Source organism: Bradyrhizobium ingae, assembly GCF_055791185.1.
Map to the genome: position 1 here is coordinate 1 of NZ_JBVUBB010000011.1, position 108,629 is coordinate 108,629.

121 protein-coding genes, 2 tRNA genes, 1 pseudogene and 1 riboswitch (1 of these 125 running past the window's edge) are annotated in these 108,629 nt (G+C 62.4%); of the genes and pseudogenes, 44 read left to right on the forward strand and 80 right to left on the reverse strand.

Going from position 1 to position 108,629, the window contains the following annotated elements; all coding sequences use genetic code 11:
• Positions 1-659: 659 nt before the first annotated feature.
• Positions 660-2,585 (reverse strand): ATP-dependent nuclease, encoded by a 1,926-nt coding sequence (locus tag ACV1FX_RS17795; RefSeq protein ID WP_473118844.1) that lies wholly within the window; start codon positions 2,583-2,585, stop codon positions 660-662.
• Between the two features lie 662 nt (positions 2,586-3,247).
• Positions 3,248-3,490 carry a hypothetical protein gene (locus tag ACV1FX_RS17800; protein ID WP_473118845.1) on the reverse strand — a complete coding sequence of 81 codons (243 nt, stop codon included), beginning with the start codon at positions 3,488-3,490 and terminating at the stop codon, positions 3,248-3,250.
• A 626-nt stretch (positions 3,491-4,116) separates the two neighbouring features.
• On the opposite strand from ACV1FX_RS17800, the gene ACV1FX_RS17805 reads away from it, so the two are divergent.
• Entirely contained in the window at positions 4,117-4,350 is a 234-nt protein-coding gene (locus tag ACV1FX_RS17805; protein ID WP_473118846.1) for a hypothetical protein, read from the forward strand.
• Positions 4,351-4,370: 20 nt separating this feature from the next.
• On the opposite strand, the gene ACV1FX_RS17810 is transcribed toward ACV1FX_RS17805, so the two are convergent.
• From ACV1FX_RS17810 to ACV1FX_RS17860, 11 genes are all read right to left on the reverse strand, one after another.
• Positions 4,371-4,664 (reverse strand): helix-turn-helix transcriptional regulator, encoded by a 294-nt coding sequence (locus ACV1FX_RS17810; protein WP_473118847.1) that lies wholly within the window; start codon positions 4,662-4,664, stop codon positions 4,371-4,373.
• Positions 4,665-4,717: 53 nt separating this feature from the next.
• Positions 4,718-5,413 carry a hypothetical protein gene (locus tag ACV1FX_RS17815; protein ID WP_473118848.1) on the reverse strand — a complete coding sequence of 232 codons (696 nt, stop codon included), beginning with the start codon at positions 5,411-5,413 and terminating at the stop codon, positions 4,718-4,720.
• Positions 5,414-5,528: 115 nt separating this feature from the next.
• The gene (locus tag ACV1FX_RS17820; RefSeq protein WP_473118849.1) at positions 5,529-6,206 is read right to left on the reverse strand and encodes a hypothetical protein; all 678 of its coding nucleotides are present in this window, start codon (positions 6,204-6,206) and stop codon (positions 5,529-5,531) included.
• 128 nt (positions 6,207-6,334) lie between these two features.
• Entirely contained in the window at positions 6,335-6,583 is a 249-nt protein-coding gene (locus tag ACV1FX_RS17825; protein ID WP_473118850.1) for a hypothetical protein, read from the reverse strand.
• 89 nt (positions 6,584-6,672) lie between these two features.
• Positions 6,673-7,446: a thioesterase family protein gene (locus ACV1FX_RS17830; protein ID WP_473118851.1), complete on the reverse strand. Its 774-nt coding sequence runs from the start codon at positions 7,444-7,446 to the stop codon at positions 6,673-6,675.
• Positions 7,447-7,546: 100 nt separating this feature from the next.
• Positions 7,547-8,518, reverse strand: coding sequence for an NAD(P)H-dependent flavin oxidoreductase (locus tag ACV1FX_RS17835; RefSeq protein WP_473118852.1), 972 nt, complete (start codon positions 8,516-8,518; stop codon positions 7,547-7,549).
• A 215-nt stretch (positions 8,519-8,733) separates the two neighbouring features.
• The gene (locus tag ACV1FX_RS17840) at positions 8,734-10,137 is read right to left on the reverse strand and encodes an aspartate ammonia-lyase (protein ID WP_473118853.1); all 1,404 of its coding nucleotides are present in this window, start codon (positions 10,135-10,137) and stop codon (positions 8,734-8,736) included.
• A 36-nt stretch (positions 10,138-10,173) separates the two neighbouring features.
• Positions 10,174-10,719, reverse strand: coding sequence for a hypothetical protein (locus ACV1FX_RS17845; RefSeq protein WP_473119055.1), 546 nt, complete (start codon positions 10,717-10,719; stop codon positions 10,174-10,176).
• A 50-nt stretch (positions 10,720-10,769) separates the two neighbouring features.
• The gene (locus ACV1FX_RS17850; RefSeq protein WP_473118854.1) at positions 10,770-11,372 is read right to left on the reverse strand and encodes a YqaA family protein; all 603 of its coding nucleotides are present in this window, start codon (positions 11,370-11,372) and stop codon (positions 10,770-10,772) included.
• A 45-nt stretch (positions 11,373-11,417) separates the two neighbouring features.
• Positions 11,418-11,822: a phosphoribosyl-ATP diphosphatase gene (gene hisE / locus ACV1FX_RS17855; protein ID WP_473118855.1), complete on the reverse strand. Its 405-nt coding sequence runs from the start codon at positions 11,820-11,822 to the stop codon at positions 11,418-11,420.
• 105 nt (positions 11,823-11,927) lie between these two features.
• Positions 11,928-12,308: a hypothetical protein gene (locus ACV1FX_RS17860; protein ID WP_473118856.1), complete on the reverse strand. Its 381-nt coding sequence runs from the start codon at positions 12,306-12,308 to the stop codon at positions 11,928-11,930.
• A gap of 230 nt (positions 12,309-12,538) precedes the next feature.
• On the opposite strand from ACV1FX_RS17860, the gene ACV1FX_RS17865 reads away from it, so the two are divergent.
• From ACV1FX_RS17865 to ACV1FX_RS17885, 5 genes are all read left to right on the forward strand, one after another.
• A complete protein-coding gene (locus tag ACV1FX_RS17865; protein WP_473118857.1) occupies positions 12,539-13,597 on the forward strand; it encodes an ABC transporter substrate-binding protein in 1,059 nt (352 codons plus the stop codon).
• Positions 13,598-13,698: 101 nt separating this feature from the next.
• On the forward strand, positions 13,699-15,495 hold the full coding sequence (locus ACV1FX_RS17870) for a glucan ABC transporter ATP-binding protein/ permease (protein WP_473118858.1): 1,797 nt from the start codon (positions 13,699-13,701) through the stop codon (positions 15,493-15,495).
• Positions 15,496-15,675: 180 nt separating this feature from the next.
• The gene (locus tag ACV1FX_RS17875; protein WP_473118859.1) at positions 15,676-17,133 is read left to right on the forward strand and encodes a D-alanyl-D-alanine carboxypeptidase family protein; all 1,458 of its coding nucleotides are present in this window, start codon (positions 15,676-15,678) and stop codon (positions 17,131-17,133) included.
• 186 nt (positions 17,134-17,319) lie between these two features.
• Complete coding sequence (locus tag ACV1FX_RS17880) at positions 17,320-19,005, forward strand: long-chain-fatty-acid--CoA ligase (RefSeq protein ID WP_473118860.1); 1,686 nt, start codon at positions 17,320-17,322, stop codon at positions 19,003-19,005.
• A 206-nt stretch (positions 19,006-19,211) separates the two neighbouring features.
• A complete protein-coding gene (locus ACV1FX_RS17885; RefSeq protein WP_473118861.1) occupies positions 19,212-19,697 on the forward strand; it encodes a redoxin family protein in 486 nt (161 codons plus the stop codon).
• 138 nt (positions 19,698-19,835) lie between these two features.
• Here ACV1FX_RS17885 and rnhA read toward each other — a convergent pair whose 3' ends face one another.
• From rnhA to ispH, 3 genes are read right to left on the reverse strand one after another with little or no spacing between them, the layout of a single operon-like run.
• Complete coding sequence (gene rnhA / locus ACV1FX_RS17890) at positions 19,836-20,300, reverse strand: ribonuclease HI (protein WP_473118862.1); 465 nt, start codon at positions 20,298-20,300, stop codon at positions 19,836-19,838.
• A complete protein-coding gene (locus ACV1FX_RS17895; RefSeq protein WP_473118863.1) occupies positions 20,297-21,292 on the reverse strand; it encodes a homoserine kinase in 996 nt (331 codons plus the stop codon). Before ACV1FX_RS17895 ends, rnhA begins: the two co-directional genes overlap by 4 nt.
• A gap of 6 nt (positions 21,293-21,298) precedes the next feature.
• The gene (gene ispH / locus ACV1FX_RS17900) at positions 21,299-22,267 is read right to left on the reverse strand and encodes a 4-hydroxy-3-methylbut-2-enyl diphosphate reductase (protein ID WP_473118864.1); all 969 of its coding nucleotides are present in this window, start codon (positions 22,265-22,267) and stop codon (positions 21,299-21,301) included.
• Positions 22,268-22,523: 256 nt separating this feature from the next.
• Between ispH and ACV1FX_RS17905 the strand changes: the two genes are divergently transcribed.
• Positions 22,524-23,216, forward strand: coding sequence for a DUF1013 domain-containing protein (locus ACV1FX_RS17905; protein ID WP_473118865.1), 693 nt, complete (start codon positions 22,524-22,526; stop codon positions 23,214-23,216).
• A 167-nt stretch (positions 23,217-23,383) separates the two neighbouring features.
• Positions 23,384-23,569, forward strand: a complete 186-nt coding sequence (locus tag ACV1FX_RS17910; protein ID WP_473118866.1) for a hypothetical protein — start codon at positions 23,384-23,386, stop codon at positions 23,567-23,569.
• Here the strand turns inward: ACV1FX_RS17910 and ACV1FX_RS17915 are convergent.
• The 10 genes and pseudogenes from ACV1FX_RS17915 to ACV1FX_RS17960 all read right to left on the reverse strand — a co-directional run.
• Positions 23,570-23,953 (reverse strand): annotated as a pseudogene (locus ACV1FX_RS17915) (hypothetical protein); the annotation flags it as partial.
• 158 nt (positions 23,954-24,111) lie between these two features.
• A complete protein-coding gene (locus ACV1FX_RS17920) occupies positions 24,112-25,311 on the reverse strand; it encodes an agmatinase family protein (protein WP_473118867.1) in 1,200 nt (399 codons plus the stop codon).
• 27 nt (positions 25,312-25,338) lie between these two features.
• A complete protein-coding gene (locus ACV1FX_RS17925) occupies positions 25,339-26,112 on the reverse strand; it encodes an ABC transporter ATP-binding protein (protein WP_473118868.1) in 774 nt (257 codons plus the stop codon).
• Positions 26,109-26,933, reverse strand: coding sequence for an ABC transporter permease (locus ACV1FX_RS17930; protein ID WP_473118869.1), 825 nt, complete (start codon positions 26,931-26,933; stop codon positions 26,109-26,111). The genes ACV1FX_RS17925 and ACV1FX_RS17930 overlap by 4 nt, the downstream gene beginning before the upstream one ends.
• Positions 26,934-26,986: 53 nt before the next feature.
• On the reverse strand, positions 26,987-28,057 hold the full coding sequence (locus ACV1FX_RS17935; RefSeq protein ID WP_473118870.1) for a putative urea ABC transporter substrate-binding protein: 1,071 nt from the start codon (positions 28,055-28,057) through the stop codon (positions 26,987-26,989).
• An 88-nt stretch (positions 28,058-28,145) separates the two neighbouring features.
• A riboswitch (guanidine-I (ykkC/yxkD leader) is annotated at positions 28,146-28,246 on the reverse strand.
• A gap of 170 nt (positions 28,247-28,416) precedes the next feature.
• Positions 28,417-28,623, reverse strand: a complete 207-nt coding sequence (locus tag ACV1FX_RS17940; protein ID WP_473118871.1) for a DUF6494 family protein — start codon at positions 28,621-28,623, stop codon at positions 28,417-28,419.
• A 24-nt stretch (positions 28,624-28,647) separates the two neighbouring features.
• The gene (locus ACV1FX_RS17945) at positions 28,648-28,917 is read right to left on the reverse strand and encodes a hypothetical protein (protein WP_473118872.1); all 270 of its coding nucleotides are present in this window, start codon (positions 28,915-28,917) and stop codon (positions 28,648-28,650) included.
• A gap of 237 nt (positions 28,918-29,154) precedes the next feature.
• Positions 29,155-31,077 (reverse strand): propionyl-CoA synthetase, encoded by a 1,923-nt coding sequence (locus tag ACV1FX_RS17950; RefSeq protein ID WP_473118873.1) that lies wholly within the window; start codon positions 31,075-31,077, stop codon positions 29,155-29,157.
• A 336-nt stretch (positions 31,078-31,413) separates the two neighbouring features.
• Positions 31,414-32,805, reverse strand: a complete 1,392-nt coding sequence (locus ACV1FX_RS17955; protein WP_473118874.1) for a tetratricopeptide repeat protein — start codon at positions 32,803-32,805, stop codon at positions 31,414-31,416.
• A 263-nt stretch (positions 32,806-33,068) separates the two neighbouring features.
• The gene (locus ACV1FX_RS17960; protein ID WP_473118875.1) at positions 33,069-33,836 is read right to left on the reverse strand and encodes a hypothetical protein; all 768 of its coding nucleotides are present in this window, start codon (positions 33,834-33,836) and stop codon (positions 33,069-33,071) included.
• A 107-nt stretch (positions 33,837-33,943) separates the two neighbouring features.
• Here ACV1FX_RS17960 and ACV1FX_RS17965 point away from each other — a divergent pair, with 107 nt between their 5' ends.
• Positions 33,944-35,488: a cation:proton antiporter gene (locus tag ACV1FX_RS17965; RefSeq protein WP_473118876.1), complete on the forward strand. Its 1,545-nt coding sequence runs from the start codon at positions 33,944-33,946 to the stop codon at positions 35,486-35,488.
• Between the two features lie 89 nt (positions 35,489-35,577).
• Here the strand turns inward: ACV1FX_RS17965 and ACV1FX_RS17970 are convergent, their stop codons facing one another.
• The 5 genes from ACV1FX_RS17970 to ACV1FX_RS17990 form a co-directional block, all read right to left on the reverse strand.
• Complete coding sequence (locus ACV1FX_RS17970) at positions 35,578-36,384, reverse strand: SDR family NAD(P)-dependent oxidoreductase (protein WP_473118877.1); 807 nt, start codon at positions 36,382-36,384, stop codon at positions 35,578-35,580.
• A gap of 53 nt (positions 36,385-36,437) precedes the next feature.
• Positions 36,438-36,815, reverse strand: a complete 378-nt coding sequence (locus tag ACV1FX_RS17975) for a DUF1850 domain-containing protein (RefSeq protein WP_473118878.1) — start codon at positions 36,813-36,815, stop codon at positions 36,438-36,440.
• Positions 36,812-38,920 carry a TRAP transporter permease gene (locus tag ACV1FX_RS17980; protein WP_473118879.1) on the reverse strand — a complete coding sequence of 703 codons (2,109 nt, stop codon included), beginning with the start codon at positions 38,918-38,920 and terminating at the stop codon, positions 36,812-36,814. Before ACV1FX_RS17980 ends, ACV1FX_RS17975 begins: the two co-directional genes overlap by 4 nt.
• A 146-nt stretch (positions 38,921-39,066) precedes the next feature.
• Entirely contained in the window at positions 39,067-40,026 is a 960-nt protein-coding gene (locus ACV1FX_RS17985; protein ID WP_473118880.1) for a TAXI family TRAP transporter solute-binding subunit, read from the reverse strand.
• A gap of 383 nt (positions 40,027-40,409) precedes the next feature.
• Positions 40,410-40,886 carry a hypothetical protein gene (locus ACV1FX_RS17990; RefSeq protein ID WP_473118881.1) on the reverse strand — a complete coding sequence of 159 codons (477 nt, stop codon included), beginning with the start codon at positions 40,884-40,886 and terminating at the stop codon, positions 40,410-40,412.
• Positions 40,887-41,110: 224 nt separating this feature from the next.
• Between ACV1FX_RS17990 and ACV1FX_RS17995 the strand changes: the two genes are divergently transcribed.
• Positions 41,111-41,428, forward strand: coding sequence for a hypothetical protein (locus ACV1FX_RS17995; protein ID WP_473118882.1), 318 nt, complete (start codon positions 41,111-41,113; stop codon positions 41,426-41,428).
• Between the two features lie 60 nt (positions 41,429-41,488).
• Here ACV1FX_RS17995 and ACV1FX_RS18000 read toward each other — a convergent pair whose 3' ends face one another.
• The gene (locus tag ACV1FX_RS18000) at positions 41,489-42,679 is read right to left on the reverse strand and encodes a hypothetical protein (protein WP_473118883.1); all 1,191 of its coding nucleotides are present in this window, start codon (positions 42,677-42,679) and stop codon (positions 41,489-41,491) included.
• A 59-nt stretch (positions 42,680-42,738) separates the two neighbouring features.
• The gene (locus tag ACV1FX_RS18005) at positions 42,739-43,368 is read right to left on the reverse strand and encodes an NUDIX hydrolase (RefSeq protein ID WP_473119056.1); all 630 of its coding nucleotides are present in this window, start codon (positions 43,366-43,368) and stop codon (positions 42,739-42,741) included.
• Between the two features lie 71 nt (positions 43,369-43,439).
• On the opposite strand from ACV1FX_RS18005, the gene ACV1FX_RS18010 reads away from it, so the two are divergent.
• The 3 genes from ACV1FX_RS18010 to ACV1FX_RS18020 all read left to right on the forward strand — a co-directional run bounded on the left by ACV1FX_RS18010 (position 43,440) and on the right by ACV1FX_RS18020 (position 46,096).
• Entirely contained in the window at positions 43,440-43,865 is a 426-nt protein-coding gene (locus ACV1FX_RS18010; protein WP_473119057.1) for a PaaI family thioesterase, read from the forward strand.
• Between the two features lie 274 nt (positions 43,866-44,139).
• Positions 44,140-45,150, forward strand: coding sequence for an aldo/keto reductase (locus ACV1FX_RS18015; protein ID WP_473118884.1), 1,011 nt, complete (start codon positions 44,140-44,142; stop codon positions 45,148-45,150).
• A gap of 367 nt (positions 45,151-45,517) precedes the next feature.
• A complete protein-coding gene (locus tag ACV1FX_RS18020) occupies positions 45,518-46,096 on the forward strand; it encodes a hypothetical protein (protein WP_473119058.1) in 579 nt (192 codons plus the stop codon).
• A gap of 91 nt (positions 46,097-46,187) precedes the next feature.
• Here ACV1FX_RS18020 and ACV1FX_RS18025 read toward each other — a convergent pair whose 3' ends face one another.
• Positions 46,188-46,553: a hypothetical protein gene (locus tag ACV1FX_RS18025; protein WP_473118885.1), complete on the reverse strand. Its 366-nt coding sequence runs from the start codon at positions 46,551-46,553 to the stop codon at positions 46,188-46,190.
• Between the two features lie 289 nt (positions 46,554-46,842).
• On the opposite strand from ACV1FX_RS18025, the gene ACV1FX_RS18030 reads away from it, so the two are divergent.
• Both ACV1FX_RS18030 and ACV1FX_RS18035 read left to right on the forward strand, forming a co-directional pair.
• Positions 46,843-47,190, forward strand: a complete 348-nt coding sequence (locus ACV1FX_RS18030; protein ID WP_473119059.1) for a DUF3088 domain-containing protein — start codon at positions 46,843-46,845, stop codon at positions 47,188-47,190.
• Between the two features lie 125 nt (positions 47,191-47,315).
• On the forward strand, positions 47,316-47,597 hold the full coding sequence (locus ACV1FX_RS18035; protein WP_473118886.1) for a hypothetical protein: 282 nt from the start codon (positions 47,316-47,318) through the stop codon (positions 47,595-47,597).
• Between the two features lie 54 nt (positions 47,598-47,651).
• On the opposite strand, the gene ACV1FX_RS18040 is transcribed toward ACV1FX_RS18035, so the two are convergent.
• Positions 47,652-48,086 (reverse strand): EVE domain-containing protein, encoded by a 435-nt coding sequence (locus ACV1FX_RS18040; protein WP_473118887.1) that lies wholly within the window; start codon positions 48,084-48,086, stop codon positions 47,652-47,654.
• Positions 48,087-48,372: 286 nt separating this feature from the next.
• Here ACV1FX_RS18040 and ACV1FX_RS18045 point away from each other — a divergent pair, with 286 nt between their 5' ends.
• Positions 48,373-50,505, forward strand: coding sequence for a methyl-accepting chemotaxis protein (locus ACV1FX_RS18045; protein ID WP_473118888.1), 2,133 nt, complete (start codon positions 48,373-48,375; stop codon positions 50,503-50,505).
• Positions 50,506-50,533: 28 nt separating this feature from the next.
• Here the strand turns inward: ACV1FX_RS18045 and ACV1FX_RS18050 are convergent, their stop codons facing one another.
• Genes ACV1FX_RS18050 through ACV1FX_RS18060 form a run of 3 tightly spaced genes read right to left on the reverse strand, consistent with a single transcriptional unit; the run spans position 50,534 to position 53,242 of the window.
• Positions 50,534-51,814 (reverse strand): flavin monoamine oxidase family protein, encoded by a 1,281-nt coding sequence (locus ACV1FX_RS18050; RefSeq protein WP_473118889.1) that lies wholly within the window; start codon positions 51,812-51,814, stop codon positions 50,534-50,536.
• An 8-nt stretch (positions 51,815-51,822) separates the two neighbouring features.
• Positions 51,823-52,533, reverse strand: a complete 711-nt coding sequence (locus ACV1FX_RS18055; RefSeq protein WP_473118890.1) for a dihydrofolate reductase family protein — start codon at positions 52,531-52,533, stop codon at positions 51,823-51,825.
• A gap of 22 nt (positions 52,534-52,555) precedes the next feature.
• Positions 52,556-53,242, reverse strand: coding sequence for an FABP family protein (locus tag ACV1FX_RS18060; RefSeq protein ID WP_473118891.1), 687 nt, complete (start codon positions 53,240-53,242; stop codon positions 52,556-52,558).
• 209 nt (positions 53,243-53,451) lie between these two features.
• On the opposite strand from ACV1FX_RS18060, the gene ACV1FX_RS18065 reads away from it, so the two are divergent.
• Both ACV1FX_RS18065 and ACV1FX_RS18070 read left to right on the forward strand, forming a co-directional pair.
• Entirely contained in the window at positions 53,452-53,922 is a 471-nt protein-coding gene (locus tag ACV1FX_RS18065) for a PaaI family thioesterase (protein ID WP_473118892.1), read from the forward strand.
• 141 nt (positions 53,923-54,063) lie between these two features.
• Entirely contained in the window at positions 54,064-57,189 is a 3,126-nt protein-coding gene (locus ACV1FX_RS18070; protein WP_473118893.1) for a multicopper oxidase family protein, read from the forward strand.
• A gap of 77 nt (positions 57,190-57,266) precedes the next feature.
• Here the strand turns inward: ACV1FX_RS18070 and ACV1FX_RS18075 are convergent, their stop codons facing one another.
• The 4 genes from ACV1FX_RS18075 to ACV1FX_RS18090 form a co-directional block, all read right to left on the reverse strand.
• Positions 57,267-57,665 (reverse strand): nuclear transport factor 2 family protein, encoded by a 399-nt coding sequence (locus ACV1FX_RS18075; RefSeq protein WP_473118894.1) that lies wholly within the window; start codon positions 57,663-57,665, stop codon positions 57,267-57,269.
• 153 nt (positions 57,666-57,818) lie between these two features.
• Positions 57,819-58,145 (reverse strand): hypothetical protein, encoded by a 327-nt coding sequence (locus ACV1FX_RS18080; RefSeq protein WP_473118895.1) that lies wholly within the window; start codon positions 58,143-58,145, stop codon positions 57,819-57,821.
• A gap of 1 nt (position 58,146) precedes the next feature.
• Positions 58,147-58,581 (reverse strand): DUF3551 domain-containing protein, encoded by a 435-nt coding sequence (locus ACV1FX_RS18085; protein WP_473118896.1) that lies wholly within the window; start codon positions 58,579-58,581, stop codon positions 58,147-58,149.
• 272 nt (positions 58,582-58,853) lie between these two features.
• Positions 58,854-59,666 carry an alpha/beta fold hydrolase gene (locus tag ACV1FX_RS18090; RefSeq protein WP_473118897.1) on the reverse strand — a complete coding sequence of 271 codons (813 nt, stop codon included), beginning with the start codon at positions 59,664-59,666 and terminating at the stop codon, positions 58,854-58,856.
• Positions 59,667-59,930: 264 nt separating this feature from the next.
• Here ACV1FX_RS18090 and ACV1FX_RS18095 point away from each other — a divergent pair, with 264 nt between their 5' ends.
• Positions 59,931-60,314 (forward strand): universal stress protein, encoded by a 384-nt coding sequence (locus ACV1FX_RS18095; RefSeq protein WP_473118898.1) that lies wholly within the window; start codon positions 59,931-59,933, stop codon positions 60,312-60,314.
• A gap of 388 nt (positions 60,315-60,702) precedes the next feature.
• Positions 60,703-60,849, forward strand: coding sequence for a hypothetical protein (locus ACV1FX_RS18100; RefSeq protein WP_473118899.1), 147 nt, complete (start codon positions 60,703-60,705; stop codon positions 60,847-60,849).
• A 249-nt stretch (positions 60,850-61,098) separates the two neighbouring features.
• Here the strand turns inward: ACV1FX_RS18100 and ACV1FX_RS18105 are convergent, their stop codons facing one another.
• The 5 genes from ACV1FX_RS18105 to ACV1FX_RS18125 all read right to left on the reverse strand — a co-directional run bounded on the left by ACV1FX_RS18105 (position 61,099) and on the right by ACV1FX_RS18125 (position 66,351).
• Positions 61,099-61,782, reverse strand: a complete 684-nt coding sequence (locus ACV1FX_RS18105; RefSeq protein ID WP_473118900.1) for an SGNH/GDSL hydrolase family protein — start codon at positions 61,780-61,782, stop codon at positions 61,099-61,101.
• A 7-nt stretch (positions 61,783-61,789) separates the two neighbouring features.
• Entirely contained in the window at positions 61,790-62,632 is an 843-nt protein-coding gene (locus tag ACV1FX_RS18110; protein ID WP_473118901.1) for an ABC transporter permease, read from the reverse strand.
• Between the two features lie 108 nt (positions 62,633-62,740).
• A complete protein-coding gene (locus tag ACV1FX_RS18115) occupies positions 62,741-63,706 on the reverse strand; it encodes an ABC transporter permease (protein WP_473118902.1) in 966 nt (321 codons plus the stop codon).
• A complete protein-coding gene (locus ACV1FX_RS18120) occupies positions 63,699-65,201 on the reverse strand; it encodes a sugar ABC transporter ATP-binding protein (RefSeq protein ID WP_473118903.1) in 1,503 nt (500 codons plus the stop codon). Before ACV1FX_RS18120 ends, ACV1FX_RS18115 begins: the two co-directional genes overlap by 8 nt.
• A gap of 73 nt (positions 65,202-65,274) precedes the next feature.
• A complete protein-coding gene (locus ACV1FX_RS18125) occupies positions 65,275-66,351 on the reverse strand; it encodes a substrate-binding domain-containing protein (RefSeq protein WP_473118904.1) in 1,077 nt (358 codons plus the stop codon).
• Positions 66,352-66,667: 316 nt separating this feature from the next.
• Between ACV1FX_RS18125 and ACV1FX_RS18130 the strand changes: the two genes are divergently transcribed.
• Positions 66,668-67,336, forward strand: a complete 669-nt coding sequence (locus tag ACV1FX_RS18130) for an SGNH/GDSL hydrolase family protein (RefSeq protein ID WP_473118905.1) — start codon at positions 66,668-66,670, stop codon at positions 67,334-67,336.
• A gap of 32 nt (positions 67,337-67,368) precedes the next feature.
• A complete protein-coding gene (locus tag ACV1FX_RS18135) occupies positions 67,369-68,448 on the forward strand; it encodes an ROK family transcriptional regulator (RefSeq protein WP_473119060.1) in 1,080 nt (359 codons plus the stop codon).
• Positions 68,449-68,610: 162 nt separating this feature from the next.
• Here the strand turns inward: ACV1FX_RS18135 and ACV1FX_RS18140 are convergent.
• The 12 genes from ACV1FX_RS18140 to ACV1FX_RS18195 form a co-directional block, all read right to left on the reverse strand.
• Positions 68,611-68,686 (reverse strand) — tRNA-Phe (locus ACV1FX_RS18140).
• Positions 68,687-68,872: 186 nt separating this feature from the next.
• Positions 68,873-69,055 (reverse strand): DNA gyrase inhibitor YacG, encoded by a 183-nt coding sequence (gene yacG / locus ACV1FX_RS18145; RefSeq protein WP_473118906.1) that lies wholly within the window; start codon positions 69,053-69,055, stop codon positions 68,873-68,875.
• 208 nt (positions 69,056-69,263) lie between these two features.
• The gene (locus ACV1FX_RS18150; protein WP_473118907.1) at positions 69,264-69,893 is read right to left on the reverse strand and encodes a Maf-like protein; all 630 of its coding nucleotides are present in this window, start codon (positions 69,891-69,893) and stop codon (positions 69,264-69,266) included.
• Positions 69,894-70,055: 162 nt separating this feature from the next.
• On the reverse strand, positions 70,056-70,523 hold the full coding sequence (locus ACV1FX_RS18155; protein WP_473118908.1) for an arsenate-mycothiol transferase ArsC: 468 nt from the start codon (positions 70,521-70,523) through the stop codon (positions 70,056-70,058).
• 5 nt (positions 70,524-70,528) lie between these two features.
• The gene (locus ACV1FX_RS18160; RefSeq protein WP_473118909.1) at positions 70,529-71,023 is read right to left on the reverse strand and encodes a UPF0262 family protein; all 495 of its coding nucleotides are present in this window, start codon (positions 71,021-71,023) and stop codon (positions 70,529-70,531) included.
• A complete protein-coding gene (gene hisD, locus ACV1FX_RS18165) occupies positions 71,020-72,315 on the reverse strand; it encodes a histidinol dehydrogenase (RefSeq protein WP_473118910.1) in 1,296 nt (431 codons plus the stop codon). Before hisD ends, ACV1FX_RS18160 begins: the two co-directional genes overlap by 4 nt.
• A gap of 255 nt (positions 72,316-72,570) precedes the next feature.
• Positions 72,571-73,005, reverse strand: a complete 435-nt coding sequence (locus ACV1FX_RS18170) for a DUF2948 family protein (protein WP_473118911.1) — start codon at positions 73,003-73,005, stop codon at positions 72,571-72,573.
• 121 nt (positions 73,006-73,126) lie between these two features.
• Positions 73,127-73,951 carry an alpha/beta fold hydrolase gene (locus ACV1FX_RS18175; protein ID WP_473118912.1) on the reverse strand — a complete coding sequence of 275 codons (825 nt, stop codon included), beginning with the start codon at positions 73,949-73,951 and terminating at the stop codon, positions 73,127-73,129.
• A gap of 129 nt (positions 73,952-74,080) precedes the next feature.
• Positions 74,081-74,590 (reverse strand): hypothetical protein, encoded by a 510-nt coding sequence (locus ACV1FX_RS18180; RefSeq protein WP_473118913.1) that lies wholly within the window; start codon positions 74,588-74,590, stop codon positions 74,081-74,083.
• Between the two features lie 219 nt (positions 74,591-74,809).
• Positions 74,810-75,121 (reverse strand): EthD family reductase, encoded by a 312-nt coding sequence (locus ACV1FX_RS18185; protein ID WP_473118914.1) that lies wholly within the window; start codon positions 75,119-75,121, stop codon positions 74,810-74,812.
• 110 nt (positions 75,122-75,231) lie between these two features.
• Entirely contained in the window at positions 75,232-76,938 is a 1,707-nt protein-coding gene (locus ACV1FX_RS18190) for an FAD-dependent oxidoreductase (RefSeq protein WP_473118915.1), read from the reverse strand.
• A gap of 25 nt (positions 76,939-76,963) precedes the next feature.
• Positions 76,964-77,146: a hypothetical protein gene (locus ACV1FX_RS18195; RefSeq protein ID WP_473118916.1), complete on the reverse strand. Its 183-nt coding sequence runs from the start codon at positions 77,144-77,146 to the stop codon at positions 76,964-76,966.
• Between the two features lie 320 nt (positions 77,147-77,466).
• Between ACV1FX_RS18195 and ACV1FX_RS18200 the strand changes: the two genes are divergently transcribed.
• Together ACV1FX_RS18200 and ACV1FX_RS18205 are read left to right on the forward strand one after the other, a co-directional pair.
• Positions 77,467-77,541, forward strand: a tRNA-Thr gene (locus ACV1FX_RS18200).
• A 48-nt stretch (positions 77,542-77,589) separates the two neighbouring features.
• Positions 77,590-77,940 carry a RidA family protein gene (locus tag ACV1FX_RS18205; RefSeq protein WP_473118917.1) on the forward strand — a complete coding sequence of 117 codons (351 nt, stop codon included), beginning with the start codon at positions 77,590-77,592 and terminating at the stop codon, positions 77,938-77,940.
• A gap of 33 nt (positions 77,941-77,973) precedes the next feature.
• Here the strand turns inward: ACV1FX_RS18205 and ACV1FX_RS18210 are convergent, their stop codons facing one another.
• Entirely contained in the window at positions 77,974-78,186 is a 213-nt protein-coding gene (locus ACV1FX_RS18210) for a hypothetical protein (protein WP_473118918.1), read from the reverse strand.
• Between the two features lie 371 nt (positions 78,187-78,557).
• Here ACV1FX_RS18210 and ACV1FX_RS18215 point away from each other — a divergent pair, with 371 nt between their 5' ends.
• Entirely contained in the window at positions 78,558-79,199 is a 642-nt protein-coding gene (locus ACV1FX_RS18215) for a response regulator transcription factor (RefSeq protein ID WP_473118919.1), read from the forward strand.
• Positions 79,200-79,251: 52 nt separating this feature from the next.
• Here ACV1FX_RS18215 and ACV1FX_RS18220 read toward each other — a convergent pair whose 3' ends face one another.
• The gene (locus ACV1FX_RS18220) at positions 79,252-80,139 is read right to left on the reverse strand and encodes a dienelactone hydrolase family protein (RefSeq protein ID WP_473118920.1); all 888 of its coding nucleotides are present in this window, start codon (positions 80,137-80,139) and stop codon (positions 79,252-79,254) included.
• 205 nt (positions 80,140-80,344) lie between these two features.
• Between ACV1FX_RS18220 and ACV1FX_RS18225 the strand changes: the two genes are divergently transcribed.
• Positions 80,345-81,073, forward strand: coding sequence for a helix-turn-helix transcriptional regulator (locus ACV1FX_RS18225; RefSeq protein ID WP_473118921.1), 729 nt, complete (start codon positions 80,345-80,347; stop codon positions 81,071-81,073).
• Between the two features lie 80 nt (positions 81,074-81,153).
• Here the strand turns inward: ACV1FX_RS18225 and ACV1FX_RS18230 are convergent, their stop codons facing one another.
• Complete coding sequence (locus ACV1FX_RS18230) at positions 81,154-82,863, reverse strand: methyl-accepting chemotaxis protein (protein WP_473118922.1); 1,710 nt, start codon at positions 82,861-82,863, stop codon at positions 81,154-81,156.
• Positions 82,864-83,091: 228 nt separating this feature from the next.
• Between ACV1FX_RS18230 and ACV1FX_RS18235 the strand changes: the two genes are divergently transcribed.
• From ACV1FX_RS18235 to ACV1FX_RS18245, 3 genes are all read left to right on the forward strand, one after another.
• A complete protein-coding gene (locus tag ACV1FX_RS18235; protein ID WP_473118923.1) occupies positions 83,092-84,387 on the forward strand; it encodes an O-acetylhomoserine aminocarboxypropyltransferase in 1,296 nt (431 codons plus the stop codon).
• 5 nt (positions 84,388-84,392) lie between these two features.
• A complete protein-coding gene (locus ACV1FX_RS18240) occupies positions 84,393-85,175 on the forward strand; it encodes an alpha/beta fold hydrolase (protein ID WP_473118924.1) in 783 nt (260 codons plus the stop codon).
• A 70-nt stretch (positions 85,176-85,245) separates the two neighbouring features.
• Positions 85,246-85,749 carry a DUF6496 domain-containing protein gene (locus ACV1FX_RS18245; protein WP_473118925.1) on the forward strand — a complete coding sequence of 168 codons (504 nt, stop codon included), beginning with the start codon at positions 85,246-85,248 and terminating at the stop codon, positions 85,747-85,749.
• Positions 85,750-85,765: 16 nt separating this feature from the next.
• Here ACV1FX_RS18245 and ACV1FX_RS18250 read toward each other — a convergent pair whose 3' ends face one another.
• The 3 genes from ACV1FX_RS18250 to ACV1FX_RS18260 form a co-directional block, all read right to left on the reverse strand.
• Positions 85,766-86,719, reverse strand: coding sequence for an aliphatic sulfonate ABC transporter substrate-binding protein (locus ACV1FX_RS18250; protein WP_473118926.1), 954 nt, complete (start codon positions 86,717-86,719; stop codon positions 85,766-85,768).
• Between the two features lie 27 nt (positions 86,720-86,746).
• Entirely contained in the window at positions 86,747-86,953 is a 207-nt protein-coding gene (locus ACV1FX_RS18255; protein ID WP_473118927.1) for a hypothetical protein, read from the reverse strand.
• Between the two features lie 445 nt (positions 86,954-87,398).
• On the reverse strand, positions 87,399-88,031 hold the full coding sequence (locus ACV1FX_RS18260; RefSeq protein ID WP_473118928.1) for an ATP-dependent DNA ligase: 633 nt from the start codon (positions 88,029-88,031) through the stop codon (positions 87,399-87,401).
• Between the two features lie 98 nt (positions 88,032-88,129).
• On the opposite strand from ACV1FX_RS18260, the gene ACV1FX_RS18265 reads away from it, so the two are divergent.
• Together ACV1FX_RS18265 and ACV1FX_RS18270 are read left to right on the forward strand one after the other, a co-directional pair.
• Complete coding sequence (locus tag ACV1FX_RS18265; protein WP_473118929.1) at positions 88,130-88,465, forward strand: hypothetical protein; 336 nt, start codon at positions 88,130-88,132, stop codon at positions 88,463-88,465.
• A gap of 9 nt (positions 88,466-88,474) precedes the next feature.
• Positions 88,475-88,858, forward strand: a complete 384-nt coding sequence (locus ACV1FX_RS18270; protein WP_473118930.1) for a hypothetical protein — start codon at positions 88,475-88,477, stop codon at positions 88,856-88,858.
• Positions 88,859-88,860: 2 nt separating this feature from the next.
• On the opposite strand, the gene ACV1FX_RS18275 is transcribed toward ACV1FX_RS18270, so the two are convergent.
• From ACV1FX_RS18275 to ACV1FX_RS18290, 4 genes are all read right to left on the reverse strand, one after another.
• Positions 88,861-89,250, reverse strand: a complete 390-nt coding sequence (locus tag ACV1FX_RS18275; RefSeq protein ID WP_473118931.1) for a hypothetical protein — start codon at positions 89,248-89,250, stop codon at positions 88,861-88,863.
• 254 nt (positions 89,251-89,504) lie between these two features.
• The gene (locus tag ACV1FX_RS18280) at positions 89,505-89,789 is read right to left on the reverse strand and encodes a hypothetical protein (RefSeq protein WP_473118932.1); all 285 of its coding nucleotides are present in this window, start codon (positions 89,787-89,789) and stop codon (positions 89,505-89,507) included.
• A 13-nt stretch (positions 89,790-89,802) separates the two neighbouring features.
• Positions 89,803-90,072: a hypothetical protein gene (locus ACV1FX_RS18285; RefSeq protein WP_473118933.1), complete on the reverse strand. Its 270-nt coding sequence runs from the start codon at positions 90,070-90,072 to the stop codon at positions 89,803-89,805.
• Positions 90,069-90,512, reverse strand: a complete 444-nt coding sequence (locus tag ACV1FX_RS18290) for a hypothetical protein (protein WP_473118934.1) — start codon at positions 90,510-90,512, stop codon at positions 90,069-90,071. The genes ACV1FX_RS18285 and ACV1FX_RS18290 overlap by 4 nt, the downstream gene beginning before the upstream one ends.
• A gap of 240 nt (positions 90,513-90,752) precedes the next feature.
• On the opposite strand from ACV1FX_RS18290, the gene ACV1FX_RS18295 reads away from it, so the two are divergent.
• The 3 genes from ACV1FX_RS18295 (at position 90,753) to ACV1FX_RS18305 (ending at position 94,697) form a co-directional block, all read left to right on the forward strand.
• A complete protein-coding gene (locus tag ACV1FX_RS18295) occupies positions 90,753-91,769 on the forward strand; it encodes a ParB N-terminal domain-containing protein (protein ID WP_473118935.1) in 1,017 nt (338 codons plus the stop codon).
• A 425-nt stretch (positions 91,770-92,194) separates the two neighbouring features.
• A complete protein-coding gene (locus ACV1FX_RS18300) occupies positions 92,195-93,670 on the forward strand; it encodes a DEAD/DEAH box helicase (RefSeq protein WP_473118936.1) in 1,476 nt (491 codons plus the stop codon).
• Between the two features lie 4 nt (positions 93,671-93,674).
• Positions 93,675-94,697, forward strand: coding sequence for a hypothetical protein (locus tag ACV1FX_RS18305; protein WP_473118937.1), 1,023 nt, complete (start codon positions 93,675-93,677; stop codon positions 94,695-94,697).
• A 6-nt stretch (positions 94,698-94,703) separates the two neighbouring features.
• Here ACV1FX_RS18305 and ACV1FX_RS18310 read toward each other — a convergent pair whose 3' ends face one another.
• Both ACV1FX_RS18310 and ACV1FX_RS18315 read right to left on the reverse strand, forming a co-directional pair.
• A complete protein-coding gene (locus ACV1FX_RS18310) occupies positions 94,704-96,203 on the reverse strand; it encodes an ATP-binding protein (RefSeq protein WP_473118938.1) in 1,500 nt (499 codons plus the stop codon).
• Positions 96,203-97,831 carry a radical SAM protein gene (locus ACV1FX_RS18315; protein ID WP_473118939.1) on the reverse strand — a complete coding sequence of 543 codons (1,629 nt, stop codon included), beginning with the start codon at positions 97,829-97,831 and terminating at the stop codon, positions 96,203-96,205. The genes ACV1FX_RS18310 and ACV1FX_RS18315 overlap by 1 nt, the downstream gene beginning before the upstream one ends.
• A gap of 233 nt (positions 97,832-98,064) precedes the next feature.
• Between ACV1FX_RS18315 and ACV1FX_RS18320 the strand changes: the two genes are divergently transcribed.
• Positions 98,065-98,352, forward strand: a complete 288-nt coding sequence (locus tag ACV1FX_RS18320) for a hypothetical protein (RefSeq protein ID WP_473118940.1) — start codon at positions 98,065-98,067, stop codon at positions 98,350-98,352.
• Here the strand turns inward: ACV1FX_RS18320 and ACV1FX_RS18325 are convergent.
• The 5 genes from ACV1FX_RS18325 to ACV1FX_RS18345 all read right to left on the reverse strand — a co-directional run bounded on the left by ACV1FX_RS18325 (position 98,336) and on the right by ACV1FX_RS18345 (position 101,247).
• The gene (locus tag ACV1FX_RS18325; protein ID WP_473118941.1) at positions 98,336-99,736 is read right to left on the reverse strand and encodes a hypothetical protein; all 1,401 of its coding nucleotides are present in this window, start codon (positions 99,734-99,736) and stop codon (positions 98,336-98,338) included. The genes ACV1FX_RS18320 and ACV1FX_RS18325 overlap by 17 nt on opposite strands.
• A gap of 172 nt (positions 99,737-99,908) precedes the next feature.
• Complete coding sequence (locus ACV1FX_RS18330) at positions 99,909-100,190, reverse strand: hypothetical protein (protein ID WP_473118942.1); 282 nt, start codon at positions 100,188-100,190, stop codon at positions 99,909-99,911.
• A 1-nt stretch (position 100,191) separates the two neighbouring features.
• Entirely contained in the window at positions 100,192-100,380 is a 189-nt protein-coding gene (locus ACV1FX_RS18335; protein ID WP_473118943.1) for a hypothetical protein, read from the reverse strand.
• 7 nt (positions 100,381-100,387) lie between these two features.
• A complete protein-coding gene (locus ACV1FX_RS18340; protein WP_473118944.1) occupies positions 100,388-100,570 on the reverse strand; it encodes a hypothetical protein in 183 nt (60 codons plus the stop codon).
• Positions 100,571-100,578: 8 nt separating this feature from the next.
• Positions 100,579-101,247, reverse strand: a complete 669-nt coding sequence (locus tag ACV1FX_RS18345) for a hypothetical protein (RefSeq protein WP_473118945.1) — start codon at positions 101,245-101,247, stop codon at positions 100,579-100,581.
• An 845-nt stretch (positions 101,248-102,092) separates the two neighbouring features.
• Between ACV1FX_RS18345 and ACV1FX_RS18350 the strand changes: the two genes are divergently transcribed.
• The 9 genes from ACV1FX_RS18350 (at position 102,093) to ACV1FX_RS18390 (ending at position 105,602) form a co-directional block, all read left to right on the forward strand.
• Complete coding sequence (locus ACV1FX_RS18350) at positions 102,093-102,446, forward strand: hypothetical protein (protein WP_473118946.1); 354 nt, start codon at positions 102,093-102,095, stop codon at positions 102,444-102,446.
• A 3-nt stretch (positions 102,447-102,449) separates the two neighbouring features.
• Complete coding sequence (locus tag ACV1FX_RS18355; protein WP_473118947.1) at positions 102,450-103,196, forward strand: hypothetical protein; 747 nt, start codon at positions 102,450-102,452, stop codon at positions 103,194-103,196.
• 171 nt (positions 103,197-103,367) lie between these two features.
• Positions 103,368-103,733 (forward strand): helix-turn-helix domain-containing protein, encoded by a 366-nt coding sequence (locus tag ACV1FX_RS18360; RefSeq protein ID WP_473118948.1) that lies wholly within the window; start codon positions 103,368-103,370, stop codon positions 103,731-103,733.
• A 61-nt stretch (positions 103,734-103,794) separates the two neighbouring features.
• The gene (locus tag ACV1FX_RS18365) at positions 103,795-104,082 is read left to right on the forward strand and encodes a hypothetical protein (RefSeq protein ID WP_473118949.1); all 288 of its coding nucleotides are present in this window, start codon (positions 103,795-103,797) and stop codon (positions 104,080-104,082) included.
• A complete protein-coding gene (locus ACV1FX_RS18370) occupies positions 104,079-104,525 on the forward strand; it encodes a hypothetical protein (RefSeq protein ID WP_473118950.1) in 447 nt (148 codons plus the stop codon). The genes ACV1FX_RS18365 and ACV1FX_RS18370 overlap by 4 nt, the downstream gene beginning before the upstream one ends.
• Positions 104,522-104,851 (forward strand): hypothetical protein, encoded by a 330-nt coding sequence (locus ACV1FX_RS18375; RefSeq protein WP_473118951.1) that lies wholly within the window; start codon positions 104,522-104,524, stop codon positions 104,849-104,851. The genes ACV1FX_RS18370 and ACV1FX_RS18375 overlap by 4 nt, the downstream gene beginning before the upstream one ends.
• Positions 104,848-105,033: a hypothetical protein gene (locus ACV1FX_RS18380; protein ID WP_473118952.1), complete on the forward strand. Its 186-nt coding sequence runs from the start codon at positions 104,848-104,850 to the stop codon at positions 105,031-105,033. Before ACV1FX_RS18375 ends, ACV1FX_RS18380 begins: the two co-directional genes overlap by 4 nt.
• Positions 105,023-105,187 (forward strand): hypothetical protein, encoded by a 165-nt coding sequence (locus ACV1FX_RS18385; protein WP_473118953.1) that lies wholly within the window; start codon positions 105,023-105,025, stop codon positions 105,185-105,187. The genes ACV1FX_RS18380 and ACV1FX_RS18385 overlap by 11 nt, the downstream gene beginning before the upstream one ends.
• Positions 105,180-105,602, forward strand: a complete 423-nt coding sequence (locus tag ACV1FX_RS18390) for a hypothetical protein (protein WP_473118954.1) — start codon at positions 105,180-105,182, stop codon at positions 105,600-105,602. Before ACV1FX_RS18385 ends, ACV1FX_RS18390 begins: the two co-directional genes overlap by 8 nt.
• 71 nt (positions 105,603-105,673) lie before the next feature.
• On the opposite strand, the gene ACV1FX_RS18395 is transcribed toward ACV1FX_RS18390, so the two are convergent.
• The 4 genes in view from ACV1FX_RS18395 to ACV1FX_RS18410 are tightly spaced (at most 4 nt apart) and all read right to left on the reverse strand, a layout consistent with a single transcriptional unit that may run on beyond the window.
• Complete coding sequence (locus ACV1FX_RS18395) at positions 105,674-107,389, reverse strand: collagen-like triple helix repeat-containing protein (RefSeq protein ID WP_473118955.1); 1,716 nt, start codon at positions 107,387-107,389, stop codon at positions 105,674-105,676.
• A complete protein-coding gene (locus ACV1FX_RS18400; protein ID WP_473118956.1) occupies positions 107,386-107,763 on the reverse strand; it encodes a hypothetical protein in 378 nt (125 codons plus the stop codon). The genes ACV1FX_RS18395 and ACV1FX_RS18400 overlap by 4 nt, the downstream gene beginning before the upstream one ends.
• Positions 107,764-107,767: 4 nt before the next feature.
• Positions 107,768-108,352: a DUF4376 domain-containing protein gene (locus ACV1FX_RS18405; RefSeq protein ID WP_473118957.1), complete on the reverse strand. Its 585-nt coding sequence runs from the start codon at positions 108,350-108,352 to the stop codon at positions 107,768-107,770.
• Positions 108,349-108,629: the 3' end of a hypothetical protein gene (locus ACV1FX_RS18410; protein WP_473118958.1), read on the reverse strand. It continues 1,072 nt past the right edge of the window; only the last 281 of its 1,353 coding nucleotides appear in the window; its start codon lies beyond the right edge, outside the window — the gene reads right to left on this strand; its stop codon occupies positions 108,349-108,351. Before ACV1FX_RS18410 ends, ACV1FX_RS18405 begins: the two co-directional genes overlap by 4 nt.

Here is a 108,629-nt window from a genome sequence, read left to right on the forward strand (position 1 = left end):
GGTTTGGACCCTGATCCTGTAATCCGAGTCCGGAGGGCCAACCCCCATCTCTCGCGCAGCAAGGCTACTCGAAGTTTGGGTTACATTTTCATGTTCTCCCTCGTTCCTTCGCCTTCGTGGCGCACTGCGGCCAATTGGCTTTCAGGATTTTCTCCGCACCGCCACGCTGCGACGAGGAAAGCACGCGGGCGCAAAGTGCGCGCGACCAGCTGCGGCGCTCTACGCGGAAGGCCTCGGCGCGGTCGGCTCTCAAAGGGATGGGGACATTCATGACGCGACTCCGTTGACCGGCCCACCATCGCACAGCCCGGCGATGGCTCGCGGGTATGCGTCCCGGTGCTGTCACGGGAAGCAAAAACGGGCACCGTGTCCGATTGAAGTGGAAAGGCGAGGCATTGCCTCGCTTTTGATCGAAACGTCAGTTCCCAAATGTCTCCACGCTAGAGACATTTCGGCACTCAGGAGAGTGCTGGCCCATGTATGACCTATCGGGGCCCACCAAGGAAGTATAAGCGTTCAAATAGACCGTCTCGCCGGCGAACGATCCGAAATTCTTAATGCGTATGGAACTTCATGTAAGACCTTGGCTGCCAACTCTGTCGACTGTTTGACCTGTGCCCGACAAGGACCGATCAACTATAGCCTTAGAAGCCGAAGAGTTACGCACAATTGGCCGGGTCAAGAATGGCGGAGCACACTTTTTCAAGGCTGCTGGAACGCAGACCACTCTCCCAGGCCGCGTCAAGCACTGCAGCGATGTGGAGCACGTACTTCTTCAATTCGCCGGCGTGACCGTATTGTTTATCGGCTTCCGCGCAAAACTTTGACCAGTCGGCTTCTCCAATCTCGCTTTTCACGACCGAGCCGATGTCTGAATGCCACATTACATAGCCTTTACCCCAGACGGTCGCTGCAGGCATTGGATCCTGCTCGGCCGTCCCAAGCAGCGCAAGCAATGCCTTGTTGTCTTTTTGGTGCTTAGTTCGACTTCCACTTTTGTCTGGCTTGTCGGCGTCGGAATCAAACATCACGTAGGTCGGGATGCCCATGTGCTTTGCGATCGCCAAAGGTTGAAGCAGTTCGCTCTTTCGGTTCACCGGAACTATATGGCACCCGGCCCGTCTAAACGCCTCCCACTGCCCCATCAGATGAAGACCTGCGGACAAATATCCATTGTCCTCGAGTCCCTCGACCAACACCAGGCGTGAGCAAAAAAAGATCTCATTGAGCGCGGGTTGAAGTGACTGATGGATTTTTGCAAGTATCCCTGTAGGCTTCTTTGGCGGTTCACCTGTCGCGCTGGCGACTGCCTTAGAGAGATCGGCATAGGACATCTGCGCAACCTTCGAGCGTTTCTCGACCAGATTCTTGCGAATCATCCGAACGTTCTCAAAGCCATCCCCGGACACGAAGTGCGGGCTGTGCGTTGTGATGACAATCTGAGAGTTCGTTGTACCGAGCCTTTCGAACACAGATGCAAGGTGCCGCGCTTGAGGCGGGTGCTGGTACAGTTCGGGCTCCTCCACCCCCAGAATGAGACGCGGCGAACTCACATCATCGGTCGACGCCAATTCCTGAAGAAGCGCGAGAAGATAGGAACGCTGCAGGCCGTGTCCAAACCGCGCCAGCTCACCTTCAAAAAGTCCCTCGCCTGCAATGATCCGGGCCCACGGCTCATCTACCCGCACGGATTTTTCCGGGTCCTGTCTCCACTCGAGCTTAACTGTCGCCTCAGGATGCGCCCATTCCCCCAAGCGCGTCCTCAAGGACTCTGAAAGGTCTTCCAGCACATGCTGGTTCTGCGCCAGAAGCTCTTCGTATTGCGCCTGCATACTGGTGCGCAGCGTCTTGACGCTCTCCTCGAAGTTCGTCTTTGCTCTTACCGTCCTGGCCAACAGCTTGCCGAGAGCGGTATTCCGGGCTTCTTGTTGCTCGCTAGTTGCGTCTTTGACGGCCGGGACATACACCCACTGAACATAGTTCGCGAGCCGATTGGCGCCCCTCGAAATACCGTAGAACTGATCCTCGCTTTGGATCAACTCGCACTCATCGGGATGTTCGACTTCGTAGTTTCGCAATGACCCTATCATTGCGTCTTTTGTCCCGGGCGCCGGCAGCTCGTATTTTTTCGCGATGCCCGAGTAAATCGCTTTGAGCTCCGCGACCTTCTTTCCATCACCCTCTGCTTTGAAGAACTCCTTGAAGGCTGATATACCGAGACGCTGTCCAAATTGCTTCACAGCCGCTTTGCCTGTCATCCGATCAAACGATGCGACCGCTGAAATGACTAACTTCCCTTGGCGGAAATAGCCGGCGAACTCTTTCTGGGCCTCTTGGCTGAGATCAGTGAAGGTGACTGTGATCTCGATCGGTTCATCGACATTCTTCTGGTGAAAGTCCTCGATATCGAGCAGGGTCAGATCCGTCGTAGCGTTCTCAATCTCTCTGAAAAAGACGTTCAGGGCGCAAAGAACCGTAGACTTACCCGACCCATTGGGACCCACCAAGGAAGTATAGTCATTCAAATAGACCGTTTCGTTGGCGAACGACCGAAAGTTTTTGATACGTATGGACTCGATCTTCATTTGAGCACTCTACCGAGCGGCGATATATCCCGACGTTCTGACGCGCAAAGAACGCTTCCCGCCCACCGGATCGATATCCGAAGTCGGCCTGTCAAATCGATCACGTCTTTGTCTTTGCCGGCCTACAAACAGTCGGCGCGTGAGGCAGGCATAGTAACGCCGTATCGATATCGAATAATGCAACGCCTCCCGCATCGACGCTTAAATTCCGCGCTAGATCACGTCCTCTCGAAGGATTTCATCGCACCGGTCATTCGCCTTGTCGGCACTGAGCAGCCATCGGCAATTTCGCGAACGCAATGCAATGAACCGTTCAATGATCGACAGTAATTGAGCCCCCACGCGCGCTACGTCCTCGAGGCTCGCCAGGACGGCGTTCGAACTGCCGGCGCGAATGTTCGACCTGGTTCAACGTAGCGGGATAATAGACAATCAGGTGTCGACCCGGCGCTGGCACGGAACAAATCGACTTATCACGCTTGCCTTCGACTTGCGCGGCCCTAACGCTCGATCTGCGGAGCCGTCAGTCCTACGGCGGCGGCTCTTCCATTGTCATAGTTTCGCTTAGTACCCTGTTCGGCCTATTGAGCCGAACGCGTGCGCTCATTGGTCCGATCGCTCTGCGGCCTCCGCGATGGTGCGCCGCTGCGCAGAGCGGTGATTTAGCTTGCTCTCGTTTCAATCCTCGGCAGCGAAGTGTGATATTCATCCACGCTGTCGAGGTCGATCATGGTCTTGCCTCCCATTTTGTAAGCCCTGATCCTGTCAAGGGCGATCAGCTCATAAGCCTTGGTCCTTCCGAATTTGCCATAGCGGCAACCGTCCTTGAACTCGACGAGCCGGCGCCTCTTGTTGCTATCATTGTCGACCATGGTTCTTGCGTGCTTTTCGGTGATGTCTGCCACGACCGGATCAAGCCCCCGCTGAGCGAGATGGGTATGTCCAAGCTGCGATCTTGGTGTCGACGCGGCTTTGCCAGGAAGGCACTGCTCGAGGTTCCTGCTGACTTGTTCGACGCCATCTGCGCTTAGCCCAATAGCCCAGGATGCGTTGGTCTAAATCGCCTGCTGCCAAACAAAAGGCTTTCTGCCGCCTCCGCGAACTGCCGCGCGCTATCGCGTACAAATCGGACGAACCGAGAGCAATCCCGCCGTGCTTCCAACCTGGGTTCGATTCCAGTTGAGGCGATTAGGCAGAGGGAGACAGCATGGGCATGCCTGCCGCCAAGGAGCCCGCAAACTATTTTTTTGCTAGCTAATACGGCGCGTCAGTTTGTTGGTATTCCTGTTGGCATCAACAGCAATCGAAGATGAAATGCCATCTAATTTCAACTAGTTGCGGCACTAAGCTGTTATCGGCCAGGGGCACCACGCTTCGCCGTTTCGGGCTTCGCGTGGCGCAGCCGTGCAAAGCCTCTTGGCGAAGACGGACCGGCTCGGCACTCTTCTCGTAGCGAAGCAACGACCCTCCCTAGCAATCATCGAGCCCGCCTATATTCTCTTGCGGTGGTCCCCACTCAGCGAGCAGCTTGATGGCCAGACGACGCGCGACCGAAAGAGAAGCGGGCAACCTCCCACGCTATTTCGTCTGGGTGCGCGGGCTGGACGGACCCGAGCCGCAAAAATGGGCGTCGATCGATTTCGGCGCCGACGGCTGGAAGCAGGCGCAGGTGTTGGCCTATCTCGAGCTGCCGGAGGAGGAGCGGCATCTGTCGCTGTCGATTTTGGCAAGACGCTATCCACCACCGCGGGTGGAGGCGTCGTAATCCACGCTGTCACAGCCCCCTTACCTGACCCTCGCCGCCGTCGGCGTCAGACCGAAGCGACGGCGGAAGCAGCGGTTGAAATGGGAGAGATCGTTGAAGCCGCAGGCAAACGCGACATCGCTGATGCGCCCCTCGCTGCAGGCGAGGAGATCGACGGCCTTGCGCAAGCGCAGCTCGTTCAAGCGCGTGGTGAAGCTGGCGCCGGCCTCAAACAGCAGCTCGTTGACGTAGCGCTCGGAGAGACCGGCCGCGAGTGCGAGCTTTTGCGCGGAAAAATCCGGCTCGTGGAAGCGTGCCTGCAGGATCGCCAGCACGGCCCGCGGGAATGAACCGACCGGGCCGGGCTGGCTCGTTCACATAGCGCGCGCTAATCGTCGTCGTCATCGCCGAACAGCCTGATCTGCGGGAAGCCGCGGTTCTGCGGATAGACACGGCGCGGAGCTGAGCCGAATTCGCGGGCGTCGGCATCTTCGCGAACGCTGCGTGCGACATCGTCCCAGTCAGTCCGATCACGCATCTCGCGCGGATCGCGCGCGTCATAGCGGCGGCGCTCGGCCCAGCGCTGCCGTCGGTCCGCGCGATGCCGCTCCGATGCCGCGCGCTTCACGTCGGCGTCCTTTGCTTTCGCATAGGCATTGTCGGGTGAGGAGGCCTGCTCGGTCGAGGCCTGCTGCTCAGCTGGCTTGGCAGGTGCAGTCGGCGCAGCTTGCGTGTTCGCCTGCCGGGACGACTCCTGCCGGGACGACTCCTGCTGGGACTGTTGGCTTGCAGCCGGCTGTGCCGGCGGCGCGGACGGCTCGGCGTTGGCCGTTGTGGCCGGCACCTCGGCCTGAACGGGCGCTGCGCCGAAGACCTGCGATCCCCTGAGGTATTGCACACGCTCGGATGGCGCATTGCTCGTTGCCGTCGATTCCGAGCGCCGCTCCTGCTTGGCCGTCTCGGCGCCGTGCTTGGGCGCGATGGGGTTCATGATGTTGCCGGCCACGATGCCGCCGCCAAGACCGACGGCGATGGCTGCGACGATGGTTCCTCCACCGACAAAATAGGCTGTCAAAGCGCGCATCGGTCCACTCCCTCTTCCGAGCGAGCAACGCACCGCGCAATTTGATGTTCCGGGAACGACGTTCGGGAAAATGCTGCAGTTCCGCGGTCAAGCGCGGAACCCACCGGCTTGCGCGTCAGATCTGCTGGGCAACCTTCTCAAGCCCGATGATGCGGGCGAGCTTACGCACTTCCTCTTTCTGATCGTCGCGCAACTGGAACAGCAGCGGCATCGCCGCCGACTTCAATTGCTGGACCTCATCGCAGTTGGGATCGATCGGCACGCCCTGCACCTGCGGATTGGAGAGCTTGTTCGCCTGGATCTTGCGCGCGACGTTGCGTAGCGCGGTCTCGACCGATGGCCAGTAGTATTCCTGCGACGACGACAGCTTCAGCCGGTCCTTGATGCCGGCAATCTGCACGTCGGAGAGCAGCGAATAGGATTTCTGCGGCTGCGGCTTTGCGACCACTTTCGGCTTGGCAGGCGCTTCGGTTGCTGCGGCCGGCGCCTCGGACGCGCTCGCCTTGGGCGCCGGCGGGAAATCGGCTGGCGTGGCGGCAGCGAAGGCCTGGCGCAGCGGCTCGGTGAGAGCTGGCCTGTCGATCGGCTCGACGGCAGCGGAGGCCAGAGCGAGGGTCGGAACGTTCAGACGGTCGGCCTTGCTGGCGCGGTTGGCGGCGACGGGCTGGGAGACGACCTGCGAGACCATGTCGCGACCTGCGGCCGGCACACTGTCACGGCCGAAAATGGCGGTGGCGGCGGCGCCGAGAACCAGGAAACAAGTCAGCACGACGATGGTGATGGCTTTCGACAAACGTCTCTCCGCGTCCGGCTCTCGACCGCTCGATGCCCGGAAACTGGGCGGGAATTAAGGCCTAACCGCGCCACCGCAGCGGAAAACGCCGGGACGACGACGACATCGCATTGGAAAATTCAACGAAATCAGGCAGCTAGCGCCAAGTCGTAGGCGTCCTGAATGTCGGCGACGATCTCGGAGGCCTCCCACACCGCACGCGGCTCGACTGCCTGGAGCGTCACCGTCCAGTTGCCGCCACGCCGGGTGCGGGGCACGCTGAGGATGTCGAAGCGCACGTTGCGGCAGAGCGGGTGACGGGCCAGAGCATGCGCCACACGGACGCGGATTTCATCCAGCGAAGCCTGCGTCTTGGCGTTGAGAAAATCGTAGTCCATCGCCTGTCCCCTCTTCGTGCCGATTGACGGCTGCGAGGGGATTCTGGGAGCGCGATGGTTAATGCTGCGTTAAATGCGCAAGCCGCAGCTTAGCGCTTCTCTATTACGAGGCTTTGCACAGCGCGGCCGAAATAGCCTTGCAGGTCGGCGAGCCGCGACATCGCGAGGCCCGTGCCATCCGCACCAATCCAGGATTCGCCGTCGAGCAGGATCCAGTCGCCGACCGGCTGGCGTGCAAAGCTCACGGTGAGGTCGGCGTTGATGTAGGTCCAGGCGCGAAAATCTAGCGTCGAGGCGGTGCCGTTGGAGAAGTCGGCAGCGACGACCGCGCGCATGGCCTGCGAAACGGCTTGCCCCTCGATCAACGGCTTGTCGACGCGAAACCAGATCGCACCGGCACCGGCCTGGCCGAAGCGGCCGCGCGCCGCGCGCATCGAGACGGAGCGCACGAACGGGCTGGTGGCAGCGTGCCCGTCCTCGACCAGCGACTGCTCCGGCGGCGGCAGCGTCACCGGCAACTCCTTGACGTCGTCGGGCAGCGTCAGCGCTTGCCGCCTCATCTTCAGCACGGTCGCACCGACCACGACCACGCCATCTGCGAGCAACTTGATGCCGCAGAGCTGGATCTTGCGGCCTTCGCGCAACACCTCGGTCGCGATCGTGAGGGGCGCCACCGGAACCGGACGCATCAAGTCAATAGTGACGCGCGCGATATCCATCGGCACGGTCGTCGCCATCCGCTCAGCCGCCCATACCACGAGCGAAGCCGGCGCCGAGCCGTGCTGCATGCGCGGGTCCCACGGCCCCGCAGCATCGGGGCTGGTGACGACGTTATTGCCGTCGACGCGGTAGATGGCGTCCATCGCTTCTCCGTAGCAAATACTCGGAGTTCAAAAAAAATGTCGTCCTGGCGAAAGCCAGGGGACGACGTATGAAAGATACGCGCGCGATTACACTGGTTGCTTATTGCAACGGCGGATCGATCGCTTCGTCGTATTCCTTCTTGAAGCGCGCGATCAACTCGGCGGCGGGCACGACGCCTTCCACGCTGCCGATGCCTTGGCCCGAGCCCCAGATCTCCTTCCAGGCCTTCGGCTTGGCGCGCTCGCCGGAAGCATCGGTGCCGAAATTCATCTTGGAGGGATCGGACGTCGGCAGGTTCTCCGGATCCATGCCGGCGGCGAGGATCGACGGCTTCAGATAGTTGCCGTGCACGCCGGTGAAGAGATTCGAATAGACGATGTCGTCGGCCGAGGACGAGGCGATCATCTCCTTGTACTTCTCGACCGCGTTGGCTTCCTTGGTCGCGATGAAGGCCGAGCCGACATAGGCGAAGTCGGCCCCCAGGATGCGCGCCGCGCGGATCGCCTTGCCGTTGCCGATCGCGCCGGACAGCGCGATCGGGCCGTCGAACCACTTTCGCGTCTCGGCAACGAAAGCCAGCGGCGAGATCGTGCCGGCGTGACCGCCGGCGCCGGCGGCAACCAGGATCAGGCCGTCGGCGCCCTTCTCGATCGCCTTGCGCGCGAACTTCTGGTTGATCACGTCATGGAAGACGATGCCGCCCCAGCCATGCACGGCCTGATTGAGCTCCTCGCGCGCACCGAGCGAGGAGATGATCATCGGCACCTTGTACTTGGCGCAAAGCGCCATGTCGTGATCGAGCCGGTTGTTCGACTTGTGCACGATCTGGTTCACTGCGAACGGCGCCGACGGACGCTCGGGATGTGCGCGGTCATAGGCCGCGAGCTCTTCGGTGATCCGCGCCAGCCACTCGTCGAGCAGCTCCGGCGGCCGCGCGTTCAGCGCCGGGAACGAGCCCACCACACCCGCCTTGCACTGCGCGATCACCAGATCGGGCACCGAGATGATGAAGAGCGGCGAGCCGATTACGGGGATCGACAGGCGCCCTTTGAACAAGGCAGGCATGGACATCGCGAAACGATCCTCTATTGGCGGACAAGTCGAAGGCTTGTTGAAGGCTCGGCGCCATACCAACAAGGCAATCTTTCCACTGTCAAGTATGCGTTTTCACGCCACACCCGGGACGCCATCACCGCAATTCCAAGCCGCGGAATTCACGGCGACCGTCTGAAGCAGTGGCGCACCTCTCCCACAGGGAGAGGTGAAGTGATGGCAGCTATCGCACTCTACGAGTCGATCAGATCCGGATTGATCAGCCGCTCGAACGAGAACATCTCGTCCCATTTCTCCTGCGTCAGCAGCTTGCGTTCGACCACCACGATCTGGTGCAGCGACTTGCCGCTCTTGTAGCCCTCGCGCGCGATCTCGGCGCACTGCTTGTAGCCGAGCAGCGGCTTCAGCACGGTGACGATGCCGAGCGAGTTGAGCACCATGTTGCGGGTGTGGTCCTCGTTGGCGGTGATGCCGACGACGCAGTTCTCGCGCAGGCTGTTGACCGCGCGCTCCATGGTGCGGATCGAGAAGAACAGCGCGAACGAGATCACCGGCTCCATCACGTTGAGCTGGAGCTGGCCGGCGCTTGCTGCGAGTGTCACGGTGGTGTCGAGCCCGATGACAAGGAAACTCGTCTGGTTGACGACCTCGGGAATGACGGGATTGACCTTGCCGGGCATGATCGACGAACCCGGCTGGAGCTGCGGCAGGTTGATCTCGTTGAAGCCGGCGCGCGGGCCCGAGGCCAACAGGCGAATGTCGTTGCAGATTTTTGTCAGCTTGCTCGCGGTGCGCTTCAGGACGCCTGACAATTGCACATAGGCGCCGGTATCCGATGTCGCCTCGACGAGATCTCCCGCGAGCACGAAGTCGACGCCGGTCAGAGCGCTCAGATGCCGGACCGCAAGCTTGGGATAGCCGACGGCGGCGGTGACGGAGGTGCCGATCGCGGTGGCGCCGAGATTGATCTCGCGCAGCAGTGCACGGGCTTCCGAGATGCGATCGACCTCCTCGCCGATCGTGGTGCCCCAGCCGCGGAATTCGGCGCCGAGCGACATCGGCACAGCGTCCTGGAGATGCGTGCGTCCCATCTTCAGCACGCGGTCGAACTCGCGCCCCTTGGCGAAGAACGCCTCCTGAAGCTGCCGCAGCGCCGTCATGTAACTTTCGAGCCGCAGGATCAGCGCCAGGCGGAAAGCGGTCGGATAGGTGTCGTTGGTCGACTGGCCGTAGTTGACGTGGTCGTTCGGGCTGACGTGCTGGTAGTCGCCCTTGCCGAAGCCGAGCGATTCCAGCGCGAGGTTGGCGATCACCTCGTTGGCGTTCATGTTGGTCGAGGTGCCGGCGCCGCCCTGGATGAAATCGGTGACGAACTGATCCATCATGTCGCCGGCGATGACACGATCGCAGCCGAGGATGATCGCGTCCGCGACCTTGGCGTCGATCGCGCCGAGGTCACGATTGGCCATCGCGGCGGCCTTCTTCACGTAACCGAGCGCCTTCACGAAATAAGGCTCCTGGTTCATCGGAATGCCGGTGATGTGGAAGTTCTCCTTCCCGCGGATGGTCTGGACGCCGTAGTAGATGTCGTCGGCGATCTCACGCTGTCCGAGGAAGTCCTGCTCCGTACGACTCATGGGCGCTCCTTGTGGTTTGCTCGCGGCGTCATCGCTTCAGTTCTGGCACAGCGCGCTGGTGACGAACGTATCGGTGCGGCAGTCATCCGGCTTGCGGGTCCTGCCGGGAATCAGGACCTTTGCCGAGCAGCTTTGCGCGGAGTCTGCGTTCAGGCTCTTGCCTTCCTTGTAGCCCTTGCCCTGGCAGAGCCTGTCGGCAGCCTGCTTGCAGTCGGGCGCGCCGTTTGCCGAGGCCGGGCAGGCCACGCGCCCCGACACCATGGTCGATGGCATTGCCAGGCGCGACAGATCGTCGATGGTCTCGCTCGGGCTTTTGATCGGCGGCAGGACCCTGGGCAGCTTGTCGAACAGCTTGCCCATTTCGTTGATCAGACCGGGATTTTCCTCGCCCGCAGGTGGGGCCGATGCTGCGGGAGTCGATTGTGGCGGCGGTGCCTGCGGGCCGGCCTCTTGAAGGCCGAGCGGCGACGCGGGGGCCGTTGACTGTGCCCATCCGGACCCGGCGGCGCCAGGCAGAAGGAAGAGAGCCGCTGTCACGATTATCCGGAGTCGCGTGACCCGGTTGCCGGATCGAACCATCATGGCCCAACCGTAGCCGAAGCCGGCGCGCCGGCAAAGCGCCTGACGCGCCGTCAGATAAGCTTGATCGCGATTACGAAGCCAAGCACCAGCACCAACGCGCCGATCGCCACCCACAAGCCGAGATGCTCTTCGATCCTTTTCCGGATCCACTCGCCATAGCGGTTGAGCAAAATAGCAGCCACGAAGAAGCGCCCGCCACGCGCGACGATCGAGCACAGAATGAACAGCCCGATGTTGTAGCCGGCGAAGCCCGACGTGATTGTGACGAGCTTGTAGGGGATCGGCGTGAGGCCCTTGACCAAAATGATCACCGCGCCCCATTCGGCATAGGAGGCACGGAACGCATCGACCTTGTCACCGAGACCGTAGACCTGGATCAGCCAGTGGCCGACCGAGTCATAGAGCAGCGCTCCGATGGCATAGCCCAGAATGCCGCCCAGCACCGAGGTCGCGGTGCAGACGGCGGCGTAGACCCAGGCGCGTTGCGGGCGCGCCAGCGACATCGGGATCAGCATCACGTCCGGAGGGACGGGAAAGAACGAGCTTTCTGCAAAAGCCACGGCCCCCATGATCCAGAGCGCATAGGGCTTGTGGGCGGCGTCGATGCACCAGTCGTAGATACGTTTCAGCATGGCGCCGCGATGAAGCACCATGGGAGCGATTTGTCCATGGCGAGATGGGGCCGATTTGTAGCGCTTCTAGTGGCGTTTGCGCGTTGCGCGGCCTTCGAGCGCGACAATTGGCCGCCGGGCCGCGACGCCGGGCGAAGCGACTTTGGGCAGTTTCATCGGCGATTTCGGCAGCTTCTCGGCGATACCGAGCATGTCTTCCCGCCGCGCCATCTCGCGCCACACGTCCTCGGGCCGCACGCCGGCCGAGGCCCAGAGCACGGTGAGATTGTAGAGCAGGTCGGCGCTTTCCCGGATCACGGCTTCGCTATCGCCATGAACGGCGTCGATGACCACTTCAATGGCTTCCTCAGCCAATTTTTTTGCCATTTTGGCCGGGCCGCGCTGAAACAGCCGGGCCGTACGCGATGTTGCCGGATCAAGATCCCTGGCCGCGAGCACAGCCAGATATAGCCGCTCAAGCGAATCACTCATGTACTCAAAACTACTCTAAACCAATGGTAGACGCGTTAACGTCCGACAATAAAAGCAAAATTTAAGCCGGCGCGGCAAGCGCGCCGGCTTTTCGTGGTCAACAGCTCACCAACAGCCAGCGCCGCTTCGGCTGCAATTGGCAAAGGGGTCGCGTCCGACCACGCCGTGATATGGATAGTCGCTTCGGTGGTAGTAGCCGTTGCCGTAATAGGCCGGGCCGCCGTAATAGGTCGGACCGCCGTAGTAGGTCGGGCCGCCGTAATAGGCAGGGCCATAATCATAGGCGTAGGCATCGCGGGCGGCGGCGATCGCAAGGCCCGTGCCAACGATGCCGGCAAAGGCGGCCGCAGCGGCCGCTCCCCCGCCGCCATGCCAATGGCGGCCACCCGCAAAGGACGTCGAGGGCGCGGCGGTGGTCAGCGCCAGCACGGCGACGGTGGCAAGCACGGCCTTGCGGCCAATGGTCGTGGAAATTCGGTCAAACATATCGGCCTCCAATGGGTGCCCGCAAACGGGCTTATCCCTCTAAAAACCCGCGCATCCCATGTTGGGTTCCCCAACCCCAACAGGAGCTGAACGGCGACAAATTCGCGCGGAGATTGCGAAATCATGACGCATTCCGCTCATCAACCGTTCAGGTTTGATCGGCGAGGATGACGCCGCCGGCGCTTTGCAAGCGTCACAAAAAGAAACAACGCTAGTCCGGCGTGAAATTCATGCACGCATGCCCAACCTTTCTCTCCCGTTGCCTCTTGGCTCTCTGGATCGGGCTGGCGGTGCTGGCGTGTCCGGGCTTCAGCAAGGCGACCGCGGCGGACGATGCAGCGCGGCATGTCGCAATCAGGTTCACCTTCGACCGCCCGATTGAATCGAGCATGGCGCCGGTCTTCATGGCGGCGAAGGACGGGCTGTTCGGCAGCGAGCATCTCGCGGTGTCGTTCAACAGCGCCGCAGGCTCACCGGAGACGCTTGCGCGCATCGCCAGAGGGGACAGCGATCTCGCTCTCGTCGACATCAACGAATTGATCCGTTTTCGCGACAGGGCGGATGCCGCTCCGATCAAGGCCGTGTTCGTGCTGTTCAACCGCGCGCCCTACGCGATCGTCGCGCGCCGGAGCCGCGGCATCCATACGCTGTCCGATCTCGAGAGCAAGACGGTCGGCGTTGCCGACAGCGATCTCTCGATCCGGCTGTGGCCGGCGCTCGCGCATCGGAACGGGGTCAACGCAGCGCATGTGAAATTCTACAAGATGAGTGCCGCGGTGCGCGAACCGGTCCTGTCCGCCGGACAGGTCGATGCGGTGGCCGGCTTCAGCTATCTGTCGGCCGTGAATTTGCGCGACCGCGGCGTGCCCGCCGACGATCTCGCGGTGCTGCGCTATGCCGATTATGGCTGCGAAGCTTATGGCTTCGCGGTGGTGGTGAACCCGTCCTTTGCCGCCTCGAAGCCGGACGCCGTGAAGGGCTTCGTGCGCGCGCTGATCGGCGGCCTCAATGCAACGGTCAAGGAGCCGGAACGCGCGGTCGACGACGTCGTCAGCCGGATGGAGGATGGCGTGCGCGACCTCGAACTCGCGCGGCTATCCACCGTGCTTGCCGACAACATCCTGACCGACGAGGTCCGGCGCAACGGCCTCGGCGGCATCGATCCCGTTCGCTTCGACCGCGCCATCGACCAGATCGCGCAGGATTTCAAGTTCCGCAAACGTCCCGCCGCGAGCGATATTTTCGACGACCAGTTCCTGCCGCCTGTGGCCGGCCGGCTGATCAATTGAATAAAACTGACGGCTTCGACAGCTTCGGCTGTATCTTGCTGCCCATCCCTGATTAGAATGCCACTTCGTTCGATTCCGCCCGCGCGAGCGCCGTGCATTTCATGTCGATCCTTCGTCTTTACACCCGCGTTCTCGAGCTGCTCGGCAAGGAGGCGCGGCTGGGCTGGCTGCTGGCGATCGCCAATCTGCTGCTGGCGGCGGCGCAGTTCGCCGAGCCGGTGCTGTTCGGCAAGATCGTCGACGTGCTCTCCGGCAAGACCGTCGCAGGCTCGAACTCCGCCTGGCCGTTCCTGCTCGCCTGGGTCGCGTTCGGGCTGTTCACCATCGGCTGCAGCGCGCTCGTCGCCCTGCAAGCCGACCGGCTCTCGCACCGCCAGCGCCAGGCGGTACTGACGGACTATTTCGAGCACATTCTGCAACTGCCGCTGACCTTCCACTCCGGCACCCATTCCGGGCGGCTGATGAAGGTGATGCTCAACGGCACGGACGCGCTGTGGCGGCTGTGGCTCGGCTTCTTCCGCGAGCATTTTGCCGCGATCCTGTCGGTGTTCGTGCTGCTGCCGCTGTCGCTCTATCTGAATTGGCGGCTCGCGATCCTGCTGTTCGCACTCTGCATCGTGTTCACGGCGCTGACGACCTTCGTCGTGCGCAAGACCTACGGCATGCAGATGACGGTCGAGGAGCACTATAGCGACCTCTCCGCGCGCGCTTCCGACGCGCTCGGCAACGTGGCGCTGGTGCAGAGTTTCGTCCGCGTCGATGCCGAGGTGCAGGGACTGCGCTTCGTTGCCGATCAATTGCTCGCCGCGCAAATGCCGGTGCTGTCCTGGTGGGCGCTCGTCACCGTCATCACGCGCGCCTCCACCACCATCACGGTGCTCGCGATCTTCACGCTCGGCATCGCGCTGCACGACCAGGGGCTGACGACGGTTGGCGAGATCGTGATGTTCGTGAGCTTCGCAACGCTGTTGATCCAGAAGCTCGAGCAGGTCGTGAGCTTCGTCAACAACGTCTTCATGGAGGCGCCGCGCCTACGCGAATTCTTCAACGTGCTCGATGCCGTGCCCGCCGTGCACGACCGGCCCGACGCGATCGACGTCGGGCGCCTGTCGGGCCTCGTCGAGTTCAACGACGTCACCTTCTCCTATGACGGCAAGCGGCCCGCGGTCGAGGATCTCTCCTTCACCGCACTGCCCGGACAGACGATCGCACTGGTCGGCCCGACCGGCGCCGGCAAGTCGACCGCGATCGCGCTGCTGCATCGCGCGTTCGATCCGCAGTCCGGCTTCATCAGGATCGACGGCATGGACGTGCGTGGCGTGACGTTGACCGCGCTGCGGCGGAACATCGGCGTCGTGTTCCAGGAGGCGCTGCTGTTCAACCGCTCGATCGCCGACAATTTGCGCGTCGGCAAGCCGGACGCGACCGACGCGGACATGCGGCTCGCGGCCGAGCGCGCGCAGGCGCTCGAGTTCATCGAGCGCAGCGGCGGCTTCGAGACCAATGCCGGTGAGCGCGGGCGCATGCTGTCCGGCGGTGAGCGGCAGCGGCTGTCGATCGCGCGGGCACTGCTGAAGGATCCGCCGATCCTGATCCTCGACGAGGCCACCAGCGCCCTCGATGCCGTCACCGAGGCGAAGGTCAATGCCGCTCTCGATGAAGTGATGCGGGGCCGCACCACCTTCGTGATCGCCCATCGCCTCTCCACCATCCGCAACGCCACGAAGATCCTGGTGTTCGACGGCGGCCGCGTGATCGAAAGCGGAACTTTCGATGAACTCGTGGCCAAAGGCGGCCATTTCGCCGCACTCGCCAGGGCCCAGTTCATGGTTCAGGAGAACACACGGGCGAGCGTGACGGCGGCAGAGGCCGCGGCCACGGCTGTGAAGTCCCAGTAAAACCGTCGAAATTCGGCCTATTTCATCACTGAATACCCAGTCCGGCCCCTGTTCTCGGTGAACGAGCCGGTATAGGTTTGCACGCGCCGCAAGCGGCGGCAGTGACATACGCTTCAAACCCGAACCTCAGATCATGAGAACCGCGTTATCGAGCGGCTCTCCAAGGACCGGAATCGGATAGTGCAGTTCTTTCGCCCGCTGCTTCGCCTTGCCCCATTGAACCTGGCCGTCATGGCCGCCGCGCTGATGTTCCTTGCGCCGCGCGATGCCCGCGCCGAGGCGCTGCTTCTGATCGAGGCCGATAGCGGCAAGGTTTTGCAGGCGGAGAATGCGACCGTCCCCTGGTATCCGGCTTCGGTCACCAAGATCATGACCGCCTATGTCACGCTGAAGGCGGTGAAGGACGGCAAGCTCACGCTCGACACGCTGCTGACGGTCTCACCGATGGCCGCTTCGCAATCGCCCTCGAAGATGGGCTTCCGTCCCGGCACGCAGGTCACCGTCGACAACGCGCTCAAGATGATGCTGGTGAAGTCGGCGAACGACATGGCGGTCGTGCTAGCCGAGGGCGTGGGCGGTTCGATCGACGGCTTTTCGGCGATGATGAACCAGACCGCACAAAAGCTCGGCATGACCCAGACGAGCTACGTCAATCCCAACGGCCTGCCCGCCGACGGCCAGATCACGTCCGCGCGCGACCTCGGGATTCTTTCGCGCTCGTTCCTGCGCGACCTGCCGGAATACGAGTACTTCGTGCACATCCCGGCGATACGCTTCGGCAAGCGCATCACACCGAATTTCAACAAGCTGATCGGCCGCTACCCCGGCGCCGACGGCTTCAAGACCGGCTTCATCTGTGCTTCCGGGTACAATCTCGTGGCATCGGCGACGCGCAACGGCCGTCGGCTGATCGCGGTGGTGCTCGGCGCCAACTCCGGCACGGCGCGCGCGATCAAGGCGGCGCAGCTTCTCGAGCGCGGCTTCTCGCAGGACACGTTGTCGTGGCTGCGTCCCGCGCTCGGCACGGTCGACAGCTTGGCGCCCGTCGACGCCTCGCCGCCGAACCTGCGTGACGAGATGTGCGGTGGCCACCGCAAGCACCCGGCGAGCGACGACGACGATGCGCTGATCGCAACCAACGGCACGGGCGGATCGACGTCCCAGACCGGCGGCGAAGCCCAGGTGACATTCTTCACCGCGGGCCTGCAACCGCCCATGATGAAGGCGTCCGACCTCCTCGCCTCCGCCGCGGCGCCCGCAGATCCGGTGCCGGTCTATACCGGCCCGACCCGGACCGGCACCGCGCTGATCGCGGCGGTCGCGGCCGATGCCGACCAGCAGGCTACTCCAAAGGCGCGAGGCAAGAAGTCGCGCGTGGCGGTGAAGAAGCCCGAGGCGACCGACAAGCCGAAAGATGCGGGCAAGGAGGCCAAGTCGAGCGCCAAGCTCGATGCCAAGCCGGATGCGAAGGGCGAAACCAAACCCGCAGCCAAGCCGGTCAAGCACGCCAATGCCAAGCCCGACGCGGCTGCGAAGGGCGCGGAAAAGCCAGCGGCGAACGGTGATTCCGCCGCCAAACCCAGTAAGCCGAAGGCGACCACCAAGCCCGCTGCGAAGCCTGCGCCCAACAACAGTTAACAGCGCGCGCCGGCCGCAGCCGCACTTCGCAACTGCGACAGCTCCGTTTGCGACGATTCCAGTAGCCACTTCCCGGCCGTTGTCCTAAGCCTCAACCGCTTGCCACCGGTTGCGGCAGGCTCGATACTGCATGCAACGAGGCAAGCCTGAGACACATCGGGCTCTGGTTTTAGGAGGGGAGTACCTATGGAGCGCATCTGGCTCAAGCAATATCCGCCCGGCGTACCAGCCGATATCGAGCCGACGCAATACGCATCGCTGGTCGACCTCCTGGAGGAGAGCTTCGCGAAGTTCGCCGACCGCAAGGCCTTCATCTGCATGGACAAGGCGATCAGCTACCGCGACCTCGACCAGATGTCGCTGGCGCTTGCCTCATACTTGCAAAGCCGCGGCCTGCAGCGCGGCGCGCGCGTCGCGATCATGATGCCGAACGTGCTGCAATATCCGGTCGCGACCGCGGCCGTGCTGCGCGCGGGCTTCGCGGTGGTCAACGTCAACCCGCTCTATACGCCGCGCGAGCTCGAGCACCAGCTCAAGGACTCCGGCGCCGAAGCCATCATCGTGCTGGAGAATTTCGCGCACACCGTCGAGCAGGTGATCGCAAAAACCTCGGTCAAGCACGTCATCACGGCGAGCATGGGCGATCTGCTCGGCTTCAAGGGCGTGATCGTCAATGTCGTCGTCCGCCGCGTGAAGAAGATGGTGCCGGCCTATTCGCTTCCGGGCGCGATCGCCTTCAACGATGCGCTGGCGGCGGGCCGCGGCGCAACCTTCAACAAGCCAAAGCTGTCGCCCGGCGACGTCGCCTTCCTGCAATATACCGGCGGCACGACCGGCGTCTCCAAGGGCGCGACGCTGCTTCACCGCAACATCGTCGCCAACGTGCTGCAGAACGACGCCTGGCTACAACCGGCGCTCAACGCACCGCCGCATGTCGACCAGATGATGATCGTCTGCGCGCTGCCGCTCTATCACATCTTCGCTTTGACGGCCTGCTACCTGCTCGCGGTGCGCGCCGGCGGCTGCAATCTGCTCATCCCGAACCCGCGCGACATCGCAGGCTTCATCAAGGAGCTGGCGAAGTATCAGGTCAACAGCTTCCCGGCAGTCAACACGCTCTACAACGGCCTGATGCATCATCCGGACTTCAAGAAGCTCGACTTCTCCAAGCTGAAGATCTCCAACGGCGGCGGCATGGCCGTGCAGCGTCCGGTCGCCGAGCAGTGGAAAGCGGTGACCGGCTGCTTCATCGCGGAAGGTTACGGTCTGTCGGAGACCGCACCGACCCTCACCTGCAATCCAGCGACTACGAACGAGTTCTCCGGCTCGATCGGCATTCCCGTGCCCTCGACCTGGATCTCGATCCGCGACGACGACGGCAACGAGGTGACGCTGGGACAGCCCGGCGAAATCTGTGCCAAGGGCCCGCAGGTGATGTCGGGCTACTGGAACCGGCCCGAGGAGACCGCCAAGGTCATGACCGCGGACGGCTACTTCCGCACCGGCGATATCGGCGTGATGGACGAGAAGGGCTACATCAAGATCGTCGATCGCAAGAAGGACATGATCCTGGTCTCGGGCTTCAATGTCTATCCGAACGAGATCGAGGAAGTGATCGCGAGCCATCCGGGCGTGCTCGAATGCGCCGTGATCGGCATTCCCGATGCGAAGTCGGGCGAGGCGGTGAAGGCGTTCGTGGTGAAGAAGGACCCGAACCTCACGGCCGAGGACGTGATCAAGTTCTGTCACGAGCAGCTCACCGGCTACAAGGTGCCCAAGCACATCGAGTTTCGGACCGATCTGCCGAAGACCAATGTCGGCAAGATTCTGCGCCGGCAGCTCCGCGACGAGAAGAAAGCCGAGGCGGCGTAAACGCAGCGACACCACGCCCGTCATTCCAGGGCGCGCACCAGCGCGAACCCGGAATCCAGAAGTTGTCGGCTCGAGATTCCGGGTCCGGTGCTCCGCACCGCCCCGGAATGACGTTTCTTATTGCGCATCACACCGCGGTGAAGCCGTTTCCCTCCGCCGGTAAAATGCTCTAGAACAGCCCCGCCCCTTTCCATGGAGAATTCACGATGACCATCCAAGTTGGCGACAAGCTGCCCGAGGCGAAATTCCGCGTGATGACGGCGGAAGGTCCGCAGGTCAAATCGACCGACGACGTCTTCAAGGGCAAGAAGGTGGCGCTGTTCGCTGTGCCCGGCGCCTACACCGGCACCTGCCACAAGATGCATCTGCCAAGCATCTTCCTCAACGCCTATGCCATCAAGGACAAGGGCGTCGACACCATCGCGATCGTCTCCGTCAACGACGCATTCGTGATGAACGCCTGGAAGCGCGACACCGACCAACGTGACGAGGCGACCTTCCTCGCCGACGGCAATGCCGACTTCACCAAGGCGATCGGCATGGAGTTAGATGCCTCCGCCAACGGCCTCGGCATCCGCTCCAAGCGCTACTCGATGCTGGTCGAGGACGGCGTGGTGAAGAAGCTGAACCTCGAGGCGATGCCCGGCAAGGTCGAGGTGTCGGGTGGCGATACGTTGCTCGGGCAGCTCTGATTTTCGCGTCACCGCGACTCTAACAACGGCGTCATGCCCGGGCTTGTCCCGGGCATCCACGTTCTTGGGCGCGCATGGCAAGGCGTGGATGGCCGGGTCAAGCCCGGCCATGACGAGCGGAAGGAACGAACGCCCGCCTTACTCCCTCACCCGCTCTTGCAACCTCGCCATCGCGATCCCATCGCGCGCCAACTGATCGGCGCGCTCGTTTTCGGGATGGCCGGCGTGGCCCTTGACCCAGTGCCAGCGCACCTCGTGCGCCTTCAGCGCGGTATCGAGGCGCTGCCATAGCTCGACGTTCTTCACCGGCTTCTTGTCGGCGGTGCGCCAGCCGTTGCGCTTCCAGCCGTAGATCCAGCCGGTAATGCCCTGCCGCACATATTGGCTGTCGGTGTAGAGATCGACCGAGCAGGGCTTCTTCAGCGCTTCCAGCGCCGAGATCGCCGCCATCAGCTCCATCTGGTTGTTGGTGGTATGGCGCTCGCCGCCGTTCAGCTCCTTCTCCTTGTCGCCGAACCTCAGGATCGCCCCCCAGCCGCCGGGCCCGGGATTTCCCGAACAGGCACCGTCCGTGAAGATCGTGACATTGGGCAGCTCGCTCACGCGACCAGTCCTGACGGCAAGAGGCCATAGTCGCGCACGCTCGAAACGCTCTGGTGGAAGCGCAGCTTGCGGACGTATTCGAGCGGGTCCTTGGGGCGCACCAGCGCACCCGGCGGCACGTTGAGCCAGTCGACCAGCCGCGTCAGCAGGAAGCGGATCGCCGCGCCCCGCGCCAGCAGAGGCAGCGCGGCTTCCTCCGCCTCGGTCAGCTTGCGGACGCGACCATAGGCATTGAGGAAGGCGCGCGCCTTGGTGACGTTGAAGGAGTGATCCGGTTCGAAGCACCAGGCATTGAGACAGATCGCGACGTCATAGGCGAACATGTCATTGCAGGCGAAGGTGAAGTCGATGATCCCGGAGAGCTTGTCGCCGAGGAAGAAGACGTTGTCGTTGAACAGGTCGGCGTGGATCACGCCTTCGGGCAGGTTGTTCGGCCAGACGCCGCTCGAGAGATGATCGAGCTCGGTTTCGAGGAATGCGCGCAGGCCAGGCTGCACCTCGTCGGCGCGAGCGGCGGCCTGGTCGAACAGCGGCCGCCAGCCGGACACCGAGAGCGCATTGCTGCGCCGAACCGCGAAATTGGCGCCGGCCAGATGCATCTTCGCCAGCGCCTCGCCGACGCCCGCGCAATGCGTGGCATTCGGCTTGCGCGGCCAGATGCCCTCGAGAAAGGTGATGATTGCCGCAGGCCGTCCAGCAAGCTCGCGCAGCGCCTCGCCGTCCCTCGCCTTCACTGGCAGCGGACAGTTGATGCCGTGTTCGGCAAGATGAGTCATCAGCGCGAGGAAGAACGGCAAATCGTTCTTCGCCACGCGCTTCTCGTAGAGCGTGAGGATGAACGAGGCTTGCTTGTTTCCCCGGCTGGTGTGCAGCAGGAAGTTGGAGTTCTCGACGCCCTCGGCGATGCCCTTGTAGGACAGGAGTTCGCCGAGATCGTATTGGCTTAGGTAATCCGCAAGCTCGTCGGCGGCGACGTCGGTGTAGACCGCCATACAAGATTACTCGGCAGCGGCTTCGGGGCGCAGCGAGCGCGGCAGCGGGAAGAACTCGTTCTCTTCCGCGGCCGACACGGTCTCCACATGCAGCGTGTAGCGCTCGGCAAAGGCGTCCATGATCTCCTCGACGATCACCTCCGGCGCCGAGGCGCCCGCGGTGATGCCGAGGCTCTTGATGTCGCCGAAACGATCCCAGTCGATGTCGGTGGCACGCTGCGCCAGCACGGCGATCTTGCAGCCCTCGCGCTCGGCGACCTCGCGCAGGCGCTGCGAGTTCGACGAATTCGGCGCGCCGACCACGATCAGCCCATCGACCACGGGCGCCACCTTCTTCACCGCGAGCTGGCGGTTGGTGGTGGCGTAGCAGATGTCTTCCTTGTGCGGCCCGTTGATGTTCGGGAAGCGCTCCTTCAAGAGCGCCACGATCTCCGCTGTGTCGTCGATCGACAGCGTGGTCTGGGTCACGAAGGCGAGGTTGTTCGGATCCTTCGGCGCGATGGTCTTGGCATCCTCGGCGGTCTCGATCAGGGTCACGGCGCCGACCGGGAGCTGGCCAAGCGTGCCGACCACCTCGGGATGATGGGAATGGCCGATCAGGAAGATCTCGCGGCCACGCTTGAAGTGGATGGCGGCCTCGCGGTGCACCTTGGTCACCAGCGGGCAGGTCGCGTCGAGCGAGAACAGATTGCGGGATTGCGCATCCGCCGGAACGGATTTGGGCACGCCATGGGCCGAAAACACCACGGGCGCAGTGGTGTTTTCCGGAATTTCAGCCAGCTCCTCGACGAAGATCGCGCCCTTCTTTTTCAACCCGTCCACGACGTATTTGTTGTGCACAATCTCATGGCGAACATAGACCGGGGCACCATACATGGTGAGCGCCCGCTCCACCGTGTCGATGGCCCGCACCACCCCCGCGCAGAAGCCGCGGGGAGAACAAAGCACGATCTTGAGGTCTGGTTTGGCTGACATGAAGCGATCTCGGGACCGAATCACCCCTCGGCCTTCTGGCGGGGGGAACGGTCGATGGATGGAATAGGGCTTAAAACGGTCTGCTTGGACTTTACAGGGACTTGGGCCCCCTTTCGGGCGCTGTCAAGGCACTATCTATAGCAGAACCATTGCGTAATTGCCCCCTGGCGGCTTATATAGGCGTTAATTCCCGTCATCGCTGATGACCACCGGTTTCGCCTCCAGAGGGGTGGGCGAAGCACAAAGGAGATTTGCCATGAGCAACGCACCTCTGATGCCCAAGGCGACCGCCGTCTGGCTGCTCGACAACACGGCGCTGACCTTCGATCAGGTCGCCGATTTCACCAAGATGCACCCCCTGGAGGTGCGCGCGATCGCCGACGGCGACGCCGCCCAGGGCATCAAGGGCATGGATCCCCTCTCCAACGGCCAGCTGACTCGCGAGGAGATCGAGAAGGGCGAGAGGAACCCGGACTACCGGCTGCGTCTCCAGGAGAGCAAGGTCGTGCTGCCGCCCCAGCCCAAGCGCAAGGGGCCGCGCTACACCCCGGTCTCGCGCCGCCATGAGCGTCCGAGTGCGATCCTCTGGCTGCTGCGCAGCCATCCGGAGCTCAAGGATGCCCAGATCATGCGCCTGGTCGGCACCACCAAGAGCACAATCGCCAGCGTCCGCGACCGCACCCACTGGAACACCTCGCAGTTGACCCCGATCGACCCCGTCACCCTCGGTCTCTGCTCGCAGATCGAGCTCGATTTCGAGGTCGCGCGTGCAGCCAAGGAGAAGCCGGTCGACGCAGCCTATGGCGGCGCCACTTTGCTGCCGGCCTCCGAGACCACGAAGAAGGACGAATACGAACCGGCGGAGAAGAGCAGCGACGACCTCAACGTCGACGCCGTGTTCGCCAAGCTGAAGACGCTCGGCGGCAAGAAGCAGGAGGAAGAGGAGTAGGTTTTGAGCTCCTCGGCCGAATGTCGAAATCGATTTGAACGCGGCGGGGTAACCCGCCGCGTTTTTGTTTTGGGAGCACAGGAGCCAGCTTCATCGCAAGAGTTCGCTCTTCGTCTATGCCGGAACGATGCGGTCGATATCGCATTGATCCGCGCGGAGGATGTGCCATGCAACTCGACGAACAACGCTTTGCTGTGATGCTCGGGCGCGCGGTCCTGGCGGTCTGGGGCGACATGCCCCGGTACGTTCAGGAAGCCCTCTTCGACACGGCCGTGAAGGATCACCCTGCAGACCGTGATCCGCTCGCCAAGCTGCTGCACGAGCGGCATCCGAGAACGGCTCACCACGGCTAATCACATCTTGTCAGCGCCCTCCATCTCGCGAAGCTCCGCGTAGCTGAGGCCGCGCAAGGCCTCGCCGTCGAAATAGACGAAGCGCAGGCGTCTCCTGCGCGAGATGAAATTCGATGGCAAGGGATCGTAGCGGAAACTGACGCCGCCGAGATGCGGCGTGAGACTGCCGACGTCGGTGAGCGCATCGATCTCGACACGCAGCAGCCGCAGGCTCGTACCATTCGCTCCGATCTCGAAGGGGATGCGGGCGAGGCGCAGGAAGCTGGTGGGATCCGGCGCCTGCAAGAAACCATCGACAAAGGCGGCCTCGACCTTGTCCAGATCGGGCTCCGTGGCCGGCGCCGCGCTCTTCGCGCCGTCGGGCTGATGCGGCGTTTGCCATTGCGCAGGCGCGCGGGGAGCGTGCGAATGGTTGTGGCCAGGACCATGCGGCGGATGGTCGTGATCATGGCCGTGCGAATGATGGTGGTCATGATCGTGGTGATGATCGTGACCGTGCTCGTGATGATGGCCGTGATGATGATGGCGATGCATGGCGGGCCTCAATACGCGACAGGCTTGTTGATGATCTTCTTATGGCTGCCGAGCTTGCCATGCGCCACCATCGAGCCGAGCGCTTCGACGACGACGCGGACGCCGATCAGCGCGGTGATGTCGGAGGTGTCGTAGGGCGGCGAGACTTCCACCACTTCGAGACCGCAGAGGCCCTCGGCAGCGACGAGGCCGAGGATCTTCAGCGCCTCGCGCGGCAGGAAGCCGCCGGGCTCCGGCCAGCCGGTACCGGGGACGAAACCGCAATCGATGGAATCGACGTCGAAGGAGATGTAGACGGCATCGGCATCCTTCCAGGCCAGCTCCAAAGCGATCTCGGCGGTCTTTTCCAGGCCGATCTTCTCGATGTCGGCGATGGTCAGGACGTTGGTGTTGCGCTTGCGCGCGACCTCGACGCCCTCGCGCGGCACCTGCCAGCCGCCGATGCCGAGCTGCACGAGGTTGGTCGGCTTGACGTTCGGCAGGTTGGTCGCGTGGAACCAGGGCGTGGTGTGCATGCGCTCGTCGAGATCCTTTTCCTGGATGTCGATGTGGCGGTCGAAATGGATGATGCCGATGCGCTTGTCGGTGCACTGCGCGATGCCGCGCACGCAGGGAAAGCCGATCGAGTGATCGCCGCCGAGCATGATCGGCAGCGCGCCGGAAGAGAACACATGCGCGACGCCACGCGAGATCTGGTCGAAGCTCTTCTCCAGATTGGCCGGAATGGTGAAGACGTCGCCGGCGTCACATAGCGTCATCTGCTCGCGCAGATCGACGCCGAGCTCGTAGTTGTAGGGCGTGTAAAGCGCGGAAATGCGGCGGATGCCTTGCGGCCCGAAGCGGGTGCCGGGGCGGTAGGTGGTGCCGGAATCGAAGGGGATGCCGATTACGGCGGCGTCGTACTTGGCGACGTCGCGTACGTTCTCGACGTAGGGAGCCTTCATGAAGGTGTTGATGCCGGCAAAATGCGGCAGCTCGCCGCGCGCAAAGGTCGGAATGTCACGGTCGGTCAGGCTGTCGGCGCCCGGCAGGCCCATGTCGAGCGCCCATTGCCGCTCCTTGCGCCAGCCGGAGGTGGGCAATTTGCCTTCCGCCTCCAGCGCCTGCCAGCCCTGGGTCGCCATCTTGTCGAAGTCGGGATGGTGGTGGCGTGTTGATCGAGGCGCGGATATGAGACCGGCGCGGCGCGCGTGGGTGTTGAACGGCATGACGTGTGCTCCCTTTCGTCGTTTCGTCTATGACCGAGCTTCCGCTTCGGTCCTGATAAAGCCCAGCACGGGCACCACGCTGTCGCGGGTGAGGTCGAGGTCGTAGGTGATTTTTGCGCCGAACCGCTCCGGCGCCTGCGGATCGTGGCGCGCGCGATCGAGCGCGATCAGCCGCGTGGCGAGGCCAAAGGCCTCCTTGATGTCGTGGGTGACCATGACGACGGTCATCTTCAGCTCGCGCCACAGCGGCTTGATAAGCGCGTGCATCTGCGCGCGCGTGCCGGGATCGAGCGCGCCGAAGGGCTCATCCAGCAGCAGCACGCGCGGACGTTTTGCCAGCGCCTGCGCGATCGCAAGCCGCTGCTGCATGCCGCCGGACAGCGCGCTCGGATATTTGTCGCGGTGCGGACCGAGGCCCACCGCCTCGATCAGCGCGAGGCTCTTCTCGATCGCCTTGCGCCTGCTCTCGCCGAGGAGGCGCGCCGTGAACGGGCGTTCGGCGAATTCATGGCCGAGCAGGACATTGCCGAGCACGGTCAGATGCGGAAACACGGAATAGCGCTGGAAGACGATGCCGCGGTCGGGACCGGGCTCGGCCGGAAACGGCTCGCCGTCGAGCAGCACCCTGCCCTGCGACGGCTTCTCCTGCCCAAGGATCAAGCGCAGGAACGTGCTCTTGCCGGCGCCGGAGGGACCGACGACCGACAGGAACGTGCCGGAAGAGATCTCGAGATTGATGCGTTCGAGCACGATCTGGTCGCCATACTCGACCCAGACGTTCTTGAAGGAGAGCGTGCTCATCGGCGCGCCTCCTGCTCGAAGGCCCAGGGAAAGGCGCGCCTGCCGATGGCGACCAGCGCGAGATCGAAGAGATAGGCGAGCAGCGTGATCCAGACGACATAGGGCAGGATCACATCCATGGAGAGATAGCGACGCACCAGGAAGATGCGGTAGCCGAGGCCGACGTCGGAGGCGATCGCCTCCGCCGAGATCAGGAACAGGAACGCCGGCCCGATCATCAGCCGCAGGCATTTGATCAGGCGCGGCATGATCTGCGGCAGCACCACGCGGATCGCGACCTGCCAGGTCGATGCACCCAACGTCTGCGCCTTGACGAGTTGTTCGCGCGGCATGGCGGCGACTTCGAGCGAGAGATCGCGCACCAGCGTCGGCGTGATACCGATGATGATCAGCACCACCTTCGAGAGTTCGCCGAGACCGAACACGATGAACAGCACCGGCAGCACCGCCATCGGAGGGATCATCGAGAGCACCGCGACAAGCGTGCCGAAGCCGGCGCCCGCGACCGGCAGCAGGCCGATCGCAAGACCAAGGACCAGGCCGACCAGAGCGGAGATGCCGAGACCGAGCCCGAGCCGCTGCAGGCTCGCCGCGGTGTCCGCCCACAGCACGTAGTCGCCGGAACGCCGATCCGGCTCGGCCATGAGCCGCTTCGAGGTAGCGACCATCTCCGAGACCGGCGGCAGCAGCTTGTCCTCGGGATTGGCGGCGCGCCGCTCCGCCGATCCGATCACATAGATGATCGCGAGCAGCAGGAACGGCAGCATGGCAAGGATGATGCGCCCGCCGCGAGGCGGGACGACATTCATGGCACGCGTCATGAGGCAATCTCCGTTGAGCGCGGAGCGTTCAGGCTAGCCCGTCTGCCAGCGGTTTACAGCTTCCCGTCGGCGGCGAGCTTCATGTAGCTGGGGTCGAAGCGCAGCTTGACGTTGGTCTTGGCGCCGAGCGTCGCGGTCGGCGTCTCGATGCCGATCGCGTCCTTCGACTTGACGTTCTCCCCGAGCAGGTTGTGCTCGAAGCAGAAGCTGCGGACGAGGTCCATGATCTTGGGCAGTTCGGGACCCGTCATGAACGCCGCGCCATCCTTCGGCTCGTAATACATGAAGGTGGTCTTGAGCTGGGTCTCGAAGCCCGCAAGGTCCGTGCCGGAGAGCTTTGCCATCGCCTCTCGCGCGGACCTGCCCTTCTCGCTCTGGTCCTTCATCAGCGCGATGGTCTCGTACCAGATGCCGACCAGCGCTTTCGCAAGCTCGGGATTGTCCTTCAAGGTCGCACTGTTGACGACCATGAGATCCTCGATCTCGCCGGGGATCTTGCTGGAGTCAAACACGAGCGTCGCGCCGGGCTCGGACTTCACCTCGAGAAGCTGCGGATTCCAGGTCACGATCGCGGTCGTGTCCTTGGATTTGGCGGCCGCGACGATGTCGGCATCGGACGTGTTGACGGTCTTGATGTTCTTCTCGAGCAGCTTGACGGTGCCGAGGCCCCGCGCCAGCAAATAATGCGACACCGAGAGCTCGACCAAATTGACCTTCTGGCCCTTGATGTCGGCGAGCGACTTGCCCTTCTTCAGCACGACGCCGTCATTGCCGTTGGAATAGTCGCCCATGATGATGGCCGTGGTGTCGACCCCGCCGGCGGCGGGAATGGTCAGCGCGTCCATGTTCGTGACGGTGACACCGTCGAACTTGCCCGCGGTGTACTGGTTGATCGACTCGACGTAGTCGTTGATCTGGGTGACGTTGATGGTGATGCCGTATTTGTCGGCCCACTTCTTCACGATGCCGGCCTCGGCCGCGTAGGGCCAGGGCATCCAGCCGACATAGATCGTCCAGGCGATGTTGAATTCTTTCTTCTTCTCGGCAACGGCGGTCGACATCGCGGACGTCGCCAGCAGGCAGGCAGCGGTAACGGCAATCAGCAGATTCTTTGGGGTTCGCATGTCCAGTCCCTCATCGGTTTGATGACCGCGGACCGGCAAAAAGCACTGGCGAATAGAGACCTAGTGCCTGCCAAACGCGGCCACTGAGGTCTCCCGGGCTTTTATCCCGCCGTGCACCAGGGGTTGGCCCCCTGGTGGCAGCTCTCGGTCCAGACGCCCATCGAGGCCGGAACCCTAGCTGCCAACTCTGCGGCACATTGTAGCAATCGCCGTGCCAAAGAAAAGCGCTTTAGATTCAGTGAAGGGGACCGCGCGCGCTGCCCAAAAGCGCGGCAATGAGAATGCGAGGCGGGCAGCGACGGCATACGGCGAATGTCACCTCTGCCGATCAGCGGCAACTGTTCGACCTGCCGTCCGGACTAGCCCAGCTCGATTTCGTCGCTGACCTCGTGAGCCAGTCCGACGCTGTCGATTGTCAGCACCATCTTCGCTTTCAGCTTCTCGTGGCCCTTGATCCGGCCCGCCGCGATCGCATCGCGCACGGCCTTCTCGATCTCGCGCTGCGAGGTGACGCCGACCTGCTTGAGAAATTTACGCAAGGACGTGTTGAACTGGTCTTCGTTCATGACGGCCTCCGCTGACCGGACGGCCTACGGCCGCTCCGGATGGTTGAGCATGTACTCGCCGAGATCGCGCTGGCGGCGATCGGCACGGGCAGTCGCGGCGCTGCGCTGGACATCGCGATCCTTGCGGCAGGCGACGTATTCGGGCGAGCCCTGGGCATAGCCGCGGCTCTGGCAGACGGCGTCGTCATCATCGTTACCCATCGCCACCGGCGCCTGGTTGCGCGCCGCGCAGGCGGAGAGGGCCAGCGCAAGCAGAGCAGCAGTGAGAAGGCGCGACGCGGTCGTGATTGGCATGAGTGGTCCTCGATGTGCCGGCACTCTGTAGCGCGGAATGAGGAGATTGTAAGTCCGTAAGGCGCTGTAATTCGTTGTAGATTTCGATGTCATGCCCCGCGAAGGCGCATCCAGTACGCCGCAGCCTCTCCGTATCCCATCACTGTCTCTGGAATACTGGATCACCGGCTTTCGCGGGTGATGACAGTGAAGATCGGGGCAACCGCTTGGCGCCACGCTGGCGGGGCGCCTTCGGCCTCACACCCTCCCCTTCAACGCATCCCCGATTTCATCCAGCACCTTGGGATCCTCGATGGTGGCTGGCATGGTCCAGGGCTCGCCGTCGGCAATCTTCTTGATGGTGCCGCGCAGGATCTTGCCCGAGCGCGTCTTGGGCAGGCGGCCGACGGTGATGGCGAGCTTGAAGGCCGCCACGGGGCCGAGCTTGTCGCGCACCAGGGCGATGATCTCCTTCTCGATCTCGGCCGGCGCGCGCTTGACGCCTGCCTTCAGCACCAGGAAGCCGCAGGGCACCTCGCCCTTGATCGCGTCCTTGATGCCGAGCACGGCGCATTCGGCGACATCGGGGTGCGAGGCGAGAATCTCTTCCATGCCGCCGGTCGAGAGCCGGTGGCCGGCGACGTTGATGATATCGTCGGTGCGACCCATGACCCAGACGTAGCCGTCCTCGTCCTTGTAGCCGGCGTCGGAGGTTTTGTAGTAGCCGGGAAATTCGGTGAGATAGGCTTCCTTGAAGCGCGCATCCTGATTCCACAGCGTCGGCAGGCAGCCCGGCGGCATCGGCAGCTTGATGACGATCGAGCCCATGGTGTTGGCGGCAACGGGCTTGGCAGCTTCGTCTACGACATCAACCTGATAGCCCGGCATCGGCACGGTCGGCGAGCCATGCTTCACCGGCAACATGCCAACGCCCACGGGATTGCCGGCGATGCACCAGCCGGTCTCGGTCTGCCACCAGTGGTCGATGACAGGTACCTTCAACTGCGCTTCCGCCCATTCCACCGTTGGCGGATCGGCGCGCTCGCCGGCAAGGAACAGGGTGCGGAATTTCGACAGGTCGTATTGCCGGATGAATTTTCCATCCGGATCCTCTTTCCGGATCGCGCGGAAGGCGGTCGGTGCGGTGAACAGCGCCACCGCCTTGTGCTCCGATATCACGCGCCAGAACGCGCCTGCGTCGGGCGTGCCGACCGGCTTGCCTTCATACATGACCGTGGTCGCGCCATGGATCAGCGGGCCGTAGACGATATAGCTGTGGCCGACGACCCAGCCGATGTCGGAGCCGCACCACCACACCTCACCCGGCTTGACGCCGTAGAGGTTGAACATCGACCATTTCACCGCGACGAGGTGCCCACCATTGTCGCGCACGACGCCCTTCGGCACGCCGGTCGTGCCCGACGTATAGAGGATGTAGAGCGGATCGGTGGCCGCGACCGGCACGCAAGGCGCGCGCTTGCGGTCGTTCAGCGCCTTGCGGCGCAGGCTCGCCCAGTCATAGTCGCGGCTCGGCGTCAGCTCGCAGACGTGTTGCGGACGTTGCAGGATGATGCAGGCTTTTAGCTTCGCCGTCGCGAGCTTGATCGCCTCGTCGAGCAGCGGCTTGTACTGCACGATACGGCCCGGCTCGATGCCGCAGCTTGCGGAGAGGATCAGCTTCGGCTGCGCGTCGTCGATGCGGGTCGCGAGCTCCTTGGCGGCAAAGCCGCCGAACACCACCGAGTGCACCGCGCCGATGCGCGCGCAGGCGAGCATGGCGACCACGGCCTCCGGCACCATCGGCATATAGAGGAGGACGCGGTCGCCTTTGGCCACGCCGAAATCCTGCATGATGGCAGCGAGCGCCTGCACCTCTTTCAGGAGTTCGGCATAGGTGAACTTCGTGATGCTGTTGGTGAGCGGGGAATCATGGATCAGCGCCAGCTGATCGGCGCGGCCGCGTTCGACGTGGCGGTCGAGCGCGTTGTAGCAGGTGTTGACGACGGCGCCTGCGAACCAGCGGCCATAGGTGCCCCGGGTGGGATCAAAAACCTTCTTCGCAGGCTCGATCCAGTCGATCTCCTGCGCGGCCTCGGCCCAGAAGCTCTCGGGATCGGCCAGCGAGCGCGCATGAACTTCGTGGTATCGGCTCTTTCCTTCGAGGTTTCCCTGGACGTTCATAGCCGGCTCCCGTTTCCTCTTTTTCGCTGGCTTTGACCTGACGGGGAAAACGCTGTTCCGCCATGATCAGGGTCAATCGCCAGCGCTGTTTGCCGGGTATTTTCCCGCGAACGGGCGGCGGTTCAAGCTGAAAAAGATGGGTCTTTCGGCGAACATTTCACCCGGCACGTCCGCTTGCCACGCGGCGCTTGCGGGGGAGGGCTGGGGTGCTTCCGCAATGAACGCCCCCCACGTGGAGAAAGCCCCCACCCGCCGCGCCTTTCGAGCGCGTCGACATCCCCCGCAAGCGGGAGAGGTAACCGAGCATGCGGTGCCGCCTGAGAAGCTCAAGCCCTATCAGCTATCCGTCAGCCGCTGCAAACGCTCCTGCATGGCCTTCTTCAGGTCGTAGCCCGGCCGGCCGAAGCTCGTATTGCGAGCACTCAGGAAATCGCGCTGGGTGCGGCGGAGCTCGCTCGCGGCGCGGCCGCTCGCGGACTTCAGCACACGCGCATAGGTTTCGGCGATCTGGCGGTCGAGCACCCCGAGCTGCGGATCGGCGCAGATCATCTTCTCGACCTCGCGTTTTGCGATGGCGCAATCGAAGGACGGGCCGCTATCATCGGCGGACCGCGCATGCAGAGGACGCGACGGCTGAGCGCCGAACCTGGCGATCTCCGCCATCATGGTTCGGCGGCCGTCGGCCGCATTCTCATTGCCGGGATCGAGCCGCAACGCGGTCTCGTAATCGGCCAGCGCCTTCCTGCGCTCGCCCATCTTGCCGTAGAGCACGGCGCGGTTGTTGTAGGCGAGCGCGAAGTTCGGATCGAGCTTGAGCGCGGCATCATAGTCGCTGAGCGCAGCACCCAGCTCGCCCTTGAACTGGTAGGAATCGCCGCGGTTGGTGAAGAAGTTCGGTCGATGCTCCAGCTTGAGCGCCTGGTCGTGGTCGGCGATCGCCTGGTCGTACTCGCCCTTCGCCGCGTGCGACAGGCCGCGATTATCGTAGAATTCCGGCTCCGTGGGATCGAGCCGGATCGCCTCGCTGTCGTCGGCGATGGACTTGTCGAGCTGACCGAGCTTCTTGTAGGCGGCGCCGCGGTTGGTGTAGCTGCGCGCGTGGTTCGGATCGAGCCGCAATGCCTCGCTGAGATCGCGGACCGCCTTCTCATTGTCGCCGCGGAGATACCAGGTCGCACCGCGGTCGGACCAGGCCTGCGCATAGTCCGGCTTCAGCTTGATCGCCTGGTCATAATCCGCAAGCGCCCGGTCGAGCCGGCGCTGGTTGGTGTAGACGATGCCGCGCAGCTCGTAAGCTTCGGCATCCTGCGGATCGAGCTCGATCGCCTTGCCAAGGTCGGCCGCGGCACGATTGAGATCGCCGCCGGCCTCACGCAGCAGATCGCCGCGCAGGCGAAAGGCCCGCGCGTTCCGGCCGTCGAGCGCAATGGCACGATCGAGATCCTTCAAGGCATCCGATGAGCCGCCGGAGGTTTTCGCATTGGCATCGGCGCGCACCACCAGCGCCGCGGCGCGGTCGACGGCCGCATTCGCGGTCTGGTCGATGATGGCCGTGCAGGCCGCGATGAGCCGCGGAACGGGCTCCTTGCTGCCGAGCACGCAATCGACGGGTGTTCCGCCAGCCGCCGCGGGGCCGGCAGCAAAAGCGAGGCAGAGTGCAAGTCCGACGCCAAGCAGCGCGGATCTGGCTGGGAATGCGAGTTGCGCGGAATGATGCGGACCGCACATGGCGATGGCTCCGTGACGACGGCTTTCTCCGTTGTCGCAGTCGCGCGGAGACAGGTTCAAGCTGGCGCCCCACGCTCGGTACACCTCTCCTGCTTGCGGGGAGGCACAGGCCACCTTCGGCGGCCGTTCTTTGAATAAGGGCCGAGGCCATGGCGAAGCGCCGGGTGGGGGCCCTCTCCTCTCAGGGAGGCTCTCTGTGGAGACACCTCACCCCAACCCTCTCCCGCAAGCGGGAGGGAACGCACCTCCCGCGTCGAAGCGGTTCAATACCCATCCACCCCGTTCAACCGCTGCAAGCGATCCTTCAACGCCTTCTTCAGATCATACCCTGCCCGGCCGAATTCGGCGTTGCGGCGGGCGATGAAGTCATCCTGCTCGCGCTGGAAGGTCCTGGCTTCCGCGGGACTACGGGCTTCGCGGATGCCGCGCGCGCTGGCGGCGAATATCTCGCGGTCGAGATCGGCAAGCTCGGGACTGCCGCAGATCGCCTTCTCCACGGCGCGGCGGGCGCGCGCGCAGTTGAAGCTCGGCTTGCCGGCGACCGCCATCTGCGCGCCCAGGCGCTCGAGCTCCTGCGCCATCGCCTTGTGGTTGGCCTTCGCCTTCTCGTGATTGGGATTGATCCGCAGCGCCGCGCCAAAATCCTGCACCGCCTTGGGCCGGTCGCCCTTCTTCAGCCAAAGCTCGCCGCGCGCGTTGAAGATGTCGGCGAGCGAGGGATCGAGCAGAAGCGCCCGACTGTAATCTGCGATGGCGCGATCGATCTGGTCGTGCCGGCCGAGCAGCGCACCGCGCGCGACCAGCGCCTTGACCAGATCAGGCTTGGCGGTCTTTTCGTTGTCGGTCACACCGGCGCAGACGGATGTCGCCTTCTCGACATCGTCCGCCGCGGTTGCTGCGAGGCATGGCGCGACGTCGACCTGCGCGACCGCGGCCGGATCGCCGCCGGTCGCGGCTCGGCCTCGATCGGCCGGCAGCACGCACAGGATGATGGCGGCGCAGAGGTTCGGAATCAGAATGGATCGGCGCATCGTCGTTGCAGTCGCAAATTCTCGCGTCGTGGAGACGCTCTCCACTATACAGCCGGATTGGTGCTAGCCTATCGCATCGTGCCGCTGACGGTCTTTAAGGATATCTCGTGTCGACCTTCGAATGGATCATCGCACTTCTGCTCGGCGCCGTTGCCTTATCGGCGCTGGCGCGGCGGATCAAGGTCCCCTACCCGACCTTTCTCGCTATCGGCGGTGCGCTGCTCGCCTTCGTGCCCGCGAGTCCGTCCTGGACGCTCCAGCCCGATCTCGCCTTGGCGCTTTTTGTCGCACCGGTGCTGCTGGATGCCGCCTACGACACCTCGCTGCGCGATCTCCGCAACAATTGGGTTCCGGTCGCGACGCTCGTGGTCGCCGCGGTCGGCTTGACGACGGCCGGTGTCGCGCTGGTGGCGCATCGGCTGGTCCCCGATATGCCCTGGGCCGCTGCGGTCGCGCTCGGTGCGATCGTCGCGCCGCCCGATGCGGCCGCTGCGGTCGCCATCCTGCGCCAGGTCCGCCTGCCCTATCGCATGGTCAAGGTCCTCGAGGGCGAAAGCCTGCTGAATGATGCGAGCGCGCTGCTGGTCTATCGCATCGCGGTCGGCGCGGTCGTGATGGAGCACCTGAAATGGAGCGAGATCGCGCCGACCGTCGCGCTTGCGCTCGGCGGCAGCATCGTCGCCGGCTATCTGGCCGCGCGCATCATGCCGCTGTTCATCACGCGGATCACGGAAGCGCCCAGCGCGATCATCGTTCAGTTCGCCACGACCTTCATGATCTGGATCGGCGCCGAGCATCTCGGCCTCTCCGGCATTCTGACCATCGTCGTCTACGCCATGACGATCGCGCGCACGGCGTCCTCACGCATGCCGGCGCGGCTGCGGGTACCGTCCTACGCGGTGTGGGAGACCATGGTGTTCGTCCTGAACGTACTTGCCTTCATCCTGATCGGGTTGCAGGTGCAGCCGATCTGGTCGCGCCTCGCAGTAGACGTGCGCTGGGAGTATTGCGTGGCGGCGGCATGGATCCTGCTCACGGTGATCCTGGTGCGGCTCGCCTGGGTGATGACCTATCGCACGATCCTGCGCACACTCGTCGCGTACGGCATCTATTGCCCGACCGACCCGAACGCGGTGACCTCGCCCAAGGGGGGCATCATTGTGTCCTGGTGCGGCATGCGCGGCCTCGTAACGCTCGCCACCGCCTTTGCGCTGCCGGAGCATTTCCCCTATCGCGATTTCATCCTGTTCATCGCGTTCGCCGTCGTGCTGGGATCTCTGGTGATTCAGGGCCTGACCCTGCGGCCACTGATCCTGGCCTTCGACCTCAAAGACGATGATCCCGTCTCCGGCGAGGTCGCGCGCGGCCGCGCGCTCGCCTATCAGGCTGCGCTCAACGAGATCGATGCGGATCCGTCGGAAGAGGCGGAGATCCTGCGGCTGGAATATCGCGCGCTGCTGATGCAGGCCGAGAATGATCCCAATGGCGGCGTCGCCAACGGCGAGCTGCCCGCCGATCCCCTGCGTCGCCGCGCCATCGACGCGGCCCGCAAGACCATCTTCGACCTGCGCGCCACCGAGGTAATCGGCGACGATGCGTTTCACAAGCTCGAGGAGGAGCTGGATCGTGCGGAGCTGAGCGCGGGGGGATGATGCGCGCGACACAAATTCAGTCGTCGTCCCGGATCTGCGCTCCGCTTCGCTGTGCTTGTCCGGGACGACGGCGGAGGGTGGAGCGACCGCTACGCCCCCGACTTGCAGGTGATGCCGCCGTCGACGATGAGCTCGATGCCGGTCACGTATTTCGACTCGTCGGAGGCCAGGAACAGCGCGGCGTTGGCGACGTCCCAGGCATCGCCCATGTGACCCATCGGCACCTGGGCGTCGCGGGCCCGCCACATCGCCTCGACATCGCCCTTGGCGTAGCTGGCGGCGAGGCCCGCGGAATGCTCGACCATCGGCGTCTTCATCAGGCCGGGCAGGATCGCGTTGACGCGGACGTGGTGGCGCGCGAACTCCACCGCCGTGGTCCGCGTCATCATGTTCATCGCGGCCTTCGAGGTGCCATAGGTGACGTAGGACAGGCCCATGTGGCGGATCGAGGCGATCGAGGAGATGTTGATGATCGAGCCGCCGCCCTGCTTTGCCATCACCGGGATCACCTGCTTCATGGCAAGATAGGCGCTCTTGAGGTTGACGGTGAAGACGCGGTCCCAGCTCTCTTCAGTCACCTCGACCACGCTGCCCATCTCGGCGATGCCGACATTGTTGTCGAGCACGTCGATACGGCCACAGGCCTTGAGGCACGCCGCAACCATCAGCTCGATGTCGCTGGCGCGCGCAACGTCAGCGGTGAAGGCGGACGCCTTGCCGCCCTCGCTTGTGATGATCTTCGCGGTCTCCTCGGCCGCGGTGCCGTTGCGGTCGACGCAAAACACCGATGCCCCCTCGCGCCCAAAGGTCACCGCGGTCGCCTTGCCGTTGCCCCAGCCCGGCCCGATCGAGCCGGCGCCCACCACCATCGCAACCTTGCCCTTGAGCCGATCCATCGCGTTTCTCCCTTATTGTTCTTTGTAGCCCGGATGAGCGAAGCGACATCCAGCTACGGATCGTTGCAGACTTTCATCGTGGTGACATTAGCACCGATCGGATGACCGATGATCTCGGACAACGTCCGGCACTTACCATCGTGGCACAGCCGCCACTCCCCCGCCGCGCCGGAATTGCCGAGCACGACCTCGCGCATCGGCGGACGCTTCGGCTGCCACTGAAACCAGCCGTCCACAAGCCTTGCCTCGGGCGGCGGCTCCATGCCGGCGCCGGAGCCTTTGACGCGCGCCTGCACGAGCTCGAGGCCCGCAGGCGTGACGCGCCAGTCTTCCTGCCAGTCGATCCTCTCGATCGAGTGCGTCCACGCGAGCGTGAAGGCCGCGAGCGCCAGCGCCTTCACGCCTGCCGCGGATGCGAGGCAGAGGCTCACACCGCCTCGATCGCAGCCGGCGGGCGCTGCCGCCACTGCCAGAGCACGATCGCTGCGGTCAGCACGAAGCCCGCCGTATCACTGAAGGCAAAATCGCCGAGCAGACAGAGCGCGGCGCCGAGCGCGACCGCACGTTCGAGCAAGCCGAGCCGGGTGAACAGGAAGCCGATCGCGACCATGCCGAACAGCGCAATCGCCACCAGCGCCTTGAAGGTCGCGAGCACGACTGCGCCGTAGAAGCCGAGCTTTGCGGCCATGGGGTCGCCCGCCTGGAGCATCAGGGCCGGCGAATAGACGAAGATGAAGGGAATGACGTAGCCCGCGAGCGCGATGCGCATCGCCTCCCAGCCGATCTTGTCCGGATTCTCCTTCGCGATCGGCGCCGCGGCGAGCGCGGCGAGCGCAACCGGCGGCGAGAGATCGGCCATGATGCCGTAATAGAACGCGAACATGTGACTCGCGATCAGGGGCACGCCGAGTTTTGCCAGCGCGGGCGCGGCGAGCGCAGCGGTGATGATGTAGGTCGGGATCGTGGGAATGCCGGTGCCGAGCAGGATCGACAGCAGCATCGTCATGATCAGTGCCAGAAACAGGCTCTTTTCGCCGAGCCCGATCACCCAGCCGCCGAAGATGGTGCCGACGCCGGTCTGCGACATCATGCCGATGATGACACCGACGATGGCGCAGGCCATGCCGACGGTGATGGCGGATTTCGCGCTCTCAGCCAGCGCGTCGCGACAGGCGCGCAAGGCGGCGAGCCCGCCGCGGACGAAGGCGGTGATCACGACCAGCCCGGCGACGACACATGAAACGGGCACGATCTGGAGGCCGTCGCGTGATAGCGCGGCAACGACGAGCGCGAGTCCGATCCAGAAGATGTATCGGACCGCCATGACCGATGCCCCCGCCGTGATGCTGGCCCCAAGGATCAGCGTCACCGTCAGTGCGAGACCCATGCTGCCGGCATAGAGCGGGGTAAAGCCTTCGAACAGCATGTAGACGAGCGCTGCGAGCGGCAGCACGAGATACCAGCGCGTCACCAGCGCCTTCCAGGCGCTCGGGATCTCTGCGCGCTTCATGCCGGTGAGGCCGTGCTTGCCGGCTTCCAGATGCACCATCCAGAACGCGGAAGCGAAATAGAGCACCGCAGGAATCGCGGCCGCTTTCACGATCTCGGAGTATTGCACGCCGAGCGTCTCCGCCATGATGAAGGCGACCGCGCCCATCACCGGCGGCATGATCTGCCCGCCCATCGATGCGGTGGCCTCGACGCCGGCGGCGAAGGCGCGGCGATAGCCGAACCTGATCATCAGGGGAATCGTGAACTGGCCGACGGTCACGACGTTGGCGACGCCCGAGCCCGAGATCGTGCCCATCATCCCCGAGGCGAACACCGCGACCTTGGCGGGGCCGCCGCGGGTGCGGCCGAACAGGCCGAGCGAGACGTCGGTGAAGAGCTGGATCATGCCGGCGCGCTCCAGGAACGAGCCGAACAGGATGAACAGGAAGATGTAGGTCGCCGAAACGTAGATCGGCACGCCGTAGAAGCCTTCAGTGCCGAAGGACAGATGCGTGACGATCTGGTCGAAATCATAGCCGCGATGGTTGAGCGGCGACGGCAGGTACTGGCCGAAGAACCAATACAGCAAACACGCGCCGCACATCAGCGGCAGCGCCGCGCCCATCAGCCGCCGCGTGCCCTCGAAGATCAGCACCGCGAGCAGCGTGCCGACGGCGAGATCGACCCGCGTCGGATCGCCGTCGCGCGCGATCAGATCGGCATAGAAGATCCATTGATAGAGACCGCAGAGGAAGCCGGCGCCGCCGATCAGCCAGCCGATCGCCCGGCCCACATCGCCTCTGGCGGTGAAGTTGCCGATCAGGCCGAAGGTGAGCAGCAGGAGGAAGCCGACATGGACGCCGCGCACCACCTGGCTCGGCAGATAGTTGAAGGCGGCGACGTAGAGCTGGAAGGCCGCAAACGCGATGCCGATCCAGTAGGCGAGATGCCCCCACCAGCCCGGTCCGAACCCTTCCGGAAAGCCATGCTCGAAATTGTCGAATTCGACCTTGATGGGCGCCTGTGCGCCCTCCGCCTGCAACATGCCCGTTTCCCCACGCCCTGATGGGGCGTTCTTACAGCATTCGCGCTGCGTCCTGAATACGTCATGCCCGGGCTCGCCCCGGGCATCCATCGAAAAACGACACTTTAGGATGGATGGCCGGGTCGAGCCCGGCCATGACGAGCGTGCTACTTGATCAGCCCCTTTTCCTTGTAATAGCGGATCGCGCCGGGGTGCAGCGGAACCGGGCTGCCGGTGGCGGCCGTCTCGAGCTTGATCTCCTTGCCGGCGACATGCGCGTTCGCAAGCTCGGGCAGCGACTCGTAGATCAGCTTGGTCATCTGATAGGCGAGATCATCCGAGACTGCCGAGCTCGTCACGAGATAGTTCACCACCGCCGCCGTGGGCACGTCCTTGTCCTGCCCGGTATAGGTGTTCGCGGGAATGACAGCCGAGATGAAGGGCGGGCCGATCTTCTCGACGGTCTCCTTCGGCACGGCAACCACAGTGATCGGGCTCGAGGTCGAGAGGTCCTTCAACGAGGCAACGCCAAGGCCGGCCGACTGCAGCGTCGCGTTGAGCTGGCGGTTCTTCATGAGGTCGACGGATTCGGCAAACGGCAGGTATTCCACCTTGCCCAGATCCTTGTAGCTCATGCCGGCGGCGGCCAGGATCGCGCGGGAGTTGAGCTCGGTGCCGGATTTCGGCGCGCCGACCGAAAGGCTCTTGCCCTTGAGGTCGGCGAGGGTCTTGATGCCGCTCTCGGCGGTCGCGACGATCTGGATGTAGTTCGGATAGATCGCGCCGATGGTGCGGAGCTTGTCGAGCTTGTTCTTGAAGCCCGCCTCCTCCTCACCGTCCCACGCAGCTTTGAGGGAATCGCCGAGCGTGAACGCCAGTTCGCCGCGGCCCTGCTGCAGGAGGATGAGATTCTCGACCGACGCCTTGGTGGCCTGCACCTGCGTCTTCACGTTCGGAATCTTGTCGCCGTAGATTTTTCCGATCGCGACCCCGAGCGGATAGTAGACGCCGGAGGTGCCGCCGGTCAGCACGTTGATGAACGATTGCGCCTGCGCACAAGAGACTGACACAGACACCGACGCCGCCAGAGCAAGAGCCGAGGCCGCGCCGATCAACTTCAATTTCATGATTTCTATCTCCCCAAACCGGCGGCGAAATTGGCCGGATGAGGGGAGCGGGTCAACCCATCCAAAAGACAAAACAGGGCTGCGCGAAACAGCCGTTTCGACGGAAATTTAAGGGAGACCAGGAGGGTGCGGCGACATGGCGCAGTAGATGTGAGCGAGCTTGCGTGAGGATCAATCACACGCGCCACGGGGCTCGGCGCAACCTCTTCCGCTTGCGGGAGAGGCATAGGCCGCCATCGGCGGCCGTCCTCTTAAGGAACGCCGAGGCGATGCCTCGGCTATGGCGAAGCGCCGGGTGAGGGCTTTCCGCACTTGGAGATTATCCCATTGCGAAGACACCCTCTCCCCAACCCTCCCCCGCAAGCGGGGAAGGGAGCGTCTCCTCACTGGAACGTCATGTCGAGGCACTTGGAGATGTCGGAGCCGAGACCGGAGGAGATGGTGATGCAGCCGCGCACCTTCTGCGCGGTCACGTCGGCGGCCCACACCGAATAGCCGCCGGGGCCGAAGAACGAGTTGGTATTCGGCGGCTCGGTCTCGGTCGCATCGAAATCGTAACGGCCGTCGGTCTCGAAGATGCGCGGCTTCTTGGTGCAGCCGCCGTCGGTCTGCACGTTGATCACTTCCTTGTTGTCGCGGGTCAGCGCCAGCGAGACCTGGCAACGGAAATATTCCGATGTCTTGGTGTTGAAGAGATAGGTGTAGGACTTGCAGGTCGCGGTATTCAGCTTTCCCGGGGCAAGGCCGCGGCTGCAGGAAATCCGCTGGTTGTGGCTGAGCTGGTAGTCATCGGCATGGGCGACGGATGCGAGCGTCACCAGCAACGCGGCCGACAAGCAAGTTTTTATGACATGGTTCATACGAATCATCCCTACCCAATCTCTTTGTCGAATTGCGTTCTAGACGGAAAGCGGAACATAGTCGCGAGGGGACGAGGGGAAAATCACAAACTGCTGGTCAGGATGTGATTGGGCACAACGACCCGCTGACGTGGTGCCTTACGATCGAGGCGTGCACTGACCGGCAAAACGACTGTTCGTGATTTGTTCGAAAAGGACAGCCAATGGTTATGGGGAGGATGAGAATGAGCGGATTTCCAACGAAGGCCTTGATGGCCGCGGCGATGCTTGGCGCGGCCGTCTTGGCGCTCGCCGCACCGGCTGTCGCGCAGAGCGCCGCAACGCCGTGGGAGCTGAAGCCCGACATGGGCTATGCCTATGACAAGGAAGGCAAGACCTTCTCCTACAAGATGGGCACCAGCAATGCCGGCGACCTCCTGAAGGGCGCCAAGAAAGTGCCGCGGGGCACGCTGTTCTTCATCGGCCAGAACGGCCAGCTCTACATGCGCACCGGCCAGTACCTCGAGGGCGACGGGCGGTTCAAGTTCGGCCCGGATCAGTAGACCCAAACTCGATGTCGTCCAGGGGCGGGCCAAGCGCGAGCCCGGGACGACGGCGTATCCCTAAAACGCCCCCGCCATCTCCCTTGCCCCGGCATTGTTGCTGTTGCTGTCCATCCGCGCATCCGTCACCGCCAGCAGCTTCGCCACCGTGTTGTGGCGGATTGCGACCGGGTTGCGCTCGTAGCCGCTGCGCTGGAAGAAGTTCGATGTCGGCACCTGCTCGCGCATGGCTTGCGGCATCGTCACCATGTCGAGGCCGGTGCCGTCGCCGGTGAGATTCATCATCTCGAGCTCGGCCGCGGTGAGCGGGCGGGTGTAGCCCTTGGCGCGCGCGAACAGGACCGAGGTCAGCAGCTTGTGGGTCTGCAGCATCGGCCCGACGTCGATGTCGAGCACCATCGCGTGCATCGCCCAACCCTGCGCGGTGTCGCCGATCTTCTCATGCTCCGACCAGGTGTCTGGCACCGACTTCGCCTGCGCGACCATCTTCTTCAACACGGCGAGCTTGTGCTCCAGCACCTTGCGTGCCGGGCCTGAGCTCTGCGCGGTCTTCTCGGAGAGCGCGCGGATCAACTCATGGCCCTGCTCGGCGAGCAGCTCGACGCTGTTGGTGGTCAAGAGCTGGTTGTAGCCGATCGCGGTCGAGATCGCGCGCTTGCCGCCATGTTCGATTCCCGCCTGCACATCGTGATTGCCGGTGCCGCCGGTCTCGAAGGAATAGACCCGCACCGCCTGCTCGCGTGTCAGTCCGAAGGCGAGCGCATAGCGGGCGTAGGCGCGCTTGAACTCGATCTCGGTCGCGGGCCGCTGCGGCGTGAACTGATAGAGATCCTGCGCCGCGCGCAAGAGATCGGCGACGACCGGGATCGGCTTGCGCGGGCGTCGCTCAGGCTCCTCGGTGGGCTCCGGATTCACCGGCCGCTTCGGCCCGGTATAGAGCGGCGGCTGCTCCAGCACGTAATCGTCGAGCGTGACCTGCTGCCCGCCGCGCCGCTTGGCGTTGCGGGTGCGGCGCTTCTCGGAGATCGCGCCCCAATAAGCACCGGCCTCCGCGTCGAAGGCGGCGCGCGCCTCCTGGTACTCCTGGAGGCGTCGGCGATATTCGAGGATGGCATCGGGCGAAGCCTGCGCCATCGCGTTGCTGACGGCCGGCGGCAGTACGGAGGAATCGCGCGCAGGCGCAGGCGATGCGAGCAAGGCGAGCGCGAACGGTGCAAGCGTCAGGGCGCGCCGAATCGATTGGTGATGCATGGTGCCCTTGTAGCAAGCACCGCATGACTGTCAGGTTAAATTGCCGTTTACTTCTAAGGTCATTTCCAGGCGAACACCGGCTGTTCCAGTTCGGCAACGCGGGTTGCGCGCCCCGCCAGCACTTCGCGGAACTGATAGATCAGTGCGGCGGTCGGGGCGTGGATCAAGCTGGCTTCGTGATGGAAGCGGATCACGCGCCGCGTGCTTTCGGGGATCGCAACGAAGTCGAAGGCGTCCTCGCGCTCGATCGTGTCAAGCGCGATGGGATGCACCGAGGCGACTTCGTCCGGGTTCGGGACGATCGGCGCGCTGGGGACGGCCCAGACCACGACGGGCGTGATCAGATAGCCGGAGCGGGTCGGGTAGTCGTCCAGAAGGCCGAGCACAGCGTCCGCGGCGAGCCTCAATCCGAGCTCCTCCTCAAGCTCGCGCAGCGCCGCCTCGACCGGCGTTTCGCCCGCATCGCAGCGCCCGCCGGGCAAGGCCCATTGCCCGCGATGCGTCCGCAGGTTCGATGCGCGCAAGGTGAGCAGCAGCGCCGTGTCGCGCTCCTCGCCTGCCGCCGCGAGCGCAATAGCAACCGCGGCGCGCTTCAGCGCCCGGGGATCGCCATCGTCGGGCAGGCGGGCGAACGCCGCGCACGCGCTGGCGATATTCCGCCGTGTGGCATCGTCGAATGGCCTCATGATGCTTGACTACACCAGGAGCGCGCTTGATGAAACGAGGCGCAGATGTTCTGCTTGCACAGACGGACCTAGACATGATCGACAAGGTCGCCGCAAGGCTCAAGCATGACGGCTGGACCGTTGTCGAAACCACCGGTTTCATGCACCTGATCGGTCCCCTGTGGGAGCGCCAGGTCGACGGCCAATATGAATACGCGCTGATCACGCAGGACAAGCATCACAACCGCCGCGGCATGGTGCAGGGCGGCGTGACCATGACCTTCGCCGACCGCACCTGCGGCATGACCGCGCGCTACGTCACCGGCAAGCAGTATATGGCGACGCTGCAGCTCGACACGCATTTCGTTGAAGCCGGAAAAATTGGCGACATCCTGATCTCGCGCCCGCGCGTGGTGCGCTCGACCCGCAGCCTGATTTTCATGAGCACCGAAGTCACCGTCGATGAGCGCTGCATCGTGATGGCGAATGGAGTGTTCAAGATCTTGAAGGGGCCGGAGTAGGCCCACGTACTCCACTGTCATTTCCCGCGAAAGCGGGGAATCCAGTACGCCGCGGCTTCTCCGTATCACGTCGCTGTCTCTGGAATACTGGATCGCCCGCCTTCGCGGGCGATGACTGAGAGAAGGCGGCTGCACTCCAACATCTCGTCATTGCGAGCGCAGCGAAGCAATCCAGAGTCTTACCGCGGCGGCATTGCTGGATTGCTTTGCTGCGCTCGCAATGAAGAAGCCGGGCGGCTATGCTGATGCCACAAGAAGCAGCAAGGACCGCCTCATGCAATACCGCCAGCTCGGCCGAAGTGGCCTGAAAGTTTCTCCGATCTGTCTGGGCACGATGATGTTCGGCGGCCCCACCAATGAAGCGGACTCCGCGAAGATCATCGCGAAGGCACGCGAGGCCGGCATCAACTTCATCGACACGGCGGATGCGTATTCCAAGGGCGGGTCGGAAGAGGTGGTCGGCCGCGCAATCGCCAACAACCGTCACGCCTGGGTGCTCGCCACAAAGCTTGCCAATCCCATGGGCGATGACCCCAACCGCGGCGGGCTGTCGCGCCGCTGGGTGTTGCAGGCAGCGGATGAAAGCCTGAAGCGCCTGGGCACCGATTTCATCGACATCTACTACCTGCACAAGGAAGACCATGCGACGCCGCTCGAGGAAACCGTGCGCGCTATCGGCGACCTGATCCGCGCGGGCAAGGTGCGCTATTTCGGTGTCTCGAACTATCGCGCCTGGCGCCTCGCCGAGATCTGCAACATCTGCGACCGGCTCGGCATCGACCGGCCGGTGGTGAGCCAGCCCTATTACAATGCGATGAACCGTATGCCGGAGGTCGAGCACTTCCCGGCCTGCGGCTATTACGGCCTCGGCATCGTCCCCTATAGCCCGCTGGCACGCGGCGTGCTGACAGGCAAATACCGTCCCGACGCGCCACCCGACAAGGAGACCCGCGCGGGCCGCAACGACACCCGCATGATGCAGACGGAATGGCGGCCCGAGTCGCTCAGGCTCGCGCAAGAGATCAAGCAGCACGCGGAGAAGAAGGGCATCACCGCCGGGCAGTTCGCGGTCGCCTGGGTGCTCAACTCTGACTTCGTCAGCTCTGTCATCGCCGGCCCCCGTACCGAGGAGCAGTGGGACGACTACATCCGCGCGCTCGACTATCGCTTCACCGCAGAGGACGAAGCGCTGATCGACGCCTTGGTGACGTCGGGCCATCCCTCGACTCCGGGCTACAACGACCCCGCCTATCCGATCGAGGGACGCCGCGTACGGACAACGTGAGGGATATGGAGCAAGGAACGGCGCTTACGCCGCGCCGAGCCGCTGCCGTCGGTCGCAATCGCCTTCGATGCGGCCGGCGACGCGGCTTGGGATGATTTTGGCCATGCGAAGCCTCCCCGTAGATTTCCGGAAAGACTGCGGAGGCCGGTAGCGGCGACAAGCTTTGCCACGAAAAAAACATGGCCCTGGCGGCAAGTGCCCGCCGGGACGGGGTTGAGGCGGTTTTTGCGAATCGCCGGCGGGTGGCGCGGTGGTATTCCAGACTGGCATGTGCTTGGCGCAACAAACGGGATCGCAACCAATTGGTGGTTCGATGGTTGATGCACGGAACTTTTCCGTTTCCGCCATGCGCCATGCGAGCCTCGTGATGCGCCGCTTCCGACCGGTTCTGGCCGCGAGCCTGATTGCTCTCGCAACTCCTTGTTTTGCCGGGTCTTCCACCCCAATCCGCGTCAACGACCAGGCGGAGCCGCGAAACTCCTTCATCGACCTTTTGGCGCTGATGTCGGGCCAGTGCAAAACCCTGCGGATCGCCGGGCGCGAGTTCGCCTGCAAAACGGTGGCCTACGCCCATGGTGACAAGGGCCGCGTCAATTTCGCGGTCGCGGTCGACGATCCCACCGACGACAGCCACGTCGTCTCGTTCTCCGGCGAGAACGGCAAACGCGCCGATGACAATTCCTATGAGCTGCCGATCGACCGCATGCTGCTCAATTCCAAGGACCGGCCCAAAGTCGACGGCCTGCCGGTGCCGGCCGAGCAGACATCCACCGGCATCTGCCGCCAGACCGGTAATTTCGCGGCAAAGCAGGTCTCGAACATCACCTGCACCGCGACCGACAGCGAAGGCCGCAGGTACGAGCTGCTGTTCGTCTCCGACGGCACGCCGGTGAGCGTACGCCGCGTCCGGCAAACCTCGCCGTCGATCCAGGATCCGTTCAAGTAACCTCTTCGCAAGTAACCTCTTCGCATGTCCCGCCCGACGCGGGAGGCGCAAATGCAGGTGATACCTGCAGCGCGTGCACGCATCGGGTCCGTCAACCCTTCACCTTGCAGGTGACGGGGCCGTTGTCGAGCATGAGCTGGTTGCCGCCGAGGTCGGTCACGATCTGTCCGGCATAGACGCCCTTGGCCTTGTCGCGCTGCGCCGAGATCACGACCCGGACGCGGCTCTTGTCCGACTCGTCCATGGCGACGACCAGCAGATTGTCGTCGCGGAAGCTGAACAACGTGACCTTTGACGGGTAGTCGAATTCGATCGGCGGCAGACCGCCCTGCTTCTTCGGTACCTCGAACGTCAACTCCTGGTCTTGCGGGTACGAGCAGGTGATCGACTTCGCGGCCGCGGCGCCCGCATGCAGGATGAACAAGGAGGCGATGAAAAGGACGGCAGCGCGCTTCATGACTGAACTCTTGACGTGAATCTTGTGCATCTGTCGCACAGGGCGGCTAACATGTTCAGTCGTTAACAGGTCATCGCGCGATATGCCTCCAAGCAGTCGCTTGTCATGCTCCCGCTTGACCGGGGCATCCAGTACGCCGCGGCTTATCCGTATCCCTGAACCGCCTCTGGAACACTGGATCGCCCGGTCAAGCCGGGCGATGACAGCGAGGGAATGCGTGCCATTTTCCATCAATCACCGACCTTCTTGTCGTAGTATCCCTCCGACTCGTCAGGATGACCTGATTCTCATGACACGCGACCGCCTGTTTCTGTTGCGCCCGGGCTTTGTCGATCCGGCCTTTCCGGGCCAAACTTTCTATTGCTGGCACTGCGCACTGATCGAAGGCGTGCTGGCCTCGTTTCCTGACCTCGCCAAGAATATCGACGTCGAGCGTATCGCGTGGCCGCGGCCGCGACAGGCCGTCATCGATCTCGCGGGCGAAGAGAATCAATGGCTACCGCTGCTTGTGCTCGCTGACGGCGTCACATCGCCGCATCAGACCGGCAGTCATCAGGGGCGCGCATTCATCGCCGACAAGGACAAGATCTTGGCCACGCTCACCGAGCGGCACGGCTTTCCGGATCCGCATCCGTGATGCCCTGAGATTCTTTGCGGCGATTCTGTGCCGGCAAAGCACTGATCAAGGCGGCACTTTGTCGCCGGAACGCGCAGGCGATCATTCCATTATTCCCTCATACATCAATTGGAGTGAGTGACGGAATGAAGAGCTTCATTGTGGCGATAGCTGTTGCTGCTGCTGCGCTCGCAGGTTCATCCACGGCAAACGCCGCCGGCAAGACCGCGGCAAAGCCGCACATGCAGGCAGGCCAATCGACCGACATCAGCGCGCAAGGCCGGCATCATCATTGGCACGGCCCGCGCCATCATCATTGGCGGCCCTATGGGCACTATCGCCCGTACTACCGCAGCTACGGCCATTATCCGCGGCCGCATGGCTATCACGGCAGGCCGCACGGCTATTACGGCAGCCACCGCTGGTGAGACGAAAAGCCCGCAGCAATGCGGGCTTTTTTGTTTGGAGTCTGCCTCGACGTATCAGACCGGCAGCAGCGGCCGGGCTGACATCGCCACGTGCCGGATCAGCTCCATGTCCTCGGCCAAAATCTCGAACAGGCCGAGACGCAGCTTGTAGCCCCAGTTCGGATTGTCGCGCGTGAAGGCGAGGCTTTCGAGCAATGGTCGGATCGGCACCTCGGCGGCGACACTCCACGTGACATCGCGGCGGAACGGGTGAAAGCCGCCGCCCATGTCGGCCTGGTAGGGCATGCCCGGCTTGACCGCGCCGATCGCGGTGAAGGCTTGCAGACGATCCTTGCCGCCAAACGTTTCGGTCGGTGAGTAATAGGCGACGTGATCGCCCGGCGTGATCCGACGCAGCGGCGCGCCCTTGCCGTGGCAGACCTGCATGAAGCCATGCGCACGACCGATCCGGACGTGCTGGGCCGAGGCGACGGCGATCCAGTGCTTCATGTGAGGTCCTCCGACAGATGCCCTCCCTTTAGCAGCAGGCCGTGTCAGATTCTGGCAGCAGTCATTCGGCATTCGGCCAAGCCGACACGGCGAGAATCAGGGCCGTCAGCCATCCCTGCCTCGCAGCCGTTTGAGCTGGCGCTTGCCGCGATCAGCAGCATCGCGTTCGGGCCGGCCGTAAGCATACTTAACGTGTTGGTTGCAATTACTTGAGTAGACTCATGGCGAGTGTCGGCCGCTGGCCGAGTCTATCGTGAAAAACGCCCGGATGAGTTTGGTCCAGCCGATGTCAGAGCTTGCTTCACCGTCAGAACCCTCATCCGCAAATCGCGCGAAGCGCGGCGTCAGCCTGCGATGGAAAATCCTGATTGGCAATCTGATTACGGGCCTCCTCGCCGTGGCCTTCGCCGTTACCGTCGCCTGGGATGGGTGGCGTGATCTGCGCAAGCGGGAAGCGGCCGCCCGCGCGCTCACCGCATTCGAACTGGTGATGAAGGCCAACAGCCTGATTCCGGCCGAGCGTACCGCCTGGTTTGCGGTGACGGGCCCGACGGTCGAGGCCGCCACGTCGGAAAAATTGTCGGCCTTGGACAAGGTTGTCGCCGGCACCGATGCCGCCATCAGCGCGGCCAAGAAGGCCGTTGGCGCGGCGGACCTTCCGGTCGCGTCGATTGAGGCCGCCGAGCTTGCCTTACAACAAACCCGCAGTGCTGGACGCCAGACGGCCATCATGGCCAAGGCGCAGCGCCCGCCCAACAGCCAGACGGCGATCGTGGATGGACTTGCGCGCGCCGTCGACTCCCTCAGCGCCGCGACAGGAGAAGTCCTGATCAATCTGTCGCGCACCGGCAGCGACATCGAAAATCTGTTGCCGTCGGCGCAGCTCGCGCAAAGCGCGCAGGCCATGCGCACGACCAACGGCGCGCGCACGGCGATCCTCGGCCTCTTCGTCCGCAATCAACCCTTGTCCGTCGCCCAGAATGTCGAGGTCACCGAATTGACCGGCCAGGTCGCGCTGCTCTGGCGCCAGATCGAGCAGGGCGTCAGCAATGCCGGCAGCCCGCCGGAGCTCGTTCGCTCGATCGATCAGGTGCGCGCCAAGCTCATGACTGAGGGCGAACCGCGGTTTCACGAGGTCTCTGCAGCGGCGCGCGAGGGCCGCCCCTCTCCGGCCAGTGAAGCCGAGTGGCCGAGCTGGATCGCCGGCACCCTGAACAGCGTGCTGAGTCTGCGCGACGCTGCCCTGGACTTTGCCCACAAAGCCAATGACGCCGCGATCGCGCAGGCGCAGATGCGGCTGAGCTGGGCTCTCGCGGCACTCTTCGTCGTGCTGGCCGCCTCGATCGCCGTGGTGCTCGTGGCGATGCGCCACGTAATCCGGCCGCTGGCGCGGTTGACCGGAGCGACGTTGCGGCTTGCCGGCCGCGAGCTCGACGTCGAAATCCCGGACGGACATCGCAGGGACGAGATCGGCACCATGGCGAACGCGCTGCAGATCTTCAAGGATGCGCTGATCTCGAAGAAGCTCGCGGACGAAGCCGCTGCACGCGAGGCCGAGGCGCAGATCGAGCGCGGCCGCCGGGCCGACGCCATTACGCGCGATTTCGAGGCCGTCATTGGCGAGATCGTCGGCACGGTGTCCTCCGCGGCGACCGAGCTCGAGGCTTCCGCCGGCACGCTGACGGCGACGGCCAACCGCTCGCAGAAGCTCACCACTGCGGTCGCGGCAGCCTCCGATGAAGCTTCCGTCAACGTGAACTCGGTGGCCACCGCCACCGAAGAGCTCACCTCGTCGGTAACCGAGATCAGCCGCCAGGTTCAGGAATCGGCGCGCAGGGCGAGCGAAGCGGTCCAGCAGGCCCACAACACCAACAAGCGCGTCGGAGAGTTGTCACTCGCGGCAAACCGGATCGGCGACGTCGTCGAGTTGATCAATTCGATCGCGAGCCAGACCAATCTCCTGGCGCTGAACGCGACCATCGAAGCCGCACGCGCCGGCGAAGCCGGCCGCGGCTTCGCGGTGGTCGCGGCGGAAGTGAAGGCGCTGGCGCAGCAAACGGCGAAGGCGACCGAGGAAATCCACCAGCAGATCATGGGTGTCCAGGCGGCGACGAAAGAATCGGTCGGCGCCATCGGGGAGATCAGCGCCACCATCGCGCAGCTTTCCGAAATCGCCTCGGCGATTGCCGCCGCCGTCGAAGAGCAAGGCGCGGCCACACAGGAGATCGCCCGCAACGTCCAGCAGGCGGCGCTCGGCACCGAGCAGGTATCCGTAAACATCGCCGACGTGCGCGACGGTGCGAACCAGACCGACTCGGCCTCCTCTCAGGTGCTGTCGGCCGCCCAGCTCCTGGCCCGCGACTCCAGCCGTCTCAAGCTCGAGGTCGGCAATTTCCTGGAATCGGTGCGCGCAGCCTAGGTTTGAAAGTCAGCATGCTCCAACCGGGCTAGCGACGCCCCTTCAGGACGACGGCAGCCGTCTCCCGCCCGCTCGCCAGAGCCGCCTCGACCGTGCCCATGTCGCGGCCGCGGTAGAGGGCTTCGCCGGAGAACAGCACCGCGGAGCCATCCGCGCCTGCAAGAATGCCTTGCGCCTTGCGGGTTTGCGGTGTCGCCCACGAGTAGGCGCCCCGCGCGAAGGGATCATGCGCCCAGTTGATGGCGCGGGCGGCGACAATGCCTCGCGCTAGACCATCCGAAGACAGGCCGAAAATGCCGGCAAGCGAATCGAGCCCGGCCTGAATCAGCTCCGGTTCGGTGAGGCCGGCAAGGCTTGTGGTCTGCGGGCCGCCGAACCAGCCGGTCAGCACCGCATGCTCCGCCGAATGCTGCGTCCACCACACCGGGATTTTTTCATCCGAGAGCAGAAAGGTCAGGTCGGCGAGATCAGCCTGCCGGTCTAGCCACCAGCGCCGCTCGAACCGCAGCAAAATCTTGATGACGTTGCCGAAGCCGATATCTGCTGCGGCCGCCACCTTCTCGCGCGCGAGGCCTGGCATCACGATCTCCCTCAGCAGCGGCAGCGGCACGGTAAGGACAGCAACATCGCCATGATGCAGCTCGCCCTTGCGGCAGTGAACGACGACGCCGCCAGCGTCATCCTCGATTTCGGACACGACAGAACCAAGATGGATGGCAACGCCAAGCGCACGACACTCCGCCTCGAGAAAATCGACAAGCGCGCCATAACCACCGACGGGACGCGCCTGCATATGCCGCCCGCCATCCATCCATTCGTCGCGCAGCGCCAGCGTGCTGGCGCGCTCGGGATCGGCGGCGTCGTAACCTTCGACCATCCGCTCGACGGACTGCCGCAGGGACTCATATTGCGGCCCCGCAAAATATCGGTGCAGGAAGTCGGCGACGGTCAGGTCGTCCTTCAATTCCTTCACCACCTGGTGAAGCTCGGCCTTGTGCGGATCGTGAGGCGCCTCGCGCGAGAGTTTTCCGCCCCCAAAGCTCCATTGCGTCCCTTCAATCACCTGGAGCGAAAGCCCGGCCTCGGCGAGCAGAGCGCGCGTGACCGGAGCCTCGCCATGGACGAACTCGGCGCCGCCGGCGGCTTCATATCCGAACTCGGCGGCGGCAAGCGGATTGATCCGCCCGCCGCAGCGGTCGCGCGCCTCCAGGATCGTCACGCGCCGGCCGGCTCGGGCGAGCTCGCGTGCGACCATCAGGCCGGCCGCGCCAGCGCCGACGGTGACAATGTGCCCTGACTCGTCCGACATGCCCTGCCTTATCGGCCTGCGGCGTTCGGCTCGTTCTGAAGGAGATAGCGCAGCAGCAGCACGCCATCGCCGAGCGGCTTCGTGCTCTCGAGCGTCATCGCGGTGACAGGCGCGCGCTGCTCGCTCTCGGCCTCGCCCGAATCGAACACGATCGGCGCGCCCCGGGCACCATCCACGGCCGGACAGAGGATCAGGTTCAACTCGTCGATGAGACCTGCGCGCAAGAATGCCCCGTTGGCGGCGCCGCCGCCCTCCACAAGCAGCCGCTTCACGCCGAGCTCGCGATTGAGGATTTGAAGCGTGAGCGAAAGATCGATCTCCGACTTGCCGGCGAAGATGTAGGACACGCCCTCACTGCGGAGGCCCGCCAGATGTGCGTCCGGCACGCGCTCGGTCAGCACCACCACGATCGGATCGCCGCCGATGTCCGAGCGGCCCCAGCCGATCTTGCCGTGCGCATCGAGCACGACGCCGTAGGCTTTCGCGTCGCGGCGCGCGAACCAGTTTTCGCGCGGAAACGTCGCATTCGTTGTGGTGGGATACGGCTTGCCCTTGGCGAACTCCGAGCCGGTGACGCGGCCGATCAGCCAGGCATCGCCGCCGAGTTCGTCATGGATCCGCTCGAACCAGTCCGCGCCCGCTTCCTTCGGACGCCAGCGGCTGTGATGCACGCGACCATCGACGCTGGAGGCCATCAGGCAGATGACGTAGGGCTTCATGCGATTCTCCGTATCCGCTTTGTCAGGCCGCCGTTCCGCCGCCCTTGGCGCGATCCTTGGCCCGATCCTTCGCCCGATCGTTCAGGATCACCGCAAGGGGATTGAGTTTTGGCGGGGCGACCAGCTTGAGCGTGTTGGTGTCGTGATGATCGAACGGCGCTCCTCTGACAAAGAGCTTGGTCTGGATGAGATAGGTCCAGCTTCCATCATCGTTGAAAGCGATCTCGCATCGATAACTGTCGGTGCGGAAGGCTTGTTCCAGGAAGTCGGTCGAGCAGATCCCGTAAGCCGTCTCGCCGCGCTTCGCCGTGACCGAGATCTTCCTGTCATCCGCTCCGGCCTTCCCCGACGCAAGCAGCACCTGTCCACGCGGAATCGCCACCGTCTGCATGATCAGCCCGGTCGCCGGCTCCCACAGCCAGTAGCCCACCTGGTCGTGGAAGGTGATGTCCTCCTCGGGCGTGTTGATGTGGATGTGATAGCGCAGCCCATAGAACAGCTGCGGCCCGTTGGCCTGCGGATCGATCGGGTCCATCCGGATATGCTCGATGAAGGTTCGCCGTTCCGGGCCGTCGGCCTTCGGGTTGATATCGATGCCCTTGTTGGCCTGCCACACACCGGCGAGACGGCGCAGCGGCCCGAGATTGGCGAGGGCGTCCGGGGAGACGTCCTCGGGTTCGGTGAAGATGTCGGCGGGGATGGGGAGCATGGCGGACCTCGTGGTGCTGCAGGGCAACAGCAATAGCATGAGGATATGTGCGTGGCTTCAACGCGTCCTTCACAAGCGCGAGTGGTCGAGGGCCTCACCCGGAGCAAAAAACCAGCGCGGCCAGCGAGTCAGGTTTCGGGTGGCTTGCGCTGATACCTTGCGATTGGATGTCGTCAGCACAGCCATTGCCGAGAGGACTCACAGTAGACATGACAGACAGGACCTACGGGACGGTCTGTCCCGAGCGACTAAAGGAAATGAGCGGGCTGGAGTTCGTCAAGGGCCTCACCAGCGGCGCGCTTCCCCTGAACACGATCGCGCAGACCTTGGGCTACGACGTGGCGGAGGCCGAAAGCGGTCGCGTCACCATCACGCTCGATCCGACAGGCGCACACCTCAATCCATGGGGGACGGTGCATGGTGGTCTCACCGCGACGCTCCTCGATAGCTGCATGGGCCTCGCCATCCAGTCGATGCTCGAAAGAGGCGTTGGCAGCACGACGCTGGAGTTCAAGATCTCGCTTGTCCGAGCCATCACGCTGGAGACCGGCCGGATCAGGGCCGAGGGCAGAGTCCTGAATTGCGGCCGTCGTGTCGGGACGGCAGAAGGCCGCGTGACCGACACCACGGGCCGATTGCTCGCGCATGGCACGACGACCTGCCTGATTTTCCCAAGCTGACGTTCGGGGGCCTTGCCTGTCCTGAAGCTTGATTGGCACGGTCTGCCGCATCGGCCGCCCATGGACATCCTCGACGTCCGCGCGACGAAACCAACGAATCTATGGTAGCTCGTTGCGGGCAAGGAATATCAGGGGAATCGGATGCATTGCGCCTTCTGCAGGATCGCTCGGGCGATCCTGGCCACTATCTCGATCATGTTTTTCGGCGTCGGCACGGCGCTCTCGCAAACCGCCAGCTATTCGCCGCCCGCCTACAAGGAGCCCGTCACCCTGGCCAGCGAGAACGGCGTGCTCGAAGTCACGCTCACCGCGCAGCAGGGCGAGATCGCGCTCGACACCGCAGCGGCCCCGGTCAGGGACGCGCTCCTATTCGGCTATCGCCTGGTCCGCGGCAAGGCGTCAAACGGCGAGACCGCTGCAAAGGGTCTCTATCCGGCACCGACGCTGCAGGTCTTCCCCGGCGAGCGGCTCGTCATCCATCTCGAGAATGCGCTGTCCGGACTCACGATCCGCGACTTCTACGACCCGCGATACACTCTGGCCGGCGGCGAAGTCCCGACCTATCCCGAGCAGCTCGCGGGCTCGCCACTCAATCTCCACACCCACGGGCTGCATGTCAGCCCGAAGGGGAACGCCGACAACGTCCTCATCCACATGCCGGTCGGCACCTCGAGCACCTATGTGTACGACATCCCCACCAACCAGCCGCAAGGAGCCTATTGGTACCATCCGCATCTCCACACGCTGACGACGGCGCATGTGTATGCAGGACTCGCCGGCCTGCTTGCGATCGGACGGACCGACGGCAATCTGCCGGTCGTCACGCAGAAGGCGATCCCGATCCGCAACATGATGCTTCAATACAATTTCGTATTGGATCGCCGGGGACCGAAGCCGCAGCTCAACAATCCCAACTGGCCGCAATTCGTCAGCACCCTCACCCCGCCCGCCCCAGGGGCGCTGGCGAACGGGACCTATCGTCCGATTCTAGCGCCGGTGAATTTCACCGCAGCCGCGCCAGGCTCCCGCTTTGCGACCGTATGGTATGCGGGCCCGCTCTCGATCCAGAATATGCGCGGGCGCTTCCAGTTCATCCCGAACAATCTCCAGACATTTACGGCCAGCAGCGGGCGGGCGGATGACGTGGCGGCCGATCCGTCGCTTCCCGACCATCTCCGCGACATCCAGTTCACGGTGAACGGCCAATTCCAGCCAACGCTGCGAAGCAAGCCGGGACAGACCGAGATCTGGGTTCTCGCGAATGTGAGCGACATGGCCTATATGAGCGTCCACCTGACCGAGACGGCGACCGGGCGCCATCCGAAGATCGCCATCGTGGGACAGGACGGCAATCCCAGTCCCGCGGTCCGCTACCCCGTCGAGGAGAACGGAACGCGCCTCGTCATCCCGCCGGCCTCGCGCTTCGCGATTGCGGTCACGATGCCTGATAGCGGCGACCTGATTCTGGAAATGCCGGAGCGAGGCGCAGGCGCGCGAGCCGAAAATGCGCCGGGCATCCTCTACACCAGCAACGGCACGGAGAACCCGCCTGCAGTGCTCGGCACGCTGAGCGTGCTGCCGTCCGCGGTCAGCTATTATGACGGCTTCTTTCTGTTTCCGACCCAGGTCCTGGCGCGGGCCGTGACCGGAGGGGACCGAGGAGAGACCACGGCCTTCTCCGAAGGCCAGCCGCTCGGTGCCTTCACGCCATTCGAAGATCTCTCCGCGGCCACGCCCGACCTTACACGCCATATTCTGATCAATGGCGGCTTTCTCAACGATCTCGCGAGCACGCATGATCCCAAGACTTTCATCTACGCTTTCGACAGCGGCGCGTTTCCAAACGTCCCCCTGATCCAGCCCCGCCTGAACTCGATGGAAGAATGGGTGTTTCGCAACGAGAACAATGACGAGCATCCTATCCACGTGCATGTGAACGATTTCCAGATCACTGGCATCTCCGATCCCACCACGGGGCTGAAGGTCGGATCAGTGATGCAGGGCATCGACAATGCCAATGTGCCGGTCCCCAATCTCGGGCCGGAGGAGTCCGTGATCCAGCCCGGCACGCTGTCGATCAGGACCCGCTTCAAGGACTACGCCGGCCTCTTCGTCATGCACTGCCATCGCCTCAATCACGAGGACAATGGTCTCATGGCGCTGGTCAACGTCATCCCGGCCGTGTCGTCCTATGCCGTGGCGGTCCCGGGCAGCCGCGGTCGTCCGGCCACGGTCAGGGTCCTGGACGGCGACAGACTGCTCGCGACAGTCACGCCGTTTCCGGCATTCGAAGGCTCTTTGAGCGTCGCGATGGGCGACGTCGACGACGATGGCGTCTACGATCTGGTCGTCGGCGCCGGCGCCGGCCACGCACCGGAGATCGCCGTGTTCTCGGGCGCGGCGAAAAATGGCGCCGCCCCGTTCGCGACACAGCTCGCACGCTTCAACGCGTTCAGCGCCGGCGCAAGGAACGGCGTGAGTGTTGCGGTCGCGAAGATCGACGGCATCACCACCGGCGACAACATCATCGTCGGCTCTGGCCCCGGCAATCCGAGCGAGGTCAAGGTGTTCAGCTCCGCGCTGCCGGTCCTCGGCACCGCGCCAAGCGTGTTCTCGTCCTTCACCCCCTATCCCGGGGATCAATCCGGCGTGACCCTCAGCGCAGGCTTCGTCGATTTCACCACGGGCCGCCAGAGCATCGTCACCGCGCCCGGACCGGGCGCGCCGTCCACCGTGAAGGTCTTCGCGTTCCCGCTGCTCGAGCCGATCGGTCACGGATCCGGCGATCATCACCATGGCTCTGCCGGCAGCGGGCAGCCGGTGACAACGACGGAATTCTCACCTTTCGGCAACGCCCATCGGGGTGGCGTCACGCTTGCCACCGGCTGGCTCGCCGGCGTGCTCGGCGGCGCCGAGCGCATCGTCGTCGGCCAGCGTGACGGCGGCGTGGTCAAGATCTTCTCCAGCGGGTCGGCGCTCGATGGCGGGCCCTCGATGTATCTTCACAGCGCCGCTGCGCATCCTCATGCCGGCTTTACCGAGATGGCCTCCTTCACTCCCTTCGGCGAGGGCGCCCGCGGCGTGAGCGTTGCGACGACGAGCACGACGGAAGGGGCGGACCTCCTGGTCAGCCCATTGGCGTCGAGCAGCAGTGCCACTATTCGCCGTTTCGGCCTCGAGCGCCCCGACAAGACCGCGAAGTCGCTGACAACCGTCCTCAGAGCCGAGATCCCCGTGGAGGGGCCGGTCACTCTCGGCGGCGATTGAGGCTATCAGCGGCCTGTTGTCGCAAGAAGCGGACAAACTGGAAGGGCGCCAATCGGCGCCCTCCGATCTTGCACATGTCAGGACATGGCGGCGACTTCCGCGGCCGTGTCGTAATATTCCTGGAAGTACACCAGCTTTCCCTGGCTGTACTTCATCACATGGGCCCATTCGTTCTTGCTGACCTTGCCCGTCTTCTTCATCCGCCCGGAAGACGTGCCCAGGACCACGACGGTATCGCCCTGCTCGATCATTTCGCGCGGCGCAAACTCGCTGAAGTCAATGTTCTCCGCGACCTTCGTGAAGAAGCCGGCAATCTCCTGCTTTCCCTTGTAACGGCCGGCCCAAGGCAATTTGTCCCTGGGGCCGGGCGTTATCCAGGTGCAACCGCCATCGATAACCTCATTCAAGAGGGTCGGAATGTCGCCCTGCTGGAAGAGCTCGTAACCCTTTTTCGCGATCTCGAGATTGGATGTCATGAACCTGCTCCCTGAAAATGGAATGCGTTCGGTTGCTTGATGAAATTCCAAAATCGGCCGGCTCTCTCACATTCGTAAGCTCACCTCCTCTCCATCACAGAAACACACCGCAACGGCGGTCAACCTGATGGACGCCCCGCGTCCACCCGAACCTCACATTCCGCGCGCAAGCATGATCGCGCCGGAGACCATGAGAACCAGGCCGGCCCTGCAGCCAACAGGATGACGCCGGATGGTGGGCGCCGCACTCGGCACCATCATCGCGATCATCATCACCCACCACCTGACGAACAGGAGCGCGGCATAAACCGACGTCCCTGGCACCGGCTCAATGTTCGGCATCTCGGCCATCATCTCGACATCCATGCCGGCGCCGCCGGCCAGATACGTCCACGCCAGCGCCGTCACCGCGATCAGTCCGACCGCAACGCCCGGGCGATCACGACGCGGGCCGGCTGCTAGCGACCCGCTGCTTCGCACTTTACATCTGCCGTCTCACACTTTCGAGAAATCGTTGTTTCTCGCCCGGCGCGTAACCTTGGGAAGCTCCGTAATACGGTTCATTGTATTGATTGTACGGCGCAGTCCGGTAGTGGATCGGTGGCTCAGGTGGCGCGTACGATCTGGTCACGGCGCGCGCTGGCGATCGTGATCCGACTTGGCGAGAATAACGCCGATTGTTCCCGCGCACAGGCGCCGTCGCACCAGCGTAATATGGGTTGAGGATGCACATCTGACCGTTGGCCGACGCCCTGCATTGGTCCATCGTCGTGTAGCTGCATCTATAGTAGGGGGTGGCTCCGAAAGAGACGACATTCAAGCAAACGGGAAAAGCCGGATCATATCTTTGAGCCCGGGCCTGCCCTGCTGTTAAGACGATACCCATCGTCAAAAGCGTCAAAGCCAATGTGCGCATTGGAACTTCCTCCAAGTCGGCACAACACCCCTGCACTCAGAACGTTGGCAGTATTGATCCAAGTCAACGCTCACGGAATAGGTTCATGCGCGTGCAGTGAGAGGCGGCCCGGGCGAACAACGCTGGCCGTTGTCCTGTAGTCCTGCGCTCCGTACGACATTTCCTATGGCCCTGCCGTTGCGGCCCAATGGCCGATGCCCCGCGCCTCGCCCGCCGCTCTCCGACGGTTGGATGCCGAGGTCGGGCCGATGCCGCGCCGATCGGTCGCTAAACTAGCGCAGCGTCTCGACCGTCGCGACGTGCTCACGGATGAGCCTCGCGACATCCGGCGCATGGGTCGCAATCATGAAGTGATCGGCGCCGGGAACGGTCACCAGCGACGATCTGGAGACTGCGTTTGCCAGCACCTCGGCGACACGATAAACGGCTGGATGACCGCGCTCGCCTCGCACGAAGAGGCTCGGCGCAGTGATGCCCGCATAGGCGGCAAGCGGCATATCGAAACCCCATGCCGACGACCAGTCGAGAACGTTCGTCGGCGTGGTGCTAGCAATGTAGTCCCGGGTCCGGGCTGGAAGGGCGTCAAAGCTGCCGTCACCGCCGTAGAAGTCGATGATGCTCCGCGCAGCCAGCAGATTTCCGTCGTCCCACGAGCGGACATAAGTGTCGCTCAGCGCGCGCACTTCCTCGTACAGCGCGAGATCGCCGGAGTGGCGAAGCAGATTGAACGGGGTCGCCTCGATCAAAGTCATGCTTGCGATCCTGGTCCGGTCACGCAGGACGGTCGCCAAGCATATCGTGGCACCCCACGAATGCCCAACGAGATGGACAGCACTGTTGGTGCGCTGGATCACGGCCTCGACGACGTCGATCTCCCGTTCGATGGAAGTGTCGTCGGGGGTGCGGCGCTCTTCGGTGTCGCCATAACCGAGCAGGCTCGTTGTCACCGCCCGAAAGCTGTCTCCCAGGTGAGCGATCACACCACGCCACAGCGCTCCCGTGCTCCATGAGCCGGGCACGAAAAGAAGGACCGGCCCCGATCCTTGCTCGCGGTAGTCGATCCGTCTGTCAGGATATTCGACCATGGCTGCCCCCGCAGGTGCAGGTGTCCGTCCCCAGAACCATACCACGAGCCGCACCAGAACCACACGGAAGACAAGGCTCGCGGCGGACGACCCAGCACGGGCTCCGGGTCGTCTGGGCCGCGCGAAAAACGTGGGGTGAGCCACGCGCGGACATGTGGGTCGCCGTCCAATGGGCCGATTGACATATCGCAAGACTATACCCGAAACGCGGGCCCAATTTTGCTTCGGAAGGCAGCTATACGTTCAGACAATCGGGAGTGAAGCATGTACCGGCATATTCTCATTCCGACAGATGGGTCGGTGCTGGCTGAGCATGGGGTGACGCACGGGTTGGCGTTGGCGAAGTTCGTTGGAGCCAAGGTGTCCGCAATCAACGTGGTGGAACCGCTTTTTGCGGTGACAGGCGACTTTGCGAGCGTGTTGGATCACGTGGCAAATGCAGCCAAGGAGGCCGGCGTTACTTGCGAGACAATTCAGGTGGAGAATGTGCAACCGCATCAAGCCATCATCACGACAGCCGAGGACAAAGGCTGCGATCTCATTGTAATGTCATCGCATGGGCTCAGCGGACTGCCCATGCTTCTAATGGGCAGTGTGACGAACAAGGTGCTGACCTACGCGAAAACGCCCGTGCTGGTTTGTCACTGAACGCTGCAGCGCGGCTGGCCCGAGCTGCACCTTTGGGGACATCGCGAAAATTGCAACCTCGATCATCTTGGGCGGCCTGCTTTGGCTACCTGACGATGGGATTTAGGGGCAAATCCGGCCGTGACCAAGCGAACGTTACACACAATCGAATGGAACGCTTATCCGCTTCAAATCCCACCAGCGAAGGAGCGCCTGCTGCTGATCGTATCAGCAGCAGGCCAACCACCAAGTCTCAAGCTCATAGGCAAAAGTGAGATTGCGATCGGATATTGGACGGGCGACGCCTTTCGGGTGATGTCCGGCTTTTTGCGACCGCGGCTGACCGATTGGCAGCCGGCGGTTACCCATTGGGCGAGATTTGCGCCATGCTTGCCCACAGGGATCGACCTTGTTCGCGACAGGCGATTTGACCCTGACGTTCGGGATTGAGCATCACGACGTCGCCGCGATGCACGAATCCCTTCAGCGCGCGGGCCGACGCTCTCCTCCCGCCATCGGAATAGACATCGGCGCGCTGTGGAACGGTGATGACTGAATAGTCCTGTCCCAACGGCAACGGTGGCGAACCTCTGGTGAGGCGACACAGACCAGTCGTGGTTGTCATTAGCCCGCACCTTACGAGAGGGCGAACTCGGTCATGGAAGTCCATGACCGGTTTCGGAATGAACGTCCCATGTGGGACCATGGAGCGCACGCGGCGATGCCGCGGCGCAATTCGCAAGTGCGGCCAATTGCAATCGATTCCTTCAGGTGAAGGCATCATCCTGGCTGACGTCAGCGCAGGCTACGTCAACTCCATCTTGTGCTTTGTAGCGGTGGCAAAGATATCAGCCACTTTCCCGGCGAGCGCCGCCCCAAGGTCGGTGTTGTTCTTGGCCGTGAAATGAATTCCATCAACTCCATCGGTCGAAATCACGCTTCCCGCGTCGAAGAAATCGACCTTAAGGAAAGCAGCCAGCGATCTGTACTGGCTGGCGAGTTCGATGGTCTTCTCGCGCCCGCCCTCAAACATTCCCTGAAACCACGGATCCGGCAAATCGGCGAGTGGCGGCGGCGAAACGATGAGCACTTTGGGCGCGGGATACACTGTTCCTACTCCGCCGCCAGAAGTGAGCACTTGTCCCGCCAACTTGGACATACCGACCGCGATCTCGTAAGGCGTGCGACGGAAATAGCTCTTCGTATCGTTGGTCCCGAGCATGATGATGACGAGATCCAGCGGAAGATGACTTGCAAGGGCGGATGGAAGATAGGCGGACCCGTTCAGTCGTGGATCAGCGGGATCATCGAGCGACGTCGTGCGCGCACTCAAGCCCTCTTCGATGATCTCATAGTCGGGCCCGAGCTTTGCTGCCATGGCTCCCGTCCACCGCTCCGCATAGGGAAACCGCGTCGTTGGCGAGCCCTCCGGAACGGCAACCCAGCCCCAGGTAAGTGAATCTCCAAAGCACAAGATACGTTTCGTCATCGGTCCCTCACGAGTTAGATTTAGAGCGAACGCCGTAGAAGATCGCGGCGAGAAGGATGATCAGCCCTTGGGCAATGAGCTTGCCTGGCTCCTGGACGCCCATGGTCGTCATGACTACGAACAAAAGGGCGAAGCAGAGGACGCCGACAAATGGCCCCCAGACTTGCGCGGGTCGGCCGAAGACCACGCCGCCTAGGATCGTTGCCGCGATCGAGTTCATGACGAGTTCAGGTCCGAACCGGACGCTTCCGACGGCTATCGAGGACGTCTGGACCAGTGCAGCCACCGCGGACATGAGCCCGGAGATCGTGTGCACAAGCACGACCGTGCGTTCGACCGGCACGCCCGAAAAATGTGCGGAGATCGGATTGCTGCCGATCGACCAGACGAATCTTCCAAACACGGATCTGCCGAGAAACGCGCTCATCAGCCCTGCAAGCACGAACCAAAAGATGACTGGGGCCGGAAGTGTCCCGAACCGCAGATTATAGAGTTGGCGGAACTGGTCCGGGACATCTCCCGGAGGCTTCCCGTTCGCGAGATATTCAACCAACCCGATGAGAATGATGTTCACCGCAAGCGTCACGATGACGGCAGAAGCTCGGCGCTTGCCGACAAGAAGCCCGTTCAAAAGACCGACCGCAAGCCCGACACCAAGGCACAGAAGAATCACAAGAAGAATCGGCCATTCGTAAAGAAGGCCGGAAGAAATCAGGTAGTTGACGAGCAGAATGACTCCGCCAGCGGACAGGTCGATGGAGCGCGAGGAAATTACGAGCAGTTGGCCGAGAACGACGATACCGAGCGGCACGACCTGTCGCGCAAATGTACCGAGAATCGCGATGTTCATCAGGTTGGGCCGCATCATCCACAAGGTGACAAGGAGCACCAGGAGAACGATGTAGGACGGCGGTATTCGCAACGCGGCACGAGACAGGTCGTGAAGTCGCTTCATGACTTACAGTCCAATCGTCTTGCGTGGCTGAAGCGATATGACAGCGAGTAGTATCAGTCCCTTCACGATGGTCTGAACGAAGGCCGAGACGTTGAGAAGATTCATGCCATTTGCGACAATTGCGAGAAGCGCGCAGCCGATGACAGTGCCCTGGAGGCTGCCGACTCCTCCGGCGAGTTGGGTGCCGCCAAGCGCAACAGCGGTGATCGAATCAACCGCATATTGCGTGCCGATGTTTGGGTCACCCGAGACGATGCGACCTGCCAAGAAAATGCCGGCCCCAGCGGCGAAACAGGAACTCAGGACGTAGGCTGCGAGAACGTTGCGCTGCTCGGCGATGCCAAAGGTAGCCGCTGTTTCACCTCCGCCGATCGCAAAGAGGTGCAAGCCGAAGCGGGAGCCGTGCACGATCTTCCAAGCCACCAATATTGCGGCGATAACCCATATGACCGGCATGTAGATGCCAAGGAGCTTGCCACTCACGAGAAAGAGGATCTCCGTTGGGACGGAGCCACCAGGAGAGGGCCGAACAAACATCGTGATGCCCTGCATGATGCCCATCATGGACAGCGTTGCGATGATCGGATGCACTCTGAAGGTGGTTACCGCAATCCCGTTTAGGAGCCCGATCACGACGGCCGCGAGCATGACCGCGGGCACCGAAACGTAGGCGGGAGCGTTGAGCGACAGGATTGCGGTCGTGAGGCTGACGACGGAGCCGACCGACAGATCAAGACCCCTCACAAGGATCACGATCATCTGCCCGATGCTCACGAGGATGAGCGGCGCTGCCTGAGCAACGAGATTGAGAATGTTTTGCGAACTCACAAACTCATTGGTCGAAAATGCCAAGCCCAAGGAACAGGCCAAAGCGACTAGCAACGGGACCGTCCACAACCCGTGCCGTGAGTTTGCTCCAAAAAATAAGCGACCAAGTTGGCTCATCTCGGTTGTTTTCACCTCAACCATGCAAGGCCGCTTCGAGAATGGCGTGCTCGGTAGCCGATTCGGCGGGCATCTCGGTAACGACATGCTTGTCGTGGATGACATACAGCCGGTCGCAAAGACCGATCAGCTCCAGAGTTTCTCTCGAAAGGACGACGACCGAACCGCCGGCGTTCGCATAGTCGCGAAGGAGCTTGTAGATCTCTGCCTTTGCGCCCACGTCGACGCCTCGTGTGGGCTCTTCGATGATCAGTATGTCGGCCCCCAATGCGAGATATCGTCCAAGAAGAACCTTTTGCTGATTTCCGCCAGACAGAGCGTTCACCGGCAGCGACGGTCTAGAGGCCTTTATCGAAAGGCTTTTCATGGAGTTCGCGATCACCTCGCGATGAGCCGATGCCGGTTTGAGTTCGAAATGCCGGCTGTGCAGTCCAATGGTGAGATTGTGGGCGAGAGAAAGGTCAAGAAACAAGCCCTCGAGCTTCCTGTCCTCGGGAACAAAGCCAAGGCCTAGCGCCTGCATTTCGCGAATGCCGAGCTCTCCTGAGAGCGGAAAGGCGAACTCCCGTCCTCTAACGGCAACCTTGCCGCCGTGGGGCGTGTATTGTCCGACGAGCGACCTGACAAGCTCCCGCTGCCCCTGGCCCTCGAGGCCTGCGAGCGCCACGATCTCGCCGCGACGGAGCATGATCGACGACGGCATAGCGGTCGGAGTCAGCCGAAAACCCTCAATCGAGAGAACGACTTCGCCCTCCGTTCTGTTCGACCTGGGCGGAAACAACTCGCTCAGCTCCCGGCCGACCATCATGGCGATCAACTGCTTGGGGCGGATCGCTGAAGCCGGCACGGTATCCACGTTGCGACCATCCTTCAACACGGTGATGGTGTCGCAAATCTTGAAAATTTCTTCCATGCGGTGAGAGATGTAGACGACCGCCTTCTGCTGCTTCTTGAGGGCCAGAATCTGAGCGTTGAGAACCTCGACATCAGCGGCATTGAGCGCAGCCGTCGGTTCATCGAGAATAACGACGTCGGCTCGTGCCGAGATGCCGCGGGCGATTTCTACAAATTGCCTCTCCGCGATCGAAAGATTTCCGACAAGGGTTGCTGGATCGAGCTTCAGGCCAAGCTCGGATAAAATCTCCTTCGCTTTCCTCTCCATCCAAGCCGTGTCGGTTACGCCGAACTTTGTAACCGGCTCTTTGCCGAGGTACATGTTCTCGGCGATTGACAGATTAGGAAGCAACGAGTGTTCCTGGAACACTGTCGATACACCGGCATCGAGCGCCTCTCGAGGTGAGGCGAAGCGCACGACGTGTCCGCTCTTTCGAATCATGCCGGCGTCAGGCTGAACGACGCCTGCCAGGATCTTCATGAGGGTCGACTTGCCGGCTCCGTTCTCGCCCATGAGCGCATGGACGGATCCAGGAAGTAGCTGAAAATCGACGTCCTCGAGCGCGGCAATGCCTCCGAAAGACTTCGAGATGGATGTCATCTGGACAAGCGGCTGTACGGTCATCGCTTCGATCCAAAGCTTGCATGGATGAAAGGTGGGATGCCGGCGCCTAAAAGGGCGCCGGCACAAGCGAAGATTAGTGCTTGCCGTAGTACTTCTGGAGATCTTGCTCGGTCAGGCTGGTCGGAAACCAGGCATTGGCGCTGAGATCTTTGCGATAGTACTTCTTGGCTTTCTCCAGGTCCCAGCCTTCGGGCTCATAGATATATCGCTTGTGGAGCTGCTTGCCCTCGAGAAGGGCAACCGCGGCACGCACGCCGGCAGCGCCCTGTTCCGGACCGTATTCGGGCGAAATCGATGGGAAGCCGAGTTCGATCCACCGAGCGAAGAAGCCGTTGTTGCCCTCGCCGGTGATCGGCGGAATCTTCGCACCATATTGCTGGAAAACATCAACGCAAGCGCGGGTCATATCGGCGCCCGACGACCAGATACCGTCAACCTTCGGGTTGTTCAGATAGAGGGTTTCGCAGACCTGCTTGCCGACATCATACTGCCACTTGCCGGCATCTTCCGCGATGATCTTGACGTCTGTACCTTTGATCGCTTCCAAGAGGCCCTTGTAGCGGTTGATGTCCTCGGGGTGCGCCGGAAGTCCACGCAGGACCCAGATGTTTCCCTTGCCATGGAGCTGCTTGACAAGGAAGTCGCCCATTACCTTGCCGAAATGAACGCCGCCGCCCTGGATATCGACAGTGTATTTGTCGGTCTCGGTCAGACCAGTATGGACGATGACGGGAATGCCGGCGGCGACGGCTTTTTCAATGCCGGCGTCGGCGGAGGTCGGCGTCAGCGGCGTTACGATGATCGCGTCGACCTTCTGCGCGATAAGATCTTCGATATCGGCGACCTGCTTGGCCTGGCTGATGTTGGCATCGAGCAGGATGAATTGACCGACTCGCTTGTCGAGCTTTGCAGCGGCTTCCGCATCATGCGCCATCTGGACGGTCCAGGTGTTGGCATTCACGCCAAAATGGCTCATTCCGATCTTCCATGGACCGTTCTTCTTGAACTGATCCGGAGCCGTCATGCGCTCATCGCCGGGGCGTGGCGTGACGCCCTGCATCAGGTTGACCTCCTGCGCGCGAGCCTCCGTCCAGGCGGCCACCGTCGCGGCGACCAGCCCAATTCCGAGTAGTTTCAACCCTTGGTGCATGAATCCTCCTTCACCGCACTCGATGCCCAATTTACTTCGAGAGAGCAGAGCGCAGGCCAGCGTCCGTCCGCCGCGGCACGGCTGACGTTGTCTGGACCATTCAGGTTGATGGATCGGCTCCTCTCGGCGAAGAGCCCCACTTCTTGGCGTTCTGCTCCCAATGCTGACGGATTTTTTCAGTCCGCCGCGAGGTTAGCAATGCACAGCTTGACTGGAGCTGTCAATAGTTATTCAGATTGAATGAATAATCGACCTGTTGCAGTCTTCGAATGGCAGAGACAATGATGGGTACCAAAAAGCACGGGGATTCAGGACGATGCTTGTGCGTTCGGTTCTATGTTTCGGCGATTCCAATACTCACGGTCAGATACCCGGTCGCGGACCGCTCGAGCGCCACGATCGACACACCCGGTGGCCGGGTGTGCTTCAGGCTGAGCTCGGGCCGAAGTGGTACGTCATCGAAGAAGGTCTCAGCGGAAGGACAACCGTTCACGACGATCCAATCGAAGGTGCCCACAAGAACGGCAGGACATATCTGCGTCCTTGCGTCCAAAGCCACACCGTCCTGGATCTCGTGATCATCATGCTGGGCACAAATGACCTCAAGGTGCGCTTCAACAAGCCGGCTTCCGAGGTCGCGATGGGAATGGGATGCCTGATCTACGACATACGAGAGCTGGCGCCTGGCCCAGGTGGAAGTGTGCCGGAAATCATGATCGTGGCCCCTCCTCCAATGCTGGACGACATCAAGGAATGGAAATCGATCTTTGCCGGCGGACCAGAGAAGTCACGGCAACTCGCTCTGGAATTCGAAATCATGGCGGATTCCCTTGGCGTGCATTTCTTCAACGCCGGAGCGGTTTGCCAATGCGACGAAGCAGACGGATTTCATATGAACGCCGATGCACATCGGGCGCTGGGTATCGCGCTGGCACAAGAGATCGAAGCGATCGGATGGTCCGTTGCTGAGCGAACCTCTGCTTGAGGTCTTCCGAGAGGAGCAGTTCCTTGCCTGACATGCGATTTGCGCCACCGAACCCGCTGCGGATCGCAGACCGGGCGAGCGGCCTGAATGCGCCAAGCGTGAGAAGCTACAATGAACGGCTTGTGCTCTCGTTGCTCCTGCAGAGCGCCGGAATTTCGCGCCTCGAAATCGGCGAAAAAACCGGCCTTTCCGCGCAAACAGTATCTGTCATCGTGCGTTCATTGGAGCAGGAAGGCCTGGTCTCGAAGGGTGAGGCGCAGCGAGGTCGGGTCGGGCCGCCGGCAATTCCCCTGTCGCTCAATCCCAAAGGAGCCTTCTCGATCGGCGTAAGCTTCGGCGCAAGCGCGGCCGATATTGCCGTCATCGACTTTGTCGGCGAGGTGCAGCACCACGCCGCGCATCCATACTCAACGTTGCATGGATCCGGCGCGCTCGTCGCGAAAATCCAGGAAACTCTGGCGGCGCTTCCACCCTCGAGCCGAACCCGGATTGCTGGTATCGGACTGGCGGCCCCCAACGAGACAGGCTCGCATCGTGTGCGAGATCTTCTAGGCAGCGATCTAATCGATCTCCAGGCCAGCATTGAGAGCGCGCTCAATCTGTCCGTTTACATCCAGGATGACATAACAGCGGCTGCTGGCGGGGAAAGCCTGTTCGGAGTGGCGCGATCTTTGCCCGATTTCCTCTTCTTCTATCTGGGCTCACACCTGCACAGTCGTCTCGTTCTGAACTATCAAATCCACAGCGGCAGGTTCGGCATGAGTCATGACGTCGGGCTGCTGCGCCTGCGAGCGGAGTTGAAGCGGCTTGGGCTCGGACTGGATGACATCGGATCCGAAACTCTGCCGAGGGCTGCCGCCGAATACTACGCTGAGTGGCGTCGCGTGTGCTGCAACCAGCTCGTGGGATCAATTCGTTCGCTGCTGAGTTTTGTCAGCTTCAAGTCCGTAGTCATTTCGAGCTACGCACCACCGAAATTGGGACGGACCCTATGCTCGGAGCTTCATGAGAAGGTATCCGAGGTGGAGTTCCTATATGGCGCGAACTCGATCGCGCCAAAGGCGGTGGGCGCAGCCAACCTGCCGTATCATTCGCGGTTCATGGTGCAGTAGACAGGCCCGGCACCGGCGCATCAATAGTGCTCGCGGAAACGCAGGCCGACAGATTCAGAACGGCAAAGCCGTCGCGGGAAGAAGGTGACGGCGACGAGCAGCTGCATCGAGCCCCTAACGAAAGCAATCGTACGAGATCTTGCTTCCGCGAGGAAAAGCGTATGGTGCCCAGGGGCGGAATCGAACCACCGACACTGCGATTTTCAGTCGCATGCTCTACCAACTGAGCTACCTGGGCGTGCTCCAAGAGAGGGGCCAAGGCCCATCGAGCGGGCGGTTTATAGTGTGATGAAAGCGGCCTGTCCACCCGGCTTCGCCTGAAGGCTTCGCCGGGCGCGGCCCGGCTGTGCACAAGGTGGGGCGGCGCTGCGAAGGAGCCGCCGGACGCTTCGTCCGAAAAACGCAACTAACTGATAATACTTCACTATTCTACATCATCCGTTTCGTCGTCGCGGCCGGGGATGACGTAGGAGCCCTTGAGCCAGCGGTTGAGGTCGACGTCACGGCAGCGCGAGGAGCAGAACGGGCGGGTGCCACGGGACTGCGGCTTGCCGCAAATCGGGCAGGCCTTCAGAGGAGGAAGCGGTTTTTTGACTTGGTCGTCCATGGGGTGAGCCTACACGAAGTCGGGGGATAGAGGCTGTGCGAGGTGGGGTTCCGAGGTGGCATCGTGGCTACCCCCAGCCCTCCCGCGCCAGCAGGGAGGGAGCGCACCGGTGATGTGGCGGCGGGTAAAATCCATGCTCAGGGCCCCGCTGGCGGGGCACTGCCGCTTTGCATGAGGTTGTTTTCGAGGTTTTTGCCGGAAGGGCGCTTCAGACGCCGACGGCGTTGAGCCAGCCGAAGCGAATCGGAAAACCTTCGCCGCCCAAGAGCGTGGTGGTCTCGTAGAGCGGCAGGCCGACGACGTTGGTGTAGGAGCCGACCATCTTGACCACGAAGGAGCCGGCGATGCCCTGCACGGCGTAGCCACCGGCTTTGCCGCGCCATTCGCCGGAGCCGATATAGGCCTGGATGTCATCCTCGGAGAGGCGCTTGAAGCGGACGCGGGTCTCGACCAGGCGCTGGCGGAAGGCCTCGCGCGGGGTAACCAGCGTAATCGCGGTGTAGACGCGGTGGTTGCGGCCCGAGAGCAGCCGCAGGCACTGCGCGGCCTCGTCCACCAGGTTGGCCTTGGGCAGGATGCGGCGACCGACCGCCACCACGGTGTCGGCGGAGAGGATGAAGGCGCCGCGCAGTTCGTCGTCGAGCTGCACCGATTTGAGCGCCGCATCGGCTTTTGCCCGGGCGAGGCGATTGGCGCAGGCGCGGGGCAGCTCGCCCCGCTTCGGCGTCTCGTCGACATCGGCCGGCCGCAAAGCATCGGGCTCGATGCCAGCCTGATTGAGCAGCGACAGGCGCCGTGGCGAACCGGAGGCAAGAACGAATTTGGGGCGGCCGAGCATCAGGTGATTTGGGGGACGAAGCAGGGGATGAATTGCGCGCGGAACCTATCGGAAGGGGGCCGGTTTCACAACCCGGGAACCCGGACTTAGGCGATTCGAGGTGGCTTCAGATGCGTGTGCCTGCAGTCTGTGACGCCGGTGTTACGGTCCTTCGCCTCGTCCTCACGCACTCGCGGCCCCGGCCTTCGCAAACCGCTTGCGGATGCGCAGCAGGAGCTGGTCGCAGACTTCGCGATAGGCAGCGAGCTTCTGGTCGCGGCTGCCTTCGGCGCCGGTCGGATCGTGCGTCGGCCAGTACTCGACGTCGGCGGCGAGTGTCCGCGTCAGCTCCAGCGCCTTGTGATGCGCCTCGGGCGACAGCGTGATGATGAGGTCGAAATTCAATCCCTCCCAATCCTCGAGCTCCTCGAAGGTCTGCGGCTTGTGGGTGGAGATGTCCTGCCCGAGCTCGGCCATCACGGCGACGGCGAACGGATCGACCTCGCCCTTCCGGGCGCCGGCGGATTTCACGTAGAGCCCGTGCGGAAACATGTGCTGCAACAGGCTTTCGGCCATCGGCGAGCGCACGCTGTTCATCGCGCAGGCAAACAGCACCGATTGCGGATCGCGTGCGCGTGGGGGCGCCGCCACCGCGATCAGCCTTTCCAGTGCAGGACTGTGATGAGCGTGAAGAGCCGGCGCGAGGTCTCGAAATCGACCCGCACCTTGCCCTTCAGCCGCTCCTGGAGCGTGCGCGATCCCTCGTCATGGACGCCGCGGCGGCCCATGTCGATGGCCTCGATCTTGTCCGGCGTCGCGGTCCGGATCGCCTGATAGTAGCTGTCGCAGATCATGAAATAGTCTTTCACGATCCGCCGGAACGGCGTCAGCGACAACAGATGCGCGACCACGGGCGTGCCATCCTCGCGGCGGATGTCGAACATCAACCGGTTGCCGGAGATGCCGATATGCAGCGTGAACGGCCCCTGCCCGTCCGCACCCTCCGGCGCGAACAGGTTCTGCTCGATCAGATCGTAGATCGCGATCGCGCGCTCATGCTCGATGTCCGGCCCGGAGCGGCCGATCGATTCCTCGTCGAGCGTGACGCCGACGATGCGATTCTGCGTGTCGTCCTGTTCGGGCTTGTTCATGACAGATTGAGGCGCAATCCCACCGAGCGCGCATGGGCGTCGAGCCCCTCCGCTTTGCCGAGCGTCATCGCGGCCGGTCCCAGCGCTCGAAGCTGGTCGGGCCCGCATTTCAAGATCGAAGTGCGCTTCATGAAGTCGTGCACCGAAAGCCCCGAGGAGAAGCGCGCCGAACGCGCGGTCGGCAGCACGTGGTTGGAGCCGCCGACATAGTCGCCGATCGCTTCCGGCGTATGCGCGCCGAGGAATACGGCACCGGCGTTGCGGATCCTGGCGGCGAGCGCGTCCGCGTCCGTGGTCATGATCTCCAGATGCTCGGCGGCGATGGCATCGGCAAGCGGGATCGCGTCATTGAGGTTCTTCACCACGATGACGGCGCCGAAATCGGCCCAGGAAGCGCCGGCGATGGCTGCGCGCGGCAGCGTCTTCAACTGCGTTGCGACGGCCGCTTCGACATCGGCGGCAAGCCGCGGCGAGTCGGTGATCAGGATCGACTGCGCGCTCGCATCATGCTCGGCCTGCGCCAAGAGATCGGCGGCGATCCAGTCGGCATTGCCGGTGTCGTCGGCGATCACCAGCACCTCGGAGGGACCGGCGATCATGTCGATGCCGACCTTGCCGAACACCAGCCGCTTTGCAGCGGCGACATAGGCGTTGCCGGGGCCGACGATCTTTGCAACCGGCGCGATCGTCGCGGTGCCATGGGCGAGCGCGGCGACGGCTTGCGCGCCGCCGACACGATAGATCTCGGTGACGCCACCGAGATGGGCGGCCGCCAGCACCAGCGGGTTGAGCTTGCCGTCCGGCGCCGGCACCACCATGACGAGGCGCGCAACGCCCGCGACCTTGGCAGGCACCGCGTTCATCAGCACCGAGGACGGATAGGCTGCCGTGCCGCCCGGCACGTAGAGGCCGGCCGATTCGATCGCGGTGTAGCGCCAGCCGAGCTCGACGCCGAGCGAATCGGTGAAGCGCTCATCCTTCGGCAGTTGGCGCGCGTGATAGGTCTCGATCCGGTCGCGGGCGAGCTTGAGCGCATCCAGCGTTGCGGCATCGCAGGCTTTCGTCGCAGCCTCGATGTCCGCGGCGGGGACACGCAAGGAGGCCGCGTCAAGCTCGAGCCGGTCGAACTTGCGCGTCGCCTCGATCAGCGCGGCATCGCCCCGCTTGGCGACATCATCGACGATGGCGCGCGCGGCTGCCTCGACATCGGCCGAGACCTCGCGCTTGGCGGCGAGGAAGGCCGCAAATCGCTGGTCGAAATCGGCGCTGCTGCGGTCGAGGCGAATGGGCATGTTGCGAGGGTCTTTTGGCCGGTCTTTGGGGTGGATCGGGCTCACCAGGTCCCCTGCTCAATGGCGCGGCGGGGAAGCGGCGTCAACCCTTGGTCCTCAGCCGTCGTCCTGGCGAAAGCCAGGACCCTTTACCTCCGGTCGGTGTGATGGGGCGAAATGTGACCACATCGGATTTCAACAACCAGGCCCTGGGGTTATGGATCCTGGCTTTCGCCAGGACGACACTGGAGTACGTGGCGCGGGATCATCACCCCCTTACGTCGGCTCCCCGTCCTCCCCCGTTCCCAGCTCATCCAAGCCCAAATCGGTCAGTTCGCATTCCAGGCATTCGACGTCGAGCCGGATCGCGCCGCCATGGGCGAACAGGAGCAGCGCGCTGCCGCCCGGGGCATCCTGGCTGTGAAATTCGATGCCGACGAGGTCCAAGACCTTGCCCGGCGATGCGAGGTCGATATTGCGCGATTTGCAGGCAAGCACGCGGTCGAAGCGGAGCGCGGAGACCAGCCGGCGCGGCTCGGTCTCGCCGTCCAGCGTCTGCTCCCAATCGAGCCGGTTCATGCCGACCACCAGACGCTTCTCGCCCTGCCGCCAGATGATGTCGGAGGTCTGCACCCGCGCGTCCTGCACATGGGTGGAGATGACGGCGAGGTCGTCGACATCGAGCGCAATCAGTTTGAGCTGGGGCGGCATCGTCCTGCACCTCACATGGACGTCGCGGGCTACGCCTTAACGCACCGGACCGAACGCACGAGACCGTCGCTGTGTCCGCGACGCTCCGGGACCGGTGGACGGGGGGCCACGTTCTGTCCTCCTAACCCTTAAAGAAGGCCAGCAGGTCCGCGTTGATGGTCTCCGCTTCCGTGGTCGGCATGCCGTGCGGGAAACCCTTGTAGGTCTTCAGCTTGCCGTTCTTCAGAAGCTTGGCCGAGAGCGGTCCGGAGTCGGCGTAGGGAACGATCTGATCGTCGTCGCCGTGCATGACAAGGACGGGCACGTTGATCTTCCTGAGATCCTCCGTGAAGTCGGTCTGCGAGAAGGCGACGACGCCGTCGTAATGCGCTTTGGCGCCGCCCATCATGCCCTGACGCCACCAGTTCTGAATCACCGCTTCCGACGGCTTGGCGCCGGGACGATTATAGCCATAGAACGGGCCGGCCGGCAGATCACGATAGAATTGCGAACGGTTGGCCGCGAGCTGCGCCTGCAGCCCGTCAAACACCTCCTTGGGCAGGCCGCCTGGATTGGCCGGCGTCTGCACCATCAAAGGCGGCACCGCCGCGATGATCGCAGCCTTCGCTACCCGGCTCTCGCCATGGCGGGCGATGTAGTGCACGACCTCGCCGCCGCCGGTGGAATGGCCGACGTGAATGGCGTTCTTCAGATCGAGATGCGCGGTGAGTGCAGCGAGATCATCGGCATAGTGATCCATGTCGTGACCGTCGGCGACCTGGCTGGAGCGGCCGTGGCCGCGACGGTCATGGGCGATGACGCGGTAGCCGTGATTGAGGAAGAAGAGCATCTGGGCGTCCCAGTCGTCCGACGACAGCGGCCAGCCATGGCTGAACACGATCGGCTGCCCCTTGCCCCAGTCCTTGTAGAAGATCTCGACGCCGTCTTTGGTGGTGATGGTGGGCATGGTTTGCTCCTTCTTTCTGGAGTCATTTCCGGGGCGCCTCGAAGAGGCGAACCCGGAATGTAGAACCAGTCGATGCGGATCGAGATTCCGGGTTCGACGCTTCGCCTCGCCCCGGAATGACGAATAAAATCAGGCGAACGCCATCGGCTTGAAGCGGCGCCAGGCGCCGATGATGACGAGAACGAAAAACACCAGCACGATGCCCTGCACAACCGCGAACACCGGGCCGGCCGGCGGAGCGGGCGGCACGGCCGGCGCCAGCGCCGCCAACGCGGGCACCTTGAGGAATGACTGGATGATCAGCACGAAGACGTTGAGATAGAGCGACGTCATCGCCGTCACCACGTAGATCGGGCGCCAGGCACCGGCGAGCTTCACGCCGTAAAGCGCAATGCAGGCAATCGCGAGCAGCACCAGCGAGAGGATGCCGACCATGTGCGACGGCAGCAGCTCCTTGAACGGAAACAGGAAGCCGGTGGCGCTGGTCAGAATCGTGAACAGCAGGAAGATCGCTGTGAGACCCGGCATCCGTTTCGAGCCGAGCAACCCGAACATCACGACGATGCCGGCGACGATCCCGATCAGGCTGATGATGACATGGAGTATTGTAAAGGCAGGCAGGCTCAACCCAAGGACCATCGCTACTCTCCCCGTTGAGAAGGTCCGAATGGTATTACGATCCTCATCGGACCGCACCATGCGATGTTGCCACACGCAGGCGTTAAGCCATGCGTTCGCGGTTCGATACGACGAACGCATGGCTTGATTTTGTACCGCTGTCACACGCCACGAGCGTGCGACCTGCAGTCTTGCATCAAGTGGGAAGCATCGATCAGCGATGCCGACCGATACGCGCCCTCACACTTCCTTGAATTCGTGGATCAGCATCTCGACGCCACCACTGGCGAATTTTGGCACGTCGGCGGCAGTGGCCTTGCCTTCGGCGCTCTTGAAAGCAGCCTGGATGTCAGCGGCGCTATCGAAGGTCAGCGTCGCGATGAGGTGATAGGGCGCAGGGCCGGCAGGCGTCCCAACCGCGCCTTTGCTGACCGTGTACTTCTTCAGTCCGGGAAGTTTCTTTGCGAGGGGCACGTGCGTCTCGAAGTAATATTTGTCGAAGGCCGCAGCGTCCGTGGGCGTCTTGTAGAGCACGACAATATCAGCAGGCATCCTGATCCTCCCGTTTTTGAAGTTTGTTCGTCATTAAACCCTCACGGCGAGGAGGCGCGCAAGGGCGCGCTCCTCAAGATGAGGCGATGGAGTGCGCACCATAGGACAGATCAAAGCGCCGGTTTCGCGGCATCGCCGAGGAAACCGTGCAGGGAGGCCACGACCTGCGCGCCTTCACCGATGGCGCCGCCGACGCGCTTGACCGACCCGGAGCGCACATCGCCGACGGCATAGACGCCGGGAACAGAGGTTTCGAGCGGGGAAACCAGCCGGCCCTGGTTCTGCTCGGATTGTGCACCGGTGACGACGAAGCCGCCGCGATCGAGCGTCACGCCGCAGCCGTCGAGCCAGCTGGTGGCGGGATCGGCGCCGACGAACAGGAAGAGGTTGCGGACATCGGCAGAGTCCTCGTCGGTGGACAGCCGGCTCTTCCACCGGATCCGCCGCAGCAACGCGGCCTCGTCGCCCTCGAGCGCGACGACCTCGGTGTTGAACAAGAGTTCGATGTTCGGCGTCGCCTCGATGCGCTCGATGAGATAGCGCGACATGCTGGCCCCGAGGCCGCCGCCGCGGATGATCATCAGCACTTTCTTCGCGTGGCCCGACAGGAACACGGCGGCCTGCCCCGCCGAATTGCCGGCGCCGACGAGCGCCACCTCTTCGCCCGAACAGAGTCGCGCCTCGACCGGCGAGGCCCAGTACCAGACGCCGCGGCCCTCGAATTTATCCAGGTTCTCGATTTCCGGCCGGCGATAGCGTGCGCCGCTCGCGACCACCACCGCGCGCGAGCGCAAGCTGTCGCCGCAGTCGAGCGTCAGTGCGAACGTGCCGGCACTGCGTGAACAATCCAGCGACTTCGCCGACATCGGGATCATGATGTCGGCACCGAACTTCTGCGCCTGCGTAAAGGCGCGGCCCGCCAGCGCCTGGCCGGAAATGCCGGTCGGAAAGCCCAGATAATTCTCGATGCGCGCGCTGGCGCCGGCCTGGCCGCCGAAAGCGCGGGTGTCCAGCACGGCGACCGAGAGGCCTTCGGAAGCCGCATAGACTGCGGTCGCAAGTCCGGCCGGCCCGCAGCCGACGATCGCGACGTCATAGATCTTTTCACCGCGCGGACCGCCGATCATGCCGATCGCGTGTCCAAGCTCCATCTCCGTCGGATTGCGCAGCACGGTGCCGTCGGCAGTGACGACCAGCGGCCAGTCCTCGGGCTTGGGCGAGTAGCGCGCGATCAGCTCGGCCGCATCGTGCTCGCTGTCAGGATCGAGCAGGTGGTGCGGCTGGCCGTTGCGGGTGAGAAAGCCCTGCAGGCGCACCACGCCCGCCGAATGCGATGGTCCGATCAGCACGGGGCCGCCGACCCCGTCCTGGATCAGGCTGACCCGGCGCAGGATCAGCGCGCGCATGATGCGCTCACCGAGATCAGCTTCGGCCACCAGCAGCGCGCGCAGCCGGTCCGGCGGAACCAGGAGCGTCTCGATATCGCCGTCGGCATGGCCATCGACCAGTGCGGGCCGCCCGGAGAGCTGGCCGAGCTCGGCCAGAAACTGGCCGGGCCCCTGATCGATCACCGGCGTGACGTGACCAAGTCCGTCGCGCTGGGTGACGGCGACATGGCCCGACAGCACGACAAACATGCCCGGTCCGCGCTTGCCGGTCTCGAACAGCAGCTCGCCGCTCTTGTAATGCCTGATCTCACCGAAATGACGCAGGCGCTCGATCTCGGCCGGCGTCAGCGTCGGAAAAGTCTGCTCGGGGCGGGAGAAGTGCGAGATCAGCGTGTCCCTCTCGGCTCGTTCCGGTCGATCCTGCGCCATCACCGCTCTCACTCATTCCAAAAATCTAGCCGCCGGCCTTTCCGGCGATCTCCTCGTCCGAGGTCGGTTCATCCTCCCGCGAGGGACCGGCTGCCCCGGCGCGCTCGCGCGCCTGCACTTTGCGCCGCTTGAGGTTCTCGCGCAGCGCCGATTTCAGCCGGTCCTGCCGGGTCTCCCCTGATTGCGTCTTGTCGCTGTCTTCGGTCATTTCGGGCCCATCATCATGATCGACGGCAGGATGCCATCGATTGAGGACAGCTCAAGGGGCGGTGGCCGACCAATGCAACGAAGCCGCCAGAATTGGTCGAATTCAGGGTTGCGGCCAACTGCCCAGTTGGCTGGGGATTTCATCCGGAACCAAATCGCCCCAAAGCGGGGCATTTCGGGTCAAATTGGGCGCTTTGGGTGCGCGACCGGGCCGATTTATCGATTTCGCGGGGCAAGCGCGCTTGCACAGAAGGGGGGCTTGTGGCAGACATCGCCCCGCTTGGTGGGCCCATGTCGCGGCCCGATTCTTTGCCAGCATTTGCTGCCGTAGCTCAGTGGTAGAGCACTCCCTTGGTAAGGGAGAGGTCGACAGTTCAATCCTGTCCGGCAGCACCAGCTTTGCCCATTCCCCGAGGTCTCGTCCTGCCCCTCACGGATGCCATCTTGATCAAGCGTTCCCTGCCCTATGAAGGACTGCTCCACGAGATCGTCGAGCATAATGGCGTGCTCTATCTCGGCGGCGTCGTTCCCGAGGATGCCGGGCTCGACATGGCGGGCCAGGCCGACGACGTGTTTCGCCAGTTGAAGACTCTGCTCGAAGGGGCCGGCTCCGATCTCTCCTGCGTACTGCAGGTGACGATCTACATGACCGATCTCGCCGACAAGGCGGCGCTCAACCAGGTGTGGAAGCGCTATTTCACGGCGGAACATCTGCCGGCGCGTGCCGCGGTCGGCGTTGCGGATCTCGGCCCGGGCGTGAAGCTGGAATTGACGGCGATCGCCGCGCGCCGCTAGGCCGTTCCGGCCGACCGGTTTCGCAAACAGGCGTCAGCCATTCTCATCGATGGCGACGATCGTCTCATTCCGCGGCAAGGCGCACACCACCCGCGTAGAGTTCTGCAAGGTGATCGTCAGCCACAAGGTCTCATCGTCGTGTGCACCGATCGCGACGAGGGCTTCGAGGTAGGCCGCTTCGTGGTCGTCCGCGACGGAAAAGCCGGCTCGCTTCAGCGCACCACGCTCCTGTTCGTCAAACTTCACAATTGTCGTCTTGGCTTTTAAGGAAGCCCCGCCGCTCGCCTTCTATCCGGATTGGACGCTGAAGCCTCGTTAATTTGCGGACAGAAAAACCGGCGCGATATCGACCGCGTGACCGCGATCCAACCGATGCCTCCCCTCGCTCTGCCACTTATCGGTAATTGAAAACCGCTCAACTTGATCGCGCACATGGCAGGCATTCGCGATGAGACGATCACACGTCAGCTTTCATAAGTTTAATTGGCGTTCGACAAGCCGAAATCGATAGAAGGCGAAGGAGACTTGAGAAGGCAAGACTTGGCCGGGCGTGAAGGCGCTGTACGGACAATCAAGAATAACAGGCAAGCACAGCTACTTTTCGTTCCAGGAGAAACATGCGCGGCATTGTCCATGTCGTGGATGACGACGCGTCATTCCGAACAGCTATCCAGCGACTATTAGAAAAGACCGGCTACCGGGTCGTCACTTATGCATCGGCTCAGCAATTGCTGGACCAGCCGCCAGACCAAGACACCGGTGGCTGCATTCTTCTGGATGTCCGGATGCCTGACTTGAACGGTCCGGAGCTTCAAAGGCGCTTGACCGAACTCGGCTCGACGCTGCCCATCGTGTTTCTGACCGGCTACCCGGACATCAGCATCACCGTGAAAGCGATCAAGGCTGGAGCGGACAACTTCCTCACCAAGCCAGTAAGCTCCAATGAGTTGCTGACGGCCATTGAAGCGGCGATGACCCGGCACGCGACGGAGCGTGCGCTGACGGGCGAACTGGAAGCGCTCCGGGCTCAACTGTCGACGCTGACGCCGCGCCAGCGGCAGGTCTTTGCCATCATTGTTCAGGGCAAGACAAACAAGCATGCCGCGCGCGAACTTGGCTGCGCGGAACGAACGATCAAGGCGCATCGGCAAGTGATCATGGAAAAATTGAAGGCTCAGTCGGTCGCTCGACTCGTCACGATCGCGCAGCGGCTTGGCATGTCCGGTCCGGGAGACGGTCGATCGGGGGTGAGCGAGTAGGCAAGCTCGACGGGCGGCGCATCGCGCCGCCCGAACGCTACGCGCGCAGCCGTCAGCTCAGCACGCCGTATTTCCTGAACCAGGCTTGTGTCTGGCTCCAGGCGTCTTCCGCAGCCTCCTTGCGATAGCTGCTGCGGTAGTCGGCGTGGAAGCCGTGCGGCGCGTCCTTGTAGATCTTGAACTCCGCCGTCTTCTTGTTCTGCGCGAGCGCGGCCTTCATCTGCTCCACCTGCGCGACCGAAATGCCGGTATCGGCTTCGCCATAAAGGCCAAGCACGGGCGCCTTCATCTCGGGTGCGAGCTGAAGCGGGCTCTTCGGCCAGACCGGATTGGCGGGGTCGACGATCGAGCCGTAGAAGGCGACGGCGGCCTTCAGAGCATCGCTATGCGCGGCATATTCCCAGACGTTGCGCCCGCCGCGGCAGAATCCGATCATGCCGAGCCTGTTGGTGTCGCCGCCCTGCGACGCAGCCCAGGCGACGGTGGCGTCGAGATCGGCAAGAAGTTCGGCATCCGGCTTTGCGTTGACGATCGGCAAGAGCTCCTTGACGTCGGTGATCGCCGTCAGGTCTTTCCCCTTGTTGAAGTAATAGTTGGGCGCGACCGCAAAGGCGCCAAGCTTGGCAAGGCGCCGCGTCACATCCTTGATGTATTCGTGCAGGCCAAAAATCTCCATCGCCACGAGGACCACCGGCGGGCGGCTGACGCCGGCCGGGCGTGCATAGTAGCCGGGCATTTCGCCCTCACCGACCTTGATCGTGGCGTCCCCGGCCTGAAGGCCGGTCGTGTCGGTGGTGATGACTTCAGCCCGGACGGGTCCCGCAGCAAGCGTGTAACCGGCGGCGACCGCGGCCGTCGCGCTCATGAAGGCGCGGCGCGAGACCGGAGCGACCCTGGTCAACCCGATTACGTCGTCAGTCATGGTGGTTTCGGCAGTCATTCGGCTTGTCCCTTTGTCTGATTTTTTCGAGCGCGATGAATCTCATCGGCAATTCGGGACCGAAACGCAAGTCACCAGCCTGCGAGGACTCGCGGACGTGAAGTCAGCCCTTCGCTGGTTGCGAGCGCTGAATCGGCGTCCTACACTCGGTGCGTGGGCTTGGCCGCACAGCGCCGGTCCGTCAAAGCCGCTCGGGGGACGCTGGATGGACGTGATCCGCAGTCGCGCATTCGAGTTCGTCGAGAAGGTCGGGACGCTTACCGACACTGCCGGCGTCGTCGACGCAATGGCCCGCGTGCTCGGTCAGCATGGGTTCGACTATTTCTGCTGCGCCTACGTCGCCCCGCTGTCGACATCGCCTGCGCGCGAGGCCGTGCTCGCCGAACGGCTGCCCGCTGGCTTCCTGGATATGTATTCGGAAGGACAATATGTGTGGGACGATCCGGCGCTGCGCTATTGCAGGATGACCGTCAGGCCGTTCCGCTGGTTCAGGGAAGCGCCTTACGATCCGGAGCGCGAGCCGCGCGCCGCCGAGCTGGTGCGGCGCGCCCGCGACTTCGGAATGGTTGATGGTTTCATGATCCCGGTCGCCTCGCCCACGGGCCGCATGGGACAGGTCTATTTCGGCGGCGCCGCGATCGAACTGCCGGAACGCGAGCTGCCAGCGCTCCATCTCATGGCGCTTTACGCGTTCGACCGGGCACTGCGGCTGCGCGGCCGGCCCGATGTGCCGCAGCTCGCGCTGTCACTGCGCGAGCGCGAGGTGCTGACGCAGGCGGCGCTCGGCCGATCCACCGACGAGATCGCCGATACCCTGAACATCACGGGACGCACGGTGAAGGCCCACATCAAGAGCTGCTGCGAAAAGCTCGGCGCGGCGACCCGCACGCAGGCCGTGATGATCGCGATGCGCGACCGCATCATCTCGCCGTGAGCCATCCCAGCGTTCCGGGGCGCAGGTCAGCGCGAGGCGCCTCCGTACCCGCCTCGCCAACAACCGAACGAAACTGGCTGTTACGCCACCCGGATCGAGTTCATGAAGCCCGCCACGCCGCGCTTGAGCCGATCGCTCTCATTCGCCAGCGACTGCGCGGCCGACTGCACCTGCGCCGAGGCTCCGCCCGCCTCGGCCGCGTCGCGCTGAACGTCCGCGATGCTGGTTTCGACCTGAGAGGTGCCTGCGGCGGCGCGCTGCACGTTCCGGGATATCTCCTGAGTGGCCGAACCCTGCTGCTCGACCGAGCTCGTGATAGCTGCCGAAATCTCCGAGATGCGTGCGATCGTCGCGCCGATCTCCTTGATTGCCGCGACCGAATCCTGGGTCGCTGACTGGATGTCCGCGATCTGCTGGCTGATCTCATCGGTCGCCTTCGCGGTCTGCTCCGCAAGCGACTTTACTTCCGAGGCCACTACCGCAAACCCCCTGCCGGCGTCGCCGGCGCGGGCCGCTTCAATGGTCGCGTTCAGCGCCAGGAGATTGGTCTGTCCGGCAATGGTCTGGATGAGATCGACGACGTCGCCGATCCGGCTCGCCGCCTTCGACAATTCGCTGATGCGAGTGTCGGTCTTCTGTGCCTGCGTCACGGCTTCGCCGGCGATGCGCGCGGAGGCCTCGACCTGACGACTGATCTCGCCGATCGACGACGCGAGTTCCTCGCTTGCCGCCGCCACCGAATGCACGTTGGCGGACGCTTCGCCCGCGGCGCTGGAAGCGCGATTGCTGACCTGCTCGACGGTCGAGGCAGACTTCGACAGGGTCGTCGACGACTGTTCGAGCTGCCCCGCCGCGACCGAGACGAGCTCGATGATCTCGCCGACCTCGCGTTCGAACTGGTCCGCGAGACGGTACATGTCGACCTTGCGCGACTCAGCCTGGCGCTGCTCAGTGGCAGCCTGCTCCTCGCGCAGACGATTGGTCTCGCGCATCGCATCGCGAAACACCTCGACGGTGCGCGCCATTTCGCCGATCTCGTCGCGGCGATCCGCATGCGCCACGGGCGCGTCGAGCTGGCCGGCGCTGAGCGATGCCATGCGCTCCCTCAGACTCGTGAGCGGCTTCACCACGCTGCGTCCAACGCCCCAGGCGATCGCGATCGAGATCAGCATCAGCACGGCGATGACCGCCGAGGCCGTCTGCACCATGGACCAGAACGAGTTGTCGACCTCCGACATGTATTCGGCCGTCGCGATCATCAGATTCCACGGTGCGAAGCCGCGCGTAAAGGCGACCTTGGCGAGCGGGGTTGGATCGTTGCCGTTGCGGCGGAAGGCGTAATTCAGGGTCCCCTCCCCCTTCTTCGCAATGTCCATCAGCGCGACGGCAAAGAGATTGCCGTTGGCGTCCTTGTTGGGACGCATGTCCTTGCCGACGAAATTCGGAATGCCGGGGTTGGAGACGCACAGCCCGGTCTCGTAGTCATAGATGTAGGCGAAATTGGTATGGTTTTCGTACCAGACGTAGTTGTTCGCCTCGAGGAAGCGCTTCTTGGCCTCCTCTTCCGTCATCTGGCCGGACTTGTAGGCCTTGTAATAGCCGTCCGCGAGATTCCACACGGCATCGACGATGGCATGCGCCTTCTCGGTGCGCTCCGTGACGAGTTGATTGCGTGCGATCCAGAGGATCGTGGAAGCGACGAGCGCCATGCAGATCGCGCCGACGACGGCCATGATCGCAAGCTTGGCTCCGATCGAGCGGAGCGAAAACAGGTCCTTGAAAAGCGGCATTCTGCCTCTTCCATTTTGTTGAGCGGCCCGCCGCAATCCGGACGAGGACCATTCATGCGGTTGGAAGCGGCAAAATGAAGTAAATTCGTTAAGGACCCAGCTGCACGGCACTGGCCGAGCTAAATTTTTCGGCAGGGAGACCGAAAACGGGTCTGTCAATGGCTGACGCGCGACCGCGATCCGTGGCAAACCCGTTCAGGTCTTACCAAAGGATGAACGAGGCCAAGCATGCCCGCACCCAAGCCGCCTGCCTTCGAAACCCTGAGCCTGCATGCGGGCCAGCATCCGGATCCTGCGACCGGCGCCCGTGCGGTGCCGATCTATCAGACTACGTCCTACGTTTTCCAGGATACGGACCACGCAGCGGCGCTGTTCAACCTGGAGCGCGCCGGCCACATCTACACGCGGATCTCGAATCCGACCACGGGCGTGTTGGAAGAGCGGCTTGCTGCGCTCGAGGGGGGCGTCGGTGCGATCTGCACCGCCAGCGGCCAGGCGGCGATGCATCTTGCCATCGCCACACTGCTCAGTGCCGGCGACCACATCGTGGCGTCGAGCTCGCTCTATGGCGGCACCATCAACCTGCTCGCACACACGCTGCCGCGTTTCGGCATCACCACGACATTCGTGAAGCCGCGCGACCATGATGCGTTCCGTGCCGCGATCAGGCCGAACACCAGGCTGGTGATCGGCGAGACCATCGGCAATCCGGGGCTGGAGGTGCTCGATATCCCCGTGGTCGCCGATATCGCGCATGAGGCGAAGATTCCGCTCCTGATCGACAACACCTTTGCCACGCCCTATCTCAGCCGGCCGATCGAACTCGGCGCCGACATCGTCATGCATTCGGCGACCAAGTGGATCGGCGGCCACGGCATCGCGATCGGCGGCGCGCTCGTCGATGGCGGCCGCTTCGACTGGCGCGGGTCGGGCAAGTTCGCCGTGCTCACCGAGCCCTATGCCGGCTATCACGGCATGGTCTTCGACGAACAGTTCGGCACCGCCGCGTTCATCATGCGCGCGCGCACGGAAGGCCTGCGCGATTTCGGTGCCTGCATGTCGCCGACCAACGCGTTCCAACTCTTGCAGGGCGTCGAAACGCTGCCCGTTCGCATGGACCGCCACATGCAGAACACGCACGCCGTGCTGGACGCCCTGAAGGCCAACAAGGCCGTCGACTGGGTGCTGCATCCTTCGCTGGAAACCCACCCGGACCATCAGCTCGCAAGGCAGCTGTTGCCGCGCGGGGCCGGCTCGATTGTCTCCTTCGGCATCAAGGGGGGCCGCGCCGCTGGGCGCAAGTTCATCGAGGCGCTGCGCATGATCAGCCACCTCGCCAATGTCGGCGATGCCAAGACGCTGGTCATCCATCCCGCGAGCACCACGCATCAGCAGATGGATGCCGAGCAGCTCAAGGCAGCCGGCATCGGGGAAGAGCTGGTGCGGCTGTCGGTCGGCATCGAAACAGCCTCCGACATCATCGACGATCTCGCCCAAGCGCTGCGCATCTCGCAAAAGGTCTGAAAGCCATGAAGCTCTCCGTCAACGGCGCCGAGGTGTTTGTCGCAACCGGCGGCCGCGAATTCGACACGTCGCTGCCGGCCGTGCTGTTCATCCACGGCGCGGGTTTTGATCACTCGGCCTGGGCCCTACATACGCGGTGGTTCGCCCATCACGGCTATTCCGTGCTGGCCCCCGACCTGCCCGGCCACGGCCGCTCGGCGGGCCCTTCGCTCAACAGCATTGCCGAAATGGCCGACTGGACCGCCGCCCTGCTCGGCGCGGCCGGCGCAGCGAAAGCGCACCTGATCGGCCATTCGATGGGATCTCTGATCGCGCTGGAGACCGCGGCGCGCCACACCGACAAGGTCTCGGCGCTGAGCCTGATCGGCACGGCCGCAACCATGACGGTCGGGCCTGATCTGTTGAAGGCCGCAGAGGCCAACGACCAGGACGCCATCGACATGGTCTCGATCTGGGGCCTCGGCTTCAAGGCCGAGCTCGGCGGCAGCCTCGCGCCGGGCCTGTGGATGCATGGTGGCGCGCAGGCCGTGTTGAAACACTGCGAGCCGGGCGTGCTGTTCAAGGATTTGTCCGCCTGCAACTCCTACACGAACGCGCTCGCGGCTGCCGCGACCGTGAAGGTGCCGACCACGCTCATCCTCGGCGAGCGGGACATGATGACGCCCGCGAAAGCCGGCAAGGCGCTGGCTGCCGCAATGGCGCATGCGAAGACCGTCGTGGTGCCGGGCGCGGGCCACATGATCATGGCGGAGCGCCCCGACGAGCTGCTGGCGGCGTTGAAGGGCTAGAGAGGATCAATCTGCCGTTCTGCGCGTTGCGGTCAGGAACCCCTCGTCAATGCCGAAGGGAACTTGACCTATGCCAAGACAACAGATCATTCGCAAAGCCAGGCAGGATAAACGCGAAGGCAAATCGCCGAGCACGCAGGCCGGCGAATTCGTGAAGGACGAGATCGACAAGATCCGCAAGGGCAAGCATGGCGCGCGTTCGACGCGCCAGGCCATCGCCATCGGCCTTTCGGAGGCGCGACGCGCCGGTGTCGATCTGCCCCCGCCCCGTAAAGGGCGCGCGAAGAAAGCGACGCGCCGCAGCGCCGAATATGCCTATGAGGCCGGCCAAGGCAAACGGCATCCGAAGCGACGGCCGCGCGTCTCCCGCGCCGTCGAGAATGTGCTGAAGAAAGAGCCGCGTTCGACCGCTTCAACCCGCTCGCTCTCGAAGCAGGCCAAGCGCGCGGCGAGCCGGCGCAGCGCAACGTCGCGTTCGGCAGCCGCGCGCAAGGCGAGCCGCACCAAGGGCGCGAAGGCGCGTTCCGCCGCCGCCAAGAAGGCGGCGCGCACCAGGGCGCGTCGCCGGAGTTGATGGAAGCGTTCGGGGTTCAGGAACCCGGATGCCATTTCCAGACGATGCTGGAGACGTCGATCGACTTCGGGATCAGACTGAGCTTTGCAAAACGGTCGGCAATCGCCTGCTGGCTCCGCACGACCTCAGCATCGAGCGGCACCACGCGATAATTGGAGCGGCCGACGAAGCGCCTGACGGCCTCGATGTCGACGCCGGTGGCTTCCGTCTGCGCTTTCGCGACCTCCTCGTGGTGGCTTTCGGCCCAGGCCCCTTCGGCTGCAAACGTCGCATTGAGTTTTCCGACCAGCGACGGATATTTTTCAACGAAGTCGGAGCCGGCGATATAGAAGGCATTCGGCTTGCCGATGTCCCTGTCGAGCGCAATCACGCGCGCGTTCTCCTTCTGCTCGGCAAGGGCGAAATACGGGTCCCAGATCGACCAGGCATCGACCGCGCCCTTGACGAAGGCCACTGTCGCATCGGCTGGCGCGAGCGGCGCCGGCGTGATGTCGCTCCAAGTGAGGCCGGCCTTCTCGAGCGCCGCAACCAGCAGATTGTGCGCGCTGGATCCCTTGCCGAAAGCGACGCGCTTCCCCCTGAGGTCGGAGACCGAATGGATCGGCGAATCCTTCGGCACGATAATCGCCTGCGAAGTGCCCTCAGACGTCACCGCAGCGACGTAGCGGATCTTGGCGCCGCCGGCCTGCGCGAAGATCGGCGGGGTGTCGCCGACAAAGCCGAAATCGACGCTGCCGACATTGATCGCTTCCAGCAGAGGCGGACCGAACTGGAAGTCGACCCATTTGATCTCGATACCGAGCGGTTTGAAGGCGTCCTCGACCGTATGACGCTGGCGAATCGCCGGAAAGAAGCCGCCCTTCTGGGTGCCGATGCGGATTTCGGTCGGCTTGTCTTCGGCGCGTGCGGGAGCGGCTAGCGCGGTCGCAAGCATCAACGCGGACGTCAGGATGTATCGTCGTGTGATCATGGCAGATGGTTCCCTATCGCCGACGCTTCAGACGAACAGCGATTGATTGCGGAGGTGGCGCCGCTCGGTGAATACGGCGCGTGCGGCGCGCTCGGCGTCGCGGGCCGAACGAAACTGGCGACCTTCGAGGCTGTCGAACAGCCGCTCGGAAGAGAAGAAGCGGAAGCCGCGTTCGTCGCGTGCGACGATGCCGGCGGTGCGATCGTGGACTTCGATGATGTAGGCTTTGGTCATGACTGCTCGTTCGCCGAGAATGTCGGCGCTCCTGTCTCTGGAATTTTGCGATAAGGGTGTGCTGAAGCGAAGGTCAGCAGCAACAACAGCGACCGGTCGCCGCAGAGAAGCAGCGACGCGTCATGCGCGCGGGCATGTCGCTCAGAAATCGCTGGTCATTCGTTCTCATGCTGCGGCTTTCGGCATCGCGGGAGCAGTTTCGATACGCCGAATATCGGGCGATCGAGGCGATCGGTCAATGAAATGGGTATCCATATTTCGCGCGACGGCGCGTGGGCGCTTCTCTGCGCGTCAGCGCCAGCAAACGGAATCATCTAGCTATGAGGCTAAGCGTCAACGTGATCTCTTCCCTTTTCCCCTTGTGGGATACGCCACAGGGGGAAAAGGTCAATGAACTCAATAGCAGACGCCGCTAGTGTCGGCCCAGTGTCGGGAAATGCTTTTTTCAGGCCTTTTCAAGTATTTTTTTGCCGCGTGCCTCGTGCGCGGCCTGGATGCGGCCATAGCCGGGGTGCGCCGTATTCTTGATCTTGCGCCAATGATCGCACCGGCCGCCCCGATAGGCGCGCTCGCGATGCTTTGATACAAGGCCCTCCAGCCCCATCTTGCAAGCGGCGCGAAAAAGCTCGGGCCCGATCTCACCTTGCTCGAACGGCGCGGCGTGGATGCCCTCGGGGCGACGCACCAGAAGCTGCGCGAGGTTCTGCTTGCGTAGGAACAGCGGCAGCTTGCGATAGTCGTCGCCTTCGCCCGCGAGCATGTCGAAGGCGTAGAGCTGGACCTCGTCGTTATACTTGCCGGACTGCAGCGCATCGAAGTCGGATATCCCGTCGACGCCCAGGACCACCGCCTCGCCATCGATCACGAACCGATCCTGGCGCAGCTTCAGCGCGGTCTCGACGATCCAGGGAAAGCGCTTCGTCCAATCGAGCCCGGTCTTGCTCCTGACGCGCACGACCTTGCCCTCCCGGATCACCATCATCCGGTAGCCGTCGTGTTTGATTTCATGAAGCCAGTCGGGACCAGAAGGAACCTCGGCCGCCTTGACCGCCAGGGCAAACTCGAACGTGCTGCGCATGGCGGTGATATAGGGAACGGCGGCGGATTGTGGAGTCCTTGACGGCGACCCGCGCGGCGGCTTGGATTGGGCTCCAGCCCTTCGCGGAGGCCCTCGTTATGCGCATCTCTCCCTCGATTGTTCCGGGATCGGATCAGGACATTTACCTGGTGCTCGACGACTTCGGGCAGCGCCTCGGCCGCGCATGGCCCGAGACGAGCGAGGAGGACACCGACCGCGATACCCTGCTGCGGCACCTGATGGAGGGGCAGTATCACGACCCGATCCGGGTTGTCAGTTTCAACACCAGCGAGGGCTGGTCGCGGGATGCATCGCCCGAGATCGCCATCGAGCTGCGCCAGCGTTGCGCCGAACGCGGCGAAGTGCCACCGTCGCTGGAGGACTTCCTCGATCGCCACGGCCACCGTGTCGATATCCAGCTTTCGCTGCTGTAAGGACGGACGATGATCGATGCTCAGAACGCCATTGTTTGGGTCAACCGCGATACCAAAGAGGTGCGCGTTCTAGCGAAGGGAGCGGATCGGCGGGGGGTCGACGGGCGCGGATGGGGAGACGCTATCGGCGCAGCCAATTCGGAATGGCGCGAGATGAAGGACGATCAGCGCGTCCTGCTGATGCTGGAGACGGCGATCGATCTTGCCATGCAGGGCCACGATCTCGGCGACGTTCTCCGCGCCTTCGCCGAGGTGAAACAGTTCAAGGCCCTCGGATCGGCCAGCTTACCCATGTGTCGAGCGCTGACCTCGGCGCTCCTCGGCCAATGCCTTGAGTCGAATACCATGAGCTTCGAAGAGCTGCTGGAGACCTATCCCGCAAAACCGCGATAGGTCTAGGCCTCCCCGTCCGTCTCGCTTTCCTCAAGCGCGATCTTCATGAACTCATCGGGGTTGAACGCGACCTCGCCAACCGTTTTGGCCGTGAACAGCGGCGCGCGTGCGGCCGCCCTGAAAAGCGCTTCGTTGACCATGTGGCCGCCTTCTTCCGTCATGGCGAACGTCCAGGGCTTCCCTTGGCCCTCGCTGATGAGCTTGGCGAGCGCGCGGAGACGGGAATCGATAGCGAGAATAACGTCCGGCTTTTGCTCTTTGTGGAGGGCCCGTATCAGCGACACGGTTGGGTCTCCTGGGCCCAGTCTGTCCCTATCCTCGATGATGCCCTCGTGGCCCTTGATCAGAGCGTCGAAAGGGACAGTCGCGATCGGCTTGGGCTTCTTCGGCATGTCAATCCGGGAACGAGAGAGCGGAGGCTCGTTTCCGGCCTCCGCTCTCATTTCGTTAAATCAGCGCCTTGATGATCGCGGCGATGCCGAACAGGCAGGCCGCAACATTGACGCGGATGACGATGGTCATCCAATTAGAGGGGTTCATGAACTTCTTTCAAAGAAGCGGTGGAGCCCCCATCAGGTTGTGAGCGACGCGATCTTGGACTGAGTCGCTGTGGGAACAAAGCCCGTTGCATCACGGGTTGGGGATATCAGCGCTTCCTCCAGTCCCAGTCGGTGCTCAAGCGGTGCCGTTCCTCCTTGGGCAGTGCCAGCCTCGCCTGAAGCTCCTCGGACTCGACCTTGCGCTTGGCCCAGCTGGCAAAGGTCTTGCGTTCGCAGTCGCCTTTTTCTTGCGCGAGCCAGTAGTAGTTCAAGGTCTCCGGATCGGTATCACGCCAGGCAACGGACCAGTCGGTCGCCGCAGTCACCTCTCGAATGCGCTGCGACTTCCCGCCAATGTAGAAGCCACCCTTTACGATATCAGCCTGTTTCACGCTGCGGCTCGTCCTAGTCTTGCTTGAGCAGGTCTGCGCCCGGCGTCAGCAGCCGGACATAGGTGCCGCTCTCGTGCAATTCGAGCCAGCCCTGCTCGATGGCATACTTGAGGCCCGCGCCGAACTCAGGTCCGCTAGCCTTGAGCGTGAACAGGAACGGCGCGTTGATCTTTTCGATATGGATGCGGCCGTCTTGAACCGGCTCAATGGCGGCCGCGAGTTCGATGAGCTTGCGTGCTGCCGCTTCCGGGTTGGCGAAGGGACGTTCGGTGGTGAGCTTCATGCGGCCGTCAGGTGATGGGCGGTTCGGACGTGATCGTGCAAGGTGGGATTCGTGATTACCTCGCCGCAGAAGCAGCGGGCAATCCCCTCCGGTCGCTGCGTCGGCAGCGGAAGCGCCAGATCGTGCATCCGATCTTTCCATGCGGTCCAGTCGCGCTGGCGCCGCCAAGCCTCGAAGTCGGCCTCCGTACGCGTGGCTGCCAGCTCCCGCCAAGCGGCTTGGAAACCGGCGCGGGCTTCTTCGAACGTCTCGGCAATGCCGCTGCGGTGCTCACCGGGCTCAATGCCGGGATAGAAGCCGCACGACCAGCCCCATTGTGGGGCAGCATTAGGGACTCCGGCGCGGCGCCCGATGAAACCGACCCGGACGTCGCCGAAGTAGACCTGCCACGTCTCGCGGTCCGGATCGTCCGTGCTGCGGCGGCGGGTGAGAGCGGGCATGCCGCAATCAAAGCGTCGCGATCTGCGGCTGGCAAATTATCAATCCCTCGCGGGTCGGAGCGTCGCGAGGCTACTTTCTGTCGTGGGCTCAGCAAGCACCCGCGCCTACCTGCGCCAGTGGGACGGGGTATGCACACGTATGCACACAGCACGCTCAACCGGGAATCGCAAATTATCCAGCTACGTCGTATAAGCGCATGGGGAAGCCATGCCAGGGTGCAGTGCAATAAAGGGGGGCGCATGCAAGTCCAACAAATTGCCGTTGACCAAATTTTACTAGACCAACGCAACCCACGCATCGCGCACGCGACGGAGCCTTTGGCAGGCTCCGTTAGCCAGGAGTGGATCACCCTCGCACTCGGTCATGCGGCTCCCGAGGATGAGGAGCGTGGGACATCCACCACCTACTCCAGCCTCAAGGCTTCTATTCGGGCCAACAAGGGGATCATAAACCCGATCATTGTGACAAGAGCCCAGAATGGCGGGTATGTGGTCATCGAGGGCAATACGCGCGTAGCGATTTACCGCGAACTGGCTGAAGAGGAGGCGCCGGGTAATTGGGCCACGATTTCCGCAATCGTTCGGGAAGAAGTTGAGGAGAAAGGAGAGCATGCGATCCGCCTCCAGTCTCATCTGGTCGGGCCCAGACCATGGCGCCCTTACGCGAAGGCCAAATACCTGCACGACCTGTACATCAACCAAAAGCTCTCCATCTCGGAAATTCTCGATTTTTGCGGCGGAGCGGGAAGACGAGCGGAGATTCAGCAGTACATCGATGCGTTTAAGGATATGCATGATACGTACATTCCGCTCGCAACCGCGTCGGGCAGTCCTCCAGATTTCTCGCTCTTCAGTTCGTTCGCAGAATTACAAAATATAAAGCCTGCTCTCGCTCGAGCCGGTTACACCATGCACGATTTTGCCAAATGGGTTCACGAATCAAAACTGAGCCCGCAGAATACAGTGCGCCAACTCCCTCGCATTCTCGCCAACCCGGAAGCAAAGAAGCAATTTCTTGCGCACAATGCGCGCGAGGCATTAAAGATTCTCGATCAACCTAGCACGAACGCCATCATCTCGAATGCTTCTCTTGAGCAACTCGCCGCCGCACTCAGTGTAAAGCTGAGGCAACTGAACTGGCCAGAGATACAGGCTTTGAAGGAGGATAAGGACGGATCGGCGACGCTGTCCGTGCTCACCTGTTTCGATGAGCTGAAAGAGTTTGCCAAATTCTTGGGCGCACAGGTTGATGCCTGAGTCGACGCTTCATCGGGAACTTGTGAATCGCCTAGCGACAGCGGTTCGTCTTCGACGTTCGGCGTCCTGGTTCCTGTTTGTAGATTCGAACGATGGTAACGTTTCAGAGGGATGTCCGCCGATTTTGCGTTCCGTTTGCCCTGACCTTTATGCAAGAGAGAACGTTGGGAGCCATGTGGTTATCGGCGAGGCTAAGACATCCCGAGATCTCGACAATGTTCACACTGACAAGCAGCTATACGAGTACTTTCTCCACCTGTCTCACGAGCCGTCAGGCGAGCTTCTACTTGCAGTTCCGATGATGTCGGCCGGAGCGGCCCATAGGCTGTGCCGGGCAGCTAGGGCGCGGGTTGGATGCGGGGCCGTGCCATTTGAAGTGATGGGGTGGCTGCTTGGGCCTAACAAATCAATGTGCGAGATTTGGCGTGGGTAGCTATTCATTCAAAATGGCTCATGAGCCTGAGCTGACCGCCAAGCACTCCGCTTTTCCATATCAAGAGGAAGCTGTGGAGTTCGTGTGCGGACGGGATTTTGCCGCCATTTTTCATGAGCAAGGTCTTGGGAAGACGAAGATCGCATTCGATTGCGCGCTCAAGTGGCTGTCGAAACAAGAAGTTGATGTCGTCCTGATCATTGCCAAGAAAGGACTCGTTGGTAACTGGCAGCGGGAATTTGAGACGCACACACGCATTCGTCCGTTTGTGCTTAGCGACAAGTCTGCGCAGAACTACTATGTGTTCACCACGCCATGCCGCGTGGTGCTTGCTCACTACGAAGCAATCAAGAAGGAGGAAAAGCGCGTACGCGCTTGGTTGAAGACAAGGAGAGTGGCCGTCTTTTTAGATGAGGCGGTGAAGATAAAGACGCCAAGCGCGGATCTCACGCAGTGCTTTTTTCGACTGGGCCCTTTGTTTGCTAAGCGCGTGATCATGACGGGAACGCCAGCGGCGAATAGGCCATACGACGTATGGGCGCCGATCTTCTTTCTCGATCAGGGTGCGACACTCGGAACCGACTATGATCAATTCAAGCGCCAAACTGACTTGTCGAAAGAATTCCACGGCAACGACGTTTTGCTCGCCAGCTATGGAAAAGTGCTGGCCGATGTCCAAAAAAAGATTTCGGCCATTTCCGTTCGCGAGACGAAGGCAGGTGGAAAGATATCGCTCCCCTCGAAGGAGTTCGTCCGGATAGATTGCGAGTGGGAGTCGAACCAACTCGAACTCTACCGGCAGGTCCGAGAAGAATTGCGTGCCATCGTATTTCGCGACGGCAAGCTCATTCAGGACGATCAAGACTCGATACTAAAGCGCCTCTTGCGACTTGTTCAGGTAGCATCCAATCCAAAGCTCGTCGACGACGCATATAACGCAGAGCCGGGTAAATTTCCTCAGCTATACGATCTCCTGACGGACATCACACGCCGTGAAGAGAAGGCGATCGTCTTCACGGTATTCAACGAAAATTCGACCTGGCTCACTAAGAGGCTCTCGCCTTTCGGCGCTCTGTGCCTCAACGGTTCGATGCCGATCGACCGCCGCAACGATACGGTGAAATGGTTTCTTCAAAATGAGAGCGACCGCGTTCTGGTCGCGACGACCGGAGCCGCCAAGGAAGGCTTGACGCTAACAGTCGCCAATCACGTCATATTCTATGATCGTACGTACAGCCTCGACGACTACCTGCAGGCGCAAGATCGGATTCACCGCGTATCACAGAAGCGGGATTGCTTCGTCTACACCCTGCTTATGCGCAATTCGGTAGACGAATGGATTGATGCCCTGCTTGCTCAGAAACACCTCGCCGCGCAACTGACGCAGGGTGACATCAATAGGGAAATATATGGTGAAAAGGCCGATTTCTCGTTCGTCGAAATATTGCAATCAATCTTGAGTTCTTGACGACATGACCCAGCACTCGGACGTAATAACACTTAGACAAAAGGAAGTGCCTCTGGTCGTCGATAGCGTGGACAACCGCAAGCTCCGATTCTACACGGAAAATCCGCGTATCTACTCACACATCTGGAGCGAAGGCCGCGAACCAACTCAGCAGGAGATTTTCGATGTCCTAGCCAAATCGGAGCACGTTCGAGAGGTCTTGATGCCGTCCATCAAGGCAAATGGCGGACTAATCGAACCGCTCCTGGTAAAGGGAAATGTTGTTCTAGAGGGGAACAGTCGGCTCGCTGCATATAGGTTGCTTTCCGAGTCGCCAAACGATCAGGAGAAATGGCGCCTTGTCCGTGTACGGCGCCTCCCCAGTGACATTTCTGAGGCGGATGTCTTCGCCTTGCTCGGCGAATACCATATCGTTGGCAAGAAGGACTGGGCGCCCTTTGAGCAAGCCGGTTACCTGTACAGACGGCACAAGACTCATGGGATCGAAGAAGCTGATCTTGAAAAGGAGATCGGACTTAGCGCGCATAAGATTCGGCACCTGATCCGCGTGTACCAGTTCATGCGAGACCACAACGATCAGAACCCGAGTCGCTGGAGCTACTACGATGAGTTGCTCAAGGGTCGGAAATTCGCGGACGCGGTCGCAAAATATCCCGACTTCAACCAGATCATCGTAGAGAAAATCAATTCAGGAGAGATTGAGCGCGCAGTGGATTTGCGCGACCGGCTGCCACTCATAACGAAAGCGGGCGGCAATACGCTGAAGAAATTCATTGCGGGCACATACTCGTTCGAAGATGCCGTGGCGGATGCGCGGATGAGAGGCGCCGGAAATTACAACGTCAAAAAGCTCCATGAATTTCGACAGTGGTTAGCTGAGGCGCAGCTCGATGATGAGTTCCGCTCGGCAAAAGACAAGCAGATGCTCAAATTTGAGTTGGACAAGATCAGTCGCAGGGTCCGAGGACTCATGCAGGTGGTGGACAACTCATCGCCGCAGAAGAAGAGCGCTGCGGCGAAGAAGTGAAAAGGCTCATTGGCAAAGTCGTTGCAGAGCGGTCAGTAGTTTCCTTGCCTGCTCGCGATTGGTGACGATCTTTGCAATGAGTGATGCCGCTTCATCAAGCGCCACCGCCGATGCTCCACGCTTCGGCGTGAGGTCAGCAAGCCTGCGTTTCAAGCGATCAATTTTCTTCAGGAGAGGCTTCGACTGAGTTTCGTCATCGAGCTTGTTAACGCGCGCCTCAGCACGCAAGAGCGTTGATTTCAATCGAGACAATTCCGCGGGATCGAACCTTTGTCGCTGCTTTAAGCGGTCCTCGATCGCCTGAATCGCCTTCTCCGCGCTCACACCGTTGTTCCGAGCGACGGATGATGTACGGCATCGATGCGCGATCTTCGCGGCCAGCGGCCCGAGCTGAACCAGCAGGTTGTAATAATGGTGGTTGACCTCGAAATTGTCGCGACGAGCGTTCGGGACAATTCGTTGATCTAAAACGTGTATCTCGCCGAGGCTCCAGCCGTTGAAGCGGCGTTCCTTAAAAACGTCCTCGAACAAGTTGTTCTCACCGACTTGGAGATCCCCGCTCCGGGCTCTGATCCCACTGACGCCCAAGCTGGGTGGAATGCTTCTGATGTACTCGTGATCGGCGATCCAGGCGACCGCTCCCGTCTTTCCATCCACATCCGGAAATTCGACGAACTCGATGCCCTTGACGTGCAGCGCTTGCGAGGTGCTAGGAAAAACAATCTCGTCGCGGTACGGTCTGACAATCACCTCATCGGCCACAGTCAGGTTCAGCGGAATACTCGTTCGATGAAGTGAGAGCGCCTTGTCGATCTCGGAGCCGAAGGAAAAATCTGGAGAGAACGGAAGTGGCGCTACCTCTGACAGATAGTTGCCGATTAGTCGCTCGTTCAGCAAGACATCGTTGCGCAAACGAGAGATGTCGTTTAGCCGAACTTCGAAGAAGTGCTCCGAGGCTTTCGGAGCTTTCTCATGCCTGACCGTCACCGCATCGGCGAGGACCTGTTCAAGATTGCCGTGAAACGCCGCATCGCGTAGGCAGTCCCGTATCGCTCGACTGCTCCATCTCACGATAGAGACGTCATCTTCCCCGGCAGCTTTTGTTCTGAATTCGAGTTCTTTGCAATAAGCTAGACCTGAGAGGCGTCCTACGCCACGGAATCCGCGAGCCCCCGTGCCCCGCTTTGAGGAAGCGCCAATCGCAAGGAGCGTCGACACAACGCTTCGCTTCTTGAGACCACAGCCATTGTCGCGGATTGCGATCGACCGAGCAGCATGATCAAACGAGATCGATACCTCGCCACGGGATCGGGGGCCGATCAAAGCTTGTCCACGAGCCGCATCGATAGCGTCGGCAGCATTCTGAATGTACTCCCGGTAGATCGTTACAGGAGAAACGTACATTCCGCTGGAAAGGAGTTCGATGATGTCCTTTCCAATCTTGATGTCTTGGGTCGCTATGCGGCTCCAATCATCCGTCTCTCTGCGGGGGACGACCGACGTCATTATGCTGCCTCCTGCCTACGGCGCTTGCGCTTCAGAGCGGTCGGCTCGTAGCTCTCTTCCTCTTCAAGCCCGGCGTCTTCGACGATTTCCTCGGGAGACAATCCGATCTTCGTCTGCTTCTCCGCTAGGAGACGCTTTTGTTGCACTCGGCGAACTTCCAACTCTTCCTCTCTCGCCATCGGAATATAAAACTGAGCTGCGGCGCGCAAGTTTGCTGGCAGGTCAGCAATCGAATTGCGATACAAAGACGGATTGTAGCGCGACAGGAATGCGATCAACTCCCCGCGTTCACTCGGCGAGAGGCGGGTCAAGGAAGCGCGCCACTCGTCAAGCTCACCTCGTCCTTCGTAGCGTTCGTACCATTGACGATTAAAAATCATGTGGTGCGGGCGAGAGAGAATGTCTTCAAACTCCTGGTGGCTTCCGCCAAAGGCCGCCTTGTAAAAATCGGGTTCGCCAGAGACGACCCCGCGTGTGGCCTGCAATACAAGTTGCACCGAGCGTAGGTAATACCGATTCCACTTGTCGCCGACGTGAGAACGATCAGGCAGATCGGTCGGCTGATAGCGCATGGGGAATGAATAAATGCGGATAGCAAGCTCCTCGTTGAGCTTCACGTTCAGATACATCCGCTCAAAAAGGTCCGCTGGAGAATCATGGAAGTTGTACAGCATGTAGTTCGACAGGTCATTCATGCCGAACTCGTGGGCATAGCGGATTGCTGTTTCGTAGGGAGCTTTCAAACCAAGATGGTCGAAGGCGATCCTCAGCGGGCTGATGCAGATCGAGGAAAGCTCGCGAAGGTACATCTTGTCTTTGCAGAGAATTCGCGCGTCTACGCCTTGATTGAAATCAACCCGTCTCTGCGAGGCGACTCGTTCGGTGGGACGTCTCAGCTTCGCGCCACGCTCGAATCCCAGGTCTCGTATCTCTGCAATAATTTCTTTGAACCGGGATGAGGCGACAACGTTGTTGTCCATCAATAGCAGGTCACGCCGAGGGCCGTATAGTTTATCGACCGATTCCACCAATTGGGTAAGCGGCGTCGCATCGCGCTGAGCGCCTTCCAACTTGGGTACCCCGCAAAAATGACACTTGCGGATGCATCCGCGCGAGGCGTAGGCGAAGTAGGCGTCGCGGACTGGATATTTGTAGTCTATCTGCTCTAGGATGCTGTAGTCGGGGATCAGGTCCTCGATTGGGGTGCTCGACCGGTCTTCTGCATAAAAGTCCCCGTCTTCTTCGTTCAGCTGCAACGCACGAGCGGGCGCCTGATCAAGTAAGCCGCGGATGAAGCGAATGCCACGCCAGCGTGTCTCGGTCAGAAAGCGCGAATGCATGAGGGAGGCTGCAATTCCGCCAACGAATACTCGCTGGGATTGTCCTTGTACGAGGTCGAGTGCGAATTCGATTGTCTCGGCAATCTTGGGGTATTCGAACGAAAAGAGGGTGGTGATGTAGATCCGGTCCCAGGATTGGAGCCGAAGGCTTTGATCAATGCCCTTGGCGAATTTGACCTGATCCTTCTTGCCGTTGGGGCCGTGATACTGGGCAATTTTCATGAGGCCGAGCGGGGGGTATTTGTTCTTATACCCCGGCTCCAACAGCAGAATTTTCTTCCCCGGCATTCCCACCCCCTGTTCGGGGACGGAGCATACACTACAGAATTCGAGAAGGCGATCGCAAAGTTGTGGACACTCAAGCGAGCCTGCCCGGAAAGCTTTTCGGCCACAGGCGGGCAGCCGGAGTCAGCCGGGAACTCTCGCTAAGATGATTCCTTAACCAGCGCGAATCTGATTACCTGTCGCAGGTTGACATAGGGCCCGTCTGAGACTAGATCAAAACGTGAACGGAGCTTGTCATGCCACGTCTCGGCACCCCCGCTGAATCGCAGGTCGGTTGGCGCATCGCGGTTGATCGCGCGTGGCGGTCGACTTCGCTGCGACGGAAATTTGAGACGGAATGCGGTCTCGAGCCGTTGGCCGAGAATCCAACGGATCTGGCACGTCAGGCGTTTGACGGTTACGCCAAAGCGTACGAGGGGCGGTTCTTGCTGTGGGCCACGAAGCAGCTTGGGTTGGAACAGGAAGCCCCGAGCTCCATTCGGAACGAGTTGACGTCAGCAAGAAACGTCACGCACGACGAATGAGAAGCCCGTGAACGTCGCTGAGCGCTGCCACTGCGTCTAGAAGCTTTGTCTTCTTTTGCTGGCTCGCTTTCAGGCCTTCTATGGCGGCCCTAATAGCGTCAGTCCTTTTTCTTTGCGCTTCCTCGAAGGCATTCTTTTGGTTTCGGACCGACCAGAGTTCACTTGCTGCGCCTGACGCCTCCGCCCCGGACTTGATGATACTGGCAAAGGCTATCACACTGCCTACGACGGGCACCATTTTTGCTGCCTCCGTTACAACGTCCAGTCCGACGTCGGTGCCTACGCGGTAAGCTTCGTCGGCCGCGTCTGACTGGATAGCTGTTTTGTAGTTCGGGAGTTCCGCTTCAATCTCGGTCCTGAACGCCTTTGCCAGCTCTGCGGCTTTGCTGGCAATGGCTCCCTCCTCCAACTGATCAAGAGCCTCTTGGGGGTTGGGATGAGATCTGGACGACGCCAGGGATTCAATTATTGCCTCGTATTTCGATTGGAAACCTTGCTCCCTCAACGCTTGGCTCAATTGATGTACTGTTTTGAAATTCATAAGGTCGATAACTTGCGCGGGAAGCACAGAAGCTTGGATCGTATCAAGTGCAAAGCCCATAAAGGCCTCAAGGAAAATGGCATCCTCAGATAGAAGCTCGTCACGAGCATCACGCGCGGCGAGAAGAACGTCCGCTGCCCTGAAACTGGATAGCGAGCTGAGATCTGTCCCGGTTTCGCATCGTACGACGCCCGTGCCGTTGGTATGGTAGCAAGCCATCGCAAATCGCTTGACCAACTTTTGGATACCCTCCGGGAGGCTCTTAAGATACCCTTCCAGATGCCCGTCTTCGTTATAATTCAGCCCTTCAAGGTCTCTTGCGATCCCTTCAATCTGTTGAGCGGAAACCCCAGCGTCCTTCAACTCTCTGACGACCAGAGCTTTCTCGTTACGCAAGCCGGTCACTAGAAGCTCTCGAAGAGAGTTTCCCACGTTTCCGAGCTGCCAGGGCATGACGTGCTTAATTTGACCGTTTAGCTTGGCTAAGTGCTCATCCAACTGCGCTTGATCGATTTTGGCTTGAGCAAAATCTGCATCGTTGACGTAGTCTGCAAGAGCGCTCCGATCTTCGCGAAAAGCGGGAAGTATAGCTTCGCCCTCAAGAAGGTCCGGATGTGCCCTTAACAAGTGCAATCCGAGCGGCGTCACCAGATGCCTACAGTTAATCGTAACCAACCCCTTAGTGATGATTTTGATTTTCAGCGAGCGCGCGCTCGCCACCCTACATTCGTCGACTTTGTTTGGGTCGAATAGCGAGGGTATCAAGTCAGTCGAGTAGACGCGCGGCCCCTTAAGCTCCTCAGCTTTCCTAATTGAGCGACCGGTAAAGAATGTGCTTGTCATGAAGCAATACCTCGGTTCTTTGGGGGCTACAATTATTCCGGGTATAGATATCTTATTTGACGCTTTTGCAAGCTTCAGTTGCCCCGGCGCAAACTGCGGCTGTAGCCCGGCCCTCAAAGTCAAGCCAAGAGTGCACGCTGCGTCGAGGCTCCGCCGGTGATGGAGTCTTTAATCATTGATTCGTTTCTTTTTCCCGCCATTCCGGCGGCGCTCGGCCCGCCCCGATCAATTCCTCAACCATGACCGGCACCAGTCTTTCGGCGCAGTTCATCAGCATTTGCAATCCAGCATCGCGCAGTGGCGGCGCATGGCCTGCGACGAAGATAGCGAGCAGTTGCGCAATAGTGGCGCCGACGACCTCGGGACTTTCGCCCGCCAGGATCGGCCTAATTTGTGCGAGAAGCTCGTCCGCTTGCGCCAGGGCCGCGCGGAAGTCGGGATCATCTATCATCATCCTAGCTCTGCATCTGATGCACAACACTGAACTGCCAGCCCTGTTTGTCGCAGTATTGCCGAACCCGATCTCTCGACCATCGCCGCATGTAGCGCTGGATCGGCGCCGTCTCGACCACCTTGTCGTCGAACAGAACGATGGCCGCCGTGAAGTTCGGTCCGCGTATCTGCGCGAGGATTTCGGTGATCATCTCCCCTTTATAGCGAGGAGTTGACCTCGTGATCCGAAAACTTTTCGGCCTCTTCGGCCAGTCGCTGCTCTTCGTCCACTAGCTCCTCGGTGACACAGCAATAATCCCGGAAGGAACTCGACGGGGTGATGTATTTCGCGGTCAGCGCCCGCAGGTCTTGCCTGAACTGCTCATTGCTGGTCTTTTCCATCGAGCCATTCAACCTTTGACGTTGCATGAGGTTTCCGACAGGGACTTGGCTAGTCGGTCCAGTTGAGCTGCTGTGGCGCGGTAGCTTTCCGCAATCCCGCTGAGAGCCTTACGCCGTGCATCAGACTTTGCGTGCATGCCCAACTGGTCGGCTTCGTCTGCTTTGTCGCGAAATCGCTTCGCCTCTTCGGCAAGATCGGGCTCGCGTGCGGACGCCGTTTCGCTAACGAGCCTCGGCCCTTGTGGCGCGGTCTCATCCTGTTGAGCGAGCCTCGCCACTTGAAGTGCCGTCAGCTCAGCAGCGGCGTCTTTAATCGCGTCCTGAATTTGAGGAAGGTAGTCGTCGGCGTCGGACCGCTCGGCCACATAGTTCGGGTCGCCGATGTAGCCGTCGCCGCATTTGGTGACTGCGCCATTGTGCTCGATTATTTCGTTGATCACGCGGCGCACGCTCGTGCGCGACATACCCAGCTGCCTCGAAATCCCGCTGATCGAAATCGGCGGCAGGTTAGCGCCGTCGTTGACCCGGATTGTCATCATCACAAGGATCGCGTCAGCCACTGCGGCGGCGTGCTTTCCGCGCCCCCACTCGCCGTGCAAGACCGAGCAGATGGTGAGAACCATGTTGTAGACAATTGCGGCCTGATGCTGCCACAGGCCGAAGTGGACGCCGTGCATTGTTGCCGAGCTTTTCCTGGGTGATGCACCGCGCGTTTAGCGAACCACCAGCTTCGCGCCAAGTTACGATCACTTCACGCTCAGCAGCCGTTTTTTTATGAGATCTTTATACGCCTCGCATTGTACGGACCCGATGCATACCAATCGGGTGGCTACCTTTGTCGCATGGCCAAACTGTCCAGGTTGACGACTCTGTCCTGTCGATGAAAAAGGCCCGCCCTTCGGATGACGAAGGGCGGGCTAGTGTCGACGAGGGGACCCGAGCTGCTTGAGCAGTCGGGCATGTGCAAGTCTTCCTCGCCGGTTCAGATGTCCTAAAGGTTGTCGTTCGAGTTGGCCAGAGTCAACTCGGGCGGCAACCGAACAATCACTCAACTCGGATTTCAACTTTAGCAGTGAGCGCTCGACGCAAGAGATGCATCTAAAGGAGAATTAGCGAGCGAAACAACGTGCGCGCTACGAGTGAGTAATCGTCGCATCGCGTTGGCAAAATTTGCTGGAAAGATGTGCGGCTAGATTTTTTTCGCCACAATCATCATACTAATCATTCGAACACGCATCGGAACACGATGCAAAATGCAGCGGCAAAAGCCGCGCGGTTAAAATGTGCAAGATGGATACGGGCACCGATGAGACGCTGCGGTGACTGCTCGTTGTGCTGCAAGCTTTTGCCTGTGCCGCCTTTACAGAAGGCTGCGGGCGAACGTTGCCGCTTTCAGAAATTCCACAAGGGATGCTCCGTCTATCACACGGCGCAGATGCCGCCCGAGTGCGGCCTCTGGAATTGTCGCTGGCTGATCAATGACGACGCCGACGATCTTTCGCGGCCCGATAGATCGCACTACGTGCTCGACTTGATGCCCGACTTCGTCACGGTCCGCGACGATGTGACGGGCGAAGCCCAGAACATCCAGGTCGTCCAGATATGGGTCGATCCGCAGCACCGCGACGCCCATCGCGATCCCGCCTTGCGCCGCTGGCTCATTCGCCGCGCCGAGAAAGGCATCGCCGCGCTGATCCGCTTCAACTCGAAAGAAGCTCTCTCCGTCTTTGCGCCGCCGTTCGACTCGGCTGGCCAATGGCGCGAGATCGCCAGCGGCGTTTCTACCGACCGCACCCACTCATTAACGGAAATCGCGAAGGCGCTCGGTGGTCGAGCGTCGGCGACCATCGAGCCGGACGACAAGGGACGGGTTTAGGGAATGGCGTACAGCAATGAACTGACCGAGATCGCGCTCAACGAGTTGAAGCTGCACGGTGTGAAGGGGCAAACCCGAGACACCAATGGCGGGCACATCGAGATCGCCTGGCAGGTGGTGCCGGAAAAGGAGGTCCGCCGCGTCTTCGTCGCCAAGACCGCCAGCGATTGGCGCGCCCGCATGAACACCCGCGCCGAGGTGCGCAAGCTGCTGCGCGCCGACAACGTGACCCTGAAGACCCAGAACGAGAGGCCGCAGAAACCGAAGCCGCTGGAGAAGGCGCTGGAGTTGCCTCAACCCGACGCCGTCATCCCGATGCCGGACCAGGTCAAGGCGCTGCGCGGCGAGGTAGCCGATCTGACCGAGCTGGTGCTGCGACTCACCAAGATCGCGACCGGCATGCGCGATGTGCTCACAACTCACGTTCCGAAGCCTCAACCGGCCGCTCCGGTGGTGAAGCCGTCATCCCGCAGCATCAAGCTGGTCGAATATCTGTCGCTCGACAAATGGGTCTCGGTCTCAGCCCTAGTGCGCGACACGGGCCTGACGCCGACGCAGATCAAGCTGAAGCTGCACTACCTCAAAACGCAGGACCAGATCGAGATTTACCGTGGCGAGGTCCGACTGAAGCCAGCGCTACCGAAGCCGCCCGCGAAGAAGGCGGCGAAGAAGGTCGCGAAACCGAAGCCGCCCGTGCGGAGGAAACGCGGTCAGCAGCTCAACGGAGCACACCAGCAGGCGGCGGTATGAGCCGTGACGCGGCAGATCAGCAGAAGGAGACCCAAGGCGACGAGTTCAAGCCAGATTACTGGGAAATGACGCAGCAGCCGCAAAGCCCGTAAGGCCGCGCGAGATAAACCTGGGCATGGGAATGTAAGGAGCGCAAAAATGCGCCGTAGACAAAAGGCATCGCCGCGAGCGGTGAACGATCAGGATCGCGAAGTCGGACGTCGTATTCGGTCGCGGAGGCTTGAGCTGCACATCAGCCAAGCCGAGCTGGGGGAACAGCTGGGCATCAGCTTCCAGCAAATCCAGAAGTACGAGAAGGGCACGAACCGCGTCGCAGCGGCGCGATTGGCCCAGATCGCTGCTTTCCTCAAGACCACGATGGCGGCTCTGATCGGCGGCGATCTGCCGTGGGACAAGCAGCAGAACAGCTTGGTCAGTGAGTTCGTTGCGAGCAAGGACGGCATCGATCTGATCGAGGCCTGGTCGCGGGTTGAAAGCCAGCAGGTGCGGCGCAGCATCATCTCCCTGACGCGCTCGCTGGCCGCTGAAGACCGGTGATCAACAGGCCCGACTATCGGTTGTGGTCGGGCCGACGCTTATAAGCAGCGAGGAGAGTTCGATGTCTGACGATCCTGAAGTGCATTCCCCGCCGAACGAGTTGAGGCGGATCGACGCCGTGTGGGCGTTCGTCTCCAGCGACGAGACCGGCGAAGGCATCTGCGCCGCGCCGCTGATGGGGCCAGGCACGTTGATCCCGCTGATCGCGGCCGACGAGGAACGGCTGAAGCTGTGCCTCCCCTGGGCGCGCAAGATCGCGACCATGAGCGGCAAGACCATCAAACTGATCAAGCTGTCGCACCGTGACGACATCATGGAGATCGGGCCTGGTGGGGAGACGATGCAATGAGCGGCGTGCTTGTCATCGGAGACGCCGAGCGGGCCGCCATCGCTGACGCCATCCGGTCGGCGCTGACCAAGCCGATGCCCTGGGAAAAGATGCGGCAGCTTATTGTCGACGACAGACCCAATCCGACCAACACGCTGAAGCTCGAGGAGCGGCCGGACTCCGACCGCATCGAAGCGTTCCGGAGGGAATATCCGACCTATCCGGTGCAGCTCGGGTCCTACGTCGCCGCGATCTCGTTCGAGGAGCAGCCGCAAGGCCTGTTCCGGCATATCTCGATCTCATCGCGCACTCCGGGCAAGGCCCCGAACGAGCACGCTGCAAAGATGATCCTGGAGGCGTTCGGCTTCTCCGGATATCCCCCCAGCCGCCCTTATCGGGTGTGGGTCGAGCATTACGAGCCCGGTCGCGTCGCCATCAACTTCGTCGAGCTGGAGCCGTCATGACCGAGCACACCAAGGACAAGCTCGCTGCCGTATTGCGCGAGGTCGGGCTACACGAGATGGCCGAGCGCGCAGCGACCGGCTACTATCACGACTTCCTGTCGCCGATCGCGCTTCCGGAGATGGAGCTGGAGAAGGACCTTCGCGTGGCAACGCAGGTCGCACTGTCATTCAACGACCAGAAGCGAGCCCAGGCCATCGAGGCCGTGCGGAAGCGGCACCTCAATGGCGACTTCGACGCCAGCCCGGAAGAGTCCGATGCGTGGGCCCAGAGTGAAGACGGACAGGATGCGTTTCGGCGGCTGATCGAACCGAGGTCGAAGAAATGACCAGCAAGGACGAGATGATCGAGCAAGCCGCGCGCATCATCGATGTGAACGCCTTCACCCGCTTCCAGGATCAGGAGGGCATGATCAAGCGGCAGAAGATCGCAAGGCGCAAGGCCACCGATATCCTTGCCATGCTGTGCAGCATCGCAGCGGTGAAGCGGGAGGAGCCGGATGAGCAGTGACCAGAAGCCCGAGGATCGGATGTTGGCCTTGCTCGACGCCGCGCTGGCGGCCTATCGCCACGGCAGGGCCGACGATACGCTCCTGCTGCTGCAGGAGACGCTGAAAACGGCGCAGGACCTGGACCGGCAGCAGCGGGAGCGCCGCGATGCCTGATGACGACGACAATATCCTGCGCTTCCCCAAATTCGTCCGCATCGAGGGCGAGGAGCTGCGTGCCCCTTTTGAGCCGTTTCGCTGCTATGTCCTGGTCAACCGGGTAGCGGCAAAGGTGCCGCTCAATGACTGGGCCAACGCATCCGCCGCGCGGCACTCGACGTTCAAGCTGACCGGGCTCGATCCCTGGCGCGTCGCCGAGACCTTCGTCGGCAACGGCCACATCAGCACTGTCTTTCTTGGGATCGACCATCGGCATCTTGGCAATGGGCCGCCCTTGCTATTCGAGACGATGATCTTCGGCGGAAGCCTCGATGAATTCCAGAACCGCTGCTCAACCTGGGACGAGGCCGAGGCGATGCATGCCGAAGCGGTCGAGCAGGTCCGCCGTGGGCACCTGCGGGTCGTAAAATGAAAAAAGGCCCCGCCGAAGCGGGGCCCAATTCGGGAGTATCGGTCGCCGCCATCACGGCCGTTATTCCGCCATCACGCTCTCGCCTTCCAATTGCCGCCGGTGTGAATGTCGTCGCCGGTCGTGTCGGTGTTGTTGTAGGCGATCAAGAACTGATCGACGCTCGGGCTTGAGCTAACCACGTTGGTGGCGCGCAAAGCGGTGACGTTCGACAGCGTGATCGTTGGCGCTGCACGCTTCTGTACATGGAATTGGATTTGGAAAACATACTGACGGTTGGCAACGGGGCTGGACGTGGTTGACGTGTTGAAAATGCCGCTCTCGAAGTAGCGCTGACAGACAGCCAATTCCCTCACGGGGTCTGGCGCAACGAACGGCGGAGCGATCGCACCGAGCGTTAGGCTGACTTCGAACAGCTCAAAAAGCGTGTTCGTCGGGTTGTTCATCCAGTTGTACTGGTTGGTGGTGGCGAGCACGTTGGCTGCGAGCCAAGTGTTCTTGTTCGCCGGGCTGGTCTGGTAGGTCGAGCCGATCGCAAGCACCCACCAGATATACAGCGAGATGGTGTTGTCTGATTTCCACGTCCCGGCCTGATCAAGTGTGAGCGTGATGCTCACGCGCACATCGGTGTTCGCCTGTGCTGGCGAGATCGTGTATTCGGCGATGTACGCCCGCGTGCCAGTGTCGTTGCGGAAGCAGACGCAATAAGTGCCAGCCGGTGCGCGCACGCCGAATGCCAGCGTGACCTGCTTCGCGAGCCCGGTGCCCATCCAGAGGTCGACAAGGCGAAGGCCCTCGATGCCTTGAACGACGTAGACGAAGTCGGTGGCGGCAAGAGATGCGAGGGTGACTTGATTGCCGACGCGGATGCGCGGTGTGTTGCTCGGCGTGGCGTTGATCGTCGATTGCGAACTGCCCACGATAGTGGCGGCGAGGTTCGAACCGACCGAAAACTGATCGACCACAAAGTGCGACGAAGCGCCATCGTTGGCCGCCGTCGTGCCCCACTCCTGACTGATCTGCATCCCGCCGTTGACGAGGTAATTCTTCAGCGACAGTCCGAGATTGGCGAGTGCCTGCGATTGCTGCGCGGTGGTGATCGCCTGCGACGTGTCGAAGCGCACGAATGCGCCGCCCGCATCGACCCACGCGCCGTTCCGCCGCGTGTAATAGACGCCGTCGCTGATGCTCGGCGTCTCCGGCACCGCACCCGGCGGGCCTTTGATGTTGCCGACCGGCGATCCCCACGAGCTTCCCGAATAGTTGTAGACGTCGCCGGTCGCAGTGTTGAGATAGTTGTCGCCCGCCAGCGCGCCTGCAATCGTGCCCGGAGGGCCAGCGCCTTCATACCATTGCGAGCCGCGCGTGCCGGTGTTGCCTTGCGGTCCCTGGACGCCCTGCGGGCCTTGGACGCCTTGCGGACCTTGCACGCCCTGCTGCCCTTGCGGGCCGATCAGCGAGGTGCCCGCAGGCCAGCCGCCAGTCTGCTTCGGTCCGAAGATGAAATGCGTGGTCGTGTTGATGTAGAAGTCGCCGACCGTGCCGTCGCTGAACTGCGGATCGGACGTGCCATAGAGAACCGTGTTGCCGTCCTCTCCCGGCTCGCCCTGCGGGCCTATCGGCCCCGGCACCGTCGAGGGCGGTCCCACCGGACCTTGCGGACCAGCCGGCCCCTGTTCGGGCACATCGATGGTCTCAATCTGGAAGTCCAGCGCAACCTGCACGTCTTCGTTCGGCTCGGCTGCGACGATCACGTCGTAGTCGGCCGAGACGATGACGTCGTAGCTCATGTGTTGGTGCCTCGGCTCGGGCCAGCGTTGTTCGTCAGCGTGCCAGACCAGATGCGCAGATGCAGGCCGCTCCCGGTGATCCGGATCAGCGAGTGCTCGTAATCGCCGAGCGGCAGCTCAAGCAGCTGCGCCTGGGTGATCGTGAGCGTGAACTTGCCATTCGGGGCGTCGGTGATCTGCAGTCCGCCGTTCTCGGTCGTAAGCAGCAACTCCTCGGTGGCGTCCTCGGCGCGATGCCGAATGCCCATCCGCATGGTGTTGCCGGTTAGGTCAACCGGCGGCCCCGGCGTCACCCCATCGGACAGCAAGGTCTGGTAGACGAAGCCACGGATGAAGTCGGCATCGTTCTCGCAGATGATGTTGCAGATCGCCATGATCTCACTTCTTCGGTGGCGGCTTCTTCTTCGGTGCTGCCGCAAACGGCTTCGGGAACGCATCGTCGATCTGACTGCGAGAGACGTTCTTGCCGCTCTTGAGCCGCCCGATCACGTCGACATAGGCCGAGAAGCACGCGTCGATGTGGCGCTGCAGGTCGCCGACTTGCTCGACGAGCTGGTTGTTGGTGAGCGGATAGAAGTTGCCGTCCGCTCCGACCCATGTGGTCGTGAAACTGTTGTCGGAGCTGGCCGCCAGGCCAGCGCCGATGATCATCGTCTTGCCCCGGTCGTCGGTCTTCAGCGGGGTACCCGCGGTTGACGTAACGCCACCGGTCTCGGCGGCCCAGCGCCGATATGCGGCATAGTATTCGTCATTGACGAAGATGGTTTCGTAAGGATCGAGCACCGCCTGCAACTCGGCGTCCGTCTGCGCGCCAGCGCTATCGCGCGGCCATGGCGTCGGAAGCTGTTGCTGCTTGAATGCGGTGTAGTCGGGATCGTCGGCGGGGACGATCTGCTGCCGCGCGCTCGCGAACACCCTCCCGTCGTCAGCGAGCCAGTACCAATCATGGGGGTCGTAGATCATATGTATTGGCCTCCCGATGACTGAGTGCCCGCGACGTTGCCGGGGAGATAGTTCGCGCCCGCGCCCCCCGTGTTGATGACGCCGTTGGTCCGGACGTCGTACTTCTTGCCGGTGCAGACTGAGCCGTTGGCGAAGCCGCCCGTGAACGCCAACGCTGCGACGCCGACGTCGGAGGCCTGTAGAAACTCGGCCGCGAAGTTCATCGGCGTATTGGTGAGCACGAACTGCGGCGGGGTGGAGATATTCACGATGTCCAGCCGTCCGGCGCCGAAGATGC

Excerpts from the sequence above, each read along its gene's own strand:
- ACV1FX_RS17795 (WP_473118844.1), bottom strand. The coding sequence starts at position 2,585 with ATGAAGATCGAGTCCATACGTATCAAAAACTTTCGGTCGTTCGCCAAC.
- ACV1FX_RS17805 (WP_473118846.1), top strand. The coding sequence starts at position 4,117 with ATGGCCAGACGACGCGCGACCGAAAGAGAAGCGGGCAACCTCCCACGC.
- ACV1FX_RS17815 (WP_473118848.1), bottom strand. The coding sequence starts at position 5,413 with ATGCGCGCTTTGACAGCCTATTTTGTCGGTGGAGGAACCATCGTCGCA.
- ACV1FX_RS17825 (WP_473118850.1), bottom strand. The coding sequence starts at position 6,583 with ATGGACTACGATTTTCTCAACGCCAAGACGCAGGCTTCGCTGGATGAA.
- ACV1FX_RS17830 (WP_473118851.1), bottom strand. The coding sequence starts at position 7,446 with ATGGACGCCATCTACCGCGTCGACGGCAATAACGTCGTCACCAGCCCC.
- ACV1FX_RS17835 (WP_473118852.1), bottom strand. The coding sequence starts at position 8,518 with ATGTCCATGCCTGCCTTGTTCAAAGGGCGCCTGTCGATCCCCGTAATC.
- ACV1FX_RS17840 (WP_473118853.1), bottom strand. The coding sequence starts at position 10,137 with ATGAGTCGTACGGAGCAGGACTTCCTCGGACAGCGTGAGATCGCCGAC.
- ACV1FX_RS17845 (WP_473119055.1), bottom strand. The coding sequence starts at position 10,719 with ATGATGGTTCGATCCGGCAACCGGGTCACGCGACTCCGGATAATCGTG.
- ACV1FX_RS17850 (WP_473118854.1), bottom strand. The coding sequence starts at position 11,372 with ATGGTGCTTCATCGCGGCGCCATGCTGAAACGTATCTACGACTGGTGC.
- hisE (WP_473118855.1), bottom strand. The coding sequence starts at position 11,822 with ATGAGTGATTCGCTTGAGCGGCTATATCTGGCTGTGCTCGCGGCCAGG.
- ACV1FX_RS17860 (WP_473118856.1), bottom strand. The coding sequence starts at position 12,308 with ATGTTTGACCGAATTTCCACGACCATTGGCCGCAAGGCCGTGCTTGCC.
- ACV1FX_RS17865 (WP_473118857.1), top strand. The coding sequence starts at position 12,539 with ATGCACGCATGCCCAACCTTTCTCTCCCGTTGCCTCTTGGCTCTCTGG.
- ACV1FX_RS17870 (WP_473118858.1), top strand. The coding sequence starts at position 13,699 with ATGTCGATCCTTCGTCTTTACACCCGCGTTCTCGAGCTGCTCGGCAAG.
- ACV1FX_RS17880 (WP_473118860.1), top strand. The coding sequence starts at position 17,320 with ATGGAGCGCATCTGGCTCAAGCAATATCCGCCCGGCGTACCAGCCGAT.
- ACV1FX_RS17885 (WP_473118861.1), top strand. The coding sequence starts at position 19,212 with ATGACCATCCAAGTTGGCGACAAGCTGCCCGAGGCGAAATTCCGCGTG.
- ACV1FX_RS17895 (WP_473118863.1), bottom strand. The coding sequence starts at position 21,292 with ATGGCGGTCTACACCGACGTCGCCGCCGACGAGCTTGCGGATTACCTA.
- ispH (WP_473118864.1), bottom strand. The coding sequence starts at position 22,267 with ATGTCAGCCAAACCAGACCTCAAGATCGTGCTTTGTTCTCCCCGCGGC.
- ACV1FX_RS17905 (WP_473118865.1), top strand. The coding sequence starts at position 22,524 with ATGAGCAACGCACCTCTGATGCCCAAGGCGACCGCCGTCTGGCTGCTC.
- ACV1FX_RS17910 (WP_473118866.1), top strand. The coding sequence starts at position 23,384 with ATGCAACTCGACGAACAACGCTTTGCTGTGATGCTCGGGCGCGCGGTC.
- ACV1FX_RS17920 (WP_473118867.1), bottom strand. The coding sequence starts at position 25,311 with ATGCCGTTCAACACCCACGCGCGCCGCGCCGGTCTCATATCCGCGCCT.
- ACV1FX_RS17925 (WP_473118868.1), bottom strand. The coding sequence starts at position 26,112 with ATGAGCACGCTCTCCTTCAAGAACGTCTGGGTCGAGTATGGCGACCAG.
- ACV1FX_RS17930 (WP_473118869.1), bottom strand. The coding sequence starts at position 26,933 with ATGACGCGTGCCATGAATGTCGTCCCGCCTCGCGGCGGGCGCATCATC.
- ACV1FX_RS17935 (WP_473118870.1), bottom strand. The coding sequence starts at position 28,057 with ATGCGAACCCCAAAGAATCTGCTGATTGCCGTTACCGCTGCCTGCCTG.
- ACV1FX_RS17940 (WP_473118871.1), bottom strand. The coding sequence starts at position 28,623 with ATGAACGAAGACCAGTTCAACACGTCCTTGCGTAAATTTCTCAAGCAG.
- ACV1FX_RS17945 (WP_473118872.1), bottom strand. The coding sequence starts at position 28,917 with ATGCCAATCACGACCGCGTCGCGCCTTCTCACTGCTGCTCTGCTTGCG.
- ACV1FX_RS17950 (WP_473118873.1), bottom strand. The coding sequence starts at position 31,077 with ATGAACGTCCAGGGAAACCTCGAAGGAAAGAGCCGATACCACGAAGTT.
- ACV1FX_RS17955 (WP_473118874.1), bottom strand. The coding sequence starts at position 32,805 with ATGTGCGGTCCGCATCATTCCGCGCAACTCGCATTCCCAGCCAGATCC.
- ACV1FX_RS17960 (WP_473118875.1), bottom strand. The coding sequence starts at position 33,836 with ATGCGCCGATCCATTCTGATTCCGAACCTCTGCGCCGCCATCATCCTG.
- ACV1FX_RS17970 (WP_473118877.1), bottom strand. The coding sequence starts at position 36,384 with ATGGATCGGCTCAAGGGCAAGGTTGCGATGGTGGTGGGCGCCGGCTCG.
- ACV1FX_RS17980 (WP_473118879.1), bottom strand. The coding sequence starts at position 38,920 with ATGTTGCAGGCGGAGGGCGCACAGGCGCCCATCAAGGTCGAATTCGAC.
- ACV1FX_RS17985 (WP_473118880.1), bottom strand. The coding sequence starts at position 40,026 with ATGAAATTGAAGTTGATCGGCGCGGCCTCGGCTCTTGCTCTGGCGGCG.
- ACV1FX_RS17990 (WP_473118881.1), bottom strand. The coding sequence starts at position 40,886 with ATGAACCATGTCATAAAAACTTGCTTGTCGGCCGCGTTGCTGGTGACG.
- ACV1FX_RS17995 (WP_473118882.1), top strand. The coding sequence starts at position 41,111 with ATGAGCGGATTTCCAACGAAGGCCTTGATGGCCGCGGCGATGCTTGGC.
- ACV1FX_RS18000 (WP_473118883.1), bottom strand. The coding sequence starts at position 42,679 with ATGCATCACCAATCGATTCGGCGCGCCCTGACGCTTGCACCGTTCGCG.
- ACV1FX_RS18010 (WP_473119057.1), top strand. The coding sequence starts at position 43,440 with ATGATCGACAAGGTCGCCGCAAGGCTCAAGCATGACGGCTGGACCGTT.
- ACV1FX_RS18015 (WP_473118884.1), top strand. The coding sequence starts at position 44,140 with ATGCAATACCGCCAGCTCGGCCGAAGTGGCCTGAAAGTTTCTCCGATC.
- ACV1FX_RS18020 (WP_473119058.1), top strand. The coding sequence starts at position 45,518 with ATGCGCCGCTTCCGACCGGTTCTGGCCGCGAGCCTGATTGCTCTCGCA.
- ACV1FX_RS18025 (WP_473118885.1), bottom strand. The coding sequence starts at position 46,553 with ATGAAGCGCGCTGCCGTCCTTTTCATCGCCTCCTTGTTCATCCTGCAT.
- ACV1FX_RS18030 (WP_473119059.1), top strand. The coding sequence starts at position 46,843 with ATGACACGCGACCGCCTGTTTCTGTTGCGCCCGGGCTTTGTCGATCCG.
- ACV1FX_RS18035 (WP_473118886.1), top strand. The coding sequence starts at position 47,316 with ATGAAGAGCTTCATTGTGGCGATAGCTGTTGCTGCTGCTGCGCTCGCA.
- ACV1FX_RS18040 (WP_473118887.1), bottom strand. The coding sequence starts at position 48,086 with ATGAAGCACTGGATCGCCGTCGCCTCGGCCCAGCACGTCCGGATCGGT.
- ACV1FX_RS18045 (WP_473118888.1), top strand. The coding sequence starts at position 48,373 with ATGTCAGAGCTTGCTTCACCGTCAGAACCCTCATCCGCAAATCGCGCG.
- ACV1FX_RS18050 (WP_473118889.1), bottom strand. The coding sequence starts at position 51,814 with ATGTCGGACGAGTCAGGGCACATTGTCACCGTCGGCGCTGGCGCGGCC.
- ACV1FX_RS18055 (WP_473118890.1), bottom strand. The coding sequence starts at position 52,533 with ATGAAGCCCTACGTCATCTGCCTGATGGCCTCCAGCGTCGATGGTCGC.
- ACV1FX_RS18060 (WP_473118891.1), bottom strand. The coding sequence starts at position 53,242 with ATGCTCCCCATCCCCGCCGACATCTTCACCGAACCCGAGGACGTCTCC.
- ACV1FX_RS18065 (WP_473118892.1), top strand. The coding sequence starts at position 53,452 with ATGACAGACAGGACCTACGGGACGGTCTGTCCCGAGCGACTAAAGGAA.
- ACV1FX_RS18070 (WP_473118893.1), top strand. The coding sequence starts at position 54,064 with ATGCATTGCGCCTTCTGCAGGATCGCTCGGGCGATCCTGGCCACTATC.
- ACV1FX_RS18075 (WP_473118894.1), bottom strand. The coding sequence starts at position 57,665 with ATGACATCCAATCTCGAGATCGCGAAAAAGGGTTACGAGCTCTTCCAG.
- ACV1FX_RS18085 (WP_473118896.1), bottom strand. The coding sequence starts at position 58,581 with ATGCGCACATTGGCTTTGACGCTTTTGACGATGGGTATCGTCTTAACA.
- ACV1FX_RS18090 (WP_473118897.1), bottom strand. The coding sequence starts at position 59,666 with ATGGTCGAATATCCTGACAGACGGATCGACTACCGCGAGCAAGGATCG.
- ACV1FX_RS18095 (WP_473118898.1), top strand. The coding sequence starts at position 59,931 with ATGTACCGGCATATTCTCATTCCGACAGATGGGTCGGTGCTGGCTGAG.
- ACV1FX_RS18105 (WP_473118900.1), bottom strand. The coding sequence starts at position 61,782 with ATGACGAAACGTATCTTGTGCTTTGGAGATTCACTTACCTGGGGCTGG.
- ACV1FX_RS18110 (WP_473118901.1), bottom strand. The coding sequence starts at position 62,632 with ATGAACATCGCGATTCTCGGTACATTTGCGCGACAGGTCGTGCCGCTC.
- ACV1FX_RS18115 (WP_473118902.1), bottom strand. The coding sequence starts at position 63,706 with ATGGTTGAGGTGAAAACAACCGAGATGAGCCAACTTGGTCGCTTATTT.
- ACV1FX_RS18120 (WP_473118903.1), bottom strand. The coding sequence starts at position 65,201 with ATGACCGTACAGCCGCTTGTCCAGATGACATCCATCTCGAAGTCTTTC.
- ACV1FX_RS18125 (WP_473118904.1), bottom strand. The coding sequence starts at position 66,351 with ATGCACCAAGGGTTGAAACTACTCGGAATTGGGCTGGTCGCCGCGACG.
- ACV1FX_RS18130 (WP_473118905.1), top strand. The coding sequence starts at position 66,668 with ATGCTTGTGCGTTCGGTTCTATGTTTCGGCGATTCCAATACTCACGGT.
- ACV1FX_RS18135 (WP_473119060.1), top strand. The coding sequence starts at position 67,369 with ATGCGATTTGCGCCACCGAACCCGCTGCGGATCGCAGACCGGGCGAGC.
- yacG (WP_473118906.1), bottom strand. The coding sequence starts at position 69,055 with ATGGACGACCAAGTCAAAAAACCGCTTCCTCCTCTGAAGGCCTGCCCG.
- ACV1FX_RS18150 (WP_473118907.1), bottom strand. The coding sequence starts at position 69,893 with ATGCTCGGCCGCCCCAAATTCGTTCTTGCCTCCGGTTCGCCACGGCGC.
- ACV1FX_RS18160 (WP_473118909.1), bottom strand. The coding sequence starts at position 71,023 with ATGAACAAGCCCGAACAGGACGACACGCAGAATCGCATCGTCGGCGTC.
- hisD (WP_473118910.1), bottom strand. The coding sequence starts at position 72,315 with ATGCCCATTCGCCTCGACCGCAGCAGCGCCGATTTCGACCAGCGATTT.
- ACV1FX_RS18170 (WP_473118911.1), bottom strand. The coding sequence starts at position 73,005 with ATGCCGCCCCAGCTCAAACTGATTGCGCTCGATGTCGACGACCTCGCC.
- ACV1FX_RS18175 (WP_473118912.1), bottom strand. The coding sequence starts at position 73,951 with ATGCCCACCATCACCACCAAAGACGGCGTCGAGATCTTCTACAAGGAC.
- ACV1FX_RS18180 (WP_473118913.1), bottom strand. The coding sequence starts at position 74,590 with ATGGTCCTTGGGTTGAGCCTGCCTGCCTTTACAATACTCCATGTCATC.
- ACV1FX_RS18185 (WP_473118914.1), bottom strand. The coding sequence starts at position 75,121 with ATGCCTGCTGATATTGTCGTGCTCTACAAGACGCCCACGGACGCTGCG.
- ACV1FX_RS18190 (WP_473118915.1), bottom strand. The coding sequence starts at position 76,938 with ATGGCGCAGGATCGACCGGAACGAGCCGAGAGGGACACGCTGATCTCG.
- ACV1FX_RS18195 (WP_473118916.1), bottom strand. The coding sequence starts at position 77,146 with ATGACCGAAGACAGCGACAAGACGCAATCAGGGGAGACCCGGCAGGAC.
- ACV1FX_RS18215 (WP_473118919.1), top strand. The coding sequence starts at position 78,558 with ATGCGCGGCATTGTCCATGTCGTGGATGACGACGCGTCATTCCGAACA.
- ACV1FX_RS18220 (WP_473118920.1), bottom strand. The coding sequence starts at position 80,139 with ATGACTGCCGAAACCACCATGACTGACGACGTAATCGGGTTGACCAGG.
- ACV1FX_RS18225 (WP_473118921.1), top strand. The coding sequence starts at position 80,345 with ATGGACGTGATCCGCAGTCGCGCATTCGAGTTCGTCGAGAAGGTCGGG.
- ACV1FX_RS18230 (WP_473118922.1), bottom strand. The coding sequence starts at position 82,863 with ATGCCGCTTTTCAAGGACCTGTTTTCGCTCCGCTCGATCGGAGCCAAG.
- ACV1FX_RS18235 (WP_473118923.1), top strand. The coding sequence starts at position 83,092 with ATGCCCGCACCCAAGCCGCCTGCCTTCGAAACCCTGAGCCTGCATGCG.
- ACV1FX_RS18240 (WP_473118924.1), top strand. The coding sequence starts at position 84,393 with ATGAAGCTCTCCGTCAACGGCGCCGAGGTGTTTGTCGCAACCGGCGGC.
- ACV1FX_RS18245 (WP_473118925.1), top strand. The coding sequence starts at position 85,246 with ATGCCAAGACAACAGATCATTCGCAAAGCCAGGCAGGATAAACGCGAA.
- ACV1FX_RS18250 (WP_473118926.1), bottom strand. The coding sequence starts at position 86,719 with ATGATCACACGACGATACATCCTGACGTCCGCGTTGATGCTTGCGACC.
- ACV1FX_RS18255 (WP_473118927.1), bottom strand. The coding sequence starts at position 86,953 with ATGACCAAAGCCTACATCATCGAAGTCCACGATCGCACCGCCGGCATC.
- ACV1FX_RS18260 (WP_473118928.1), bottom strand. The coding sequence starts at position 88,031 with ATGCGCAGCACGTTCGAGTTTGCCCTGGCGGTCAAGGCGGCCGAGGTT.
- ACV1FX_RS18265 (WP_473118929.1), top strand. The coding sequence starts at position 88,130 with ATGCGCATCTCTCCCTCGATTGTTCCGGGATCGGATCAGGACATTTAC.
- ACV1FX_RS18270 (WP_473118930.1), top strand. The coding sequence starts at position 88,475 with ATGATCGATGCTCAGAACGCCATTGTTTGGGTCAACCGCGATACCAAA.
- ACV1FX_RS18275 (WP_473118931.1), bottom strand. The coding sequence starts at position 89,250 with ATGCCGAAGAAGCCCAAGCCGATCGCGACTGTCCCTTTCGACGCTCTG.
- ACV1FX_RS18285 (WP_473118933.1), bottom strand. The coding sequence starts at position 90,072 with ATGAAGCTCACCACCGAACGTCCCTTCGCCAACCCGGAAGCGGCAGCA.
- ACV1FX_RS18290 (WP_473118934.1), bottom strand. The coding sequence starts at position 90,512 with ATGCCCGCTCTCACCCGCCGCCGCAGCACGGACGATCCGGACCGCGAG.
- ACV1FX_RS18295 (WP_473118935.1), top strand. The coding sequence starts at position 90,753 with ATGCAAGTCCAACAAATTGCCGTTGACCAAATTTTACTAGACCAACGC.
- ACV1FX_RS18305 (WP_473118937.1), top strand. The coding sequence starts at position 93,675 with ATGACCCAGCACTCGGACGTAATAACACTTAGACAAAAGGAAGTGCCT.
- ACV1FX_RS18310 (WP_473118938.1), bottom strand. The coding sequence starts at position 96,203 with ATGACGTCGGTCGTCCCCCGCAGAGAGACGGATGATTGGAGCCGCATA.
- ACV1FX_RS18315 (WP_473118939.1), bottom strand. The coding sequence starts at position 97,831 with ATGCCGGGGAAGAAAATTCTGCTGTTGGAGCCGGGGTATAAGAACAAA.
- ACV1FX_RS18320 (WP_473118940.1), top strand. The coding sequence starts at position 98,065 with ATGCCACGTCTCGGCACCCCCGCTGAATCGCAGGTCGGTTGGCGCATC.
- ACV1FX_RS18325 (WP_473118941.1), bottom strand. The coding sequence starts at position 99,736 with ATGACAAGCACATTCTTTACCGGTCGCTCAATTAGGAAAGCTGAGGAG.
- ACV1FX_RS18330 (WP_473118942.1), bottom strand. The coding sequence starts at position 100,190 with ATGATGATAGATGATCCCGACTTCCGCGCGGCCCTGGCGCAAGCGGAC.
- ACV1FX_RS18335 (WP_473118943.1), bottom strand. The coding sequence starts at position 100,380 with ATGATCACCGAAATCCTCGCGCAGATACGCGGACCGAACTTCACGGCG.
- ACV1FX_RS18340 (WP_473118944.1), bottom strand. The coding sequence starts at position 100,570 with ATGGAAAAGACCAGCAATGAGCAGTTCAGGCAAGACCTGCGGGCGCTG.
- ACV1FX_RS18345 (WP_473118945.1), bottom strand. The coding sequence starts at position 101,247 with ATGCACGGCGTCCACTTCGGCCTGTGGCAGCATCAGGCCGCAATTGTC.
- ACV1FX_RS18355 (WP_473118947.1), top strand. The coding sequence starts at position 102,450 with ATGGCGTACAGCAATGAACTGACCGAGATCGCGCTCAACGAGTTGAAG.
- ACV1FX_RS18365 (WP_473118949.1), top strand. The coding sequence starts at position 103,795 with ATGTCTGACGATCCTGAAGTGCATTCCCCGCCGAACGAGTTGAGGCGG.
- ACV1FX_RS18370 (WP_473118950.1), top strand. The coding sequence starts at position 104,079 with ATGAGCGGCGTGCTTGTCATCGGAGACGCCGAGCGGGCCGCCATCGCT.
- ACV1FX_RS18375 (WP_473118951.1), top strand. The coding sequence starts at position 104,522 with ATGACCGAGCACACCAAGGACAAGCTCGCTGCCGTATTGCGCGAGGTC.
- ACV1FX_RS18380 (WP_473118952.1), top strand. The coding sequence starts at position 104,848 with ATGACCAGCAAGGACGAGATGATCGAGCAAGCCGCGCGCATCATCGAT.
- ACV1FX_RS18385 (WP_473118953.1), top strand. The coding sequence starts at position 105,023 with ATGAGCAGTGACCAGAAGCCCGAGGATCGGATGTTGGCCTTGCTCGAC.
- ACV1FX_RS18390 (WP_473118954.1), top strand. The coding sequence starts at position 105,180 with ATGCCTGATGACGACGACAATATCCTGCGCTTCCCCAAATTCGTCCGC.
- ACV1FX_RS18395 (WP_473118955.1), bottom strand. The coding sequence starts at position 107,389 with ATGAGCTACGACGTCATCGTCTCGGCCGACTACGACGTGATCGTCGCA.
- ACV1FX_RS18400 (WP_473118956.1), bottom strand. The coding sequence starts at position 107,763 with ATGGCGATCTGCAACATCATCTGCGAGAACGATGCCGACTTCATCCGT.
- ACV1FX_RS18405 (WP_473118957.1), bottom strand. The coding sequence starts at position 108,352 with ATGATCTACGACCCCCATGATTGGTACTGGCTCGCTGACGACGGGAGG.